Annotated in this window: 85 protein-coding genes and 1 pseudogene (1 of these 86 only partly in view); 41 read left to right on the top strand and 45 right to left on the bottom strand. The window is 45.0% G+C overall.

The genetic code is table 11. From position 1 onward, the window contains the following. Positions 1-245: 245 nt before the first annotated feature. Both HBAL_RS13970 and HBAL_RS13965 read right to left on the bottom strand, forming a co-directional pair. Positions 246-992 carry a FadR/GntR family transcriptional regulator gene (locus tag HBAL_RS13970; protein ID WP_015828597.1) on the bottom strand — a complete coding sequence of 249 codons (747 nt, stop codon included), beginning with the start codon at positions 990-992 and terminating at the stop codon, positions 246-248. Between the two features lie 117 nt (positions 993-1,109). Further along, the gene (locus tag HBAL_RS13965; protein ID WP_015828596.1) at positions 1,110-4,139 is read right to left on the bottom strand and encodes a TonB-dependent receptor; all 3,030 of its coding nucleotides are present in this window, start codon (positions 4,137-4,139) and stop codon (positions 1,110-1,112) included. 306 nt (positions 4,140-4,445) lie between these two features. On the opposite strand from HBAL_RS13965, the gene HBAL_RS13960 reads away from it, so the two are divergent. The 4 genes from HBAL_RS13960 to HBAL_RS13945 are packed head-to-tail and all read left to right on the top strand — an operon-like array spanning position 4,446 to position 11,000. Continuing rightward, positions 4,446-6,656, top strand: a complete 2,211-nt coding sequence (locus HBAL_RS13960) for a chondroitinase-B domain-containing protein (RefSeq protein WP_015828595.1) — start codon at positions 4,446-4,448, stop codon at positions 6,654-6,656. Next, a complete protein-coding gene (locus tag HBAL_RS13955; RefSeq protein ID WP_015828594.1) occupies positions 6,657-8,858 on the top strand; it encodes a heparinase II/III domain-containing protein in 2,202 nt (733 codons plus the stop codon). It abuts the gene before it with no gap. Between the two features lie 39 nt (positions 8,859-8,897). Next, the gene (locus tag HBAL_RS13950; protein WP_015828593.1) at positions 8,898-10,208 is read left to right on the top strand and encodes an MFS transporter; all 1,311 of its coding nucleotides are present in this window, start codon (positions 8,898-8,900) and stop codon (positions 10,206-10,208) included. Between the two features lie 39 nt (positions 10,209-10,247). Next, positions 10,248-11,000, top strand: a complete 753-nt coding sequence (locus HBAL_RS13945; RefSeq protein WP_015828592.1) for an SDR family NAD(P)-dependent oxidoreductase — start codon at positions 10,248-10,250, stop codon at positions 10,998-11,000. A 159-nt stretch (positions 11,001-11,159) separates the two neighbouring features. Here HBAL_RS13945 and HBAL_RS13940 read toward each other — a convergent pair whose 3' ends face one another. From HBAL_RS13940 to HBAL_RS13925, 4 genes are all read right to left on the bottom strand, one after another. After that, positions 11,160-14,681: an autotransporter outer membrane beta-barrel domain-containing protein gene (locus tag HBAL_RS13940; RefSeq protein ID WP_015828591.1), complete on the bottom strand. Its 3,522-nt coding sequence runs from the start codon at positions 14,679-14,681 to the stop codon at positions 11,160-11,162. Between the two features lie 103 nt (positions 14,682-14,784). After that, positions 14,785-16,290: a UxaA family hydrolase gene (locus tag HBAL_RS13935; RefSeq protein ID WP_015828590.1), complete on the bottom strand. Its 1,506-nt coding sequence runs from the start codon at positions 16,288-16,290 to the stop codon at positions 14,785-14,787. After that, entirely contained in the window at positions 16,287-17,705 is a 1,419-nt protein-coding gene (gene uxaC / locus HBAL_RS13930) for a glucuronate isomerase (protein WP_015828589.1), read from the bottom strand. The genes HBAL_RS13935 and uxaC overlap by 4 nt, the downstream gene beginning before the upstream one ends. Before the next feature lies 1 nt (position 17,706). Beyond that, the gene (locus HBAL_RS13925; RefSeq protein WP_015828588.1) at positions 17,707-18,447 is read right to left on the bottom strand and encodes a FadR/GntR family transcriptional regulator; all 741 of its coding nucleotides are present in this window, start codon (positions 18,445-18,447) and stop codon (positions 17,707-17,709) included. Positions 18,448-18,996: 549 nt separating this feature from the next. Here HBAL_RS13925 and HBAL_RS13920 point away from each other — a divergent pair. Together HBAL_RS13920 and HBAL_RS13915 are read left to right on the top strand one after the other, a co-directional pair. Next, positions 18,997-22,116 carry a TonB-dependent receptor plug domain-containing protein gene (locus tag HBAL_RS13920; protein WP_015828587.1) on the top strand — a complete coding sequence of 1,040 codons (3,120 nt, stop codon included), beginning with the start codon at positions 18,997-18,999 and terminating at the stop codon, positions 22,114-22,116. Positions 22,117-22,218: 102 nt separating this feature from the next. Beyond that, complete coding sequence (locus tag HBAL_RS13915; RefSeq protein WP_015828586.1) at positions 22,219-23,628, top strand: glycoside hydrolase family 28 protein; 1,410 nt, start codon at positions 22,219-22,221, stop codon at positions 23,626-23,628. Positions 23,629-23,667: 39 nt separating this feature from the next. Here HBAL_RS13915 and HBAL_RS13910 read toward each other — a convergent pair whose 3' ends face one another. The 7 genes from HBAL_RS13910 to rhmD are packed head-to-tail and all read right to left on the bottom strand — an operon-like array spanning position 23,668 to position 31,378. After that, on the bottom strand, positions 23,668-25,260 hold the full coding sequence (locus HBAL_RS13910; RefSeq protein ID WP_015828585.1) for a rhamnogalacturonidase: 1,593 nt from the start codon (positions 25,258-25,260) through the stop codon (positions 23,668-23,670). A 36-nt stretch (positions 25,261-25,296) separates the two neighbouring features. Further along, positions 25,297-26,406 (bottom strand): L-rhamnose/proton symporter RhaT, encoded by a 1,110-nt coding sequence (gene rhaT / locus HBAL_RS13905; RefSeq protein ID WP_015828584.1) that lies wholly within the window; start codon positions 26,404-26,406, stop codon positions 25,297-25,299. Between the two features lie 11 nt (positions 26,407-26,417). After that, the gene (gene lldD, locus HBAL_RS13900; RefSeq protein ID WP_015828583.1) at positions 26,418-27,575 is read right to left on the bottom strand and encodes an FMN-dependent L-lactate dehydrogenase LldD; all 1,158 of its coding nucleotides are present in this window, start codon (positions 27,573-27,575) and stop codon (positions 26,418-26,420) included. Between the two features lie 27 nt (positions 27,576-27,602). Next, on the bottom strand, positions 27,603-28,502 hold the full coding sequence (locus tag HBAL_RS13895) for an amidohydrolase family protein (protein WP_015828582.1): 900 nt from the start codon (positions 28,500-28,502) through the stop codon (positions 27,603-27,605). A 58-nt stretch (positions 28,503-28,560) separates the two neighbouring features. Further along, complete coding sequence (locus HBAL_RS13890; RefSeq protein WP_015828581.1) at positions 28,561-29,307, bottom strand: SDR family NAD(P)-dependent oxidoreductase; 747 nt, start codon at positions 29,305-29,307, stop codon at positions 28,561-28,563. Between the two features lie 2 nt (positions 29,308-29,309). Further along, the gene (locus HBAL_RS13885) at positions 29,310-30,182 is read right to left on the bottom strand and encodes a fumarylacetoacetate hydrolase family protein (RefSeq protein ID WP_015828580.1); all 873 of its coding nucleotides are present in this window, start codon (positions 30,180-30,182) and stop codon (positions 29,310-29,312) included. 11 nt (positions 30,183-30,193) lie between these two features. After that, positions 30,194-31,378, bottom strand: a complete 1,185-nt coding sequence (rhmD, locus tag HBAL_RS13880) for an L-rhamnonate dehydratase (protein ID WP_015828579.1) — start codon at positions 31,376-31,378, stop codon at positions 30,194-30,196. Positions 31,379-31,510: 132 nt separating this feature from the next. On the opposite strand from rhmD, the gene HBAL_RS13875 reads away from it, so the two are divergent. The 4 genes from HBAL_RS13875 to HBAL_RS13860 all read left to right on the top strand — a co-directional run bounded on the left by HBAL_RS13875 (position 31,511) and on the right by HBAL_RS13860 (position 36,707). Beyond that, positions 31,511-32,272 (top strand): SDR family NAD(P)-dependent oxidoreductase, encoded by a 762-nt coding sequence (locus HBAL_RS13875; protein ID WP_015828578.1) that lies wholly within the window; start codon positions 31,511-31,513, stop codon positions 32,270-32,272. 98 nt (positions 32,273-32,370) lie between these two features. Then, positions 32,371-33,171, top strand: a complete 801-nt coding sequence (locus HBAL_RS13870; RefSeq protein WP_015828577.1) for an IclR family transcriptional regulator — start codon at positions 32,371-32,373, stop codon at positions 33,169-33,171. Between the two features lie 211 nt (positions 33,172-33,382). After that, positions 33,383-35,701 carry a hypothetical protein gene (locus HBAL_RS13865; RefSeq protein ID WP_015828576.1) on the top strand — a complete coding sequence of 773 codons (2,319 nt, stop codon included), beginning with the start codon at positions 33,383-33,385 and terminating at the stop codon, positions 35,699-35,701. Positions 35,702-35,738: 37 nt separating this feature from the next. After that, positions 35,739-36,707 (top strand): glycoside hydrolase family 43 protein, encoded by a 969-nt coding sequence (locus HBAL_RS13860; protein WP_015828575.1) that lies wholly within the window; start codon positions 35,739-35,741, stop codon positions 36,705-36,707. Between the two features lie 106 nt (positions 36,708-36,813). Here the strand turns inward: HBAL_RS13860 and HBAL_RS13855 are convergent, their stop codons facing one another. The 3 genes from HBAL_RS13855 to HBAL_RS13845 are packed head-to-tail and all read right to left on the bottom strand — an operon-like array spanning position 36,814 to position 42,599. Continuing rightward, positions 36,814-38,220 (bottom strand): efflux transporter outer membrane subunit, encoded by a 1,407-nt coding sequence (locus tag HBAL_RS13855; RefSeq protein WP_015828574.1) that lies wholly within the window; start codon positions 38,218-38,220, stop codon positions 36,814-36,816. Next, positions 38,217-41,348, bottom strand: a complete 3,132-nt coding sequence (locus tag HBAL_RS13850) for an efflux RND transporter permease subunit (protein ID WP_015828573.1) — start codon at positions 41,346-41,348, stop codon at positions 38,217-38,219. Before HBAL_RS13850 ends, HBAL_RS13855 begins: the two co-directional genes overlap by 4 nt. A gap of 21 nt (positions 41,349-41,369) precedes the next feature. Next, a complete protein-coding gene (locus HBAL_RS13845; RefSeq protein ID WP_015828572.1) occupies positions 41,370-42,599 on the bottom strand; it encodes an efflux RND transporter periplasmic adaptor subunit in 1,230 nt (409 codons plus the stop codon). 81 nt (positions 42,600-42,680) lie between these two features. On the opposite strand from HBAL_RS13845, the gene HBAL_RS13840 reads away from it, so the two are divergent. Next, positions 42,681-43,328, top strand: a complete 648-nt coding sequence (locus tag HBAL_RS13840; protein WP_015828571.1) for a TetR/AcrR family transcriptional regulator — start codon at positions 42,681-42,683, stop codon at positions 43,326-43,328. A 98-nt stretch (positions 43,329-43,426) separates the two neighbouring features. Here the strand turns inward: HBAL_RS13840 and HBAL_RS13835 are convergent, their stop codons facing one another. The 6 genes from HBAL_RS13835 to HBAL_RS13810 all read right to left on the bottom strand — a co-directional run bounded on the left by HBAL_RS13835 (position 43,427) and on the right by HBAL_RS13810 (position 51,759). Beyond that, a complete protein-coding gene (locus tag HBAL_RS13835) occupies positions 43,427-46,420 on the bottom strand; it encodes a TonB-dependent receptor (RefSeq protein WP_015828570.1) in 2,994 nt (997 codons plus the stop codon). Positions 46,421-46,930: 510 nt separating this feature from the next. Continuing rightward, entirely contained in the window at positions 46,931-47,611 is a 681-nt protein-coding gene (locus HBAL_RS13830; RefSeq protein WP_015828569.1) for a TetR/AcrR family transcriptional regulator, read from the bottom strand. A gap of 209 nt (positions 47,612-47,820) precedes the next feature. After that, positions 47,821-48,183, bottom strand: a complete 363-nt coding sequence (locus HBAL_RS13825; RefSeq protein WP_015828568.1) for a UrcA family protein — start codon at positions 48,181-48,183, stop codon at positions 47,821-47,823. Positions 48,184-48,645: 462 nt separating this feature from the next. After that, positions 48,646-50,169: an acetaldehyde dehydrogenase ExaC gene (gene exaC, locus HBAL_RS13820; protein ID WP_015828567.1), complete on the bottom strand. Its 1,524-nt coding sequence runs from the start codon at positions 50,167-50,169 to the stop codon at positions 48,646-48,648. A 136-nt stretch (positions 50,170-50,305) separates the two neighbouring features. Continuing rightward, the gene (locus tag HBAL_RS13815) at positions 50,306-51,277 is read right to left on the bottom strand and encodes a GAF domain-containing protein (protein ID WP_159098044.1); all 972 of its coding nucleotides are present in this window, start codon (positions 51,275-51,277) and stop codon (positions 50,306-50,308) included. Between the two features lie 89 nt (positions 51,278-51,366). Next, positions 51,367-51,759: a c-type cytochrome gene (locus HBAL_RS13810; protein ID WP_015828565.1), complete on the bottom strand. Its 393-nt coding sequence runs from the start codon at positions 51,757-51,759 to the stop codon at positions 51,367-51,369. A 588-nt stretch (positions 51,760-52,347) separates the two neighbouring features. Between HBAL_RS13810 and HBAL_RS16455 the strand changes: the two genes are divergently transcribed. The 18 genes from HBAL_RS16455 to HBAL_RS13720 all read left to right on the top strand — a co-directional run bounded on the left by HBAL_RS16455 (position 52,348) and on the right by HBAL_RS13720 (position 71,294). Continuing rightward, positions 52,348-53,490, top strand: a complete 1,143-nt coding sequence (locus HBAL_RS16455; protein ID WP_015828564.1) for an amine dehydrogenase large subunit — start codon at positions 52,348-52,350, stop codon at positions 53,488-53,490. Positions 53,491-53,495: 5 nt separating this feature from the next. Next, positions 53,496-54,059, top strand: a complete 564-nt coding sequence (locus tag HBAL_RS16450; RefSeq protein WP_015828563.1) for a MauE/DoxX family redox-associated membrane protein — start codon at positions 53,496-53,498, stop codon at positions 54,057-54,059. After that, positions 54,056-54,661: a redoxin family protein gene (locus HBAL_RS13795; RefSeq protein WP_015828562.1), complete on the top strand. Its 606-nt coding sequence runs from the start codon at positions 54,056-54,058 to the stop codon at positions 54,659-54,661. Before HBAL_RS16450 ends, HBAL_RS13795 begins: the two co-directional genes overlap by 4 nt. A gap of 121 nt (positions 54,662-54,782) precedes the next feature. After that, on the top strand, positions 54,783-55,322 hold the full coding sequence (locus HBAL_RS13790; protein WP_015828560.1) for a methylamine dehydrogenase light chain: 540 nt from the start codon (positions 54,783-54,785) through the stop codon (positions 55,320-55,322). Positions 55,323-55,324: 2 nt separating this feature from the next. Then, entirely contained in the window at positions 55,325-55,831 is a 507-nt protein-coding gene (locus tag HBAL_RS16445; RefSeq protein WP_015828559.1) for a hypothetical protein, read from the top strand. 221 nt (positions 55,832-56,052) lie between these two features. Beyond that, positions 56,053-58,392 (top strand): TonB-dependent receptor, encoded by a 2,340-nt coding sequence (locus tag HBAL_RS13780; protein WP_015828558.1) that lies wholly within the window; start codon positions 56,053-56,055, stop codon positions 58,390-58,392. Positions 58,393-58,630: 238 nt separating this feature from the next. Next, complete coding sequence (locus HBAL_RS13775) at positions 58,631-59,488, top strand: urease accessory protein UreD (RefSeq protein ID WP_015828557.1); 858 nt, start codon at positions 58,631-58,633, stop codon at positions 59,486-59,488. Positions 59,489-59,512: 24 nt separating this feature from the next. Continuing rightward, on the top strand, positions 59,513-59,827 hold the full coding sequence (locus HBAL_RS13770) for an urease subunit gamma (protein WP_015828556.1): 315 nt from the start codon (positions 59,513-59,515) through the stop codon (positions 59,825-59,827). Between the two features lies 1 nt (position 59,828). Further along, entirely contained in the window at positions 59,829-60,446 is a 618-nt protein-coding gene (locus HBAL_RS16440; protein ID WP_015828555.1) for a HupE/UreJ family protein, read from the top strand. A gap of 9 nt (positions 60,447-60,455) precedes the next feature. Further along, positions 60,456-60,761, top strand: a complete 306-nt coding sequence (locus tag HBAL_RS13760) for an urease subunit beta (RefSeq protein WP_015828554.1) — start codon at positions 60,456-60,458, stop codon at positions 60,759-60,761. After that, the gene (gene ureC / locus HBAL_RS13755; protein ID WP_015828553.1) at positions 60,761-62,473 is read left to right on the top strand and encodes an urease subunit alpha; all 1,713 of its coding nucleotides are present in this window, start codon (positions 60,761-60,763) and stop codon (positions 62,471-62,473) included. The genes HBAL_RS13760 and ureC overlap by 1 nt, the downstream gene beginning before the upstream one ends. A gap of 2 nt (positions 62,474-62,475) precedes the next feature. Then, positions 62,476-62,985, top strand: a complete 510-nt coding sequence (locus HBAL_RS13750; RefSeq protein ID WP_015828552.1) for an urease accessory protein UreE — start codon at positions 62,476-62,478, stop codon at positions 62,983-62,985. Then, positions 62,982-63,680, top strand: a complete 699-nt coding sequence (locus tag HBAL_RS13745; RefSeq protein ID WP_015828551.1) for an urease accessory protein UreF — start codon at positions 62,982-62,984, stop codon at positions 63,678-63,680. The genes HBAL_RS13750 and HBAL_RS13745 overlap by 4 nt, the downstream gene beginning before the upstream one ends. After that, a complete protein-coding gene (gene ureG, locus HBAL_RS13740) occupies positions 63,677-64,291 on the top strand; it encodes an urease accessory protein UreG (protein ID WP_015828550.1) in 615 nt (204 codons plus the stop codon). Before HBAL_RS13745 ends, ureG begins: the two co-directional genes overlap by 4 nt. A gap of 8 nt (positions 64,292-64,299) precedes the next feature. Further along, the gene (locus HBAL_RS13735; RefSeq protein WP_015828549.1) at positions 64,300-65,049 is read left to right on the top strand and encodes a hypothetical protein; all 750 of its coding nucleotides are present in this window, start codon (positions 64,300-64,302) and stop codon (positions 65,047-65,049) included. 123 nt (positions 65,050-65,172) lie between these two features. Continuing rightward, the gene (locus tag HBAL_RS13730; RefSeq protein ID WP_015828548.1) at positions 65,173-66,681 is read left to right on the top strand and encodes an agmatinase family protein; all 1,509 of its coding nucleotides are present in this window, start codon (positions 65,173-65,175) and stop codon (positions 66,679-66,681) included. A 349-nt stretch (positions 66,682-67,030) separates the two neighbouring features. Further along, positions 67,031-70,393 carry a hybrid sensor histidine kinase/response regulator gene (locus tag HBAL_RS13725; protein WP_015828547.1) on the top strand — a complete coding sequence of 1,121 codons (3,363 nt, stop codon included), beginning with the start codon at positions 67,031-67,033 and terminating at the stop codon, positions 70,391-70,393. After that, a complete protein-coding gene (locus HBAL_RS13720) occupies positions 70,386-71,294 on the top strand; it encodes a response regulator transcription factor (protein WP_015828546.1) in 909 nt (302 codons plus the stop codon). The genes HBAL_RS13725 and HBAL_RS13720 overlap by 8 nt, the downstream gene beginning before the upstream one ends. A gap of 31 nt (positions 71,295-71,325) precedes the next feature. On the opposite strand, the gene urtE is transcribed toward HBAL_RS13720, so the two are convergent. From urtE to urtA, 5 genes are read right to left on the bottom strand one after another with little or no spacing between them, the layout of a single operon-like run. Then, a complete protein-coding gene (gene urtE / locus HBAL_RS13715) occupies positions 71,326-72,039 on the bottom strand; it encodes an urea ABC transporter ATP-binding subunit UrtE (RefSeq protein WP_015828545.1) in 714 nt (237 codons plus the stop codon). After that, positions 72,039-72,785, bottom strand: a complete 747-nt coding sequence (gene urtD, locus HBAL_RS13710) for an urea ABC transporter ATP-binding protein UrtD (RefSeq protein WP_015828544.1) — start codon at positions 72,783-72,785, stop codon at positions 72,039-72,041. The genes urtE and urtD overlap by 1 nt, the downstream gene beginning before the upstream one ends. Further along, positions 72,782-73,894, bottom strand: a complete 1,113-nt coding sequence (gene urtC, locus HBAL_RS13705) for an urea ABC transporter permease subunit UrtC (protein ID WP_015828543.1) — start codon at positions 73,892-73,894, stop codon at positions 72,782-72,784. The genes urtD and urtC overlap by 4 nt, the downstream gene beginning before the upstream one ends. Next, the gene (gene urtB / locus HBAL_RS13700; protein ID WP_015828542.1) at positions 73,887-74,795 is read right to left on the bottom strand and encodes an urea ABC transporter permease subunit UrtB; all 909 of its coding nucleotides are present in this window, start codon (positions 74,793-74,795) and stop codon (positions 73,887-73,889) included. The genes urtC and urtB overlap by 8 nt, the downstream gene beginning before the upstream one ends. 27 nt (positions 74,796-74,822) lie before the next feature. Next, on the bottom strand, positions 74,823-76,055 hold the full coding sequence (urtA, locus tag HBAL_RS13695; protein WP_015828541.1) for an urea ABC transporter substrate-binding protein: 1,233 nt from the start codon (positions 76,053-76,055) through the stop codon (positions 74,823-74,825). Positions 76,056-76,311: 256 nt separating this feature from the next. Between urtA and HBAL_RS13690 the strand changes: the two genes are divergently transcribed. From HBAL_RS13690 to HBAL_RS13680, 3 genes are read left to right on the top strand one after another with little or no spacing between them, the layout of a single operon-like run. Then, positions 76,312-77,103, top strand: a complete 792-nt coding sequence (locus HBAL_RS13690; RefSeq protein WP_015828540.1) for a peptidylprolyl isomerase — start codon at positions 76,312-76,314, stop codon at positions 77,101-77,103. Beyond that, positions 77,084-78,082 (top strand): HupE/UreJ family protein, encoded by a 999-nt coding sequence (locus tag HBAL_RS13685; RefSeq protein WP_015828539.1) that lies wholly within the window; start codon positions 77,084-77,086, stop codon positions 78,080-78,082. The genes HBAL_RS13690 and HBAL_RS13685 overlap by 20 nt, the downstream gene beginning before the upstream one ends. A gap of 29 nt (positions 78,083-78,111) precedes the next feature. Beyond that, positions 78,112-79,689, top strand: coding sequence for a tetratricopeptide repeat-containing sulfotransferase family protein (locus tag HBAL_RS13680; RefSeq protein ID WP_015828538.1), 1,578 nt, complete (start codon positions 78,112-78,114; stop codon positions 79,687-79,689). 119 nt (positions 79,690-79,808) lie between these two features. Here HBAL_RS13680 and HBAL_RS13675 read toward each other — a convergent pair whose 3' ends face one another. The 3 genes from HBAL_RS13675 to HBAL_RS13665 form a co-directional block, all read right to left on the bottom strand. Then, the gene (locus tag HBAL_RS13675) at positions 79,809-82,214 is read right to left on the bottom strand and encodes a TonB-dependent receptor (RefSeq protein ID WP_015828537.1); all 2,406 of its coding nucleotides are present in this window, start codon (positions 82,212-82,214) and stop codon (positions 79,809-79,811) included. A 482-nt stretch (positions 82,215-82,696) separates the two neighbouring features. Continuing rightward, positions 82,697-83,710, bottom strand: a complete 1,014-nt coding sequence (locus HBAL_RS13670; protein WP_015828536.1) for a sugar kinase — start codon at positions 83,708-83,710, stop codon at positions 82,697-82,699. A 22-nt stretch (positions 83,711-83,732) separates the two neighbouring features. Next, complete coding sequence (locus HBAL_RS13665) at positions 83,733-84,368, bottom strand: 2-dehydro-3-deoxy-6-phosphogalactonate aldolase (protein WP_015828535.1); 636 nt, start codon at positions 84,366-84,368, stop codon at positions 83,733-83,735. A gap of 227 nt (positions 84,369-84,595) precedes the next feature. On the opposite strand from HBAL_RS13665, the gene HBAL_RS13660 reads away from it, so the two are divergent. After that, positions 84,596-85,093: a gluconokinase gene (locus HBAL_RS13660; protein ID WP_015828534.1), complete on the top strand. Its 498-nt coding sequence runs from the start codon at positions 84,596-84,598 to the stop codon at positions 85,091-85,093. Between the two features lie 40 nt (positions 85,094-85,133). Here HBAL_RS13660 and HBAL_RS16945 read toward each other — a convergent pair whose 3' ends face one another. The 7 genes and pseudogenes from HBAL_RS16945 to HBAL_RS13630 all read right to left on the bottom strand — a co-directional run bounded on the left by HBAL_RS16945 (position 85,134) and on the right by HBAL_RS13630 (position 93,511). Then, positions 85,134-85,442, bottom strand: a complete 309-nt coding sequence (locus tag HBAL_RS16945; RefSeq protein WP_041301646.1) for a FecR family protein — start codon at positions 85,440-85,442, stop codon at positions 85,134-85,136. 54 nt (positions 85,443-85,496) lie between these two features. Next, positions 85,497-85,772 (bottom strand): annotated as a pseudogene (locus tag HBAL_RS17065) (FecR family protein); the annotation flags it as partial. A 180-nt stretch (positions 85,773-85,952) separates the two neighbouring features. Continuing rightward, positions 85,953-86,126: a FecR/PupR family sigma factor regulator gene (locus tag HBAL_RS16735; RefSeq protein WP_159098043.1), complete on the bottom strand. Its 174-nt coding sequence runs from the start codon at positions 86,124-86,126 to the stop codon at positions 85,953-85,955. Next, positions 86,113-86,625: an RNA polymerase sigma factor gene (locus HBAL_RS13650; protein ID WP_015828533.1), complete on the bottom strand. Its 513-nt coding sequence runs from the start codon at positions 86,623-86,625 to the stop codon at positions 86,113-86,115. Before HBAL_RS13650 ends, HBAL_RS16735 begins: the two co-directional genes overlap by 14 nt. Before the next feature lie 32 nt (positions 86,626-86,657). Next, complete coding sequence (locus tag HBAL_RS13645; RefSeq protein ID WP_015828532.1) at positions 86,658-87,965, bottom strand: aminotransferase class V-fold PLP-dependent enzyme; 1,308 nt, start codon at positions 87,963-87,965, stop codon at positions 86,658-86,660. 151 nt (positions 87,966-88,116) lie between these two features. After that, positions 88,117-90,534, bottom strand: coding sequence for a TonB-dependent receptor plug domain-containing protein (locus tag HBAL_RS13640; protein WP_015828531.1), 2,418 nt, complete (start codon positions 90,532-90,534; stop codon positions 88,117-88,119). Positions 90,535-90,742: 208 nt separating this feature from the next. Then, positions 90,743-93,511, bottom strand: coding sequence for a TonB-dependent receptor (locus tag HBAL_RS13630; protein WP_015828530.1), 2,769 nt, complete (start codon positions 93,509-93,511; stop codon positions 90,743-90,745). Between the two features lie 352 nt (positions 93,512-93,863). Here HBAL_RS13630 and HBAL_RS16785 point away from each other — a divergent pair, with 352 nt between their 5' ends. The 7 genes from HBAL_RS16785 to HBAL_RS13600 all read left to right on the top strand — a co-directional run bounded on the left by HBAL_RS16785 (position 93,864) and on the right by HBAL_RS13600 (position 103,683). Next, complete coding sequence (locus tag HBAL_RS16785; protein WP_015828529.1) at positions 93,864-94,025, top strand: hypothetical protein; 162 nt, start codon at positions 93,864-93,866, stop codon at positions 94,023-94,025. Beyond that, a complete protein-coding gene (locus tag HBAL_RS13625) occupies positions 94,022-96,778 on the top strand; it encodes a bifunctional aconitate hydratase 2/2-methylisocitrate dehydratase (protein ID WP_015828528.1) in 2,757 nt (918 codons plus the stop codon). Before HBAL_RS16785 ends, HBAL_RS13625 begins: the two co-directional genes overlap by 4 nt. 305 nt (positions 96,779-97,083) lie before the next feature. After that, positions 97,084-98,580, top strand: coding sequence for a CoA-acylating methylmalonate-semialdehyde dehydrogenase (locus HBAL_RS13620; RefSeq protein ID WP_015828527.1), 1,497 nt, complete (start codon positions 97,084-97,086; stop codon positions 98,578-98,580). Between the two features lie 31 nt (positions 98,581-98,611). After that, positions 98,612-99,388: an enoyl-CoA hydratase-related protein gene (locus HBAL_RS13615; RefSeq protein ID WP_015828526.1), complete on the top strand. Its 777-nt coding sequence runs from the start codon at positions 98,612-98,614 to the stop codon at positions 99,386-99,388. An 11-nt stretch (positions 99,389-99,399) separates the two neighbouring features. Further along, positions 99,400-100,533 (top strand): acyl-CoA dehydrogenase family protein, encoded by a 1,134-nt coding sequence (locus HBAL_RS13610; RefSeq protein WP_015828525.1) that lies wholly within the window; start codon positions 99,400-99,402, stop codon positions 100,531-100,533. A gap of 72 nt (positions 100,534-100,605) precedes the next feature. Continuing rightward, positions 100,606-101,487: a 3-hydroxyisobutyrate dehydrogenase gene (gene mmsB, locus HBAL_RS13605; RefSeq protein ID WP_015828524.1), complete on the top strand. Its 882-nt coding sequence runs from the start codon at positions 100,606-100,608 to the stop codon at positions 101,485-101,487. 177 nt (positions 101,488-101,664) lie between these two features. Next, positions 101,665-103,683 carry a TonB-dependent receptor gene (locus HBAL_RS13600; protein WP_159098042.1) on the top strand — a complete coding sequence of 673 codons (2,019 nt, stop codon included), beginning with the start codon at positions 101,665-101,667 and terminating at the stop codon, positions 103,681-103,683. A 95-nt stretch (positions 103,684-103,778) separates the two neighbouring features. On the opposite strand, the gene HBAL_RS13595 is transcribed toward HBAL_RS13600, so the two are convergent. Genes HBAL_RS13595 through HBAL_RS13565 form a run of 7 tightly spaced genes read right to left on the bottom strand, consistent with a single transcriptional unit; the run spans position 103,779 to position 111,545 of the window. Next, positions 103,779-105,284: an aldehyde dehydrogenase (NADP(+)) gene (locus tag HBAL_RS13595; RefSeq protein WP_015828522.1), complete on the bottom strand. Its 1,506-nt coding sequence runs from the start codon at positions 105,282-105,284 to the stop codon at positions 103,779-103,781. Between the two features lie 9 nt (positions 105,285-105,293). Further along, complete coding sequence (locus HBAL_RS13590) at positions 105,294-106,430, bottom strand: fumarylacetoacetate hydrolase family protein (RefSeq protein WP_015828521.1); 1,137 nt, start codon at positions 106,428-106,430, stop codon at positions 105,294-105,296. Then, entirely contained in the window at positions 106,431-107,603 is a 1,173-nt protein-coding gene (locus HBAL_RS13585) for an integral membrane protein (protein ID WP_015828520.1), read from the bottom strand. Then, positions 107,600-108,799, bottom strand: coding sequence for a CaiB/BaiF CoA transferase family protein (locus HBAL_RS13580; RefSeq protein WP_015828519.1), 1,200 nt, complete (start codon positions 108,797-108,799; stop codon positions 107,600-107,602). Before HBAL_RS13580 ends, HBAL_RS13585 begins: the two co-directional genes overlap by 4 nt. Positions 108,800-108,826: 27 nt before the next feature. After that, on the bottom strand, positions 108,827-109,594 hold the full coding sequence (locus tag HBAL_RS13575) for an enoyl-CoA hydratase/isomerase family protein (protein WP_015828518.1): 768 nt from the start codon (positions 109,592-109,594) through the stop codon (positions 108,827-108,829). Continuing rightward, positions 109,591-110,370: an SDR family NAD(P)-dependent oxidoreductase gene (locus HBAL_RS13570; protein ID WP_015828517.1), complete on the bottom strand. Its 780-nt coding sequence runs from the start codon at positions 110,368-110,370 to the stop codon at positions 109,591-109,593. The genes HBAL_RS13575 and HBAL_RS13570 overlap by 4 nt, the downstream gene beginning before the upstream one ends. Next, positions 110,367-111,545: an aldose 1-epimerase family protein gene (locus HBAL_RS13565; RefSeq protein ID WP_015828516.1), complete on the bottom strand. Its 1,179-nt coding sequence runs from the start codon at positions 111,543-111,545 to the stop codon at positions 110,367-110,369. The genes HBAL_RS13570 and HBAL_RS13565 overlap by 4 nt, the downstream gene beginning before the upstream one ends. A gap of 204 nt (positions 111,546-111,749) precedes the next feature. Between HBAL_RS13565 and HBAL_RS13560 the strand changes: the two genes are divergently transcribed. Next, positions 111,750-112,814: a LacI family DNA-binding transcriptional regulator gene (locus tag HBAL_RS13560; RefSeq protein WP_015828515.1), complete on the top strand. Its 1,065-nt coding sequence runs from the start codon at positions 111,750-111,752 to the stop codon at positions 112,812-112,814. A 112-nt stretch (positions 112,815-112,926) separates the two neighbouring features. Here HBAL_RS13560 and HBAL_RS13555 read toward each other — a convergent pair whose 3' ends face one another. Further along, positions 112,927-115,343: the 3' portion of a TonB-dependent receptor gene (locus HBAL_RS13555; protein ID WP_015828514.1), read on the bottom strand. It continues 319 nt past the right edge of the window; 2,417 of the gene's 2,736 nt are visible here — the last part of the coding sequence; its start codon lies beyond the right edge, outside the window; its stop codon occupies positions 112,927-112,929.

The following is a 115,343-nucleotide window of genomic DNA, read 5'->3' as shown; positions in this document are numbered from 1 at the left end:
AACAAATAGGTTGAAAAAGCAGAATTTCTTCTCGTTCGTTCACCCTGCTTCGGGATTAGACTCCGCCTTCTGCGACGAATGACGATTTAAATAGGCATAATAAAAACTTCTGCGTCAAAAGCTGTTATTGAACTGTGGGCAAAATAATCTGTTGGTGTTTATTTTGCCCAAGACTATAGCGAGAACGCCTAAATTTAATGCGTGCCGATAGCCAATTTAGACTGTTTTGAGTGGTCTTGAGCGAATTATCTGTGCAGTGCAGATTTAAGGAATTGCTCGCGCTCAGATGAGATTTTGCGCCGTGCTTCTTCTATTGCTTGCTGTTCGGATGCGTCCAATAGAGCAGATAGTAAGCGCGTGAAGTGGGTGCGCATAGCGTTTCGTGCGCCTTCCGCATCTCTGTTCTTTAGGTTTTTAAAAATTTCCATGTGTTCTTCAGCACGGTGCCCTGAATCGACGACACAAACTGCTGAATAGACTTTTTTGACAGCTTCAATTTCTGTGCGCATACGCCACAAGTTTTCCATGAAAAACATATTGGCTTCGTTGCGTGTGGCCTTGGTAATAAGTAAGTGAAAGTTTCTATCGGCTTCTTCGCCATCTGATGAGTTGCCGTCAGCCACGCTCATGAGGTTGAGCGTTTCTTCCAATTCTGCTAGCTGGGCATCTGTAATCATTGTCGCTGCTAGTGCGGCACATTCTGATTCAAACAAAAGCCGAGTTTGAGTAAGTTCAAATGCACTGACGGTTGGAAGTGCCCCAGTGGGTGTGTTTGTTTTTTCTAGAACATATACGCCTGAACCGACACGAATATCTACACGGCCTAATGCTTCCAGTGCGATTTCAGCTTCTCGCACGACAACACGGCTGACTCCAAATTGAGTCGCTAATTCTCTTTCACCTGGAAGGCGTGTGCCAGGAGGGTATTGCCCTGAAGCAATAAGCGCTAAAATATTATTCGCAACTTTTTGATAGAGTCTTTGGTCGGCCATTTAGATTCAATTTCTTGAGACTATAAGCTTCGGAATGAGAGCTTGAATTGACATGTTAACCAATTTGTCATGCCAATTCAAGCAGCTTCATTTATTAGAAAATCTAGAAAATGAATTCTAGAATTTTCCTTTGATTCCGAAGAATACACGAGGGCCGTAATAGTTTACCTCACCCAGGTTATCATTGGTGAAGAAGTATTGCTCCTTAGGTGCGTTGAACAGGTTGATACCTGACACTGTAAGAGACAGATTTTCTGTTAGATCATATGAAGCGCGAGCTTCCCACACACCAACATCACCAACATAACGCAAGCGTGTTCCATTGCTTGTGTATGGTTGGAAGTATTCACTGCGGTATTTGTAAATGAGTGAACTGTCGAATTTGCCTTTTTGGTAGTAAATCTGTCCAGAAGCAACGACATCAGAGAAGCCAGGTACGTTACCTGGTTGAAGGATGCCGACATTTGTCTGAATAAGGTTACCATCGGCGTCTCTATAGCCGAGGTCACCATATAGACTGTCCTCAAATTCAAAGTCTGATTCGGCAAGGTTTAAGCTAACTTTGGCACCAAATCCGCTAAATAGACCTGGAAGATAGGAGAAGTTGTGAGACGCTGTAAGTTCAATACCGTAAAGAGCTGCAGTGTCTTCATTCGTGGCCGTTACGCTAACCGGTAAAGTAACAGTCGCGCCATCGATGATAAAGTCTTCGAGTACGGTTGAGTTTTCAAATCCGCCTGTGAAGTTTTTATAGTAGATGCTGGCAGCCAGAATGGAGTCATCGTTTGGATACCATTCAGCAGCAATATCATAATTCCAAGACATTAATGGTTGGAAGTTTGGGTTACCGGAACCTTCAACTGATATCAGTTCTTCTATAGTTGTTGGTGCATCTTCTTCGTTGTTTTCGTTGAAATCACGACCGAATGTCATATTCCCGGGGTCTGCACGTGACATACCTCTAAATAATCCGGCACGTAGCAGAATGTCGTCACGAAGCTCTAGTGTTCCGTTAAAGCTCGGCAGGAACTCAGTGTATTCACCTTTACCGAATAGAACGACTGCATCACCATCTGTTTCAAGTGAAAGTGTGCCATCAACTGGGTTTGTGATTACCGCTACAGGCGTACGATTACCAAGAGATTTGACTTTAGTATCAACGACGCGAAGACCAAAATTACCACTGAAAGGCTTGCCTGCTAGAGACGTGTCATAGTTGGCCATAACGTAACCAGCCAGGGTTGTTTCTAAGACATTGGTGTTGTCTAGACTGTCTGGGTCACTGTCAGGGTAGACAAGTGATGTTTCACCATTTTCAGCAAGGATGTAGTCAACTAGACATTGATTGTCGAAGACAGCCCAAGTGTTTGTTGTACTTACAACATTTCCGTCACTATCGATTTGAGTTACCAAAGCGTCAGAGGCGCTGGATAAGAAACCGCTTTCCGCAAAACCAGTTTCACAAGGTACGCTGGATGAATCAAAGTCACTGGCATTGTATTCGTCACGCGTGGCGGCATAACTTACATACTCTAGATCAGATAAGCGGAAACCAGTTTCAACTGATGTGATCGGTCCCATGCCTAAGTCATACTCTGCGTCAAAGCGAATAGCTTCAACAGTATTTCTGCGCTCTGCATCGCGGTCTACGCGAAGGCGAACACCATCTGTGTAGTTTGAAATGTCTGTGACATCAAAATCTTGCACTGTGTAGTTTACAAAGCCATCGCCATCACGCGCCCAGCTTAGGTTTTCACGACCGCCACTACCTGGACCACCCTGACTTGAGACACGAATAGACGCTTGAAGTTCGTCTCTTGTCGTCTCAGAGAAAGAATAATCAGCAGATATTGTGAGTTTGTCAGTCACATCAAACGAACCACTAAGGCCGTATCCTAGATACTCTTCTGTGCGTTCGTATATTTCTCCATTGGACTCGATGTCAGATTGAGTTGTTATGGATTGTACAACACCATTGTCTTGGAATACGAGGCTGTCTAATGTGTCGCCGGCAACGCTACGTTTCATGTTTGAGAAATTTAGGTCGTGACGATCTTCATTCTGAACACGTTCGGACCATTGTAGGTCTGCATTGATATCAAGACGATCATTTGGCTGCCATTGAAGGGCAGTGAAGAGTGAATCTCTTGTGTCGTGAGTGTCGTTCTGGCGGTATCCACGTGATGAACCAGCCCATGCATAGTCTAGACCGTCATCAACTGCCAAACCTGTTTCAGGGTCGATTGTTGTGTTGTAGCCATCATTATTGCTGGAGTTTGGTCCTTGGTCTTCACAGTCACCAGAGCTGCTAGCTGCATATCCGCGTGAGTCAGGGTCGGTTGCGTCAGCGATACAGGCAAAGAGAGATGTGCCTGATGGGCTAGATGAGCGCATTTCTTGTTCAGGTTGGGAAATATCACTGCGTTGACCACCAATAGAGAAACCAAGCTGGCCCAAGCCACCAAGCTCAAATTGATCCACATAGCTTAGAGTGCCACGGTAACCAAGGTCGCCTGCCATTGTGTTGTCAATGTTTTGCTGGTCTGGATTGTAGTTTCCGGTCAAGTTAAATTGAACGCGGCGCTGATTGTAATCAAGAGGCTTTAGAGTTTCCAAAGCGATTAAACCAGCGACACCGCCTTCGATAAGGCTAGCATCTTGCGTTTTGTAGATGGCCAGCTTGTTCATAAGTTCAGAAGGGAATTGGGAGAAGTTTACAGAACGGTCCCCAGTCCCATTGGTCGCTACACGGCCATTAAATGTTGTTGCGCTCAGAAATGGACCTAAACCACGAATTGAGATTTCTGTTGCGCCACCGTTTTCACGGTGAGAAGCAGCACCTGTGATGGATTCGAGTGCTTCACCGATAGAAAGAGCTGGTAGGTCGCCAATATCCTTAGCTGATAGACCATCCACAATGCTTGAGTTTGTTCTTTTGAGATCGATTGTGTTTTGAATTGTTGCGCGTGAGCCGGTGACAACAATTGTGTCTAGTTTGTTGATGGCTTCTGCATCTTCTGCTGCCGATTCTTGAGCGAAGGCTGCTGGCACTGAAAAAGATAGTGCTGCTGATCCTAGAAGTGCGATTTTGATGAAGCTAGTTCTATTTTTTTTCGATGCATTCGAAATTACTGGATGGTTCGTCATGACGTAGACCTCTCCCTAAGATCATATTTTCCGTGAGCTGATTATTGTTATTACTCGCGCCCCAACATCGTGATGCTGACCTGTTTGTCAACCAATTGGAATACCTATTTAGGTTTATTGGTATAAAATAGAAGAATATATCAATTTAATGTAGTATAAATATCACATTATTGCTGGTTTGGCTGTTTTTTAAGATGGGTGTGGAAAAAATATATATAATTGGTATGACGTTTTGGTTGACAAATTTGTGTGTAAATATAAGTTCATGTCATAAATACAAAAAAATACTCAGCGGGAGAAAGCACAATGAAAACTGGAGCGTTACTCGTTTCAATAAGCGCCTTGGCGTTGGTCGCATGTTCTGTGCCTAAGCAGGAGAGTGCGGCTCTTGGTTCTGAAGTGGGTGCTTCAAATCAAGATCTTGCGCCGGTTCGGCGTATTCTTGTGCAGGACCAAGCTGAATATAAAGAAGCAGTGAAGAATGCTCAGCCGGGTGATATGATCGTTCTGGCGAATGGTGAGTGGAATGATTTTGATGCTGTGTTTAAAGGTGTTGGAACAGCTGAGGCTCCCATATGGTTGAGCGCAGAAACAGAAGGCAATGTCTTTCTAACAGGGCAATCTAGTTTGCGTTTAGGTGGTGAGCACCTGATCGTATCTGGATTGGTCTTCCGCAATGGTTACACACCTCGCAATGAAGTTATAAGTTTCCGAGTGGATAGCAAACTATTGGCGAATAATTCGCGTGTTTCACATACCGTTATCGATGATTTTAATAATCCAGATCGCTCACAGCGTGACATTTGGGTGGTGATGTATGGTAAAAATAACGAATTTGATCACAATCATTTGGCGGGTAAGCTTAATTCAGGCCCGACGATGGCAATTCGTTTGAACACTGAAGAAAGCCAAGAAAATAGCCATTTTGTTCACCACAATTATTTTGGACCACGCCCTGTTTTAGGCTCGAACGGTGGGGAAACTTTCCGCATTGGGACAAGCCACTATTCGCTAACAAATTCTAATTCACGTGTTGAGCACAATTATTTTGACCGCTGTAGTGGTGAAGTTGAAATTATCTCTAATAAATCGGGTGGAAATACATTTCGCAATAACACATTCTTTGAATCTCGCGGTACGTTGACACTTCGTCATGGTAACGGAAATCTGATCGAGAATAATTTATTTGATGGAAATGGTACACCTTACACCGGTGGTGTTCGTGTCATCAATGCACAGCAAACTATCAAGAATAACTATTTCAAAGACCTGACGGGAAAACGTTTTTCTGGAGGGTTGGTTGTCATGAATGGTGTGCCAAATTCTCCGATTAACAGATATCACCAAGTGAATGGCGCAATGATTGAAGGCAATGTTTTTGAAAACATTGCTGCTATGGAACTCGGTGAGGGGAGCGACAATGAGCGCTCTGCCGTTCCGATTAATTCATCTTTTAAAAACAATACGATAATCAGTGATGATGGTGTTTCTCCGATCACGCTGCATGATGATATGAGTGGGATAGAATTTTCTGGAAACAAATCCAATCAAGCGCCTCCCGAGGCGATTTCTTCTGGGTTTGAGGTTGAGCCAAATCTTAAGCAAAAAATAGATGCCTCAGAATATGGTGTTCCACGCGAAGCGACAGGCGTGTCGTGGTATCCCAAAGTAGGAACTGGTTCGCCATTTGATACCGGCAAAGATATTGCCGTTTCGCCGGATGAAAATGCAATCTCAAATGCAATCAAGACTGCAGAGGCAGGAGACCGGTTGGTACTTGCACCAGGTTCTTACAATGAAGCCAAAATCATTGAGCTTGATTTCCCAATTACTATTGTTGCTGAACAAAATGGTAGCGTCGACCTTTCGTTTGAGCGCAAGAACATGTTCGTTCTTTCCGGCAAAGCAGGGTTGAAACTTAGTGGTGTGAACGTGTCTGGAGCAAGAGCACCAGATAATGTTGGCAATAGTTTCATCACTACGACATCAGTAGCTGGTGGAAGCAACCACACGCTTATCATTCAAAATTCCACATTCAGTGATTTTGTCGTCAATCGTAGCTTTGCTATTGTGAACGCATCAAAAGGTACGCTTTTTCAAGATATAAAAATCATCAATTCAGATTTCTCAGACGTTTCAGGTTCTGTCGTGAAATTGGATGCAGAAACTGATGATTTTGGGATGTATAATGTTGAGTCTTTAGAGATTGAAAATTCTCATTTTTCCAATATCGCCGGGCCAGCTGTAATTGTGTACAGGGGTGGCCGTGATGAAAGTACTTTTGGGCCTCTTGTTAGTTTTAAAGGCTCTACTTTCACAAATGTAGGCACAGCTGGTGGGCCATCAGCCTTGTTACATGGTGCGCAGGTTCTGACGTTCGAAGGCAATAAAATCGAACAATCACAACCGTTTAAGTTTGTTATTACAACTGGTAAACCAAAGCCATTTTTGGAGGGTAATTCCCTCAATGGTGATGAGACTGCATCAGTTCTTAACATAGAGGACTTGCGTAAGTAGATGTCAGTTTTAACGTACAAAAAAATCAACAAATCAGTTGTTGCTCTTGGCATGGCAGCTTGCGTGCAAGGGTGTGTGTCTTTCGATAACAACACTAAATCAACGACACCTTTGGCCGTCACCGCAGCAGCAGTCGCACCAGTGTCAGGCACAGTTGAACAGTCAGCATTTAAACTACAAATGCAAAAGCTTGGCGACACCATTATCGCGCGTGCTGAAGCTGGTATTCCTGTTCCAGTTCCGGTTGATGCGGGTGGTGGACCTGTACATGAGCAGCACAAAGAAAACTATAAAACGATCTATGAAGCAGGCATGCTGTATGATTACACAGGCGACACTAAATATCGCGATATTGCACGCGATGTGTTGCTCGATTACGCTGATCTGTATCCCACTTTAGGATTGCACCCAGAGCATAAGCCTTCGACAGCTGGGCGTTTGTTCTGGCAGGGACTGAATGAAGCGGTTTGGCTCGTTTACTCCATTCAAGGGTATGAAGTCATTCGTGATGACATCAGTCCAGAGGATCGTGAGAAAATCGAGCGGGGTGTATTGGGCCCAATGGCCGATTTCTTGTCCGAGGGGTCGCCGCAAACTTTTGACCGCATCCACAATCATGGCACGTGGGCAGCCGCAGCTGTTGGTATGACTGGGTATGTGCTCGATCAGCCTGAGCGTGTGGAGAAGTCGCTTTACGGATTGAATCAAGATGGAGAAGCCGGCTTTCTCAAGCAGATGGATATCCTGTTTTCTCCAGATGGATATTACGCAGAAGGCCCATATTATCAGCGCTATGCTATGATGCCATTTTTGTTGTTCTCTCAAGCCATTCAGAAGAATGAGCCAGAGCGTGAAATATTCAACTATCGCGATGGCATCATCCTTAAAGCAATTTCGACGACTTTGCAGTTGAGTTATGCTGGCAAATTTTTCCCGCTCAATGATGCTATTCGCTCAAAAGGCTTGAATACGATCGAGTTGAAATATGGCGTTGCTATAGCATACGACCTTACAAAAGACCCTGCTTTCTTGGATATTGTGAAATATCAAGGTGACGTTGTGCCAACTCCAGAAGGAAAGAAAGTTCTGGACGATATTGAGGCGGGGCTCGCCAAGCCATTCAATTTTAAATCTCAAATGTTTAGAGATGGTTCTAATGGTGAAGATGGCGCTCTGATTGTGCTTCGCTCGGGTGAAAAAACAAATGACTCAGCAGTTGTTCTAAAAGCAACGACGCAGGGGCTAGGTCATGGCCACTTCGATAAATTAGGTTTCCTATATAATGACAATGGTCAAGAAGTCGTCGCTGATTATGGTGCGTCTCGTTTCTTGAATATCGTTTCCAAATTTGGGGGGCGCTATCTTCCAGAAAATGATTCTTGGGCAAAGCAAACAATTGCTCACAATACGTTGGCTGTTGACGAAGTAAGTCACTATGGCGGTGACTGGAGATTGTCGCAGAAATATAGCCCAGATGTATTGAAATATGGCGTTGTTAACGGTGTTCAAATTGCAGCGGCTGAAGTTGATACAGCTTATGATGGTGTGAACCTTCAGCGTGTAGTAGCGATGGTGCCCCGTGACGATGGGCAACAGCCTTATGTTATTGATATCATGCGTGGAATTAGTGATACGGATCACCAATATGATCTGCCCATGCACTATAAGGGTGATCTAATTAAGTCCCAGTTTCCTATTGAATATGAAACATCAAATTTAGCGCCATTGGGAACTGATTTTGGATATCAACACTTATGGAAAAGTGGAGAGACTGAGCAATTAGAAGGCCGTCAGGAAGTTTCGCTCTTCTTAGGGACTGCTTTTCAAACAGTTACGTTCGCGTCTGATACTCCATACAAAGCGATCTTTACTAAATTGGGAGCAAATGACCCTGATCACAATCTGAGGTCTGAAGAGGCAATGATCCTTCGTGCCAATTCAGATACGGTGAATTTCGTCACAGTTTATGAGCGAGATGGCTCGTATGACGCAGACAATGAAACAGCTGTTTTCAATGGCTCTTCCATTGTTTCCATCGACTTTGATCAAGTTGAGGATGTGGCTGTGTACAAATTGGTCACTCAAAATGACAAAACTATTCAGTTTTTGGTTGCGGATGACACGTCAAAAGACGCAGCGCATCAATTAGAGTTGGACGATCAGATCATAGAATGGAGCGGCCCAGTCCATGTGCTGCGATAACCCCATCATATTTAAAGGCTTTTTAGAGGAGGCTGCATCATGAAAATCTCCGGTTTAAGGTGGTGGGTCGTCGGGCTCGTCGCGATTGCAACAATTATCAATTATATCGACCGTGGTACGCTTGGTTATCTATGGCCAGACATGGCTAAAGAAATTTGGCCTGACAAAACTGTCGATGAAACTAAGCAATATTACGCGACAATCTCAGTTGTGTTTGTGTTCTCATACGCACTTGGTCAGACGATTTTTGGAAAATTGTTCGATTGGATCGGGACACGTCTGGGCTTTGTGATTTCCATTGGAGTGTGGTCGCTAGCGACAGCCGCCCATGCCTTCGCGAATAGTGTTCTATCGTTTAGTATTTTTCGTGGTATTCTTGGTGCTGCGGAAGCAGGAAACTGGCCCGGTGCTACCAAAGCAAATGCTGAATGGTTTCCAGTGAATGAGCGCGCTCTCGCGCAAGGAATTTTTAATTCAGGCGCGGCAATTGGTGGAATTATATCACCACTCATTATTGCCTTTCTATCTGTTCATTTTAGCTGGCATGTTATCTTTATTTTGGTAGGTGCTGTCGGTTTTGTTTGGCTGATTCCGTGGTGGATTTTAATGAAAGCCGGACCTGATGAGCACCCTTGGATAACTCCAGAAGAACGCGAATTTATTCTCACAGGTCAACGTGTAAAACCTGATGAGGTGACAGGTGAGGTTGCTGAGGAGTATAATCCGGGCACAGCTGAAATGCTCTCTCGTAGACAGAGTTGGGGTGCTATTCTCTCTGCGGCTTTCCTTGACCCTATCTGGTGGTTGTTCGTTTTCTGGATACCTATCTATCTGAACGAAAAATTTGGATTTAACGTCAAGGAAATCGGACTATACGCTTGGGTGCCTTATGTAGGTGCTATGTTTGGAGCATGGTTTGGTGGGCTTTTAGCACAGAACCGCTTGAATTCCGGTTGGTCAGTCAACGCGACTCGCAAGCTCACAATCACACTTGGTGGCTTGATCATGCTTCCGGCTTTATTGGCAATGTCTGTTGCTGTGACGCCGGTGTTAGCTGTGATGTTGATGGCAACCATTCTGTTCGGTTTTCAAACTGCTGTTGGTAATATTCAGACACTTCCAAGCGATTTGTTTGGCGGCAAATCTGTTGGTTCTCTGTCTGGTTATGCGGGGACCGCGGCAAAGCTGGGAGCGGCAGCTCTCACCTATTTGGTCCCATGGCTTACACAGGGTGGAAATTATGCGCCTGCATTCCTTATTGGAGCAACGTTAGCAATTTTAAGCATGGCTAGTGTTTGGCTGCTGTGTGGAAAAATTGAACCGCTTAAGCCTCGCTCAAAAACCCAATAATTCATTTTTTAAAAATCCCTAAAGTAAAAGGACTTCCCCATGAGACTTCAAAACAAAGTAGCTATTGTAACTGGTGGCGCACGTGACATTGGTCGCAGTATCTCGCTTAAATTGGCTAAAGAAGGCGCAAAGGTTGCGATCAATTATTTCGATAGTGAAGAAGAGGGAAAAGCAACATTAGAAGCAGTACAAGCTGCTGGTGGTGAAGCAATCCTCGTTCAAGGTGACATGACCAAAGCCGAAGATGTTGCTAATTTTGTCGCCAAAACGCAAGAAGCTTTTGGCAATGAAATCAACGTGCTTGTAAACGTGGTCGGTGGTCTAGTTGCACGTAAACCACTTGCTGAAATGGACGAGGATTTTGTAAATCTCGTTATGCGCTTGAACTTCAATTCTACGTTCTTGATGACAAAAGCAGTTTCACCTCACATGCCTAAAGGTGGCTCAATTGTTAATTTTGCATCACAAGCTGCTCGCGATGGTGGCGGTGGCGGCGCTTGGGCGTACGCAGCTTCCAAAGGCGCGGTCATGACTTTCACACGCTCAATGGCCAAAGAATTTGGTCCACGTGGCATTCGAGTGAATGCGCTTGATCCTGGTCTGATTTCAACAACATTCCACGATACATTCTCTAAGAATGAAGTTCGTGAAAAAGTTGCGGGTATGACAGCGCTTGGTCGCGAAGGGCACCCTGATGAGGTCGCGGATGTCGTGGCTTACCTTGCGTCTGATGAATCGTCTTTCGTCAATGGCGTAAACCTAGATGTGAATGGTGGTTTGGCTTTCTCGTAAAGTCGTCCCGGGCTACCGTCCTTACTTAAAGCCTGCCTCGTTTGGGGCAGGCTATTTTTTGTTTTGTCAACACAAACTCAAACGAGCAAATGTAAGAACAGCCTCCCTCAGTCGACGCAATAATTGGGAGTTTATGGTCTTTTACATTGATTGGGCGGTCTAGAATTTAAATCTGAGAGATGCAGCTCCGCTATAGATAGAGGCACCTTCGGAAAGTTCGGCGTTTGCTGAAAGCCTGAAAGACGCGAAATCACCAATTCCCACAAGAGAAATTCCAGTTGAAAATGCTTGTCCGAATATTTCATCGGAATAAACATTGAAAGCTGAATCATACCCAACGAAATTTGCTACAGCATCGTAGTTTGTAGAAGACAATGTGTCCCTTATTCCAAGGTCTACGGCAGCATGCCAGCCATTTAATGAGGAATTGCTTTGTTGGTTTTCACTTAAGTCGAAAGAATTCCTGCCTGAATTTGAGGGCCAAAATACCCCAAGGGAGACACCTGCTGATCCAGTTAATTTGTTCGACTCTGATTCTGAGAATGCAAGGTTAAATCCGTTGCTCGCCGTTTCCTCATATGCATCCTGATTTAAGCTAATATAACTTGCGCCGATATGAGGCGTTACACGAAGCCATCCCAGTTTTTGTGGGCTGGATATCTGAGTTGAATAAGCTTGTGTGAGTCCGCTCCAATCACCTTCAATGTCTGAATTGAAGCCTTCAAAGTTGACCTCTCGTTCGCTTTTAAAGTTAGTCTGACCAATTTGAGCAGACATTTGCAGATCAGCAAACCCAATGCGTTCTGCGATATAAAAACCAAGCGCAAAATTGGTCGATGATGTTTCATTGAATGCAGATGTTGTTGTTTCGTATTTCTCGTCATTAATAGAGAAAGTAAGACCCATTGAATCTATAAATCCGATGCGTCGATCAACACCAGCCGTAAAGCCAAAGCCTCGTCCACTATAAGCATTTACGTTTTCACTAGCATCTACAGTGGTCTGAGACACAAGTTCTTGCAGCCAAAACCCATTAGAGGTGTTTGAGGAGTCTCGCAAAAGCGCCATTCTCTCGCTCACCATTGAGTTTAGTGTATTGGTGTGTGCATCAAGATGACGTAGGGCTACATCGGAATGTTGAGGCAGGATGGATTCATATGCTTCAAGGAAAGTTGTCTCGTCAGTAATTTTCACAAATTCCGAGCCAGCATTTTGCTGATTGCTAATCATCTCGATGAACGACGCAAATGTGCGGTCTTGCTGAGCGTCCAAACCTAAATCTTCTGAAGTCTTCTGAGAAAATTGAAGAGAAATCGACTGGTTCCCATCGGCCTCTTGGTCGAGAATGTATTCGGCATTGTAAAGCCATGAAAGGCCTGAAGTATCAAATGAAATACTATCTATATCTACATCTAAAGAGGGGGCGGATAGAATAGTTCTAGAAAAATCTCCACCCACAAAATTCGTGAATTGAGAGCTCAGAGTTACTGAATCTCCAACAATGGCTGTGTTGGTGGCTGTAATGTATGGGGTGTCTATATGCTCTGAGTTTGAAATTATTACACCCAGCGTGCTTGCGCCCGTAATATTGAGGGAGTTGAGCGTAATTGGAGAATCTTGAGAGATATAAATGGTGGATGTATCAATAATCAGGTCGATATTATCACTGTCTAAAAGTGACCCGGAAAAGTAGGAATTGTTTTGAAAAACAGCAGATCCAGAATTGTTGTAGAAGTTCAGGTTTCCAAAATATTGTCCTTGTGTGGATTGGAAATTGAAGCCTTCGCTTTCAAAGTGCACATCGCCTGTGTAAGTGGCATCTGATAGGTAAAAATTGGCTGTTCCACTTCCAAAATATGTGTCTCCGGCGACAGTTCCATCTTGAATGTCTAGCGTATCATTGCCGGCTCCAAAAAGAATGTCTCCATATATGGACGGCGAGGTAGAATTTGTATTTCCTTGAACAATTGTCACGCCTTGTGAGGCCGTATGCTGGCTTACGTCTATTGCGATTGAGCGGCCTGTAAATTCCGAAATCTTGTTGTCATTATCGTCATATTCGTCATCGTCGGAATCATCGTCTACATAGTATGAAGAAATGTACCCATTATTGAAAATGGAGGTTAGAGTCCCTGAGTGATCAAGTATAGCGGTTGAATATCCAGTATCATCGGTGATTTTTGCAGTAATATACCCTGTGTTTTCAATAGTTTCGAGATTGGCTCCATTGCTAATTTGAATTGCAATGGAATTGCTTCCGCTGGAGCCGGTACTATTGGATATGATGCTTCCATCATTTGTAATTGACGATATTATTGCACCTTGTCCTAAATTCACTGTAGTTGCATTTGCTTCAAATGCAGTGGTGCTCATGGTTCCTGAGTTCAGTATTCCATTTGTAATGATTGTGTTGAGGTTGCCATCCGCGCTTCCAGATATTTCAAGTGCGGTCGCGGAAAAGCCAACATTCTGACCATCTGCGTATATGGTTCCCAGGTTTACTAGCCCTTGATCAAAATTGAAGGTTGCAAGCACTTCATTAGTGTCTTCATCTTCGTCGTCATCAAGGGTGTCTCGTACTGTCTCAACAACAGAACCCAGCACAAGATCTGAACTGGAGCCAATAATTAAGTCAGGTGTAATTTGAAGAGCAGGGGATGAGCCATATGTTGAAATATAACCAGTGCCGCGATTTTCATTGTAATCATCAATGGTATCTTTTGTTTCGTCATCATCAACGGCTATCCCATCATCCACATAATCGTGGTATCCATTTATAAGAAGACCATTCGCAATGCTTCCGCCGATGCTGACGCTGGAAGCGCTATTGAACAGGTCATCATTATCTAAACGATCTTCCAATGCAGCAGTATCGTCATCTATATCGTCAGGACCAATATAATTGGATGAAGTTGTGCTGGTGAATCCTGTCGAAGTGATTGTGTTTTCCAGAGTGAGGTTCCCAGTAATATCTCCTGCTATGGAAATAGCCGATGCATTTTCACCATTGGCTGTGACACCTCCGCTCACACGAACATTTCCGTTTACATCATTTTGTATGTCTAATGCCGTTGAATTTGCACCATATACTGATATCGACCCATCTTGTATGTAATTACCATTCAAGCCTGACTGCAATGTGATCGCTGTAGAGTTGTTGCCTTCCACGTAAATACTTGAACCCGACTGCAATATGATATCACCAGTGTTGATGCCGCCACTTTCCAGAAATATTCCGTGTCTATTTGTTCCTTCAGCAATTAGTCCGTCGAGGTCATCATCATCATCAGTGTCGGTTCTTGCGTAATCTTCTATAAGATTGATTGCGCCTGAAAGGTTGATGGTTGAAGAAAGGTTTGGGTTTATTTTGACGCCGACATTATTGTCTGAGTTTTCTAAAGTGATGTCTCCGTCAATTGTAACGTTATTTGAAGAGTTTACGGTAACCGCGACTTGGTCATCTACACTGTCCCACTCGATCGATCCATCATCTGTAATCGTTAGATCACTTGCTGACCCATTGTCTAAGGTTGCTGTTTCAACGGGTGTGCTTGTCGCGGAGCTAATTTCTTGTCCCAAAGCTAAAGGGGAGCAAGTTGAGTAGAGGATAGTCAAGAAAACGAGGGGGGAGGTTCTCTTTATATTTTTTCGTACAAAAATAGCGGGAGCGGTCATGATCATTACTATACCTTGGCTGTTACACCCGTATTAAACGATCATGACCTGAAAACCTGTCGATGGTATTTGTGATAGTTTGTAACTATATGATTTTAAATAATTTAAATTATATGGTTGCACCGATTTGCCAAGGTACAAATTCCATGTCACCGAAACCAAATTCTTCAGATTTAGATTGGTGCCCAGATGCTGTATCTAGGATAAGTTGGAATATTCTGGCTCCAACATCTTCAACACTTTCAGTCCCCATTGCGACTTGGCCGGCATCAACATCAATGTCTTCATCCATATAGGTAGCAAGGTTTGAGTTTGAAGCGATTTTTAGGCTAGGAACAGGTTTTGACCCGAAGACAGAACCGCGACCTGTTGTGAAGCAAATCATATTTGCGCCAGAGGCGATCTCACCTGTAACAGAACAAGGGTCATATCCTGGAGAATCCATGAAGACTAACCCTTTTTGTTTAATGATTTCAGCATATTGGTATACGCCGCATAGAGGAGAAGAACCGGATTTAGCGACAGCACCAAGTGATTTTTCGAGGATTGTTGTTAAGCCGCCGGCTAAGTTTCCCGGAGAGGGGTTATTGTTTAATTCCTGCTTGTTGCGGGCGACATAATCCTCCCACCATGCAATACGTTCTAGTAGATCTTGCGAGACAGTTTCTGTCTCTGCGCGGTTCAGCAGGAGTTCTTCAGCACCATAAATCTCAGGTGTTTCTGCCAGTATGGCTGTTCCGCCTTGGCGAACAAGCATATCCACTGCGACCCCCAATGAGGGGTTAGCTGTTACACCCGATAATGCATCGGAACCTCCACATTGGAGCCCAAGTGAAAGATGGGACGCGCTGACTTCAGATCGTCTGGCTTTGTTTGCCTCTTCCATCATATTTTCAACAATTTCTAACCCTTGAGAAATAGCATGGCGTGTGCCGCCAACTTGTTGAATTTGTAGTGTTTTGAGACGATCACTTTCAGTTAGGCTTTGTTTTTCTAGTAGCACACTTAGCTGATTAGCTTCACAGCCTAGCCCTATAATGAGGACAGCTGAAAAATTCGCATGTTGTGCAAATCCAGCAATGGTTCGACGTAGGTTATCTGTGCCTTCCCCAGAAGAGGATGTTCCACAGCCTGTCGTGTGAGTTAGGGCCACAACACCATCCACATTAGGGTAGTTTGCTAGCTGTGTTTTGGCTTGTTCAGCAATTTGTCTCGCAACAGTCGCCGCGCAGTTTACCGTTGTTAGAATGCCAATGTAATTGCGTGTTCCAACACTTCCATCTGCTCGGACATAGCCTTGGAAAGTGGCTTTCGTTTCAGGAGGGGAGGACTGCCATTTACTGGAAGCGGAGTTTGCATTTTCTTTTCGTTCTGCGGTTATGTTGTGGATATGAACGTGCTCACCGCGCTGAATATTTGTCGATGCGGTGCCGATATGTTGTCCAAATTTTAAAACAGAGTCACCAGTTTTTATGTCTTTAGTGGCGACTTTGTGTCCACTTTTTATCGCGTTTATTGCGAGTATGTCGTCAAGAATTGTGTCGCCAGTGTCGATGTCGGCACGTGCGATGCCGACATTGTCTCTTTCGTGAAGAATGATGATTGGAGTCTTCATAATTTATAGGCTTTTTTCGGCAGATTGTATGTGAGGTCCTTAGCGATTTCGGCTGCTTCAGTTTCGTCCAATCTGTGATCGGCGACGAGTTTTGCCAACCAGCCACAATCCATGCGGCGGGCAACATCATGACGTGCTGGAATTGAGAGGAATGCGCGCGTGTCATCATTGAACCCAACAGTATTGTAGAAACCAGCAGTTTCTGTTGTTTTCTCACGGAAGCGGCGCATACCTTCAGGGCTGTCGTGGAACCACCATGGAGGTCCAAGTTTTAAAGCAGGATAATGACCAGCCATTGTAGCGAGTTCTCTGCTGTAATTATCTTCGTCTAGAGTGAAGAGAATAACAGTTAGAGACGGTTCATTTCCAACAGCATCTAGCAATGGTTTTAAAGCGCGTGTGTATTCTGTCTGCACAGGAATATCTGCACCTTTATCCCGCCCAAATTGTTGGAATACGGATTGGTTATGGTTACGGCAACTTCCTGCATGTATTTGCATTGTCATGCCGTCATCCAAGCTCATGCGGGCCATTTCAGTTAGCATTTGACCACGAAATAATTCAGCATCTTGGGCTGAACAATTGCCTTTGATGACACGGTTGAAAAGAGCTTCAGCATCTTGAGGGGACAGGTTTGCGGTCGTTGCCGTTTCAAATCCGTGATCGCTTGCTGTTGCTCCACCGACATTTCTAAAATATTCGCGGCGGCTGCGGTGAGCATTTAGATATCCAGCCCAGTCGGTTGTGTCTTCATTTGTGAGTTTTCCAAATGCTTCAACATTATCAAGAAAGCCTTCAAATTCAGGGTCGATCACACTGTCTGGACGATAGGTAGTAATGACGCGACCATCCCAACCGGATTCTGAGATTTTCTTATGGTGACGTAGATCGTCCAATGCACCTTCTGTTGTCGAAAGTAGCTCTATATTGAATTTCTTATAGAGTGCTCTTGGACGAAATTCTGGAGAGTTTAATTTCTCAGCCATAACATCATAATAAAGATCGGATGTTTCTGTATCCAGCATGACATCCAATTTAAAGACTTCGGCAAACACCCAGTCCAACCATGTTCTTGAAGGTGTACCGCGAAATAAATGATAGTTCTCGGCGAGTAATCTCCAAATGGTGCGGCCATCTGTTTCTGTGGGGGAACCATCTATTGTTGGAACGCCAAGTTTTGATAGCGCAATGCCCTGAGAGTAAAGCATTCTGAATACATAGTGATCAGGCGTAATCAGCAATTGGGCTGGGTTAGGAAAGGCTTCATCATCAGCAAACCAGCTCGGGTCTGTGTGCCCGTGAGGGGAGATAATCGGCAAATCAGCGACTGATTTATAAAGATTACGCGCAATATCGCGTTCTTTTGAGTCGGCTGGAAACAATCTGTCGGGATTTAGTTTCAATGGCTTTGTCATTTTAATTCGTCTCTGATTTAGGAGGTTCAATTTTTTGTGTGTTTAGATTGCGCGTAGGAGCCGAGCTATCTATGTCGGTTGAGTCTAAGAACGCGCTTTTGACCCAGACAAGATGACTTTGCATTGCTGCATAGGCACCGCGTGGATCTTTGCGTTCTAGGGCTTTGAGTATTTCTTCATGATGCCAGATGACTGGCTTAATACCGTTTTTTCTGGCTTTATCTCTGGTGCTAAGGAGAAGGGGACTTTCTGAACGCAGACTCCACAGGTGTGCAACTGTTGATTCCAAAGCTGAGTTTCCAGATGCGCGTGCGATCGTGAGGTGAAATTCACGGTCTGCTAATTCATCATCGGTTTGGGTTTGGTTTTCTATCGACATATCATCAAGAATTTGTCTGAGGCGTTCCAGCTCAATTTCGGAAATACGACTAGCGGCTAGATAAGCGGCTTCACTTTCAACAAAAATACGCACATCCAAAAGTTCAAAAGGGCCTACATTTTGTGAGTCTGGTCCTAAATCGCTTATGGCTTGCTTTGCGATGACAGTCGCACCTGCGCCAGTTTTAATTGAAATAAGTCCTAGAATTTCCAGATAAAGAAGTGCTTCTCTTACAATTGTTCTGGATACATTGAAGCGCTCGACAAGGACGCGTTCAGACGGCAGACGCTCATTGAGCTGAAAGACACCGGTAGCAATCTCATATTGTAATTCTTGAGCTATTTGTTGGTAGAGCCGGGCCATATGCTTGTGTGAACTCCATTTTCCTTATGAATATCTGGGGTGATTCCCCGCATATTAAGTGTCAAAACAACTCTGCCTATCGTGGAGTGGGATGTTTCTACCTGTTGGACCAATTTGTCAATGGTATCTCTTCTTAGTGGAAATATAGATGAATATCCATTTTTTACTGCCATAAATAGATGATAGTCGGCGTTTTTGCATGTTGATCCATTGATGTGTTGATTTTTGGTTTAACCAATTTGAAGTTGATGCGTTGCTTTTGGCTTTACAAATTGTGACGACAATGCCATATTCCCAACATCTAAATATAATTCCCAATATGTGGTATTTAGTAAGGTGAACAAAACAGTTCTAGGGATAGCGTCGAGAAATGAGGGGATCACTCAATATTTAAGTGAATAAGCATCTGAAGAGTTTGAAAGGGCGGGGAAGTTGCACAGCCTTTTACACACTTTGAAAGCTTGCTCTCACTCATCTCGGTCAAAGCAAATAAGAACTAAAGGCAATTTAAGTTGCTGAATAAGTTTAAAAAAATGGAGGAGGACACTTATGAAAAATCAAAGCAAATCGGTGAGTCATTATAGGCGAGTACTTCGCAACTCATTGTTTGGAAGTAGTGCTATTTTAGCAGCGAGCATATGTTTAGGAAGTGTGGCAGTTGCTCAAGATGTTCAAGAAGAGGAAGCTGAAGGCCAGCAAGTTCTTGATGTTATTACGGTAACAGGTTCTCGCCTTGCCGATCGGGGATATGACGCGCCTACACCTGTGACAATTTTGGGTGAAGAAGAATTCGTTCTGTCAGGTACGCAGAATGTTGAGAGCCTCCTTCTAGATACTCCGCAATTTAGTGGAAACCAAACTGAAGGCCCTAAAGCCAACACTGTTCAAGCGGGCGCACCGGTAGGTGTATCGACGCTGAACCTTCGCAATTTTGGCGCGACACGTAACCTTGTCCTCGTGAATGGTCGTCGCTTTGCGATTACTGGTCCAGCGATGACGACGGACATCAATACAATTCCAGCTGCGTTGATCAAACAGACTGAAGTCGTGACGGGTGGATCGTCTGCCGTTTATGGTTCTGATGCGATAACAGGGGTTGTAAACTTCCTGCTCAAAGATGATTTTGAAGGTGTTGAACTAAACGCTCAATCTGCCTGGGATTCTCCGACCAGCACACCGACATATAGTGTCGACCTAACGCTTGGTGGTAATTTTGACAATGACCGCGGTAATTTGACTGCATCCATCGGATATTTAAATCGCGGGGGCATGACTTTAGCCGAGCGCGGTGATTGGGCAGCTCAAGGCCTAAGTGATGGATGTGTGACTGCTGCTTCTTATAGTGACAGCGGCGCTGGTACGGCTTTAAGTGTTCCTTCTGGACAAACGTGTGAAGAAGCAGGTGGACGCCTTGGTTTCGTGACGGGTGGTTCTAGTGCAGTACCAAATGGTCGTATTGGTGGATTGCCAACATTTGGGTCTGCTGGCTCTGACGCGACGTTTGACGCCGCTTTGGCTGCGGCCGGTCTTCAGGACATGACATCACTTGGTGCTATTTTTGACCAAACAGGCACAAGCGTTCGTCCATTTTTAGATCCAGATGACCGTTTTGATTTGTCACCGAACTCGTATCTTGTGACACCACAAGAACGTTGGATGGGAAATGTCTTTGGGCATTATGATTTCAACGAAAAAGCAACTGGTTATATGGAGTTGCACTATAGCACCAACATTTCGGACGTGCAGATTGCACCGACAAATGCGACTGGGAATTTCCTTGTTGAGACAGATAACCCATATTTAAGCACAGAGATGCAAAACATCCTGACTTTGCTTGATGCGCGTGAAACTGGAACGACGACAATCAATCGCGGTACGTTCAGCATGGACACGACTGCAAATGATGGTCTGGCAATTTTAAACTACAACCGTCGTTTCAACGACTTGCCGACACGTTCCGCGAATGCTGATCATTCTGTATTCCGCACAGCGATTGGTTTGCGTGGTGAGCTGGGGGATGTGTCTGATTCTTTCTTGAGAGAACTTAGCTATGATACATATTACAGCTTCGCCAGAACATCTGAAACAATTGTGCAAAGAGGGTCTGTCTCTTTAAGTCGTATTCAAGGTGCCATGCTTTCAAACGGCGGAAATGCGCCATTGCTGAACCCGTTTGGTCAAAATATTTCTGCCGCTGCAGCTGAAGAAATTGGTGTGACTTCAATCTCCAAGATTGATGCAGAACAGGAAGTCTTTGTTGCGAATCTGACAGGTGTTGCATTTGATATGCCTGCTGGACCAGTGGACTTTGCACTTGGGTTTGAAACACGCGACGCGACATCAGCTTACACACCAGACCGCTTTTTGAGTTCTGGCGATGTGTCAGGTTGGAATGCGGCAGAAGCCACGAGTGGTGGTCAATCTGTAAAAGAGATCTTCGGTGAGGTTCGCGTTCCCATTATTGCAGATCAACCCGGATTTGAGCGGTTGAACCTGAATGGTGCTTTCCGTGTGTCAGATTATGACTCGCCCGGAATTGAAGATGCAGTTTGGACATATTCAACTGGTGTGGAATGGGCCGTTACAACTGACTTGTCTTTCCGTGGTCAGTTCCAGCATGCAATTAGAGCTCCTAATGTGGGTGAATTGTATGGTGGACAAGGAACAGATGGCCCAAGTGCTGTTGATCCATGTTCGTCATTGCAACCAGCCGCAGATCAGACCGACGCTGTTCGCGCAGTGTGTGAAGCAACGGGTGTTCCAACAAACCTCGTCTTTGATGCATCTGTTCAACCATCACCATTCCTAACTCAGGTGAGAGGCGGAAATGAAAATCTAAGCCCTGAAGAATCTGATACTGTAACTTTAGGTATGATCTATGAACCAAGCTGGTTTGAAGGTTTTGTACTAAGTGTTGATTACTTCGATATCGAATTGGAAGATGCGATTGCTCCACTTGGTGGTGGCGGAATTCAGAACGTGTTGAACCTTTGTTATAATGTTCTGCAAGATGCCAATAGTGTTTATTGTCAGGCCGTGAACAGAGACACACAAACAGGTGAAATTACCGGTCCAGATAATGTTCTTACAACGAATGCGAACATTGGTGGAATTAAGACGTCTGGTCTGGATGTTCAGGCTAGATATCGCTTCGACACAGATTGGGGTCTGTTTGACGGTGGTAGTTCTTGGGAGATTAACACAGCATGGACTTACACTGATGAGTTCACTGTTACTCCTATTCAGGAATTGCCAGAACTTACCAATGAATGTGTGGCCACATGGGGTGGAACTTGTGGACAACCATTGCCTGAATTCAAAGGGAATGCGCGTCTAACTTGGAGCTCAGGTCCTGCGCTTGTGTCTCTGCGTGGACGTTATATCGGCGAGTTAACACATGATTCCATTGCGGTGCCGCGTGCACGTGGTGAAAGTTTCACTGATCCAAGCACTGTCGTCACTCCAACAATCGACCCGATCCTTTATTGGGATTTAACGGGTGGATATGAATTTGGTGAGAACACCAAATTTACAGCAGGTGTTCGTAACCTGCTGGATGAAGACCCACCTGTTCTTGGTTCGTATGCTCTAGGAGGTGGTAACACAATCCCAGCAACATATGATGTCCAAGGGCGTGTGCTATTCGTCAGCGTTAATCAGCGTTTCTAGAAAAGAAACGAGTTCTATTTTTTCCCACGAACTAGGTGCGATCTATCAAGGTCGCACCTTTTTTCTTATAACTATGTTGAGATGACCTTGGAGAAAGATGAAATGCTAAATTCAATTTCCAGACGATCCTTTATGTATGCCAGCGCATTTTGCGGCGTCAGTGCTTGTCAGACTAATCTCCCACGGGCTTTTGCTGATCCTGTTTGGGAAAAAGCAGAACAAATTCGACAAAAAATAACACCGCCTTCTATACCTAAAGCGCAGTTTCTTCTGACTGATTTCGATGCGCGAGGCGATGGAATATTTGATAATACTGCTGCATTTAAAGCGGCAATTGACGCCTGTCGAAAGGCAGGAGGTGGACAAATCAGAGTGCCTGACGGTCATTATTTGACTGGCGCTATTCAATTGCATTCTAATATAGAACTCAATGTGAGTGCCGGTGCAAGATTGATCTTTAGCACTGATCCAATGGATTACCCTGTCGTTCTAACACGATATGAAGGGGTAGAAGTTATGAATTATTCCCCCTTGATTTACGCAAGAGATGCTAAAAATGTCGCGATCACGGGTGAAGGGGTTCTCGATGGTCAGGCCAGCAATGAACACTGGTGGCCATGGTGCGGCGCAGAGCGGTTTGGTTGGCGAGAAGGTGTTGGCCATCAAACTCCTGATCGCCAAGCGCTTTTTGAGATGGCAGAGTCTGGTATTCCGGTTGAACAACGTCGTTTTGGCCCAGGACATTATTTACGCCCATCTTTTGTTGAGTTTTACAATTGTGAAAATGTGCTGGTCGAGGACATTCATTTAAAGGACTCACCGTTTTGGAATATTCACCCTGTTTTGAGCCGCAATGTTATTGTGCGGGGGGTGGAAGTGGTTGGGCACGGGCCTAATAATGATGGTTGTAACCCTGAATCTGTAGATCATATGCTGATCGAGAATTGTTATTTTGATACGGGCGATGATTGTATTGCTATAAAATCAGGGCGCAATGCAGATGGCCGGCGTGTGGCTGTTCCGAGTGAGAATATACTTATTCGAAATTGTCAGATGAAAGCAGGACATGGCGGCGTGGTTATTGGCAGTGAAATCTCGGGTGATGTTTTCAATGTGTATGCAGAGGGCTGTGCAATGGATAGCCCCGATTTATGGTATATGTTGCGGATAAAGAATAATGCGATGCGCGGCGGTGTGGTTGAAAATATTCACCTTCGCAATATTGAAGTCGGTCAGGTTGCACGCGCTGTTATGATTTGTGATTTCAATTATGAAGAGGGAATAAATGGTCCATTTACGCCTGTATTACGCAATGTCTCAATGCAGAGTATTGCGGTAAAAAAAGCTGTTCGGGTTCTTGATAGCCAAGGTTTCGCTAAAGCTGAGATAGAAAATATCTCATTGAAAGACTGTATCTTTAACGGTGTTTCTAGCCCAAGCCTAATTGCGCATACAAAGGATGTGGCATTGAAAAATATCTATGTAAACGATGCGCTTGTGAGTGCACTTTAGGAAAAGGAGGGGACAAATTTAATGTCCCCTCACTAGATATTAAAAAATCTCAGAATCGGCTTTAGCTATCATTGTGTCAGCAATGTCAGTGCTACCAAAACTTCTAAAGTCTGATACATTGTTGAGGTAGAAAGCCGGTGCATTTGAAGGAATTTGCATACGGAAGAAATCTGCCCCTTCGACATCGCGAAGCCAGAAGGCTGCTCTTGGGTCTGCCTTTTCGACAGCGATTTCTATATTGCTCATTTCAACATTACGCGCATCTCTGATGTAGAAGCCAGTCGCTGGCAAATCACCAAACATATTGGGTTCAGGATAACCAAGCTCTTCCAAAGGTGGAACTCTTGAGGCTAGTTCTTCGGGAGCTCCGCCTATCTGGTGGAAATAACAGTCTGCAATTTTGACATCTTCAACAGGGTGTCCAGGTATCCCAGCTATAATTGAAGGCAAAATAGCAGCGCTAGAGCTGGTAATATTCGTAATTGAAATACGACGTAACTTGGCAATGGGCACATCCTCAGGGCCGCGCATCCGGCGTCCTAGTCTTAGGAAAATAGGGGAGGAATAATTGCCGCGCATTGTGCAATTGGAAATGGTGACATCTTCAAGGTCTCCACCATCTACAGTTTCTAATGCAAAACCCTGACTGTCTTCGAAGGTGCAATTATTGATGGTAATGTTTTTATATCCGCCATTGGATTCGGTTCCAAATTTTATGCGGCCATGCACTTGGGGAGCAAATGAAGCGGGCATTTTTTTCCATGTGCCATCCAACACAGATCCGATTTCATAATTACCAGTTACAAAACAATTGGTTATTGAAACATTCTCTGTGGCGCGAGCATAACCCAGCGCATAGCTGCTTTTCAGGCAGATGCCATCATCCCATGGTGAATTGACGGTACAATTGCTGACACGCACACTGCGGCAACAATCAATATCAAAACCATCGCGTGTGGTGTCGACAATGAGGTTGTCGATCGTCAAATTATCAACGCCCGTTGCAAGCAAGGCAAACCAACCACCTTCAAGCATTTTAAAATCACGCAGCAGGACATTGCGGCAATTTTTCAAAGCAATGGCTTTATTGCCGGTGCCGGGGTAATGGGGGTCGTCCATATAGTTATAGCTGCCATCACCTCGGCTGAGGTTTTTGCCCCAGATTAATCCATCACCAATGATGGAGACATTTTCAAGATTTTCACCCCAGATAAGGCTGTTTTGAAAATGGGAGTGGCCAAAATCTTGATAGTCTTTAATAGCTGGATCAATAGGTTCTGGCAGATCGTATCCTGGAGAACCTTCTTCAGGGTTGGGTGCAGCTTTGATGATGGCCCCATTGTCGAGGTAAAGCGTGATATTGCTTTTCAATCGGATCGTGAAACAACTGTAAGTTCCAGCAGGGAAAAAAACCATGCCTCCGCCCATGCTGGCGGCATGATCAATTGCGCGGTTGATCGCATGGGAATCTATTGTTGACCCATCACCTTTGGTTCCAAAATCACGGATATTGACGATGCCTGCGCCTGTCATGGCATTGGGAACAAGGGCTGCGCCATTGCAGGCAGTTAGAATGGAGGTTGCAGCTAGTCCGGCGCTTCCCGCCAATAAAATTTTTCGTCTGTTATACATGGTCTTTATTCCTAACTGAAATTGATATCATGTGGGTTAGCTGATGGAATTTCCGTAACCGATAATCGCTGTGGATCCGACGAGTGTAGCGATACCTAGCCAGACCAACCGTTTGGTTTTTATGCTGGAGGTTTTCCATTCTCCAAGAGAGAAGCCCCACAACGTTGAGAAGATGATGATGCTAGCCATATGGAGCGTCCAAGATGAAAAACCAAAGCGCCCCATCTGACTTTCGCCCATCGTGTAGAAAAAGAATTGAAGGTACCAAAGTGTACCTGCGAGTGCGCAGAGTGCATAATTCAGGACAAGAGGGGACGATGATGCTGTCTTAGCGCCTGCTGATGAGTCTGTAGAGGCGTCTGGTAAAATGTCAGCATTGGTTGCGTGTCCAAACCATTGCTTTGCTGACTTATTCTTGTAAATCAGAATGCTGCACCAGATAAAGTTTGTTGCAAATCCACCTGCTAGAATAACGCATAGTACCGGTAGGCCTTGCCAAAGTACGCCTGTGCCTGCGGCAAGAGATAGGTCTCGAATAGGTTGCCCAGCTGCGAGGCCATAGGCAAAACAACTGGACATAATCCCTGAGAAAATCGCGACCAGTATGCCTTTTTTGAAGTTGAATTCATCGGCGGTTTTCGGCTGGACTGTTTGTGCTGTTTCTTTCTCTTTGGAATGTCCCGCAAGCGCGACGACTGCAATGCCAATAAGGGTTAGTACGATACCTCCTAGGATGAAAAGGCCTCCTGCATTGGAGAGGAGTGTTTGCGCAAATTCACCCGCAAAAATTGGTGGAACAAGCGTTCCAAAGGCAGTGGTGAGGCCCAATGCGACAGCCATTCCGAGGGAGACGCCTAAATAGCGCATTGTGAGACCAAAAGTCAGTCCACCAAGTCCCCATAGCGTTCCAAAAAAGAAACACCATTGAAGGGCGGATGTCGGTGAATTTGTGAGAACACCTATAACATCCTTTGTGCCCAATAGAGCGAACATCCAAGGTGCAACGATCCAAGAAAATATGCCGCCTGTTAGCCAGAATATCTCCCAAGACCAAACTCTAACTTTTTTATAAGGTACATAAAAGCTGGCAGATGATAGCCCGCCAAGCCAATGAAAAAATACACCTAAGATTGGATTTTCACTCATGGTAGACCCCCTTAAATATTATTATTGTTGTTTACGAGAATAGACTGATTGATTTGTTCAGGACGTGTCACACCGGTGAGAGTCATTGCGACCTTCATTTCTGCAGCGAACAGATCTAGCATTTTGGAAACGCCGTGTTTGCCTTCAGCCGCTAAGGCGTATATCCAGCTACGTCCTAAAAGGACGCCGTTTGCACCAAGGGCCATCAGTCTTACGATATCCAGACCATTTCGGACGCCGCCATCAGCCAAAATTGTGACGCGTGACCCAACCGCTTCAGCAATGGCTGGCAAAGCATGGCAAGAGGCGGGAACACCATCGAGTTGTCGGCCACCATGATTTGAGACGATGAGGCCATCTGCTCCAAAATCGGCTGCGCGGATTGCATCATCTTTGTCGAGAATACCCTTGATAATAAGTGGGCCTTTCCAGATACTTCTAATAAAATCAATATCTTCCCAAGTGACTGATGGATCAAAATTATTTCGCATCCATGCAAAAAAATCCTCAAGCCCTGTCTGATTTCCTAAAACGGGGGCAACATTTCCCAATTGGTGTGGGCGACCGCACACGCCTACATCCCAAGCCCATTGGGGGTGTTGAATGGCCTGAAAAATGCGTCGCATATCTCCTAAAACACCAGCACTGCCTGCTAAACCTGAATGATAATCGCGGTAACGTGCTCCCGGAACGGGCATATCTGTTGTGAAGACAAGGGCGCTGCATTCTGCTTCCATCGCCTGTTGCAATAGATCTTTCATGAATGCACGGTCGCGGATCATGTAAAGTTGAAACCAGAAAGGCCTTTTAGTTTTTGAGGCGACTTCTTTTAATGGGCATGCAGATACTGTGGATAGGGTGAAAGGTATACCAAATTCTTCAGCGGCTTGGGCGGCCTGTACTTCGCCGCGTCGCGCATACATGCCGGCTAATCCAACAGGTGCTAGAATTGCGGGCAGTGCCATTTTCTGACCAAATAATGTGGTAGATAAGTCGATATCAGACACATCACATAAAACGCGCTGGCGTAGCGCAATTTTTTGCAATGCCTCTACATTTTGATGAAGTGTGACCTCATCATACGAGCCGCCATCGACATATTCAAACAGGAAGCGAGGAAGTTTGGCTTTCGCTTTGCGACGAAAATCATGCGTTGATGCAATTTTCATATTGCTATCCAAACCTTATTGCTGATGTCATATTGGCAAACCCAATCGATATAATTTGTTGGCGTTTCTTCCCCACATATTTCGCTTTTCGTCATTGCTGAAACCTTGGATAATTTCAGCATAGGCGCTTAGGCATGTGTCAAAGTCGGCATAAAGTTTGTCAGTTGGAAAATCACTGGCGAACATGACCCTATCTGGAGAGAATAAGTCTATTAATTCAGTGATATATGGGTGTATGGAGTTTTTATTCCAATTGTGGTCAGTAATACCAAAACCGGATATTTTAACAGAACATTGAGGCAAAGAAGCTAGAGCTTTCATGCCTTTTTGCCAGTCTTCATATTCATCATGGAATGGCATGCCTGCGTGATTTATCATGATGGGAATCGCGTCATGTTCTGCAAAGAATTTTGAGAGTGCTGGAAATTGAGACCCGAAGGCTTGTAGATCAAAGCTTAACCCATATTTTGCGAGTTGTGCGAAACCGCTTTTCCAGGCGTCATTGAGCGTTAGGTCTGTAGGTGTATATGTTCGATAAGGGTTAGGGTGATAGTTTACGATTTGCCGAATGCCACGAAATGCTGAGCTTTGAGAATGGGCGTCCAGCACTGCATGAAGGTTGGGATCCATCAGATTTGCAAATCCGATTATCCCTGAAGGGGCATTGTGTTGGGATATTAGCCCATCTAGCCAACGTGTTTCATTGGTTGCATATTCAGGTGCAGCACCTGCATCAATGTGAACAAGCCCAGCAATATTCCAATTTCTTGCATCTTTTGCGTATTCTATGGGGCTATAATTGGAAGCAATAGCTTCTACGGACCCCATTAGCCCATCAGAAGCAAAAGGAGGGGTTAGCCACGGATATTCCGTGGCTTTTAGATCCCAAAAATGTACATGTGCATCGACAAACGGTGTGTTGCGCATTGATTGCTTCCTCCACGGGGGGCGATCTTTTATTCTGAGCCGCTTTCTCCCCTTAAGTTTAGTAAGTCGTTCGACCTCCAGATGTGTCAAAAGTGGCTGCGGTTGTGAAAGAACATTCTTCGCTCACAGCAAAGCAAACCATGCTCGCACTTTCCTCGGCTATTCCAAGGCGTCCCATCGGGATTTTGGATCGCATGTAATCGACCTGACTTTGAGGAAGTTGATCCAGAATGGGGCTTTCAAATGTTGCTGGTGTTAGGCTGTTGGCAATGATACCTGATTGAGCAAGTTCCTTACCTAGACTTTTGGTAAATCCAATAACGCCTGCTTTGGAAGCTGAATAAGCCGATGCATTCGGGTTGCCTTCTTTACCGGCGACGGATGCGATATTTATTATGCGTCCATAAGCATTTTTAAGCATAAAAGGAATAACTGCGCGGCATGTGAAAAACACTCCGTCAAGGTTGATTGACATCACCTTACGCCAGCTTTCAATTGAGAAATCTTGGATTGGTGCAGTTTCACCTGTAATGCCCGCGCTATTGATCAGAATATCAATGCGTCCCATAGCATCAAATGCTTCTTTGACGGCGCTTTCAATTTCGTCAGGATTAGTGATGTTGATCAATCTAGTATGAATAGAGGGGTGCGCTTGTTTTGCCTTTTGTAGCCCAACTTCGTCCATATCCCAGATAGTGACGCGGCCACCTTCTGCAATGATGCGCTGTGCGCATGCTAATCCAAGTCCAGACGCTCCACCCGTAATGATAGCAGTTCTTCCGGCAAATCTATCGTTGTAGGTCATGACTAGCCTCTACTTTTCAGATTTTTTGAATGCCACGCGGTGACGGTTTGAGTTTGGGTGCCTAATTGTTCTATTCCTAGCTCCATGACATCCCCAGCTTTTAGGAATTGAGGATTGGGTTTTTGGCCTTCACCAACACCAGGTGGAGTACCGGTAATGATCAAGTCACCGGGCATCAGCGTTACATATCTGCTAATGTATGAAATGGCTTCTTTAACCGAGAAAATCATCGTCTTGGTATTCCCGGTTTGCTTGCGTTCCTTATTTACATCCAGATACATATCCAAAGACTGGGGATCACTAATTTCATCTGGTGTGACGAGCCATGGGCCGACAGGACAAAACGTGTCATGTCCTTTTCCCTTGCTCCATTGAGAGCCGCGTTCTTTTTGATTGAAGCGCTCTGACACGTCATTTGCTAGAACATATCCTGCCACATGGGAAAGAGCATCGTCTTCAGAGACATAGGATGCCTGCTTTCCGATTATAACGCCAAGTTCAACTTCCCAATCTGAATGCTCAGAGTTTTGAGGAAGCATGACATCATCATTAGGGCCGTTCAGACTAGAAACAGCTTTCATGAACAAAATTGGCTCTGTTGGAATTGGCAAATTCGACTCTTTAGCGTGGTCAGCATAGTTTAGGCCAACGGCTATAATTTTCGAGATTCCATTTACAGGTACGCCATAGCGAGCATTTTCAGGAACGAGAGGAAGAGACGATGTCGAAATTTCCGACAGGGTTTTCATCATTTCTGGTGTTAGAGTGGATGGCGTGAGGTCTTTTATATACGCTGACAGGTCACGAATGCGGCCATCATCATCAACTATTCCAGGTTTTTCGTTGTCTTGCTGACCGTATCGGCAAAGTCTCATGGAAATTCTCTTTAATCTTTATAGGGGCGATGAAGGTTAAGCGTCCGGTCGAGTTCGACACCGAAGCCGGGTTTATCTAACTCGCTGATAGATAGGCGGCCGTTTTTCGGAACGGGTTCCCCGATCAGTTGCGGGGAGAACATCGGAACAACTTTATCTGAATTTGGAGCCATCATTAGAAATTCAGCGAATGGGCTATTGTGACGTGTTGCGACGAAATGATAGCTGTAGACAGATGAACCGTGTGGAATGACGAGCTTTCCGTGAGCATCCGCAAGCGAAGATATTTTGAGGAGTTCAGTTAGGCCACCACACCAACCAACATCAGGCTGAATAATGTCACAACATTCCATCTCTAAAAGCATTCTGAAGCCCCAGCGTGTGGCTTCATGTTCACCCGTTGTAACGAGCATGCCTGAAGGAACAGCCTTTTTGAGGGCTTGATATCCCCAATAATCATCGGGGCTGAGCGCCTCTTCAATCCACTTTAATTTGTGTTCATGAGCGGCGATGGCTAGGCGGGTTGCATAATCAAGATCAAGGGCCATCCAGCAATCGAGCATGAGCCAGAAATCATCGCCTACACGGCTACGCATTTCACCGATATCATCAACGGCTTTTTGCATTCCCGCATTGCCTTCAATAGGGGCGTAGCGAAGAGGCATTTTTCCACCGATAAACCCCATTTCCTTTGCAAGGTCAGGGCGGGAACCTGTTGCATAGAAGCTGAGTTCGTCGCGTACAGCGCCGCCAATCATGGCGTGAACAGGCTCTTGACGTAGACGCCCAAGTAAATCCCAGAGAGCAAGATCAACGCCTGAAATAGCGTTGATGACTAGTCCTTTGCGCCCATAATATTGGGACGCAAAATACATTTGATCCCACATAATTTCTATGTCTGCTGGGTTTTGGCCTTTTATGAAGCGAGAAAGATGTTTCTCAACAATATAAGCAGCTGGTTCGCCGCCAGTTGTGACGGCAAATCCTATCGTTCCGTTAGCGGCTTCGACTTCAACAACAAGTGTGCCCAACGCATTTATACCGAAGCTGCGTCGACTTTCCCTATAATTGGGATATTTTGACATAGGGGTTGCGATATTATCATCAATCCAGTGACCGCTGGACTGATCGTGGTAATCGGCTCCCCCACCTCGAAGAACGTAGGCGCGAACATCAATAATTTTTGGGAATGTCATGCTAAATTAAACCTCCCAGTTTGATTTTGAGTATTTTGATTTGCTATTATGTGGGACTGTGTCTTATAATATAAGAAATTTGGTGTCAACTCAAGATAAACCGAATGAATATCAATGCGGGAGAACTTAAAAATGCTGCTCAAAGGTAAGACTGTTATGGTAACAGGGGGCTCATCAGGGATAGGTCAAGCTATTGCAATAGGTGCCGCCCGCGAGGGAGCTGATGTGGCATTTTCTTATTGGGGCAGCGACGAAGGCGCATTGAAAACAAAAGAGGCAATACTAGAAACTGGACAAAAAGCTCTAGCTATATCTGGTGATGTTGCGCTGCCTGAGTCTGCAATATCTTTTGTTCAAGAGACTGTAGAAGTGTTGGGCAAAGTGGATGTATTTGTTAGCAATGCTGGAATTTGCCCATTCCATAGTTTTCTTGACATGCCTGCGGAGATATTTGAACGCACAATGCGGGTGAACCTGCATGGTGCTTATTATATGGTGCAAGCAGCAGCGAACCAAATGGTTGCGCAGAAAACAGGTGGATCTATCATTGCAATCAGTTCTATTTCTGCTTTGGTCGGCGGTGAGTATCAGACTCACTATACGCCGACAAAAGCAGGTCTTTTATCACTAATGCAATCGACAGCCATTGCGCTTGGAAAGCATAATATTCGTTGCAATGCGATTTTGCCGGGCACAATAGAAACTGAGATAAACAGAGATGATCTGGCTGATGCTTCAAAGCGTTCATACATGGAAGCGCGAACACCGCTTGGGCGATTAGGCAAGCCAGAAGATCTTGTCGGTCCAGCTGTGTTTTTGGCTTCTGATATGTCTCAGTATGTGACGGGCGCATCTTTGCTGGTAGATGGTGGGATGTTCGTCAATCTACAATAATAGGGGAAGTCTGCATAATATTTGAGGCAAATTCCCACATTGCAGGATGATGTTTTTCTTTGTATTCAGAATCCGAACATTTCTGGAGGTTTCGAATCATGGCGAAAATTGAAAAAAAGACAAAGCAATCGGATGCTGCGCCTCCAGAGAAGACAACCAGCGGTGCACAAACGCTAATGCGTGGTTTGGATGTTCTTGAAGCGGTCCGAGATGGAGAGGTGACGCTTAAAGAGCTATCTGAACGGTTGGGCCTCACACGAAGTACAGCGCACCGCCTCGCCACTGCGTTGGTGGAGCGACGTTTTCTATCGTTTACGCCTCGTGGAGGATATAGTTTAGGGTCCGTTATTCTGGCTTTGGGTAGTTATGCACGGGATCAAATTGAATTTGCGCATGTTGCACGACCTATTCTAGAAAACCTTGCCAAAGAGACCGAAGACACGGTCCATTTCGGCGTGTTTGATGGAAAAAGCGTGCTGTATCTAGAGAAAGTTCCCGGGCGAAGACGGGTTGTCATCAGCTCTCACGTTGGTGAGCGTCAGCCTATTACAACGACAGGGCTTGGGAAGGCGCTCATTTTGGAAGAAACCGAAGAGGCTTGGGAAGAAATGTACGCGTCAGAAAATGATGAATACAGTAGTACACTTCCTGTGTGGCTGGAGCGGATGCGCAATTATTCTAAAGGGGATTATGCGTTTGACCTTGAAGAAAATGAAGATCGCGTGAGATGTGTTTCTGCGCCTGTTCGAGATGTGGAAAATAAAATTGTCGCTGCTGTGAGCGTATCTAGTGCCGCTCAATATATGGATGATGAGCGAATGCAGTCGCTTATTCCAGTTGTTCAAGAAGCAACACGTCAAATTAGTCGTGAGCTAGGGTGGCGAGATCCTGTTAACTAATTGAATATATGCGAATTTCTTTCTGTTGTCGTGCTTAATTTACAGATTGTCTTATGTGCTGTCTTGTATTTTAAAGTATCCTGATCAGCCGCTGCAGCTAAGTGTATAATTATTAAAATCCTACATTGTGAAGTTCTGTATTGAAATGTGGAACTTTAAGTGTTAGCGATATCGCAATAATTATTAAAAGATGATCTGGGGAGGTCAGTCTGTGCTTGGCCATTGTGTTGAAGTTTGTTGCAATTTAAAGAATTTGTATCGCGGGATATCGGTGCTTTGTTTCGTTGCTGTACTGGGTGCTTGCGATAGCGCGGAAATAAAAACAGAAGTTCCAACAGTTGAATCAGCAGTGGCCCCGATTGATCGTCAGGCACTTGTTTCCAGACACAATGTGGCATTTGATTCCGTAGATCCAAAAGCTCCACTGATGCTAGGAAATGGTTCCTTTGCTATGGCGATTGATATCACGGGATTACAGTCATTTCGTGATCAATACAGTGCGCATTCGCCTTTGATCACGCAGGCGCAATGGGCATGGCACAGCTTCCCAAACCCTGAAGGCTATAAGCTAGAAGATACATATCGTCCAATCACCGTCGGAGATGAAACCTATGAGTATCCATATTTCCTTGATTGGGCTGAAATAGATAAAAACCCTGCGATTAGCTATATGCGTGAAAACCCACACCGTTATTCACTCGGACAGATTTCATTTGTTGCTAAGAGTGGTGAGGACTACGCGCCCATAAAGTTTGATGAGGTCAGCGAAACAGCTCAAAATCTTGATTTGTGGAAGGGTATTGCTTCAAGTACATTTTCTTTCAAGGGTAAAGCTGTAGACGTTGAGACAAGTGTGCACCCCGATCGGGATATGGTAATTACGTCTATTAATTCTGAGTTGGTTTCTTCTCAAGACTTAAGTGTTCAGGTTGCTTTTCCGTATGTGAATTCAAAGCTCAATCCAGATCCTGCAGAATGGCAGAAATCAGATCAGCATAAGACTGTGATGGAAGTTCTTGATGATCAGACAACGCTTTTCTATCGTACGCTTGATGGGGCGACATATGTAACAAAAGCCAAATTATCAGGGCAGGGGCATTTTGAAGAAGTACGGCCTCACACATTTGTTTTGCGTGTAGGCAATAATGCGGAGCAAATTCAATTAACATTGGAATATGCTGTTTCCCAAGAAGAGATTGCTCCAGAAATTGAGTTTGAAGAGGCGGCGTTAGCAGTTTCAGAGGGTTGGCAAAATTATTGGCAGACAGGTGGGATTGTCGATTTTACAGGAAGCACTGATCCGCGTGCCTCTGAGCTGGAACGCCGAATAATATTATCGCAATATCTAGCGGCGGTGAATACTGGTGGAGCTTTCATTCCACAAGAAGAAGGCTTGTATTCCAATAGCTGGAATGGAAAATTTCATCATGAAATGCATGTTTGGCACGTCGCGCATTTTTTATTGTGGAACAGATCAGAGCAAATTTTAGACAGCCTTGATTGGTACAATAAGACATTGGATACAGCCAAAGCTAGAGCTGCTCATTATAAAAGAGCGGGGGCTTGGTGGCCTAAAATGACGGGCGATAATGCGATTGAAAGTCCAAGTGCCATAAACCCGTTTATTATGTGGCAACAGCCTCACCCTATCTATCTCGCTGAACTTGCTTATCGCAATGAGCCGACTCTTGAAACGATTGAGCGCTATAAAGAAGTGGTTTTAGAAACAGCAGACTTGCTCGCGACTTATCCTAAATGGAATGCGGATCTCGGAGAGTATGTCATAGGCGCGCCGATTGTGCCTGTGCAAGAAGTCTACGACATTCACAAGACTGAGAACCCGACTTTTGAAGTAGCCTACTTCGCTTGGGGTTTGGACATGGCCCAAACTTGGCGAGAGCGACTTGGTTTAGAACGCAATGAGCAATGGGATGATGTGCTGTCAAAAATTTCGCCCTTGCCAACTTCTGAAGGCGTGTATTTGCCGACGTCTGACCTTCCTGATTTTTGGAAGAGTGTTGACCGTCCTAGTTGTGCTGGTGGGCAAGGTATAGAAGGTGGTTTGGAAGCGGCCGGTGAGGCACCTGATATGTCGTGTCTTAATCGCGATCATCCTTCATTTTTGATGGCAACGGGTCTGATTCCTGGTGGCAAAGTGGATGATGATATGATGCGCCAAACTTTGAAAAAAGTAGATGCACTATGGGATTTTCGTCAAACTTGGGGATGGGATTTTCCAATGATGGCCATGACTGCAACGCGTCTTGGGTTGCCTGATAAAGCCCTTGATTATCTTGTGATGGACGCAGCTAACAATCAATTTGGTATCACAGGTATGACTCCGCGATATCATTTGGGTAGCCATGGTTACTCGAAAAATGCTGACACGTATTTTCCCTCAAATGGTTCTTTGCTTACGGCTGTAGCGCTTATGGTTGCAGGTTGGGATGGCGCTTCGGGTGTTACACCTGGCTTTCCTGATGATGGCAGTTGGAAGATACGTTTTGAGGATATTCAACCCTTGCCGTAAGAGCGAGGAAATTACAAAAATTTGGAGGAAGAAGCCTATGAAATATCTATTGGTTTTAGTTGCACTCGCATTGACTTCGTGCAGTGCAGGCCCCGCGCAAAATGTTGAAGAAAAAGATGATGTTTTGTTGTTTTCTTCTTTTAGAAATGACGGTGAGACAGGGCTTCACTTTGCTTATAGCGAAGATGGGCTGAGCTGGACTGCATTAAATGATGACAAGTCTTTTTTAGAGCCTCAAATTGGTGGTAAATTGATGCGTGATCCATGCATCATACAGGGGCCGGATGGAAGTTATCATATGGTATGGACAACAGGGTGGTGGGAAAACAATATCGGGATTGCTCATTCAGATGATCTTATAAATTGGAGCGAGCAAACTATTTTGCCAGTGATGGCCCACGAGCCAGATGTTTTAAATAGCTGGGCACCTGAAATTTTTTATGATGACGAGGCAGAAGAATACATTATCTTTTGGTCGTCTGCTGTGCCGGGTAAGTTTCTGGAAACAGAAGATCGAGGAGATATTCGTTCTACGCTTGGGGTTGGCATAAATCACAGAGTCTATTTTACGAAGACCAAAGATTTTGAAACCTATTCAGATACGTCGCTTTTCTATGATGGTGGGTTCGTATCAATTGATGGATCGCTTCTTAAAGATGGTGACCGCTATGTGATGTTTATCAAGGATGAAACAAAACGACCAGAGCCAATGAAAAATATCCGTATCGCAACAGCGTCACATGCACAGGGGCCATATAGTGAGGCGTCCGCGCCATTTTCACCGGAGGGTGTCTGGGTTGAGGGGCCAACAGCGATCAAAATTGATGACATGGTCTATGTTTATTACGATGCTTATATGGAGCACAAAATGATTGGTGCACGTTCAAAGGATCTCGTAAATTGGGAAGATCTCAGCGATCAAATAAACTTCCCTGAAGGCACAAGACACGGTACTGTTTTTAAAGTGGATAGAGAAACTTTCGAAAAGCTAAAACAGGTGAAATAACGCCTTTTTATTGCCGGAAGTTCAAAGTTTAACATGTTAAAATAAAGCTCCCCGCAGTTGTGTGATGACTGGGGGAGCTTTTTATTATTGAAATGTATTCGAATTTCTATTCGGAACTTGCCCATCCACCTAAAGCTCTAAAAACTGAAACAGCATTCAAAGCTTTATCAGTTTGGCTAGAGATAAGTGATTGTTGGGCGGCATAGTCATTTCTTTGTGCATCTAGCACAGATAGATAACTATCTATTCCTGTAGAAAAACGGGCATTGGATAACTCCAATGTTAAGTGGTTAGCTTCTACCAGTTTTTCCAAAGCATCCAGACGCTCATCAATAGTATCAGCTAACGCAAGTGCATCAGCTGTTTCTTTGAAGGCTGACTGGATAGCAGATTCATATCCTGCCAATGCAGCTTCTTGTTGAGCTTTGCTGACCTTTAAAGCACTACTGCGTCTGCCGCCATCGAAAATGGGGAGAGATATGCTTGGGCCAATACTCCAGCCGCCTGAAGTCGCTTTTACTAGATCGCTCAAATCTCCGCTAAGATAGCCTACAGATCCTGTCAGAGAAATGGATGGGAAGAAAGCGGCACGTGCTGCTCCAATATTGGCATTTGCAGCTAGAAGTGAGTGTTCCGCTGCCATGATATCTGGGCGACCGAGCAAAACAGAAGAAGACTGAGCAAAAGATAGGTTTTCGGTCGTTGGAGCAGCAGAAAGGTCTGCTTTTTCAACGACATCTTCTGGTAAAGGTGCACCAACTAATAGGCGAAGTGCGTTTACGTTTTGCCGCACAACGGCTTTTAGCCGCGCAGCTTCAGCCCGCGCTGTGTACACACTAGAAGCAGCGCGCTGCACATCAAGTTCATTAGCAACACCAGAATTGAATCGGCGTTGTGTGAGCTCTAAGGATTCTAGCTGACTGTTCGCTGTTTCCTGTGCGAGGTTTAATAGGCGCTGATTGGATGCAAGCGATATCCAACTTTCAGCTACAGACGCCACTAGAAGGATTTTGGCGCTACGTTCACCTTCCGCACTTGAAAGCCAAGTCTGCAATGCAGCTTCACTTAGATTTCCAACTCGATTGAAAAAATCGAGTTCATAGCTAGAAACACCTACAGTGAGTGAATTGCTATCGGAGAAGCTTGATTGTGCAATTGTAGAAGCGTCATTTTCGAATGTATCGCCTTCCGTCACGCTGCTGGCTGCTGTTAAAGAGGGCCATCTTGCTGAGCTTGAAATGCCATATTGTGCGCGTGATGCCCGCACATTTGCTGCAACGACTCGTAAATCACGATTTTCCACCAAAGCAATATCGATAAGCTCTTTTAGTTGGGGGGCAGTGAATACTTTTTCCCATTCTAATAGTTGCGCAGTGTCTTCTTTTTGCTCAATTTCGTGCAAAGCCGTTGGGATGGGCGGAGTGCTTGGATCATATGTTGGAGCCAAGCTCGCACATCCACCAAGAAGGCTAGTACCTGTAACGGCAAGCATTAAGGAGTTTTGTTTGCTCATACTGTTTGACCTTCTGAAGAGAGGGATTTTCCGCCAGTAAGCTTACGAATAACAACATAAAAGAGCGGAGCGAAGAAGATCGCAAACACTGTTGAAGCTATTAGCCCGCCTAGAACGGTCACACCAATAGCGATACGTGCACCGGCACCTGCGCCGGTTGCCAAAGCTAGTGGTAAAACACCAAATCCAAATGCAAGAGATGTCATCAAAATTGGACGCAATCTCATTTTAACGGCTTCCAAAGTTGCTTGGACCAATTCTTTACCCTGTTCTTCAAGTGATTTCGCAAACTCGATGATCAAAATAGCGTTCTTAGAAGCAAGACCAACTGTCGTTAGGATTCCCACTTGGAAGAAAACATCATTTGCAAGACCCGTTAGATGAGCAGCAGCGACCGCACCGGTGATACCAAGTGGAGCAACAAGCAGAACAGCAATAGGAACTGTCCAACTTTCATAAAGAGCAGCAAGACACAGGAAGATGAACAAGACTGACAATATGTAGAGAGAAGTCGCTTGATTGCCAGACTGTTTTTCCTGAGCACTCAAGCCTGACCATGCTATTCCTAAATTTCCAGGAAGTTGATCGACAAGACTTTCCATAGTGTTGAGTGCATCTCCAGAGCTTGTCCCCGGGGTTGCAGCCCCTTGGATATTCAAGGCTGGTAGGCCGTTAAAGCGTTTAAGCTGTGGTGAACCAAAAGCCCATTCTGTTGAGATGATTTCTTCAATAGGAGTTAGCTCGCCCGATGCGTTACGAACGCGCCACTCTCCAAAGTCATCGGGTTGCATACGGTAGGCGGCATCACCTTGCACATAAACGCGCTTAATACGTCCACGGTCGAGGAAGTCATTGACATAAGTTCCACCAAATCCAACTGACATAACATTGGTGACATCGGAGAGCTGAACACCCAAAGATGCTGCTTTCTGATAGTCAATTCCAACATTAAATTGTGGGCTATCTGAGATACCATTTGGTCTCACGCCCATAAGAGTTGGTTCTTGTGCTGCCATGCCCAAAAGTTGCATTTGGGCATTTGTGAGATCAGAACCACCAATACCGGATTTATCTTGAAGATACATATCAAATCCGCTGGCATTACCTAGTTCACGGATAGGGGGAGGGGTGATGGCAAAGATCATGGCCTCAACGTCGCCAGCGAACGCTTGACTTGCTCGACCAGCAATACTCTGCGCGCTATTTGCCGGACCGTGGCGTTCTTCCCAATCTTTTAGAGGAAGGAAAGACATTCCCATGTTTTGTCCAGCTCCTGCAAAGCTGAAACCTGCAACAGTAAAGACACCTTTTAAGTTGTCTCCCTCTTTTTCCATGTAGTATTTTCCAAGGCGGTCCATCACTGCTCTAGTGCGCTCTTGACTGGCGTCAACAGGCAGTTGGGCTAGTGTCATAACCATTCCCTGATCTTCATCTGGAAGAAATGAAGTTGGCAAACTCTTGAAGTTTATCCCTGCAATCGCACTGATAACTATGAATATACCTACAAAGATCCAACGGCGACGGATAACCCGATCAACCATGTGAGTGTATCCGTTTTCCAGTTTGCGGAAACCGGTATTGAACATATCACCTGGTTTGTTGATCCAGTGTTTTGATTTGTTGCCGTGAGTGTTTTTCAGGATTGTTGCACAAAGAGCTGGGGAAAGAACAATCGCAACAATAACAGAAAGTGTCATAGCAGAGACAATCGTAACCGAGAATTGACGGTATATGACGCCAACCGATCCTGGAAAGAAAGCCATGGGGATAAATACGGAAGAAAGTACAACCGCAATACCAATAAGCGCACCAGTGATTTGCTTCATGGATTTACGTGTAGCTTCAATGGGCGATAGGCCATCTTCCTCCATGACGCGCTCTACATTTTCTACGACAACAATCGCATCGTCGACCAAAAGGCCGATGGCTAGCACCATGGCAAACATGGTCAGCACGTTTATTGAATACCCAAACAGCGCGAGAACTGCAAAAGTTCCCAAAAGAACCACCGGAACAGCGATCATAGGTATGAAAGATGCTCTTAGCGATTGTAAGAAGACAAAGATCACTAAGAAAACCAGTACAATGGCCTCAAGCAGGGTGTGTTCAACTGCACTGATAGATTCTTTGATGAAGGGCGTGGCATCGTAGGGAAATACAATTTCGATATCACTTGGGAAGTTTTCACTTAATTCTAGCACGCGTGCCCGAACTAGCTCGGCGGTGTCTAAAGCGTTAGCTCCTGTGGCGAGTGAGACAGCAAATCCAGCGGCAGGCGCTCTGTTAAAGCGTGCTTCAAAAGAATATGTTTCAGCGCCTTTTTCTACACGTGCCACATCTTCTAGGTAAATAGGTGTACCTTCGGTACTCGATCTGATGAGGAGCTTCTTAAAATCATCTGCTGTTGTGAGAAGTGATTGAAGCGTAATTGTTGCTGTGATTTCCTGTCCTTCAACTGAAGGCGATCCACCAATCGAACCAGATGATATTTGCGAGTTTTGTGCTTGAATTGCAGCGATAACATCGCTTGGCATTAACTTGAATTTGTTGAGTTTGTGTGGATCTAGCCAAATGCGCATAGCATATTGAGATCCAAATAATTGTATACTACCAACACCATCTAGTCGGCTAACATCATCAATCAATTGAGTTTTAGCGAAATCACCAAGATCCACAGTGTCGTATGTGCTTTCAGGTGAAGTCAGACCAACAACAAGCAAAAATCCAGATGCAGCTTTATTTACCGTTACACCCTGACGCTGCACTGCATTGGGTAGGAGTGGGGTGGCAAGTGCGAGTTTGTTTTGCACCTGCACTTGTGCAGTGTCAGGGTCTGTTCCTGTTTTGAAGGTAAGCGTGATCGAGCTCGTCCCAGAAGAGCTAGATGTCGACGTCATATAATCAAGGCCATCCAAACCTGTCATCTGTTGCTCAATGGTTTGAGTGACAGAATCTTCAATAGATTTGGCGGATGCCCCGGGGTATGTGGCATTAATAGTGATCGTTGTTGGGGCAATATCTGGATATTGGGCAATAGGGAGGCTGTTTAGCGATAGGGCACCTGCAAGCATGATGACAATCGCTATTACCCACGCAAATACGGGGCGGTCGATAAAGTAACTGGCCATTTTGAAATGTGAGCCTGTGTTTTATTGTTCTTTTAAGGGGGAATTAGATTCGGCGGAGGCAATGGCATTGTTGTCTGGGTTGACCGCTTGAACAGGCATGCCTGATCTAAGCATTAGCAGACCATCAACAATTAAGTTGTCGCCACTATCCAATCCACTTTCAATAATCCAATTGTTTCCAGAAGCGCCTGCAAGGGTAAGCATTCTTGTTTCTGCAAGACCGTTATCATCAACAACCATTGCATAAGGCTCGCCGCGTGGTGTGCGTGACACTGCTGATTGGGGAACTAGAATGACATTATCGCGTTGTCCGGCAGATACTCTGGCTTTAACATACATGCCGGGCATTAGCAGATTATCTGGGTTTGGCACGATCGCACGAAGAATAACTGTTCCTGATGTTTCATCTACACTGATTTCAGAAAATTTCAGTTCACCTGGTGATGAGTGGACGTCACCATTTTCATATACGATGCTTACAGGAATAGCTTTGTTTGCATTTGTTTGAATGCGCCCTGCTTGGACATCTTGTTTATATTTCAAAACTTCAGAACTAGATGTCGCGAGGTCTACATAAATTGGATCAAGTTGGAGAACGCGGGCCAAAGAAGTGGTTTGGTTTTGAGTTACCAGCGCACCTGCTGTCACACTTGATCGTCCAATACGTCCATTGATTGGAGATACAACCTTGGTACGTTTTAGATCTATTTGAGCCTGTGTGAGTGCAGAACGTTTGGCCGCCAAGTCAGCTTCGGCTTGCTTGCGAATAGAAACAACTTCGTCATATTCTTGTTGGCTGACGGCGTTGCTTTTAATAAGTTCCGTGTAGCGGGCCTCATTTTGTTTAGCAATATCAATCGTCGCTTCTGAACGACTTAATTCTGCTTTGGCACTATCGACTCTAGCTACATATTCAGTGTCTTCAATCTGATATAAGGCTTGGCCTTCTTTGACATTAGCACCTTCTTCAAACAGACGCTTTTTTATCAATCCTGTTACTTGTGGACGAATTTCAGCCTCTGCAAAGGCGTGTGTGCGAGCTGGCATTTCTGTTTGGTCTTCAATTGTTTGAGAAGTTACAGAAATTGTTTTTACAGGTTTTGCAGATTGTGCTGGTGTTGGAGCTGCTTCTGCTGTGGAATTGTGACTTTCCTGTCCGCAGCTAGCTACAGCTAGACTGCCCAACGCTAATACCAACACACTGCTAAGTGTCGTTATACGCTTAGTAGGAAAAAAATGTTTCTTAACCATAGGGGAGGGAGCCTTGACTGGTCTGAATTTTATAACATATTGCTTAAATAGTTTGAACGTTCATTCTATTTATGGGAGCTTATGTCTCATTACAATGTTAATAAGTCAAAAATAGTCAAAAAAAATATGAATTTTAATTCTCACTCAGAAGATTGTGGCATTTCTAAGCAAGATCAGCGGAAGGATCAGATACTTGATGCCGCAAGCGCATGCTTTGTCGAGAGCGGCTTTCACAATGCGGGAATGGCTGCAATTGCTAAAAGAGCAGAAATGAGCCCGGGGCACATTTATCATTACTTTGCAAATAAAAGTGATATCATTGCATCCATAGTGGAACGTGAGTTCGTGGCTCGGGAAGAGAAATTTGGAACTTTATTTGATGTTGATGGCGAGCATTTGATTGAAAATTTACTGAGCAAAGTAAATGAAGGTGTGTGTCATAAAACGGACCCGTTTCAATCTATGTTGTCACGTGAAATTTTTGCTGAGACACAACGTAATCCAGATATTGCTGCTATCGTACAAGAATATGAGCAGCGATCACGCGAGAGATTCATTGATAACATAGAAACTAAACTGGGTGTGAAGAATGCAGCGGCAAAAGTCGAGTGTATTTTCGCGTTGTTTAGTGGGCTAGCAATGCGAGTGCCCAGTGATCCGCCGATGGATCGAGAAGCCGTTGTTGAAGTCATGAAAAGTGCAATCAAATTTTTATTATCAGACAAGTAAAACCCTATGGTGGCTTAGTGCTGAACCCATAAAAAAGCCTCACTTGTTTAACGGTGAGGCTTTTTCATTTAAGTTATATTTGATTTTGCAAGTTTATTTTAGAAGTTGTAGTTTGCACCAAATGTAATCCGACGGTCTGTAAGGCCTTGGTAGCAAAGTAGGGCACCTTCATTCACACATGATTGTGAAACTTCAGATTCAGTAAGGTTTACAGCTTCAATACCAATGTTCAGCTTTTCGGTGACATCGTAATTTATGCTTGCGTTAAGTTGACCTCTAGCCTCTTGAATAACTGGGAAGCCCCAAGGGTAGCTTGATGTGCTACCGAAGTCTTCTGAACGGTATGCATCGCGCCAAGTGTAACGCGCTCTAGCTGATAGGCCATATTTTTCATAATAGAGGGTCGCGTTGTAAGCATTTTCTGACAGGTCGATTTCAGATACTGAAAGCTCAACATTGGTTGCCCCATTTGATGCAAATACTGTTTCAGCGCGAGAAGTTGGTTCCCACACTTCTTCACCACCGGAGAATTCTTGGTGTGTGAAGTTGGCGAGAACACCAAAGCCAGATGCCCAACCGATTGTGTCTTCAAAACTGGACAGGTCGTATTGGAATGCTAGTTCAATACCTGACAGTGTGTTTTCTCCAGCACCATTGATTTTTTGCGATGAAGGAACACACACACCCCGACCGACAGGTCCAAATACGTTGATATCTGCAATTGGGTTGAAGATACCCCCTTGCTCACAATCAGGGCCAATAATGTCGCGGAAGCCAGTTACAGGGTCTTCATATGGTGACTCATTTTGGTCAACAAATAGGCCAGTACGAGTTTTGTGGAAGTAGCCTACGCTCAAGACGGCAGAGGGGGCAAAATACCATTCTGCAGCAATGTCGAATGATTCAACCTCTTCAGGTACCAAGTTGGGGTTACCAAGGTTAACCGCAGGGTTTGGGCTTGTGCTAAATGTGTAAGATGTTGAAAGGTCGTCAAAGTCTGGACGTCTGATATCTTTACCGTATCCAGCACGAATGATGAAGTTTTCAGCGACATTGGCTGCCATGTTTACTCTTGGTAGGACGAACTGATAATCACCTTTGGTTGTTGTCGGGGTTGCGACGCCGTCTAGAATTGCGTTCCCTTTAGATATCACTTCGGTTTCTAGATAACGTAGACCGGCATTACCGCGGAAAATCCCGTGCTCAAAATTTACTTGTCCATAAATTGAGTGAGTTTTTTCTTCAATATCAAAGAAAGCACTCTGGCTTGAGGTTGGTGAACTGATTGGAGCACGAGTTGCGCCCGTAATTGCATTGTTTGCTGCGATTGCAGCATTCAAAGCATCAAGGACTGCTTGTGGATCAGATCCGGCGAGCTCTGGGTCGACCTGAAGGAAGTCACCAACGAAGAATTCACGCCCATCAGCAGCATTAAAATTATCGGGTCCTGGTACTAGAATGTCCGCAAACAGATCACCTGTTGGGCTTTCGGCAAGTGTTCTTAGGCCAACACTTGCTGTGATTTCGTCTCTCAAGCTGGTTGTTTGGTTGTAGCGATATCCAGCATCAACAGAGGTAATGAAGATATTGTTTTCGCTCATATCATAAGAGAAATCAGCACGGAACGCGTCCTCTGAGTTCTCGGCTTTGTTTTGTGAAATGTTCACGTCACGCAATACAATGTTTGCTGGATCGAGCAATTGGGCCGTTGTCGGTCCGCCTGCTGCATCTTGGGCGATACGCCATGTCAGAGCGCCACCTGTTAAGTCATACTCAAACGGAGTGCCGTTTTCGTTAGATGAGTTGGTGGGCGCATTCGGGTTGATAAAGTTTAGCGTTGTGCTGAAGTCTGGGCTTGTTGTATCTGAGTTTGAAGTTGCGATTTCAACGCGACCTGAGAGGTTGCCGCGGTTCCAATCGGTTCCCAATCTAAATATTTGGCTTTCTGTTAGGCGAGACCCTGTGTCTCCAGAAAAGCGTAAGTTGCCGTCACTACCATCGGATTGTATTGGAATAACACCTTTTAGCGCCGCTTCAACACTACCTAAATTTTGACCGTTCAAGGATCCAAAATCAACAGTTTCAAATTCAGATGGAACAGACACGCCCGCTAGGTCTGATATACCCGACGCTTGAATACGTGAGCTTTCTTGTCTGCGTTCTTGGTCATTGAGAATTGAATCAAAGTAGAATTTCAAATTGTCATTAGGTGCATACTCAAACGCCCCTGCAAAGTTGGTCGTTTGTGATTCATAATTGTCATAATCTTGAATCAAGAACTGAATTGGTAAAAAGTCGAATGCTTGCGCATTGGCAGTTCCGCCGTCTGATGCCACCAGATTATCGCGGTCAACTCTCGGGCGGAAAGCAGTCGCATCTTGTTCAGCATAGCTTAAGCTAACAACTGCACCAAAATCACCGACAGATGTTGACCAATTGTCTCCATAAGTTCCCGATACACGAGGTGTAATACCGTCCGTCGTTAGGCTGCTGTCTTCACCTTGAATGCGAATGCTGGCTACACGATCGTTTAGGTCGAGAGGACGGATTGTGCGGAGGTTGATTGTACCCCCCACAGAGCCTTCGATGGTTTTTGCTTCTGATGATTTGGTTACTTCAACAGCGGCGATCATGGCGGCTGGGACGTCTTCGAAACTAATACCGCTACGGCCTGAACCTGAGCCTACGGTAGAAACACCATTAATTTCTGTACGGTTTGCGTTTGTACCACGGATCTGAACCCCCGTACCAACACCAGCAGTACGTGTAATTTGTACACCTGTGACGTTTTCTAGAACTTCAGCAAGGTTTTGATCTGGAAGTTTACCAATGTCTTCTGCGTTGATGACTTCGATTAAACTGTCAGCGGTGCGTTTTTCTTCCAGAGCTGTCGCAAGTGACTGGCGGATACCTGTCACAACGATTGTGTCTAGTCTATTAGTGTCGTCTGCAGCAGCTTCTGCGGGGGCTTCTGTGCTTTCTTGTGCGATGGTGGGTGATGCGAAAGAAAAGGCGGCGCTGGCAAGTAGTGCTGCGCGCCAGAAGTGGCGTGGCCTTGCGGAATTAGATTCATCTTGTCTGTGTGTAGGCATTCTATTTTCCCTCCCAGGAACTGATTAGTGGCGTCGTCTTATGCGAGGCGCTCTCTAAGGTGTTATCTTCATCTCGAAGCAAGAAAGAGTCAACCAATTAAAAGGATCAATATACCTGTATTGGTAGGACCAATTGGTAAAAAGTTGAGGTATGTGTTGAAAAAGACACAAATATATAATGCTGGTTTGTTTTTTGTAGGAGGGGGTGACGCTTTATATATAAATTGGTTTTCAAATAGGTAGTATCTTTTGGTTGGGTTTGTATGTGTGGTGTGTTGGGCGTTTGGTGTTGTGGATTGAATGGAAAGTAGGACTGATAATTTTTTAGAAAAATGGTCGCAACACAGATGCGGTAGTGTGGAGCGGTGGTGCGGTAGTGTGTGCGCAGTGTTAAACTAGTGTTGAGATAATGCGTAAATAGTGTGGATAGGGTGCAGCATTCATTGCGCCCGCGCTTATGAGGCGGGTGAGTGGTACTTGTTTGTAAATTAAATCAGCACCTGGGAGCGGCTAGGGCGTCGTTTCAAGCAATTCTTGTAACGACTGGGCCTCTATCTCTTCATCGTTTAATCTTTGAGCGAGATGTACAAATTGCTGGGATGCAAAGTTTGCCATAGTTACCCGAGCTTGAGAGAACTCTTTCTTATAGCCGATGAAAGGTGTCATGCCTTCGATCGATGCTGATATGAAGAGGCTTAGTAATTGGCAGCTTTTTTTTGAAAGATTTGGATTTATTTTTTCAATAAGCCGAGCAATTAAACTGCGGGCTCTAGAATATATTCGGTCCATGTTTTCGGCGACATAAGCATCATGATTGGAGAGTGCCCATATTTCGGGAAAAAACAGTGTTGTTTCTTTTTCTCCCAAATCAAGAATGAGCTGTTCCAACACTTTTTGCATTTTATCTTCGTCGGTAAGGCTTTCATCTGTAATAATTTTGTCGAGGGCACCTTGATATGCCTCGGAAACGGCATCCATCATGTCGTGAAGGATCGCTTCTTTGGTTTTATAATAATATGTGATGTTGCCGAGGGAGATACCTGCTTGTTTTGCGATATTGCGCATTGTGAAGCCGGAATACCCTTTTTCAGTAAGTGTATGCAAGGCAGCTTCAAGGATGGCAACAATGCGGTCCGCACCCTTTTTGGAGTTTGCTTTGACGTGCCGTGCCTGTGGGTTGATTTGGTACACGGTTTGGCTGGCCTTTCTGCTAAGAACGCATCTGATTTTGCAGAGCTGAATTAGTTGTCCGAACAGAAGCAGAAGTGCGCTAAGATTAGAGGTGAAGACCTCAAGCGCGCTTCAATGTGCGGCAGCCCACCCGCATACACAATGAATTATACTACAGTGCGTATGCGGATTTGTCGGCAGGTAAAAGTGAAGTTTTGTAAATTTTTAATTTAAAGGGAGGCTGTTTGGACGCTTGACGGAGCGTGACGTGCCGTTAATTGCGTGTTGTCGATAGCCTTAACTGTTTCATTCACGAGTGAAGATATGCAGTCTGCGTGTTTGGCGCGAGCTTTGTTTTTTGTCAAAACTTCACCGCGATCCATGCATGAGTTCAGCGCTTTGTCGGAAATTTCTTGATAAACTTCGTCAACTTTTGCTGCGCTAGATAGGTCGGCTTTGTTGATGTTGATGGTCAAAATTGCTTCTGATGTTGTTTTGGGTTGAAATAAGCCATCGGCAAAAGCGGGGGTGCTAAAGATTGTTCCGCAGGCGACAAGCGCGCCGAACAAAGCGGGAGAAAATGTATTTTTCATGAGCGTTTCCTCGTTGTTATATTTGAGAGCATGATCTCAGCAAAAAGTAGAAATATCAAGCAAAATCATTGATTTTGCGCGCTCTACGGGCATTTTATAGGACAAATGTCTAATTTTTATGCGTTTTAATTGAATAATTTATGGGAGGTGGGGTGGATTTTATGTGGTTTTGAGGTTGGGCAAATGAAAAATGGTTGCCATCCGCCTGCCAAGAAATGGTCGCGTAATTCGGCTTTATCGAGGAGGGGTGAGAAATTGTACACATATTGAGAATGTGAGGAGGAGTGATTTTGTGCGGATTTAAATGAAAAGAATGGCAACAATCATGTGCGGGGTGAACTATGAGATTACCGACAAGAGCGGGATTGCTAATCGCCAAACAGAAAAGGCGCGAACATCCGTTTGAAACAAGTGTTCGCGCCTCTTATTGTTATCTAGCTTAGATGAGTTTCAATTAGAGCTTTAGAAGAACCCCAATTTGTTTGGATTATAGCTGACCAGCATATTTTTGGTCTGCTGATAATGATCGAGCATCATTTTGTGGTTTTCGCGACCAATTCCAGACTGTTTGTATCCGCCAAATGCCGCATGAGCAGGGTAGGCGTGATAATTATTGACCCAAACGCGTCCAGCTTGAATTGCGCGACCAAAGCGATAACAAGTGTTCATATCGCGAGACCAAACGCCTGCACCCAAGCCATACATGGTGTCGTTTGCCAGTGCTAAAGCTTCTTCAGATGTTTTGAAAGTTGTCACTGAAACGACAGGTCCAAAGATTTCTTCTTGGAAGACACGCATTTTGTTGTGTCCCTTTAACACGGTTGGTTGAATATAATATCCGCTTGCCAGTTCGCCGTCCATTTGTGCGGCTGCTCCACCAGCAAGCACTTGAGCGCCTTCTTCGACGCCAATCTTGAGATAAGAAAGAATTTTCTCCTGTTGCTCGGCGCTTGCTTGTGCACCGACCATTGTTGACATGTCGCGTGGGTCGCCTTGCTTGATTGCCTTTACGCGTTGAATGGCGCGTTCAATGAATGCCTCATAAATATCTTCATGGATGAGTGCGCGGCTAGGGGATGTACATACTTCTCCCTGATTGAATGCGAACAACACAAAACCTTCTATCGCTTTATCAAGAAAAGCGTCGTCTTTACGCATCACATCTGGGAAGAAGATGTTTGGGGACTTGCCGCCAAGTTCTAAAGTCACCGGAATAAGATTTTCGGTGGCATATTGCATAATCATTTTACCGGTTTGGGTTGAGCCGGTGAAAGCAATCTTTGCAATTCTAGGGGATTTGGCGAGGGGAGCACCAACTTCGGCTCCATATCCATTAACGACGTTTAAAACACCGGCGGGTAATAAGTCTGCGATAATTTCAACCAACACCATTATTGCGGCGGGTGTCTGTTCGGCGGGTTTTATGACAACGCAGTTTCCAGCGGCAAGTGCGGGAGCAAGTTTCCATGCTGCCATAAGAATAGAAAAATTCCAGGGAATGATTTGACCAACGACGCCAAGTGGTTCGTGATAATGATAGGCGATTGTATCCTTGTCGATTTCGGACATATTGCCCTCTTGTCCACGCAAGACACCTGCGAAATATCGAAAATGGTCTGCTGACAAAGGAATATCTGCAGCTGTCGTTTCGCGAATTGGTTTCCCATTATCCCATGTTTCTGCTTTGGCGATGAGGGCGAGATTTTCCTCAATACGATCGGCAATTTTTAGAAGAATGTTTGAGCGGTCAGTTGGTGATGTTGCGCCCCATCCGTGCTTTGCCTTGTGCGCAGCATTAAGCGCTAATTCTACATCGGCACCATCTGAGCGCGCAATTTGGCACACGACTTGTCCTGTAATGGGCGTCACATTGTCGAAATATCGACCATTTACAGGTGGCGTGAATTGGCCGCCAATATAGTTTTCATATTTTGTTTTGAAGGGTGACGTTGTGTCGATTGCTTGTATTTCTGCTGTGTCAGCCATGGTGTTTCCTCAACTATTTTTCCGCCCAGTTTTCGGTGCGGTTTGAGGGGTATATTTATGGATGAAGCAAAGAATGTCGTGGCTGAAAAATAGATTGAGACACAAGAGTGTCTCTATATCGAGACGCTTTTGGAAGCTATTTGCATTTTAGGCCAAGTTTGGTGGCGCGTCTGTATATTGTGGCCCGGCTGACCCCCAATTCGCGCGCAGCAGCCGTCATATTTCCATTCACTTTTGCTAGAACTCGGCGCAGCTCGCGCCGTTCTGCACTTTCAAATCCTGTTCCGCGAGATTCCATGTCGCCAACGATCTCTGCCGCAGAGATAGGAGAAATGTCTCCTGCGGGAGATAAGCCATATTGGCGGCGTGCGGCACGCGTTGCGCCGACCACTATGTCATACGCATCAACAGCCAGAAGGCTGGCAGGGTTTGCTTGGTCTGAGTGTCCGCGAATAATGCGCGCATCAGCAAATTCATCACAAAAATAGCTGAGTTCGATTTGGGTTGTCGCTTCGGATAGGGCTTGTGATATTAGCGCATTTAGTCCGGCGTCTATTTCATCTCGGCAGGATGTTACATCCAGTACGCCAAGTAACTCACCCTTAGAAGCAAATACGGGCGCGCCAAAACAGCTTAGGCCTATATGATTGGTTTTGAAGTGCTGATCTTTTAGGATTGTCGTTGATGTTTTTTCAGCGAGGCAAGTTCCAATTCCATTTGTACCTTGATATTGCTCGGACCAATCGGCGCCAATCGAAAAGCCTGATTTTTCAAAACTTTCTTCATCTGTCGCGCATTGTCGTTGCTGTAAGATAACGCCATTAGAATCGCACAAGACTGTGCTGAATCCAGATAATTTAACGGTTGAGAATAGGCGGTCCAATATAGGCTCTGCGACCTTCATCATGCGCCCTGAGCGCTCTGTTGCGTTTGCAAACTCTATTGAATCGCAGATTCGGCTTGTTTGATGAGAATCAGGAGCCAGATGAAAAGTTTTGTATGAGCGCACCCAAGAGGCAGCGAGCACTGATTTTGCGGCAGCACTATCTGTGGAGACTATCTCCAGCACACGGTCAGAGTGCTCTTTCTTTGTTTGGTCAAAGCTCAACACCATGTTTCTTATTATCATGCTTTGAGCAGGACGTCACTTTGGAGGAAAGTAGAATAGCCTCGTTGTGTGGGGTGTTTGAATTGGGCCTATTTCAGCGTTTCAAGATAGGCGATTAGGTCGGCTCTTTTTTCTTCTGACTTTTGGCCAACAAATGCCATGCTCGTGCGTGGTACAGCTTTGCGGGGCGATGCTAGGAATTCATCCAGAGTTTGTGCATCCCATGTGAGGCCTGCTTCTTTCATGGCGGGTGAGTAGCGAAATCCTTCTGAGCTAGCTGATTTGCTGCCGACAATACCAAAAAGAGATGGGCCCATTTTTGTCTTGGCGGGTTCTACATAATGACAGACAGCACATTGGAGTTTGAACAGCTTCTCACCTTTTTCTACATCGGCGTGTGCGACAGAAAGGGTGGGAGCAAATGTTGCTAATGTGCATGTTGCTAAAACGAAGCTGATTTTGGGCAGAGTGGGGATTCTCATAATATGTCTCTAATATTGTGGCCGAATGTTTGGGCGGTTTTGTGTCTGTATCTGTGGTATTTTAATTCCTCTTCTTGTTGAAGGTGGTGAGCAAAAACGCGTTTGTTTCTGGCTGTAATTGCTTTAAATTTAATCATGCTTCAAATATTATAGTACAATCGTACGATATTTGTGGGGTAAAATACGTATTGCTATCTTGAGTGCCTTTAGAGGCGCGGATTAATTAGGCGGATTTTTCAACCTGAAGCATACGTTTTAACCATATTGATGTACCGGCTTCAGTATTTGGTCTGTTTTATGGGCAGATTTTGAGCGTTTCTATGGCACTCGAATAACTTTTGAGCAGAGAAATTTAATTTTTAGTACGATTGTCAAAATATATTGAAATTGCTGTCTTAAACAAATTGTACTTGATGGGGAGACCTGAAAATACAATCTTGTTCAGAGTAGATTACATTATTTTGTAAGTATTCATAAAACTCAATTCCGTGTGAATTGAGACCGGGGAAGATTTGTTCAAGTTATCGTTTTTAGTAAAGCGGATGTGTATTCGCTCTAATATTTGTCAAAAGACGGGGATACTGGATAATGTCATTGAAATCGTGCGCACTGGGTGCTTTAATATTTCTAGCTTCGCCTGTCGGGTTTGCGCAGGAACCTATCGCGCCTGAAGAGCTAACAGTTGAAAAAGAGATTCCAGACGGCGAAAATGTATACGTATTGTCGAGTTCATGGGCTGGTGCCTCATCAGTCTTAGTGCTTTCTGCGGATGACCTTTCTTATAAAGGGAATATCCCTGCTGGCTTAACGCCACAAGTTGCAATGCTTCCAGGAAATGAAGAGGGATACATCGTATCCGCATTTGCTGAACGCATGATGTATGGACCTGTGTCGGCATATTTACAGAAGTTTGACGTTAAAACACTGGCATTCGAGCAAGAAGTTGAAATGCTTCCTCGCATGGCTCAGGTGGCTGCGCAGGTGACTGTTTTGGCTTTGTCTTCTGATGGAAAATGGGCGTTTGTACAGAATGCAACACCGGCAACATCTGTTAGTGTTGTTAAATTGAGTTCTGGCGAAGTCGTTGATGAAATTCCCAACCCTGGTTGCTGGGGTATCTATCCATCTACAAGCGGCAGCAAATATTCAACACTTTGTGGTGACGGCGCAATGGTCACTTATGTGATCGGTTCTGACGGAAAATTCCTAAGACAAAAAGCAAGTGAGCCCATCTTTGATGTGGAAACAAAACCCTTATTTTCAAATGCGCAACGCGATGGCATCAATCTTATGTTCATTTCCTATGATGGGTCAGTTGTCACTGTCTCTGATGAGGGGACGGAAGCTGTTCTGCGTGATGAGTGGAAATTCAATGAAGGTATAGAGGGAAACTGGGCACCGGGTGGTTATGAGCTATCTGCCTTTAACGAACCCAATGGCATTTTGTTCGTCTTGATGCATTCAGATGCCAAAGACGGAAGTCACAAAAATGGTGCTGAGGAAATGTGGGCTTTGGACATCAAGAACAAGAAAGTTCTTTATCGTTCCGCTGTCGAGCACATTGTTAATATCAGCGTGAACCAAGCGAAAGATAAGCCATTGGTTTTCGGAACAGACTCTCATGATAGTGGTCTGTATAAATACGAAGTTGATCCTGAAGCAAAATTTGCTGCCAAACTTACTGCCGAATTCGACTTAAAAGGTGTGGGTTATCTGGTAGCTGAGAAGTAATCGAGATGACTGAGTTTGTTCGATATTCAATTGCTTTGGCGGTCGGTTTTACAAGTTTGCTATTTTTGCATGCTGCCTACGTTAAATTCGCCGAAGCAGGACGGTTTGAAGGAGTGTTGGCAGCTTACCGCCTAATTCCTGAGACGTTTCAGAGACCAATGTCCATCGCGATACCATGGGCGGAATTAGTGACAGCAGGTTTATTGATTTTGCCTTGGACGCAGAATGTAGGCGGCGTGTTTGCATTTGGTTTGCTGTCTATCTATGCGGCTGCAATTGCAATCAATCTAATTCGCCAAAATGTCGTTATTGATTGTGGCTGTGGCGACGAACCAGAACCTTTAAGTTGGGCTTTGGTCGTTAGAAATAGCGTGTTGTGCTTGCTTATGGTTGGTGCGGCGCTGGGAATGGGACAGTTGAACGGGGCTGTCGAAATGACTGTCATCGGGACGTTATCCCTTCTCGTGGCAGTGTTCTTTTTCATGTCCCAGAAGGCTTTTGCCAACGTTAATCGTATGCGCAACACGCTGTCTTCGAGGACGCAAGCAACTATAGGGGGCATGTCATGAGTCTTACTCTTTTCGCTATTTTGACTCTTTGGGTGGTCGTGTTGGCTATTGTGGTCATGATGTGGGTTATGTTGCGTCAAATCGGCGTGCTGTATGAGCGTGTCTCTCCTGTTGGGGCCCTTATGGATAGTTCTGGTCCTGAAGTTGGGGCACCCAGTCCACTATTCTCTATTCAGAACCTAAACGGGCCTGACAATGTAATGATTGGTGCAGAAGGCGACAAAGCTAAGCTTGTTTTCTTTTTGTCTCCAACATGTCCGGTGTGTAAGCAGCTTCTACCAGTATTGGCGGGTATTCGTTCTGAAGAAGGTGATCGCGTTGATGTTGTTTTTGCCAGTGATGGGGATGCCAATAAGCATCGTGAATTTATCGCTAAAAACAGGCTCAAGGATTATCCATACGTGTTGTCGGCTGATCTAGGTATGGGCTACCGCGTTCAACGTCTTCCATTCGCTGTTGTCATTGATGCTGAAGGTATCGTTCGGGCGAAAGGTCTCGTCAATAATCGCGAGCAATTAGAAAGTCTTTTCAATGCCTTAGAACGAGGAGTGCCATCCGTTCAGGAATTGGTGGCGATCCGTGAAATGGAGGCTGTTGGATGAAAGTGACAATGGTTTTGGTGCCGCATGCGCCAGAAAGTAATCGTTATGCCCTTGGGCAATTTTCGATGAGACGAATTCAAGAGTGTTTTGGCAATGTGCCGAATTGGCGGGAGAGTGAAGTATGCTGACTATATTTGATAAAATCGGGCGTCTGCTCGACAGTTCGGTAGAACAAAGTGCGCGTAGTAGTGCGCGTTTGCATGGCCGTCGTAGTGCGTTGGCCAAAATTGGTGGCTTTGTAGCAGGTGGTTTAGTTATCAGCGTATTGCCATTTGATCGAGCATGGGGAAGCCCGACACCGGTTGAAAAAGAAGGTGATGGCGACGACACATCATGTGATTACTGGCGTTATTGTGCCCTTGATGGAAACCTCTGTACGACAATGGGTGGTTCGACAACAAGTTGTCCTGTTGGGGCTGAGGCGTCAGAAGTTTCTTGGGTAGGAACTTGTCATAATCCGGGTGATGAACGCGACTATCTCGTCTCTTACTATGATTGTTGTGGGAAAACGGGCTATTCTGAAGCTCAATTCTGTCTTCGCAGTGAAGGTGAACGTCCCGCATATTCTATGGGACTACACAATGACATTAATTGGTGCATGGCGAACGCGAACAAAGGCTATCACTGTACAGTGGCGCTTATTGTTGGGGTTGCTGAGTAGATATGCGTAGATCGTTTCTTGCTATTCTTGGTGCGTGTGCAGGGTTGAGTGTGTCATCTCTCCCTGCGTTCGCTGAAGAAGCCAATAGTGCTTATGTGCAGTCTGAAAACAAAGTGGTTGCAGAAATGAAATCACCACGGTCGCTATTTTTGTTGCGATGTTCAGGGTGTCATCAGGCCAGTGGTGGAGGGTCGCTGGGCGGGGGCGTACCTCAATTTCAAGGATATCTTGGACCGATGGCCAATGATCCTGAAGGTCGGGTTTATATTGCGCATGTGCCGGGTGTGGTTTCGGCCCGTCTGAATGATGGGCAATTGGTCGATGTATTAAATTATCTGATCGATGAGTGGGGTGAAGATACTCAAGGGGATCGCCCCCCGCATTTTACCGTTGAAGAATTGCAAGCTTTGAAATCTGTGCCGGTGAATAACATCGTTGAATATCGCAGAGCAGTTGTGGCGCGCCTTGCTGAGCAAGGTCACCCCGTTGCTGATTATCCTTGGCCCTAATTGCAAGGGGTGAGCTGTTTTGAAGTGTAGAGTGAAGAAAAACATATGAAATCAACAATGAATTGGTTTCTACCTCGATATGAGGTCTTCAATTATAACATCAAGTTTTACTTTGGTTGGTTTTAACTGACGATCGAATTTTGAGTGGGGATTTTAGGGAGTTTGTAGGTCTCGTTTCGCGTGAGTCGAGATAATTTTTGTCGTTAGGGGAGATCTGAACGATGTACAAAATTAACAAAACCATATCCAGAAATTCTGTATTCAAGCGGTTGCGTCAAAGCGCTGCGATCGTTCCTTTTGCAATATTGTGTGCATTACAGCCGGCTTCGTTTGCTCAAGAAGCTGGAGAGCCAGTTGCAGAAGCCAAAAAAGATAGTTCATTACTGTTTGATAAAGTGGTGGTGACTGCTCAAAAAAGAGAACAAAATCAACAAGACGTTGGTATTGCTATTACCGCGTTGAATGGCGACCAAATGGAAGCGCTTGGTTTTACAAACGCACAAGATGTGGCTGCGTTTTCGCCCGGTGTCGTAGCTGTTCAACCAAATGGTGAAGGCAGCTATTCATTTGCGGTGCGTGGGGTTTCAAACAATGACCTAACGACCAATGTGGAAAGCCCAGTCGCTGTGTATGTGGATGAAGTCTACATATCACAAATGTCGGCAACTGGTTTCTTGCTTTTTGATATCGATATGGTGGAGGTTTTGCGTGGACCTCAGGGGACACTATTTGGTCGAAATGCAACAGGTGGTTTGGTTCAGTATACGACTGTAAAACCTACTGATGTTTATGAGGGCTTTGGTAAATTTTCCTATGGTGATTATGGTGATCTAGAGATGAAAGGTGCGGTCAATATTCCTTTGAATGATTGGTTGTCCGCGCGTTTATCTGCTGCTGTTCATACTTCTGACGGATATGTCACCAATCGTGAGCACCCTGAGCAAAAGCTCAACAATAACAATGATAGCGGATTTCGTTTTCAACTACTTGCTGAGCCAACCGATGATCTGAGCATTTTGCTAAACTATCGTAAGGGTGGTCAGGATATTCGCACGGGGTTCTTTGAATATGTCTCAGCGGTGAATGGCGGCGGTGTAGAAACACCTGGTGTCGCAAACCCTATGTTGGGTGATTATCCTGATGACTTGGATGGCGATATCTACGCAGGTGATTATGACACTGTAGGTTTCAACATATCTGAGACAGAAGGCTATACCGCGACGATTAAGTGGGATGTCGGAAATTTCGAAATCACATCCATTACCGACTATCAGACAAATTTCCGCGATTATATCGAGGATACTGATGCAACACCTGTCAGAGCGTATGAGTATTATCAAACCAATGATGCGGAGCAGTTTTCGCAAGAATTGCGTGTTGCTACAACGATTGGCGACCTAAATCTTGTCGGTGGTCTCTATTATATGGACCTCTCCAGTGATGACTCAACAGGTGGTATTTCACCGTATCTCTATGCACTGTATTCAGAAGGTCTATATACTGAAGAAGATGTTCTCACTGATATAACGCTGGCAAATGGTGATAGAACACCGTCCAGCTCATCAACAACATCTGCGTCTATTTTTGGACAAGCTGAATACACGCTCGACAAATTCACATTCATTGCAGGTCTGCGTTATATTGAAGAGTCAAAAGATTTTGAATCACTTCGAGAAGATGTGCACTTTGATGAAAATGCGACGAGTGGGCTAGATCCAAGAACAATCGTGATTGATACACTTTCTGGCTTTGATCCAGATGAACGTGACTTCTCTATGGAAGCATGGAGCCTTCAAGCTCAGTATCGTCCAATGGATGGGTTGCTAACCTATGCAGGGTATAATCGCGGTGTGAAATCAGGTGGTTTCAGTCAGCCACCATTTGACCCAACATCAGCGCTTTTGGTTGATCCTGAGTTCCTTACTTATGAGCCTGAGCAATTGGATTCATATGAAGTTGGTGCGAAGTGGGATGTTATTCCGGGTGCTTTGCGTGTGAATACAGCGGTTTATTACTATGATTATGGTAACTACCAAGCGTACACCAATTTTCCAGGCGGTCTTGGAAGTGCGACGATTAACGCTCAGGCGGTCAACAAGGGTGCGGAACTTGAAATTCAAGCCATGCCATTTGAGGGCTTAACCATCCAAGGTGGTGTGGCGTATGCGGATATCAAAGTTACGGATGTTGTTGGGTTTCCTGACCAAACGCTGACTTCTTCAAACTCACCAGAATGGAATGCGAACGGTCTTATCCGTTACGAACATTCGCTTGGTGATTGGGGGGATGTCGCTTTCCAAGTTGATGGGCAATATCAATCCGAACACTATTTTGGTTTGGATGTGACGCCAGCTACAACGGAAGATGGATATACTCTTGTAAATGCATCAATTTCTTTGGCACCAGCGGACGCAAACTGGGATTTCCGTCTCTCAGTTGAGAACCTTGGTGAAGAAGAATATCGTGTGCAAACTTTCGATCTGTCTGACTGGATTGGTATGATTGAGGAATATCACGGTAAGCCACGTTGGGTACGTGCAGAAATTGGCTGGAAATTCTAATCTAGAAATTTTGCCAGATTAAAATAGAGAACAGGCTTTGGTCTTTTGACTGAAGCCTGTTTTTTTATTTGGGCGCTGCGTACGAAATTATGGAAGTGACAAATTAAGTAGCAAAAAGTGCAATTACATGTGCATTTTTGAGCAAAGCAACAATTCTAGTTTTCAATATGAGCATTGTTTTGCTCTTTTACATGCAAACACCCATCCTCAAAATCTGTTAGCGTTTTGAGGTTTGGTTATGGATATGTATGCGATTGAGAATGCGCCAAAGACCCAAATGCAGAGATCTCATAGTCGTGGTCAGCTTGTGGTAGACGCGCCAAATGGTCGAACGCAATTGCAGCGTTTATATCAAAAAGATGCGTTGAAATTACGCTTTCCTAAAAATCATATCGGGCAAGACCTTGAAGGTATTTTGGTCAATACCTCAGGTGGTCTCGCGGGTGGTGATAGTATGTCTATTCAGGTGAGTGTCCAAAAGGATGCGGACCTCACGCTGACGAGTCAGGCCTGTGAACGTGTTTACAAATCATTGGGGCAAGATGCTGTTATCAATCTGGATTTTACAGTTGGGGACAATGCAAGTCTCGTTTGGGCTCCACAAGAAACTATCTTGTTTAATAATGCCCGTTTAAACCGGAAGCTAAATGTGAATTTAGAAGAGAGTTCGCGTTTTTTAGCCATTGAAGCAGTCATTTGGGGACGCGAATTGATGGGGGAGACGATGCAGGAGGGGGCGCTGCAAGATAGTTGGCGTGTGCACGTTGAAGGCCAGTTGATACATGCAGAAAATTTGCGGTTAAAGGGTGATGTTCATGCACAATTGCAAGCTCCTGTGGTGGCCAATGGTGGCACCGCTACAGCGACGCTTTTAATGGTAGAAAAGGGGTGCGAACGTCATTTGGAAGCATGCCGTGAAATCTGTGAAGCAGCACAAGGCGTCACCGGTGGCGTGTCTTTCTGGCAAGTTGGTCCATACGCTAAATTACTTATACGGCTGGTTGGGCAGACGGGATACGACTTGAGAAAGTGCGTAGTTCAACTGGTCATGCAGCTGTCCTCGAATGGAGTTACGCCGCGTGTGTGGTCCATGTGAATTGTGTTGTGTTGAGGAAAAACAATGATCTTGACCCCGCGTGAAAAAGACAAATTGCTGATTGCTATGGCGGCCAATGTTGCACGCCGCAGGCTTGAGCGCGGAGTTGTTCTTAATCACCCTGAAAGCGTTGCTTTAATTACAGATTTTATTGTCGAAGGTGCGCGGGATGGGCGGAGTGTCGCTGATCTTATGGAGGCGGGGGCACATGTCTTGCGCCGTGATCAGGTGATGGAGGGCATTTCAGAAATGATCCCAGACATTCAGGTTGAGGCAACTTTTCCTGATGGCACGAAACTCGTCACAGTGCACAATCCTATACGATCGGTGGAGACTTAATATGAAACATGCGTCTAGATGGTTTGCGCTGTCCCTGTTTACTTTGGCCCCAGTTGCCTTTGCCCATCCGGGACATACACATACTGAGCCAGCGACATTTGTGTCTTTGAGTGATGTGATGACAGGTTTGCTGCATCCGTTTTCAGGCTTTGATCATTTGCTTTCTATCCTTGCAATTAGTTTGGTTTGCGTTGGGGTGAAGCAGGCAACAGGGCGTTCAACTCTGGAGACTTTAGTTCTGAGTTCTTTGGTTTTTGCTATTGGCCTTTTGATATCTAGCGCAATTTCCATCTCAAATGCTCAATGGGTTGAATATGCTTATATTGCGCTATTTGCCGTGCTTATCGGGTTGAATTCACGTCTGCCAATCTGGGTTGGTTTTGTGGCCATTTTTGCATTCGGATGTTCACATAGTTACGGGTTTGGTCAAACCTTGTGGATCGAAAATGGTGAGTTCCTTGCGAGTTTGTGGGTATCTTCTGTTGTTATGATGGCGATTTGCGTTGCGGCCCTAACAAAAATGTTCTCGAGCCTCAGCATCGATAAAAACGGCGCGCTTGTTTCTCGTTTAGGACAAAGTGTTTTGTTGAGTGCGGCGCTTGTCGCGCTCGTGCAATAGGAGGATATTATGCTTCCTGGTGAGATCATTCTTAGCGCAGAAGACATTGAGATAAATGTTGGCCAAGAGACAGTCAGTCTCAAAGTGGCGAACACGGGAGATCGACCAGTTCAGATTGGATCTCACTATCATTTCTATGAAGCTAATCCATTCTTAACATTCGATCGGGAAAAGGCGCGGGGTATGCGTTTAGATATCATGGCGGGAACGGCTGTGCGTTTTGAACCGGGCCAAGCGCGTGATGTGACTTTGACACCTTTATTGGGATTGAAAAAAGTCTTCGGTTTCCGTCAGCAAATTATGGGCGATTTATAATGTCTGTAAAAGTGCCTCGCTCGGTTTATGTGTCCATGTTTGGTCCCACGGTGGGGGACAAAGTGCGGCTTGCTGATACAGAGCTTTTTATCGAAGTTGAAAAAGATTTCGCCATTCCCGGTGAAGAAGTTAAATTTGGTGGTGGGAAAGTTTTGCGGGATGGCATGGGGCAGTCTCAGGTCAGCCGCGAAAACGGCGCTGTTGATACAGTTATCACCAATGCATTGGTCGTTGATTATACTGGCATATACAAAGCAGATATTGGTTTAAAGTCTGGTCGTATTTCTCATATAGGCAAAGCAGGTAACCCAGACACGCAGCCCAATATAGATATTATCGTTGGGCCGGGTACGGAGGTGATTGCTGGTGAAGGCAAAATCCTGACGGCAGGCGGCATTGACTCGCACATTCATTTTATCTGTCCCCAACAGATTGAAGAAGCCTTGATGAGCGGCGTCACAACGATGGTAGGCGGAGGAACAGGGCCAGCGCACGGAACTTTAGCAACAACGTGTACACCCGGACCATGGCATATTGGCCGGATGATCCAAGCGGCTGACTCTTTTCCTATGAATTTGGCCTTCTCAGGTAAGGGCAATGCATCTCAACCCGCAGCATTGGAAGAGATGATACGCGGCGGCGCAGCTGCCTTGAAACTGCATGAAGATTGGGGAACGACACCGGGTGCGATTGATTGTTGTTTAGGTGTGGCTGATGAATTTGACGTGCAGGTGATGATCCACACCGATACGCTCAATGAGTCAGGCTTTGTTGAATCGACGATTGACGCAATTAAGGGGCGTACCATTCACGCGTTTCACACAGAGGGGGCGGGTGGTGGACATGCGCCTGATATTATCCGTGTGTGTGGGCTTGAGAATGTCATTCCATCATCCACCAATCCGACGCGTCCCTATACCCGCAATACAGTGGAAGAGCATTTGGATATGCTGATGGTATGTCACCATCTTGATCCGAGCATAGCTGAAGATATTGCGTTTGCTGAAAGCCGTATCCGCAAGGAAACAATTGCAGCTGAAGATATCCTGCATGATATGGGCGCTTTTTCTATCATTGCATCTGATAGTCAGGCAATGGGGCGGGTTGGAGAGGTTTTGATCCGTACATGGCAGTCTGCGGACAAAATGAAGCGTCAGCGCGGGGCATTGCCTGAAGAAAAAGGCGATAATGATAATGAACGTGTGAAGCGCTATATTGCCAAATACACAATCAACCCTGCGATTGCACAAGGGTTGGATCGTGAGATTGGGTCAATAGAAATTGGTAAGCGCGCAGATCTTGTTTTGTGGTCTCCAGCCTTTTTTGGCGTGAAGCCGGATATGATTCTTATTGGTGGATCTATTGCGGCTGCGCCAATGGGTGACCCCAATGCGTCTATTCCCACGCCACAACCTGTTCATATGCGCCCAATGTTTGGTGCATTTGGAAAAATGCGAACGCAATCTTCAGTCACCTTCGTGTCTCAGGCTGCAATACATGATGGTTTGGCGAAAAAGCTAGGCGTCGAGAAGGATTTGGTCGCCGTCAAAAATACACGAGGAGGCATTGGAAAATCTGCGATGAAGCTAAATTCCTACAAGCCGCACATTGAAGTTGATCCTGAAACTTATGAAGTGCGCGCCGATGGTGATTTGCTAACCTGCGAGCCAGCAATTGAGCTGCCAATGGCTCAGCGATATTTCCTGTTTTAAATATGCAAGCATCAACAATCATTCGAGATTATGCTGAGTTTTCCGATACGATCACATTGGATGAAACCGAGCGATTTCGTCGTCGCGTCCGCATGGTATCAGATGGCGGTATAGCGTTTTATCTCAATTTACAGACTGCGCGTTTGTTGCGGCATGGTGATGGCTTGGTTTTGGAAGATGGTCGGATCGTTCAGGTTCAGGCCACCAAAGAAGACCTTTATGAAATAACAGGTAGCGACCCCAAACACCTTTTGTTTTTGGCGTGGCATATCGGCAATCGTCATTTGGCCGCGCAAATAGAAATTGATCGCATATTTATTCGTCAGGACCATGTGATCAAGGATATGATTGAAGGGCTTGGCGGTTTTGTGAAGGAAGTCGAATACCCTTTTGATCCAGTGGGCGGGGCATATGATGGCAAAGATGAGCAAACTGGCGAACATGCAATGACAGGCCATCATCATCACCATGCGCATGAGCATAACCATCACACGGATGAGATAAATAAATGAACGCTTTTTCTTATAATGATGAAAGTGTGATTGCTTTAAACCCGCATGCATTTGTGCGCTTACAAGCATGGCTGTCACCAGCTTTTCCAACAGGCGGGTTTGCCTATAGTCACGGCCTTGAGCAAGCCTATGAATGTGGACGGATAAATTCAGTCGATGGCCTGACACAATGGCTCGAAGGTATTTTGCATAATGGCGCGGGGAGAAGTGATGCAATCATCTGTGCGCATAGCTGGAAGGCTCACAACGATCATCTCCAATTGTCAGAAATAGCAAGTTTATGTGAGGCGATGGCGAGTTCTTCTGAGCGCCATTTGGAGACAATGGCCCAAGGTGATGCATTTCTGCAAGCTGTTCAGGTTTGGGATAAAAGCATTGACTTAAATGGTGGTTTTCAAAAGCCTCTTTCAGTGGCCGTTGGTGCGATTGGTGCGCGTATAGATTCACCGATCATCGCGACCGTAACAGCCTTCTTGCAAGCCTTTATGAGTGCATTGATACAAGCGGCGCAGCGTCTGGGGCAGATTGGACAAAAAGCTGGCGTGCAAATTCTGTCTACGCTTGAATCAGATATAATTCAGACTGCAAACATTGCCGCTAGCACGCCGCTCAGCGAAGTGGGGGGGAATGTATTCATGTCTGATATTATGTCTATGCAGCACGAAACGCAGCATTCAAGGATATTCCGCTCATGAGTGAACCCTTTAAAGGCCCTTTAAGAGTTGGGATTGGTGGTCCTGTGGGAACAGGAAAAACAACGCTTACTGCGAGTTTGTGTAAGGCTTTATCTTCAAAAATGTCTGTGGGGGTTGTCACCAATGACATTTACACAAAGGAAGATGCCGAAGCTTTGATGCGTATGCAGGCTTTGCCTTTAAGTCGTATTGAAGGTGTCGAGACAGGTGGCTGTCCGCATACTGCTATTCGTGAGGATGCGTCGATAAACCTGCGGGCGATTGATACATTGATGGGCCGACATCCTGATCTGGATGTGATCTTTATTGAATCAGGCGGCGATAATCTAGCGGCAACGTTTTCACCGGAATTGGCTGACATAACGATGTATGTAATTTCTGTGTGTCAGGGAGACGATATCCCGCGCAAGGGCGGGCCGGCAATCACGCGCTCGGATCTGCTTATTATCAATAAGACAGACCTTGCTGATGCTGTTGGGGCTGACCTTGAGCGCATGATTGAAGATACTAAAAAAGTGAGAGGTGTGCGTCCATTTGAGCTGACCAATTTGAAGCGAGCGGATGGAAGCGGCGCTGTTGTGCAGTTTTTGCGTGAAGCTGGGGGAATTTAGAGCGCGTTATGAAGCTGTCACTGTTTTCTCTTTTTCCATTGATGATGGCTGTTGTGAATGGGCCGGTTCATGCTGAAGCGGTGAAAGCACAATCATGCCGTATGGCGCTCTCTTTTTCAGGTAAGGACATTGGTGAACATCACATTGTGAATTTTGGCGTTGAGCCTGCAATGGCGTGTGAGCAGGCTAAAGCGTCTTGTGAACCGGCATTGACCACGCATAGCTTTATCTATGGAGAGCTTACGCCTAGCTATAATGATAGATCAATCACATTGGGAATTACGCTGGAAATTCTGGTAGAAAATACGGGGCATATTAAAGGTGAGGACCCGGCGCTTTCTGGCGTTTTTTCTATGGATACGGCGGATATTGGTATCGGTTTGAGGGACCATAAATTTATTCGAAGCACGCTGGATAATGAGTCTGATATTTCCATTGGTTTTGTGAAGCTAGACGAGAATGATACCTTGGTGTCATCTTCGTTTACACGGCCTTTTAAAATAGAACGCATGGCGTTGCCGACAGCAGTGTTTTCGTATTCGCATTTAAATAAATTTGAGATGGAAGATGAAACTATGATGCAGCATACAATTGCTACATCACCGCCGTTTCGTACTTTTATTAGGTTTGAAAATAACGCGGGAAAATTTACTGATTTTGGACCCGTAGATGCGGATATCGACGCATTATTGAGTATGCATTTTGATGAGCATAACGTCGCCCTTGAGCGTGTTTTAGAAGGTCAATGCAACCTTTGAATTGTGTAATTTAGAGGTTGGTCTGGACTGTAATTTCTTATGCTACGTCATTTGACCCATAGCGGAAAAGTGTACGGCTTCTATGTTTTGTTTTTAAGAGTTTTATTTTTGGGAGCATGAATTATGGGTTTGAAAAAAGTCCTTCTAGGCGGTGCGTTTATGGCGATGGCTGTGTCTTTGACGCCAGCCTTTATTTCAGTAAATGCGCAGTCTGCACCAGCGGAGGCTGTTGAGGCAGAGGCTGAAGAAACGCCGACTCCCGAATGGTTGGAAAAAAAGATCAAAAAGCTTCCAGACGAAAAGAAAGAATTCTTACTTTCTGATAAGTCTCTTCGTTTTGTGGGCGGAACCAAAGAAAAACTCTACCAGAGACTGGAAAAGAAGACTGGTAAAGAAATCGAGGCCATGGTCGATGCAATGCAGTATGTCATTGAAGAAGGAAAGTTTGATCCAGAAACGGACCTTGCCGCAATTCCAATGAACACCGAAGCCACAAACTATAATGGCTGGAAAGTGATGAAGCCCAAAGAGCTCAACCCTAAGCGTGAGCCCGGTCCATTTACAGTTAGCAGATATGCCAATAGTCGCGGTGGGATTGCCACATTTGCAGGCGCACCTATCGCAATGTACCCCGATGATTTGATCGCAGGTAATGTTGATGTTGCCATTGTCGGTGCTCCACTTGATATGGGGTCGTATTATCGTGGTCAGAAATTTGGTCCGATGGCGATGCGTAATTCATATGCGACTGGTGCACGCATTGATATGAATACAATGGTGAACCCGTCCAAAGAGCTCAACATTGTTGATTATGGTGATATCGCTATTGATAATATGAGCACGGAATTGTCTGTGCTACACGTGCGCGAGCGTATCAAAGAGATTGCTGAAACCGGTACTATTCCGTTTATCGTAGGTGGGGATCACAGCCTTGAATATCCTGACATTGCTGGACTGGCCGATGTGCACGGAAAAGCAAGTTTTGGTGTCGTTCACTTCGACTCACACTTTGATGCCGGGAAGGATAGCCCACACTTTCTTTCACACGGACAGCCAGTTTATCGTGCTGTAAAAGAAGGTCACGTACTCGGCGAAAACTATATTCAAGTCGGGTTGCGCGGCGGTTGGCCGGGTCCTGAAGGTTTTGAATGGATGCGCAATAATGGTGTTAGATATCACACTATGCCTGAAGTTGAGAAAAAGGGTTGGGACGCCGTTATGAAACAGGCGCTCGCCGAGGCTAGAGAAGATGGCAAAAAACTATTCATCTCGTTTGACGTTGATGTTCTTGATCCAGCGTTTATTCCGGGCACGGGTACACCTGTTCCGGGTGGTTTGACCATGCGTGAAGCTATTCCTATCGTACGTGGTCTGTGTGCTGAAAACGACATGGTTGGGTTTGAGCTTGTGGAGCTAGCACCAGAGCAAGACCCAACCTACCGTTCAGCATTGAATGCGAACTTTATCATGCAGGCCTGTCTCACAGGTATCGCAATGCGTAAAAAGGGCATTACAGATGGATCATACCTATCTGAGCTGACGACAGAGCACATGCAGCCTGAAGCTGGTATTAAAGCCAAAGCTGAAGGGTTGAATGAAGAAATTGACCCTAATTATGGACAAATGCGTTAGTTAGAATTGATTGGAAAACGCGGTTGAGCATTTACGCTTAGCCGCGTTTTTTGGGTCATTAAAAATAACGCCTATAATCCCAAGGCAGTTTGTTCATGCATTTTTATGTCAGAAGTTGAAATGCTGGTGTGATGTTGAGCATGTCCTTCAAGATTTAGCCTGACATTGTGTCAATTTATAGCAGATTGTTGCTCTGCGTCATTTCCTGCATTTCAGATCTCTCACTGACGATTTTAAGCTGTTCCCTATGGGGGGACATTCACGATTTTAACTGTTTGAATCAGTTTGGAAACAATCGATTGCTTATGTGCCGGTTCTCTTATGCTATGATATCACGACGTGAATTTCTGTGAAAAATAGCGAATATATCGTCCGCGAAAAGCGCCTGTATAATAAATGGGTAGCTAGCCAAAGCATGGAAGATTTTGCGTTGCGTTATACGGCTGACCGTGCGCGTAAATGGACAGCAGGACGCGTTGCAAACACAGCGATTGGTGCATCTGCATTTCTTGCATGTGAAGCAATCGGCGCAAGTATCACGTTGAGTTTTGGGTTCCAAAACAGCGTGGCTGCTATCTGTTCAGCCGTTGTCCTTATGTTTATGATCGGGCTGCCTATCGCATATTATGCGGCCAAAGAAGGTTTGGATGTTGATCTGCTTACGCGCGGCGCTGGGTTTGGATATCTTGGATCAACGATCACATCTCTCATCTATGCGTCTTTTACATTTTTACTGTTTGCAGTTGAAGCGAGCATTATGTCTGTTGCCATTCAGGCAATGCTTGGCATTCATTTAAGTCTTGCACACATTATAAGTACATTATTGGTCATTCCGATTGCCTTGTTCGGCATGAGCTCGATCACGCGTTTTCAGGTCTGGACCCAGCCGATCTGGATTATTCTTCAGATAGCGCCGATTGCATTTATTCTCTGGAAAGGCGGGGACGCTCTGGATCAATGGCAAAATTTTGGTGGCCTCACGAATGAAGGTGGAATGAACCTCTATTTGTTTGGTCTGGCATTTTCAACTTTGTTATCCCTTTTGCCGCAAATAGGTGAGCAAGCTGACTATTTGCGATTTATGCCGAACCATAAAAAAGAGAACCGTTTGAAATGGTGGGCGGGGCTGTTGATCAGTGGTCCTGGCTGGACAATTGTAGGCGGGATCAAATTGCTTTTGGGCTCTTGCCTAGCTGTTTATGTATTGCAAGATGGCGGTAGCGTACAAGATGCGTCTAGTCCAACAGCAATGTTCCGTACTATTTTTACAGACATGTTCACCAGTGCCGAATTTGCACTAATTGTGACTGGCATTTTTGTGATTGTTTGTCAGTTGAAAATCAATGTGACGAACGCATATGCGGGCTCCATAGCTTGGTCGAATTTCTTTTCTCGGCTAACCCATTCTCACCCCGGGCGAGTTGTATGGCTTGTCTTCAATGTCCTTTTGGCATTGCTTCTGATGGAAATTGGAATTTTCGCTGCGATTGACCGTGTTTTGGTTCTTTATGCAAATCTTGCGGCTGGGTGGATTGGAGCGCTTGTCGCTGATCTCGTAATTTCAAAGCCTTTGGGTTTGTCTCCCAAAGGCATAGAATTTAAGCGCGGTCATCTATACGATATCAACCCTGTTGGCGTCGGCGCAATGGGGTTGTCCGTATTGATGTCGGGCCTTGCCTATATGGGCTTTGCAGGCGAGATCGCACAAGCTTTTTCACCTTTTATCGGGCTGCTTGTTGCATTTATAGCGGCACCAATAATTGCGATTGCGACCAAAGGAAAATTCTATCTCGCACGTGAACCAAGTTTGCCTGAAAATCAGGGAAGAGTGAAATGTACAATTTGCGAAAATACATTTCAATCCAATGACATGGTGCATTGCTCAATGTTTCACGCACCTATTTGTTCATTGTGTTGCACTTTGGAAGTGCGATGCCAAGACATGTGTAAAAAAGACAGTCGATTAGATCAGCAAGTAACAGGGTTTTTTGAGAAATATCTTCCGATACATTGGGTAAAATATCTCAATTCGACAATCGGCCAATTTGTAATGTTGATGTGTCTGACAATGCTGGCATTGGCAGGGGTATTGTATTTGATTTACTGGTTTAACGGCGGATGGAACCAGTCAATGCCTAGTCAGTCTCAGGGGCTTATTCGTTCGGTATTTATTGTATTTTCCTTGATTGCGGGAGTCACTGTTTGGATTGTTATATTAGCGCATAAAAGCCGACAGTCTGCATTTCGTGAAACTGAGTTTCACATGTCAAAATTGCTCGAAGAAATTGAAGCCCACAATGAAACGGATGGGTTGCTTCAAAAAGCAAAAGTAGAAGCGGAAGCCGCGAACAATGCGAAAAGTCGTTTTCTGGTCAGTGTTAGTCATGAGATACGGTCGCCGTTAAATTCTATATATGGATATTCTCAACTGCTTGAGAGAGGCGGTGTAAAATCAGCCAAATCAGCAGGAAGCTACATTCGGCGTAGTTCTGAGCATTTGACAGACCTTGTGGACGGGTTGATGGAAATTTCTCAAATCGAAGGGGGGGTGATCAAGCTTGAACGCGAGTTAATTCGTTTCCCCGGATTTTTGGATGATATTGTCGCTATGTTGCGTCCAAGTGCTGTGTCTAAGGGATTAAAATTCAATTTTAATACACACGGTATGATGCCGGAATTTGTTCGTTCTGATCCCAAGCGTCTGCGTCAGATACTGATCAATGTACTATCTAATGCGATTAAGTTCACGCCTGACGGTGAAGTTAATTTTGACGTGCATTATCGCAATCAGATAGCGCGATTTGAAATTTCCGATAGCGGCGTAGGTATTGATCCAAAGGATTATGAGCGCATCTTCGAGCCTTTTGAGCGTGTTGATACTGCCAATCCAGGAATAGGCTTAGGGTTGGCGATTATTCGTGCGCTTACGCATGTGATGGGCGGCGATATTTCAATAGAAAGTAAGCTTGGAAAAGGTGCGAAATTTACCATCAAATTGATGTTGTCGCAGCCAATGCAAGAAGAGATAGACCGCACCAAAACCATATCATTTGAAAGTCAGATGGGGGCTGGTCAGAAAATTCTCATTATTGATGATGATAGCAATCAACTAACTATTCTAAAAAGCTTTTTAGAACCAATGGGCTATGATATTGTTACGTGTCAAAATGTGGATGAAGGACTTGCGATTGCGCCATCCTATTCGCCTGATTTTGCGCTGCTAGATGTAAATATGCCGGGCCGTTCAGGATGGGATGCGGCTTCAGCGCTGCGTGACATGTTTGGCCAACGCATATTTATTGCGATGATTTCAGCGGACGCTTCAAGCGCGAAAACGCATGATCCACAGCATGTTCTTCATGAAATTTTCTTGCCCAAGCCTTTCAATTTTGACTCGCTTTTATTGGCACTGAATAAACGTAAAAACGTTCAAGCAGATGTTCATCCACAGACTAAAGCTGAGGAAAGCATCACCCCTATTGGAAACGACGTTGAGGTCGCTTTGAGTGCGGCTTCGCTTTTGGTGGTGGAGGATATTCTGATTGCAGCACGTTCAGGACATATAAGCGGCGTTCGCAAAGGGATTGAACATCTAGAAGCGGATAAATTTTGTGATCCGGAATGGGTTAGACATTTAAAACAATGTCTGAGCCATTTTGATTTGTCGGAAATTGTAAACAGTGTGGAGGCGAAGAAGAAATCAAATGGTTGATGCTTTTTCCAATGAAAAAATTCTCATCGTGGAGGATAATATCGAGTCTCTACAATTTCTCACCGATACATTAGAGGGCGTTCAACTGAGTGTGCATATCGCCACTTCAGGGGAGAGAGCCTTGGAAATGTTGGAGAATTTCGTTCCAGATTTGATACTTATGGACGCGATTATGCCGGGAATGGGCGGATTTGAAGCGACACGGCAATTAAAGCGTAGATCTTCTCTCTCCACTGTGCCTGTTATTTTTATGACGGGTTTATTAGAGAGTGAATATGTTGTTGACGCGCTGGAATCTGGCGGCGTTGATTACGTACGAAAGCCTGTTGTAATTGACGAATTACTTGCGCGGATAAAAGTGCATTTGTTAAATGCTAGGCAATCTCAATCTAGTCGCGGTGCACTTGATGCGATTGGTCGTTATATGATGGCGATTGATAGCAATGGTAAGATTTTGTGGACGACACCAGAAGCTGAAAAGCTGATACTGGAACTGGATAAGAGTTGGACTCTTCAAGAGACATATGCACCTGAAGTTCTTAGGAAAATTGTAGTTCAAAAGGGGTTGGCACCGGGTAATTCACGGCAAATTGAAACGCAAACAGGTATTATAGAAGTGTTGACCGTAAGCCTTGGAACGACTGATGAAATAATCTTGCGTTTAAAGGAAGTGAGAGAGGGGGCGGAAGCCGAGAGGTTGAGCCAGCAATTTAATTTAACGCAAAGAGAAGCTGAAGTGTTGTTGTGGGTCAGCTTTGGAAAGCCTAACCGTGTGATCAGTGAAATTCTGGGAATTAGCCCGCGTACCATCAATAAACATCTTGAACATGTCTTTGAAAAAATGGGTGTAGAAACACGCGCAGCAGCAACCGCCTGTGCCGTGCGTGCGTTGGATGGTTAAAAATAGTGTCGAGGGAGTCGCGCGTTAGTGTTTAAATTCTAACGATGTTGGAGGCATCTTCTGCGGACATATTCGCGATATCGTCTTGAAGTATTATTTTGCCTTCCTGCATGGCCGTAAATTGATCAGCAATATTCCATACAACTTCAATACGCTGCTCGACCATGAGTACCGAAACTTTCAATTCAGTTTTAATGGTATGAATGGCAGCTTCAATTTGTTGAACGACATTAGGTTGAATACCTTCTGTGGGTTCATCGAGCAAAAGCAATTTGGGAGACCCGGCGAGGGCACGACCAATGGCTAATTGTTGTTGCTCGCCGCCCGATAGAAAACCACCATTGCGAGATCTTACATCTTTGAGTTTTGGAAATAGATCAAAGATGTATTCAGGAAGTTTTCCATTGCCTCTGTCGCCACGCGCGGAAAGTCCGGTTTCAAGGTTTTCAAGGACGGTTAGGTGAGGGAAAATATGACGACCTTGCGGGACGATGGCGATACCGGCTCGTGCACGTAAATGCGCCGGCAAACTCGTCACGTCATTTCCATCGAAAATGACAGTACCGCCATGCACTTTGTGTGTACCCATAATGGTTTGCAACAGCGTGCTTTTGCCAACCCCATTGCGGCCAATAAGGCCCATGGCTTGATTTGGTAATAGGTTGAGATCAATGTCCCATAAAACCTGACTTTGGCCATAAGCGGCGGATAGGTTTTGTAGTTGAAGGATTGGATTTTGAGACATCACGCTGATTTCCCCAAATAGACAGCAGCGACGTTTTCATCTTGTCGGACAGCTTCAATATCACCTTGAAATAGGAATTTGCCCTGATGCATGACCGTGACGCTGGCATTTAATTGCTCAACGAAACTCATATCGTGATCAATGACTAGCACTGTCTGGCTATCGCCCAGACTTTTGATCAATTCGGCTGTGCGGCGGGTTTCAGCCGGTCCCATGCCTGCAGTTGGTTCATCTAGTAGAAGAAGCTTAGCACCCGTGGAAATAACCATTCCGATTTCAAGCCATTGTTTTTCACCATGTGATAAAAGACCCGCTGGTTCATCTTTGCGATGGGTTAGTTCAATACGTTCAAGCATATCTTCAACAATTGTACGTGTTTCTGCTGAGACACCTTGGCGAAGACTTTTCCACCATTGATATTGGCGTTGTGCGGCAAGCTCTAGATTTTGTGACACTGTTAGTTCTGGCAAAACGCCTGGGGCTTGAAATTTTCGACAAATGCCTTGGCGCACAATGTCTTGTTCGGCCATTTTGGTGATTTCGACATCTTCAAAATAGATGTGGCCTTCAGCGGGACGAACACGGCCAATTATCGTGTCGCAGAGTGTTGATTTTCCAGCGCCATTAGGGCCAATCACAACACGGGTTTCACCTGAATTGAGGATGAAGCTAAAGCTATTGAGCGCTTTAAATCCATCAAAATCAACAGTGACACCATCGACACTTAAGAGGGGGCGGTTGGTCATGATGCATCCCTCTCTTTCGTTGTTAGTTTTTCATATAAACCTGCCAAACCTTTGGGCAAAAAAGTCACTGACAGAACGAAAAGAGCACCAATAAAATAGAGCCATAATTCAGGAAAGGCGCTGGAAATACGATCTCTTGAAACATTGATTAATATCGTTCCAGCTATGGCACCAATAAGACTAAATCGTCCGCCTAAGGCGACCCATATGATCATCTCAATAGATGGAATTACGCCCACAGCAGCAGGCGAGATATTGCCAGCATGTAGAGTGAATAATGCGCCCGACATGCCAGCAAGCATAGCGGCAACGCTAAAGGCAACTACTTTGATAGGCGTGGGATTATATCCTAGAAATCGCACACGGTTTTCGCCGTCACGGCTGGCACGTAGCATCACACCAAATTGGGATGATAAAAGCCATTTCAGGCCTAAGAAACACAGGCATAAAATGATTAGCGTTGCCCAGTAAATTGCATAATTCATAGATGCGGCAGATAGAGGCTGGCCAAGAAGTGTAGAGAAATTTGTAAGTCCGTTAAAGCCGCCTGTCCAATCCTGACGACTGACTAGAAGCGTTGCAAAAGCAAGTGCCAGTGCCTGACTGATGAGAGCAAAATAAGTTCCGCTGACACGGCGATTGAAGACAAGCCATGAAAAGAGCGCCGCAAATATGCCTGGAACCAAAATGATAGCAAGCAATGTGAAAATAGGATTTTGAAAGGGTTGCCAGAGGAGGGGGAGTGTTTCAATGCCGCTCCATACCATGAAATCTGGAAGTTCACCTGATGCAAGGTCGGCTAGTTTTAGGTGCATTGCAATTGCATAGCCACCCAGACCAAAAAACACACCCTGACCTAAACTGAGGATCCCGCCATGTCCCCATATCAAAACCAAGCCAAGTGCGAGGATTGACAGGGAAAGAAAACGGCCGAGCAGGTTGAGGTCGTAATCTGACAATAGAAAGGGCGCGATAGCTGCCAGTAGTATGATGGCGGGTAATATGTAAGGCGCATATTTCACAAGTGTTTGAATATGTGGGTTTTGGTTCATTATCTCAGAGAAACGCGCAATGCGGGCTCTGGCATTGTCATCAATAGTTTTAAACATCGAGCGCTCTGGATTTCTGGGCGATGACACCCTGTGGTCTAAATTGGATGAAGACGATCACGAAGACGAGCAAGAGGACTTGAGCCATGGATACATCGACATAAATTTGAGCGAGTGCGGAAAAAAGACCTAGCATGAGTGCAGCTATTGTTGTTCCGGCTATTGAACCTAAACCACCCATAACCACGACGAGGAAGGCAGGGACAATATAGCTTTGTCCTACGCTTGGTGTGACAGGGCCAAGAATGGCTAGAACGACGCCGGCCAGTCCGGCTATCCCTGATCCAAGGCAGAAAATAATCAAATCAGCACGTTTAACTTCAATGCCGGTGGCTGCTGCCATCATGCGGTCTTGATTAACGGCGCGAATGAGCAATCCAATGCGCGTATGGCGGAAGATAAGGGTTAGTCCGATAAGGACGAGGATTGCGACTGCGATTATGAAAAGACGGGTTGCTGGAAGAGATACACCAGCAAACATACCTTCGGTAATTTGAATACCGCCATCAAGCCAAGTTGGAGCTTGGACTTCAACGCCGATCGCGCCGAATATGTCACGTGAGGCTTGTTGGAGGATTAAACTGACGCCCCATGTCGCCAGCAAAGTATCTAGTGGACGTTTTGCGAGCCGAGAGATGAGGGTGGTTTGTAACAATCCGCCTGTTGCAGCTGCCCCGATAAAGGCAACTGGGAGGGCAACGAGCAGTCCCATTCCACCGGGAATGATCTGCATCGTTAGAAAGGCGAAATAGCCTCCTAGCATCAACATCTCACCATGCGCCATGTTGATAACACGCATGAGGCCAAAACTAAGTGCCAAGCCCAGCGCTGCTAATAGAAAGATAGAAGCAACGCTAAACCCGTTGAAAATTTGGTTTGATATCAGTGCAAAGGAGTCCATCAGGCCTGTTCCAATTTTATGATGAAACTAAAGTTCACAAACCTTGCCGGGGAATGTCAGTGCATCATATGGTTCGGGAGAAATGACATCTCCTGAATCTGCAATGATTTCAAATTGACCGCTGGCATCGAGCTTACCAATGAGCGCTTTTTGAACGAGGCTCTGGTTGTTCGCGAAAGAAACCATGCCCATTGGTGTGCTGAAGGCTTCTAGGTCTACAACGGCTTCACGCACTGCATCAACTTCGAATGAACCTGCCTTTTCTGCGGCCGCTTTCCAAGCATATACATTGAGATATCCGTGAACCATAGGGTCGGTGATCGCAGCATCAGCTCCAAATTTAGCTTTGTAAGCATCTACAAATGAGCTGTTCTCAGCTGTTTCTAACGATTGGAAATAATTCCAAGTCGCGTAACTGCCTTCTACGAGGGAAGGGCCCATGGCTTGCGCTTCTTGCTCTCCGATGGAGAAAGACATAATGGGTGTTTCGGCTGAAGATATCCCAGCTGCTTTTAGCTGCTTGAAGAATGCAACATTGCTATCGCCATTTAGCGTGTTGAAAATAATATCTGGCTTAGCGGCTTGTACTTTTGCGATAACACCAGAGAAGTCTGTGCCGCCCAATGGAACATATGCTTCACCAGCGAGTGATAGTTCTTTGTTTTCAATATGTTTCTTAACGATCAAATTCGCCGTGCGGGGGAAGACATAATCAGATCCGATGAGGAAATAGTTTTGATATCCAGCTTCGACGGCCCATTCAAAAGCAGGCAGGATTTGCTGGTTTGGTTGGGCACCTGAATACATGATGTTTGGTGAACATTCATTGCCTTCAAACTGAACAGGATACCAAAGAAGATTGTTTGTGCGTTCGAAGACAGGCAACATGGCTTTGCGGCTGGCGGATGTCCATCCACCAAAGACTGTCACAACGTTTGAATTTTCAATAAGTTTGGATGCTTTTTGCGCGAAAGAGGCTGGGTCTGATGCACCATCTTCTACAATTGCAGTGATTTGCGTGCCTAAGACGCCACCGGCGGCATTGATTTCTTCGATTGCGAGCATCTCAGCATTTTTGACGGTGATTTCACTAATCGCCATTGTACCTGAGAGTGATTGCAGGATGCCAACTGAAACTGTGCTTGCATCTGTGGCAGCGGGTGATTCAGATGTGCTCGGTGCTTCACCTGAACACGCAGAGAGCAATAATGCACTTATGGCTGTTGCCGACAAAAACCGACCAAAACTAGACGTGCGCATATTATTTCCTTCTGTTTTACAATGCGAAAGGCATAAAAGCCTTTTATTCCTGCAAAATCTCGATCAGATCTCACGTCTAAACACTAACCAATGCACCTCACGAAAAGTTATGCGTCATTTAACGTAGGTTTCGAAATGGATGAAATAGACTAACTTTCAATGCATTGATGAAAGTCGTTTCAATGAAGCGGCGTTTTAGAGTTTAACTATCGTTTTAAAAAGTAAGTATCGTGATGCAGATAAAGTCGAGAGAAGTATGAAAACGTTCAAAGGCTTGAAAATAGATTCTTCCGTGTATTTTTTTCTGATCGCAGCGCTTATTTTTATCGTGCATGCCATCATTCAAGGTAATGCAAATGAACCGATCAAATTGACGTCGCAAGTGCGGGACCGGTTGGTTGAAAACTTTGAGATGTTGGAAGGGAGCAAGGCCCAAACAGCTGATATCCAGAAAATCGAAAATGATTTTATAACCGAAGAATTATTGTTCAAAGAGGCGTTGGACCAAGGTATTCACCTAACAGACAGCACAACACGAAGTAGTCTGCTGCAAAAAATAAGATACAAAATATCAGGTGTTCCGGCGACGCCCACGCCGGAGGAAATGCTCGAATTTTATACAGAACATCTTGATTATTATACGACAGAAAAATTCTATTCTGTGCGGCAGGTGTTTTTTGAAGACAAGCCAGATGATATTGAAGACAAACTCGTGAAACTGAATGCTGGGGAAAGCGTTGAAGCTGATACATATTGGATCGGAGATTATTTCCCTGAATATGGGTTAAGTGCACTTCGCAGCATATTTGGAAATGACATTTCTGCGTCCTTTGATGGTTTTACAGATGGCGTTTGGGAAGGGCCTTTTCAGACACAGCGCGGATGGCATTTATTGCGCGTTGAAGAACGTTTTGAGCCTAAAATTCTGCCGTTTTCAGAGGTGCAGCAACAAATAGAACGTGATTATCAGCACACAAAAAATGCTGAGACACTCGACACATATATTCAACAGTTAAAAGAGAAATATGATGTCGAAATTGAAGATTAAAATTTTCGGCATTTGCGCGTTTTTGCTTTGCCTTATCGTGCAACCTGCATCGGCGGATATTTTCAAATCTGCTGAGTTTGAAATTGCGCATGATGAAGCAGAATTGACTTATGTTTTTTCGGCGGAAGTTGCGACGAATTTAGCTGCATCAGAAAAAATTATTTATCCAGATTTTTGTAAAGAGATTTCGGTAACAAGCAATATAATTGGGCGTAGAACGCATTTAGTCTACACATTCGCTTGTGATAAGGCTTTAAGTGTGGGGGATCTGCTCACAGCGCCATGGGCGTTGGATGGTGCGCGCCTTGATAGTTTTTTAGGTGGGAAGCACCAAATTATCAGCTTGATCGGAGAGCAGTCGGTAATCGCAATACCGTTGGATGGTGAAGCGCCAGCTAAACGGCCTTTACTTGAGGTGATGAAAGATTTCCTTTGGCAAGGCGCGCTTCACATCGCGGGTGGTTGGGATCATTTGGCGTTTGTGTTGTGTTTATGCCTGATTTCCAATGGACGTCATTTAATCGCGCTTGTAAGCACATTTACGCTAGGACATTCTATCTCTTTGGGGCTGTCATTTTTCAATGTCGTGCAAGTATCTATACCACCTGTTGAGGCAGTCATTGCACTTTCTATTGCATTTGTGGCGCGTGAAGCATTGGTAAAATCATCACAGCAAGAACAATCAATCTTTAAGTTTGGGGTGCTGATTGCAGCTTTTGGTCTTTTGCATGGCTTGGGGTTTGCGAGCGCTTTGGGCGAATTTGGTGTGCCGCCGCACGAGAAATGGCCAGCATTGATATTCTTCAATCTTGGCGTGGAATTAGGTCAACTCATTTTCGTAATCATGGTTGTATCTATTTTCTTTGTTCTTCGCCGTATAGGTGCAGCCGGATCTGCGCGTATAGCTTGTTTATATGGTGTTGGGATTATTGGTAGTTACTGGATGATTGAGCGTGTTGTTGGTTTTGCTGACATTTAATCGGTTCACAAAAACGGAAATGCTTGGAAATGGATTTAAACGCACAGCATTTGAAGGCGGCCCGGCAAGCTGTTAAAAAAGGTCAATTGGTCGAATGTGCGTCCTACATCGATAAGGTACTGGCATCAGAACCTGAAAATAGCGAAGCGTGTTTCTTAAAAGGGATTGTGTTGGTAGAGGCGCGCCAGCACAAAAAAGCACTGGTTTTCCTACGTGATGCCGTACAAAAATCGCCGAAGAATGCTGAATACAACGCGCATCTTTCACGCATTCTTTTAATGTTGCGCGAAGAAGGCGAAGCAGAAAATTACGCACGTATTGCGGCCCAAAATGTTAAAGATGATGCGCTGACACTAGATACAATTGGATGTGTGTTTGCGCGTTTAGGTGATCATGAAGCCGCTCAGAAAGTGTTTGAAAAGGCAGTTGCGTTAAATCCAAACAATGTTGATTTTAGGTTTAATCTCGTTGCCACTTATGGCTTCTTTGGAAAGACGGAAGAAGCAGGCTATCAATATGAGGAAATTCTGAAGCGTAACCCTTGTCATGGTAAATCTCACTTGGGGCTAGCAGCGTTAAAGCGTCAGACACCAAATTCCAACCACATCAAGCAGATTGAAGCGGCAATAGCATCTGTTGTGGATCCAATTGAAAAGCTTCGCATTCATTATGCTGCCGCCAAGGAGTATGAAGACTTAAGTGAATTTGAAAAAGCATTTAATCATCTTAATACAGCAAATACACTGCATACACAGAGATTGAAATTTGATGTTGAAACGGATGAAAAAAATGCAAATGTGATAAAGCAGTGCTTTGCAGATAAAGCCTATTTATCGACTCAGGCCCGACATGAAGACACACCTGTTTTTATCGTTGGTATGCCAAGAACGGGAACGTCGTTGGTTGACCGCATATTATCAGCGCATCCAGATGCAAATTCACTGGGCGAGTTACAATCTATGCCAATTGCTGTGAAGCGGGCAAGCCAGACGACATCGCGTTTGATCTTGGACAGAGACACAATATTGCAAGCGGGAAAAGCAAATGCTCATGATATAGGTGCTTTATACCTGAAGCATTCAAAACAATTTAGTGGCGCAAAAGGAAATGCAGTTTTAGTGGATAAACTGCCGATGAATTTTCTCTATGCGGGCTTTATCGCCAAGGCATTGCCCAAAGCTAGAATCGTGTGCCTGCGTCGCCACCCTATGGATACGGTTTGGAGTAATTACAAAAATCTGTTTGCGACAACATCTAGTTATTATGGATACTCATATGATTTGATGAATACAGCGCGATATTATGTCATTTTTGATCGATTGATGGGGTTTTGGCAGGAAAAATACCCAGATCAGATTTTGCAATTGGATTATCAAGAGCTTACCGGCAATCAAGAATCTGAAACACGTAAATTGCTTGCGTTTTGTGGATTGAGTTGGGCAGAAGAGTGTTTGAATTTTCATCAGCAGACGCAGGCTATGGCAACGCCAAGCGCTTTGCAGGTGAGAGAGCCAATACATCAAAAATCGGTGGGGAAGTGGCGTGCTTATGAAGATCAGCTGCAAGAGGTGATCTCTTATTTATCAGTAAATGGGATTTCTATTTAATCGCTGTGTCGGGTTAAATTGGGCGCGAGCTTGGCTTGTTTTTATTTTCGTTTGAATCAGAAAGGCCGATGTTTTTCAACAACGGCCTTTCGCACATTTCTAATCAGGAAGGGTGCTGATTAGAATCTGTATTTTGTTTCGAGACCAATCCTACGCGGTGTCAGCACATTGCGTGCGTAATAGCGCGATGCCACATCATCATTGATGAATGTTCGGCTGAGGTCGTTTCCAACCGATGTGATTGCGTATTCGTCGAATAGGTTGCTAGCGAATAGAGAGAATGACCAAGCATCCTTATCATAAGTGATCGCAGCATTGTGGGTTGTGTATGCTGGTAGAGTTTCACCAAACGCACGGGCTCCCACACGTGTAAGAACATCACCAGTATAGGCTGCTGTCCAACGCATGGATATGTCAGCGCCGCTTTCCAATGGCACCATGTAAGAAACACCAAGCGCACCAGATTCTTTTGGTGAACCGGGTAGACGGTCACCTGCGAGAACATCGACTTTACCATTTGGACGGTCTTGCAAGAGGCCTGGGACATCAGCAGTTAGAGTTGCATCTGTGTATCCAAAGCTTCCCGTGAATACGAGGTGGTCTATTGGCTCTGCTTTGAAGGACATCTCAAATCCTTCTGAAAGAGCTTCTGCACCGTTCACCGTGATACCGATCGCACCATTCACCGTTTGACCAGCTAGCTGAATGCCTTCCCAGTCAATTTGGAATACTGCCATGTTGAAAATGAGTTTACCATCAAAAGTGGTTGTTCTTATACCAAGTTCTTTGTTGATGGTTTCATCTGGACCATAAGAAAGTTCATCTGGCAGGGCACATAGATTCTGACCAGCTGGAAGCGGTAGCACACATGGTGCAACACGGTTCACACCACCGATACGGTATCCTTTTGAATATGTCCCATAAACCATGACATCATCTGTTATGTTGTAGGAAGAGTTGAATTTCCACACCACACCATCATCAGATGTATCACCTGCGCGACTGCGGAAGTTGATCTCGGGATAGTCTTGGAAGAATGGGAGCGCTTGCCCACCTTCAACTTCAGCTGTGTATTCAAAATAACGTGCACCAGCAGTTATCTGGAACTTATCTGTAATTTGGTATGTTGCTTCACCAAATGCGGCCACTTCTTCTGTTGTACTGTCAACGAAAGATGCATATTCAATTTCATCTGGACGTTCGAAACCTGCCCATTCTGGGTAGCCGGGCAAAATTTCAAAATAGGTCGAGTCCAGCTTTAACTCATTGTAGAAACCACCGATAACCCAGCTGATTGGGCCGCCATGGTCAGATACAAAACGCACTTCTGCGTTTAGCTGTTCACGCTCTTGGTCTGAATCTGTGTAACCAGAAAATGCTGGGAACAATTCATAGTCATAATCTAGGTCCAGCAAAAGGTCTGTGACATCGGCTGAGCTGTCGACTGTTGCTTCTGTGCGGGCAATTGTTGCAACCATTTTTGCAAATGATCCAACTTCTACATTTGCTTCAAGCGCAAAAAGCTGAGACTCGCGTTCGGATGGTTCCAAATAGCGCCATGGTGCATCATAGTCACCTAGCCCAAAGATAGGGTCACCCACAGCTTGGCGACCACCTGTTTCAGTTTTTTGATAGGCGTAAGTTAGGTTTAAATCCAACCATTCTGTAGGGTAAAAACCAAGTTGGTTTCGAGATGTTATCGTTTTTTCGTAGTTTACGTCTTGATCGACGCGTGTATTTTCTTCAATGAATTCAGCTGATCCCAAGCTGTAATCAGCGCCAAATTGTTGTGGAAGAGAAACGCCAGGCTCTTTTAGTAGTCTTGTATAGTCTATGAAACCCGCTTCGTCGTAAATTCCAAGCGTGGTTCTAAATGCTAGCTTGTCTTCAATGATCGGAATGTTGATCGCTCCATCCCCAACAAAACTCAAATCATCAGAGTGTTCGGTATAGGCTGTTCTAAAGTGAGCATAGCCTTCAATTGATTCTGCATTCGGACGTTCGGGGATGTAGCGAATAGCTCCTGCGAGCGTTCCCAGACCATAGAGAGTTCCTTGTGGACCCAGAAGCGTTTCAACACGTTCAATGTCGATGAGTTTGAAGTCGAGGTAGAGTGGTACTTCACCAAGGTAAGTGGCCAATGCGTTGTCAGCATTGCTTCCAAAGCTTCCTGTGTCATCTGCACCTAGTCCGCGAAGAATGATGGACCCCGAACTTCGTGGACCTGTATCTAGGACGGCTAAACCGGGAGTGAATGCTGCAAGATCACGGATGTCATCAATGCGTTCTTTGGCGATGTCTTCGCCTGATAGAGCCGTAATGTTGATGGGAACATCTTGAATGGAAAGAGCGCGGCGCGTTCCTGTGACTATGATAACGTCTTGTGTAAGGTCAGCTTCTGCTTCAGCTGCGACATTTGCTGCTGCTAAAGTTGTTGCTTGCTCAGCATATGCGCTGAGTGAACCAACTGTACCGATTGTCGTGGCTGACATCAGCATCGTACGTAGAATTGAGCACTGTTTCATTTGGAATCCCCTCTGGTTTGCAACAGTAAATCCTTTCCCTATAAAGTATTCGCGCACGCTCTATCGGCGGTTTGCTTAGGCACGTAATTGATAAATTTAGACATTTCCCCGAATTTGAGATCTGAACTATCAATCTGATTTTATGTTAAGTAGGGGCGTATATTTCTCCATGGGGTATTTGACTTACCCACGCGCAGAAATCTGTTTGAACAAAAATAAATCTTTGTAATTACATATACTTATTTATTTTGAGGGTGTGTGGCTGATCGTAGAAGAGGATGCAACAGCACATTCAGAAGAACGAGAATTGACGACATGTCATTCAAAGGTCGTGCTTCTTAAGATGTAAGTCTGCGCTAATAAGCTCAAAGCGGTTTCTTAGAAATTTTCAAGATTACGCGAGCAGTGCGGCATCATTCGACCCTGCGCATTTGCGCAAGGCCGATTAGTTAAAAGCTAAAGATAAAACGATCTGTACCTTATTAGCGTTTTACATCACCGCCGGAGCTGGACAGCATAGCCGAGACTTCAGCTTCAGTTGTGATGTTGAAATCTCCAGGAATTGTGTGTTTGACGGCTGAGGTGGCGACAGCAAAATCTATGATGTCCTGAAGCGGTGCACCTGATGCGAGCTTGTGAAGTGCGCCACCCGCAAATGCATCACCACCACCTATACGGTCGACAATGTTGAATAAATCCCATGATTTTGTCTGGGCGAAGCCATCTCTGGACGCAATAAAACCAGCTAAAGTGTTAGAGTCAGCACTAATAACTGTGCGGTTTGTGCTACAAATATGTGAGACGTGTTTACAGTGTTTGAAGAATTCCTGTGCCGCAGCTTGGAAGCTAACAGTTGGGTTTTCAGCATTGCGTGAAATACCAAATAATAGCTGAACGTCTTTATCGCCACCAAAAATTAAGTCAGCATGTGCTGCAACGTCTTTGATGATTTTTATGCCTTCAGCTTCTCGTCCGGTCCAAAGAGAGGGGCGATAATTGCAATCGAATGAAATTTTAACACCAAGTTTTCGAGCGGCTTGCGCAGCTGCTAGACTTGCTTTTTGTGCGCCTTCGCTCACCGCGAGTGTGATGCCTGAAAGGTGTAACCAGTCTGCGCCTTTAAGAATTTCGTTCCAATTAAAAATATCGCCTTTGGCTTGAGAGAATGCGGAATATTTACGATCATAAGTAATGGCAGAGGGGCGGATCATCGCACCAGTTTCCAGAAAATAGATCGCCATTCGCTCACCTTGGCGGACGATGTTTTTAGTTTCGACTGCGTGCTTGTGAAGGGTATCGCAGCACGCATCACCAATTGCATTGTCTGGCAAAACAGTCACCATTGAAACATCATTTCCCATGCGGGAAAGTGTGACACCGACATTGGCTTCCGCCCCGACGAAATTTGTGTCGAGCTTATCTGATTGAAAAAGGCGCTCGCGCGCGGGTGAGCTGAGCCGGAGGAGCATTTCGCCAAAACATACAATACGTGCCAATTTTTTTATCCCTAGTTTTTCTTCAATGTTGAAAAGCGGCGCGAACAGAAGAAACCATCTCTACTGTACCAGCCTTAATGTCTGCTATTGATTTGTCCGATGTGTAGATTGCGGAACCAACTCCAAATCCATTCGTACCGACTTTCACAAAGTCTGCCAAGTTTCCAGCGTTAATGCCGCCAACAGCCGCAAGAAGGGCGTCTTCAGGAAGGATGGCACGCAAGGCTTTGATACCGGCGGTGCCGATGAGTTCGCATGGAAAGGTTTTTAAGATATCCGCGCCTGCATAATAAGCTTCAAATGCTTCTGAAGGTGTGAAACATCCTGGAACTGAGAACATACCCAAACGTTTTGTTTCTTCAATGACATCTGTATTTGTGTTGGGGGATACAATAATGCGGCCTCCAACGGCGTGTATGTCCCTGACTTGTTGAACAGAGGTCACTGTACCGCCGCCTATCAGCTTTGATGTGCCATATTTCTCAGTCAGTATTTTAATGGCTTCAAGCGGTCGAGGAGAATTCATTGTGACTTCTAAAACGGGAATGTCTGCATCCAGTATCGTTGAGCCAATTTCAAGTGCTTCTTCAGGTGTGATGCCCCTTAAAATAGAAATGATCGGGGTATCTGCAAAAATATCTTTTAAAGTCTGTCTCATGATTTTTGCTTCTTGGGAGGCACTGTGTTGTCATCGGTGATTTCATCTCTTTAACCCCAAGTGCCATCTATGGATAGTGCTTGCTAGTCATCGTTGCGTTTCCCTTACGATATTCACCATTTCCGCGTGATTAAAGATGGATAAAAATTGGGTGTTGATGCGGCTGGTTTAGGTGATATCTGTAGTTGGAGGTGAGGGCATTCTTGCTGTTATTGATGGATGATCAAATGAACAAAGCGTACATTATTATGGGTGTTTCAGGAGCAGGAAAATCCACAATAGGGGCTTTGATAGCAGAGCAATTGGACGTCCCTTTTGTAGAAGGAGATGATTTTCATCCTCGAGAGAATGTCGATAAAATGTCATCTGGACAAGCATTGACCAATGACGACCGTCGCGCTTGGATTGAACAATTGGCGGGTGAAATCAATACAATTGATGGCCACAGCGTGGCCTCTTGTTCTGCTCTAAATGATGTTGTTCGAAATTGGTTAAATCAGCACATTAAAGCTGAGGTTTGTTTTGTCTGTTTGCAAGGAAGCCGTGCATTATTGCTAGAGCGTTTGCGTGCGCGTAAAGGACATTTCTTCAAGGATGACATGCTGGATTCACAATTGCAGGCATTTGATTTACCTGAAGGTGCAATATGCGTGGATATAGATGCATCTCCCGAAGAAATTAGCGCGAATATCATGCGCAAAATTTCAGCAGAGGCAAATATTTAAGCGCGTACACGTTTTCCCTTACTTGCTAATCAGACTTGTCTCAGTTTTTGCTTGTAATCGTAATGTTGTCATCTGTTTCGATAGCTTGCGATTTGGTGATCAGCTCTACACTTTGGATAAAAGATGGGAGGTCGGTCAGTGCGAATGCACCACTGATTTTGTGATCACGCAAATCAGGCTCAGCAATTTCTATATTTTTAGATGTGTAGCGAGAAAAAACAGAAATTGCCGATGACAAGGCAATATTGTCAAATGTCACGCGATCTTCCGTCCACATGGGTTTTTTATTTGCCAATGCGTTGATCTGATAAATGCGAGGTGCGCCCTGATTTTGGGATTGAATGCCCATTCCCGCTTTTGCGGTGAGGGGCGTTTGCGTGCCTTGTTGAAAGCGTACAACGCCATCATAAACCTCAAGAGAAGTTTGATCTAAATTTTTGAAAACACTATAAGATGTGCCGAGTGCCGTGAATGTTGTTTCAGATGCTTCAACAATGAATGGACGGTTTTTGTCGTGACTTACATCAACAAAAAGACGGCCATGATTTAGTGTGATCCGGCGCTCACTATTATTCTGGTTTATAACAACAGAACTATCTGAATCCAGTGTAAGTATGGTGTTATCAGGCAGTGTGAAGTGAGCAATTTGGCCTATATCTGATTGGTAGGTCTGGGTAATTTCTGTTTGTGTGGAAGCGTTAAATACAATTGCACTAGCTACCAGACAAGCTGCCAGTCCCGCAATACTTCCAAGGAGTAAGCCACGACGTGTCGGAGCCGGTTTCGTATTCTCATTTGCTGCGATCGGTTGGATCAGGTCTTGTATATCAGATGCTTTATGAAGTGAGGCTGTTGCTTCTCATGTCTCTTGAACTTTGTTGTAAGCATTCAGGTTTGCAGGACTAGCCATCAGCCATTTTTCGAAAATGTCACTCACACCAATTGATGGGTCGGCTTCTATTTTGAGCAACCAATCTGCGGCCTCGTCGAATGCGAGGCTTTCAAGGTTTTCTGGCTCGTTAATTCTGCTCACGGCGCTCACGTCTCTGCGTTAGATGCACAATTGCATCTCTAAGGTGTCGTCTGACAATTGATATTGAAATATTATTTTCTTGCGAAATCTGCTGGTAGGTTTTTTCTTGTATGCGGTAGGCTGTAAATATATGCTTTGTAACCTCGGGTAATTCGTTGATATCGTCCATAGTCTGACGCAGAAGTGTTTTGCTCATGTGTGAGGCTTCAGGGCCAGGTGCATCGCTTTTAAGTTCGTCATTTAGGTCTTCATAGTCAATTAAAACAGGCGTTATTTTGTGGCGTCGGAATCTGTCCCGTATTATATTGACGATAATGGTGCGCAAAAATGCGATTTCATTTTCAATTTCATCAAAGGCCTCGTATTTATTGAGCCGTGTAAATGCATCCTGAACAATTTCTTCAGCGACATCTGGAAGGCAACCTTTAGACCGTGCGAACGCCACAAGGGTCTGGAAATTGTCACGATACAATTTCTCTAATTTGAAGGCCATACTCATTTTACACGACTCAATCATTACAGTCTGATACGTTATGGCGAGTAGTTTAACGCGGTTTTTATGACAGCTTTTGCAGTGAGACTCATATCTGCTGGGCTATTATAAACATTTGGCGTTATGCGAATGCAGCTACCAGATGCAATGCCATTTCTGTGCACGCAAAAGACGTTGTGCTCTTTCAATAAATGTTCAGCGAGCGCTTTGTTGCCTGTTGTGCTTGTGATGTCCTTTAGACGAAAAGAAGTTATGCCGGCATGAAGGCGGTTATCTTCAGGCGTTAATATCTGGATACGAGAATTATCCTTGCAAGCATCTACCCAGAGCGAACGCAGATATTTTAAACGTGCTTCTTTGTTTTTAGGGCCAATCATATCGTGGAAAGCGAGGGCATCAGGAACAGTGAGTATGGCGGCAAAATTACTGGTGCCTGTGTGGACGCGCCCATAGATTTTATCTTGTTCGCCATCTGAAGCGCAAATATTGGGTGAAACTTCAGCGAGGCGGTCTTCACGAATATACATAAGCCCGACACCAATCGGGGCACCAATCCATTTGTGTAGGTTTAGCCCTACAAAATCTGCACCCAAATCAGAAAGTGTAAAATCCATTTGGCCCCATGAATGGGCTGCATCTACCACAACACGCACACCGCGTGCTTGCGCTATTTGCGTAATCTCCCGCACTGGAATAGCGAGACCTGTGCGGTGGCTTATGTGAGTAAGCAGCAATAGCTTGGTGTTGGGGTGGTTTTCCAATGCTTGGGTATAATGCGTGATAATTGCGTCAAAACTAGCAGGTTCAGGGAGTGTAAGCTCTATTAATTCGCATCTGTTTTGTTTCGCAATATTGCGCATCGCGTCTCGCACTGAATCATAGTCTAGATCAGCGATCATCACACCGTCACCGGCTTGCAGTTTGTTAAAGCCATTGATGATATTAAATAAGGCTTCTGTTGCGCCGCGGGTTATGGCCAGTTCAGAAGTTGACACATCTAGGCGTGTTGCCAGATTTTCAAGAATAGGACGCAATTCACCGTAGAATTCACGTCTTGAAAAGAATGAATTGTCGCGATTTACCCGCTCAGTATGGGCGATATAGGCGTTCAGCACCGGTCGGGACATGACGCCCCAATTACCATTTTCAACATTTATAATGTCTGGTTTCATATCATATTGCGAGGCGATATGGGCCCAGAATGCCTCATCTTTAGCAAGATTGTTTGGCGATGATGTTGATTGATTGGTTTGAGTTGTCTTGGATATAGATTGGCAGGCGGAGGTAAAAGCAAGCGCTCCTAAAGGTGCTGTTTTTAGGAGTGTGCGGCGGTGAATGTTTTCCATCTTGAACGCGTCCTTCTGGTCAATCTTTGGTACATGATTTGTTTGAATTGATTTCGCCCAAACGCAAACTATGGAGACATTTTTCAATGTCCCCATAGTCTCGCCAGACAGGGGTCAGTAGGGGATTTTACCTGTCTGAGGGGAAACGCGTTTAGAAATCGAAGTTGAAACGCGCATAGTATAGACCACCATCGGTGTCATAAGGTGCGTTACGCGAATAGATCAGACCACGATTAGCTTGGAATGTGGCTTCATCTGGATAAGTATCCAACACATTGTCTGCACCGACAGTGAAGGACATTGTGTCGTTAATGTTCCATTTGGCCGAAACATCAAGGAAAGCTTGCCCGCCAAATTCTTGGAAGATATCACCATCAGAATTACCAGAGCTATCTGTCCATGATCCGTAATAACGCAATTTAGACCCAAGAACGAAAGCACCAAGTGTGTAATCTGCTGAGAAGTTGGCAGAATGTTGTGGAAGGCGTTCTTCAAACACTGTCTTTTGTGTTGAGTTGGCTTCAAGGCTTCCGCCTGTGACTTCCGTTTTGTTATAGTTATAAGCAGCCAAAAGCGACAGCTCACCTGTTTTATAACCTAAAACGAGATCGACGCCTTTTGAAGTGGTGTCAAAATCATTCTGATAGAATTGAACGCGGCTAATCGTTTCCGCGCCCGTAACATTGAGTGCAACCAATTGAGCGCGCTCTTCATCTGTGAGAGAATAACCAGCAGACGTTCCAAAACGGTTCTCAATATCGATTTGGTAAAGGTCGATGGAGGCTGTGATGCCACTTGCACTTTGGTATGCAAGACCCGCTGTGAAGTTGATAGATTCTTCAGCATCGAGTGGTTTGATGTCTACGTCAGCACGTTCATTAATGATGGCTGCAACTGCGCCAACAGGGGAGTAACGTCCGTTCGTGAACACTTCCAATGTGGTCGTGTCTAGACCAGAAGAGTTACGTTCTGAGAAAAGTTGACCTGGAGTTGGTGCACGAAACCCTGTCGATGCAGTTGCACGAAGGGCAAGCTCAGAAGTGAATTCATAACGTCCAGAAATTTTACCTGTCAGTGAATTACCAAATTCTGAGAAGTCTTCAAAACGAGCGGCAGTTCCTAAAGTAAACTTGTCCGTAAATGGTAGCTCGACATCAAGATAAGCGGCATAGCTTTCTTGTTCAAATTCACCCGATTGAGACTCACTGAAACCGAAGAAACCATTAGACCCAGATGCGAGTCCTTCTGCAGCAGCTGGACCGACAAGATATGAGGCTTCTTCTCCCGGAGAGATTGTGTATGTTTCCATACGGCGTTCCGCTCCAAAAGCGATGTTTGCATTGTCAGCAAGTCCAAAGTCCACAACATAGACAAAGTCAGCATTCACATTGAGTTCGTCTTGTTTCAATGAACCGATGTAGAAAGATGTTGGACTGTTTGGGCCAAGTGATGCGTTGATCGTGTTTGAGATATTGTATTCAATCTCGTTGGATCCGTACCCAACTGAGAATTCCCAAGATAATGCATCATTCGCGACGGCTCCTTTAAGACCTGTTGTCACAGAAAGATCTGTGTCTTCTTGGCCAAAGTCTGGACTAAAGCCTGCAGGGTAGATGTCGAGCAGGTTGAAGTCAGGGTAGATTGTACTTGTGTTGAAAATGCCGCTCGTCGGGTTGCGCCAGTTAAAGTCAGACAGACCTTCGCCGCCGCCATATGTTGCGAACAAATATCCGCTTAAGGCAGTTGAGAAGTCATAATCAGAGTTTAGAGTGAAGCGGTAACCATTGCGTTCAGGCTGTCCCCAGTTTTGGACAGGGTTTGGAACATCAACATCTGGGTTTGCCTCTTGGAATTCAATGGCGTCAGGACGTTGGCGGGAGCGCGATGTGATTTCATTGTCGAAATACTCACCAGACAGAACGAGCGTACCATTGTCAGCAAGGTCAAAACCAGCACGACCACCAAGGCGGTATGCATTCCCATCGCCCTCATAATATTGAGAGCCTTGTGCAAAACCACCAAACCCAGCGTCGTCTTTCAGGATGATGTTGATCACACCGGCAATCGCGTCTGATCCGTATTGCGCAGAAGCACCATCACGCAAAACTTCGATACGTTTGATTGCTGAAGAGGGGATTGTGGCTAGGTCAGCTGACTGCGCGCCATTGCCACCAAGCAAAGCAGAGCGGTGGCGGCGTTTGCCGTTAACTAGGACAAGTGTCTGATCTGGAGAAAGGCCGCGCAATGTTGCAGGGCGGACGAACACCTGACCATCAGCCATTGGCAGGCGTTGAACCTTAAAAGATGGGACGTTTTGCGCAAGTGTGTCGAGAAGGTCTTCGGATGCGCCGTTTGATATAGCATCACCGCTAATTACATCAATAGGTGCAAGTGAGCCAAATGCTGTGCGTTGTGCTTGGCGTGTACCCGTTACGATGATGGTGTCTTCAACCCGAGGCGAGTCTTTTTTGGCAGAGGATGTTTCCTGTGCCATTGCGGTTGAAGCCATAGAAATGATGGAAGCTGATGCCAGAAAAAGGCCAGCGCGAAAATGAGACGTCTTGAACATTGAAAACCCCGTTCGATCACTTTGCAGAATGCAAGCACATCAAGCGAGAGACCCGTTCCCCAATAGAGAAACTCGCTGTGCAATAAGGGTGACGAGGGCATTTCAGGTTTGTGTCGATCAAAAGTTCGACTTCATAAAAGTTTCACACAAATGCAAAGCTTTTAAAGCCTTAAACTTTCCTATTTTGTTGAAATATAACGATTTATAATTATTTTGAGTATTTGAACTTAATGTATGCAACGCCGCCATCTGTGTCATATGGTGCGTTGCGTGAATATATCAGACCGCGATTTGATTGATAACTGGCTTCATCAGGATAGTTATTAAATAAGTTTTCAACACCGGCCTGAAGATAGAGAGAATTGTTTAAATCATAAGAGAGGCTGAGGTCGAAAATAAACTCTTCTCCAAATGTTTGCAGGGGGTCATCTATGTTGCTGCTTGCATCATATCTCCACGGTCCATAATAGCGTAGTCGCCCCGTGATGGACCATTTATCTTTGCTCAATTCTGCTGATACACTTGCTCGGTGAGTTGGGGTTTGGTTTTCGGTTCGCAAACGTAAAAGTGTGTTTTCTATACTATTGAGGTCGAGAACACGGGTTTCATTATAATTGTATGCGGCGGTTAGGTTTAATTGCGCTGTCTCTAATTCAAAGAATTTTGAAGTGACAATATCAAGCCCGCGTGTGCGTGTGTTCATGTTGTTTTGCAGGAAGTTTACGGTCGATATATCTATATTTTTAAAACCATCAATCTGAGACACTGCTGCGCGTTCTTCTGCGGTCAGAACCAAAGAATTGGTTAGGCTAAGTCTGTCATCAACATTGATTTGATAGAGGTCCGCGGTGACTGAAATTTGGTGATCCACATTATAAGCAAAGCCAAAAGAGAAATTTTCAGATGTCTCAGGACGAAGAGGTATTATCGAAACATCATCGCGTTTAGATACTATTTTTGCGATAGGGCTAGTGGGCGCTATTCGCCCATTTGTCAGGACATCCAACGTTTCAACATCTAGACTTTGATTTGTACGCTCACTGTATAATTGCCCCTGTGTCGGCGCATGATATCCAGTCGAGAATGTTGTTCTAAACAGAAATTCAGGCGTCACTTGATATAAGGATGAGAGTTTACCGGTAAAATTGTTGTCATAGGCCTTTGAATTTTCAAATCGTGTTGCAAATCCAAGTGTCCAGCGAGATGTCAACGGGATTTCGGTATCTATATAAGCTGCCGAACTGACTTCGCTAACATTTATGGCTTGTTGTTGGGTGTAGCCAGGAAAACCGTTGGACCCGGGGGGCAGGTCATCCACAATCCCCGGACCGATGGCGTAGGATGCAAGATCACCTGCTTTTACGCGATAGCCATCTGAACGCGCCTCTAAGCCTGCTGCAATGCTGATGTTTTTATCATTGTTGGGCAGTGGAATTTGATAATTCACATCAAGGTTCGATAGCAATTCAGTTTGCTGTAATGTCCCCGGGGTGAATGATGTGGGGCTGTTTGGGCCAAGTGATGCATTGATGGAATGACGCAGAAAATAATCAATCGTGTTTTGACCATAACCCAAACTAAAATCCCAGTTTATTGTCCCAGTATTGCTGATCGAGTCATTTTTCAAACCTGCAAAAATGGAAATGTCGGTGTCATTGACACCAAAATTTGGTGTGAAACCTTTTGGATATATCGTGTTCAAACTGAAATCAGGAAACGCATCGCTTTCATTAAAAGCACGATTTGTATCTGGATTGCGCCAATTGAGGTCTGAACTGCCTTCTGTGAGATTCAAATTTGCAAAATTATAGAAGATAAGTTTCGGGGTGAGGTAGGACTTTAAATTCGTCGCGAGTCTTACGCCTTTTCTGTGTGGCTTACCCCATCTTTGCACTGGATCGGGGAGCTCTATCTCTGGGTGAGCCGCTTCAAAATTCAATGCGTCTTGGCGTTGCCTTGAGCGGGAGGTTGGCTCGGAACCAAAAGCTTCTAAATCAAAATTGAAAAAGCTTTGATCGAAGAAAGCCTTTCCTGATCGTATGCCTGCTCGGATGGATTTGCCATCGCCTTCATAATATTGAGAGGTTTGCAAAAACAGGCTCTGTTCCACATCCTCATCGAGTATCACATTTATGACGCCTGCAATGGCATCAGATCCATATTGTGCGGATGCGCCATCTCTGAGCACCTCAACACGTTCGATTATGTTGAGAGGGATTTGGGATAGATCAACGGCGTGCCCATTTGTGGATTCTAGAAACGCGGATTTATGACGCCGTTTCCCGTTGACAAGTACAAGCGTGTGTTCAGCATTCAGGCTACGCAATCCCGTTGGGCGATTAAAAATTAAACCATCACTCAGTGGGTATCGATAGGCGGTGAAGCTTGGCAGGCTTCGCGCTAAGCCATCAGAGAGATCGTCAGATATGTTCGCTCGAATATGAGATCCCTGAATAATGTCGATAGGTGCAAGTGAAGAAAAAATCGAACGGTTAGGCGCGCGGGTTCCTGTGACAACAATTTGATTGAGACGAAGCGTTTTCGGCGGGTGAAAAGAACGTGATTTTTGGGCCTTCTGGAATGGTATAATTTCAGGGGCTGGCTGGTTTGATGGGAGGATTGCAATCGAGTTTATATCGACGTGAACAAACTCTAGGTTTTGTGGCTCAAGAATTTTGGTCAACACTTCGCTTAACGTAAAAGAGCCGATAACAATATTGGCTGTTTTCCCAGATAATTCCTCCGAAGAAAACAGTATATTCGTGTCATAGATATGCGAGAGCTTTGTCAGGACTTCGCTTAAATCATCATTTTGGATGTAGACATAATTTTTAACTTCCGATGTCATATCGGCGGCGGGTGAAGACGGCTCAATCTGTGCCATTGCAGGAGAGACTGAAGCACAGCACCATATGCCAAGTGCAAGGCTAGCCGATATGCTTTTTAGAACTTCTAAACGAAGTGAAAGCTCGTACATGATGGGCACGCAATGGTTAAGCGAATGCTATTTCTAAGCACAAAAGAAATGTGAGGTCTTGATGAGTGAGCCATACATGTTGAAACCTACGTCTCAGCTTCTATCTGAGTTTTGTGTCAGTTTCTTTGTGTGGCAGATTTAAAATAAAGACTTCTTGTTAGTAAACCATCCGTATAAAGATGGTTTAGCGTAAATTGCTGACGGCATCGCCATTAATTCGCAAAAGATAGAACGTTTGGCGCATAGAATTTAAACAGTAATTCGCTAGTCTGGTACAATTAGTTCAACACTCAATCGAGACTCTTTTAACAGATTAAGTGAAGTGAAAGCGATATGATAGAGGAATACTATAATGGTAATGAAAATCATTCGCAAAGATAATGCGCAAAAAAACTTGCAAGAAAATGCCAGCTTAAATACTTATGCGGCCAACCAGCTTATTCTCGGCCCGCCAGATATATTGCGTCCCGGCGTTCAAGCTACACCTAAAACTAAATTGTTGGGACAATCATGAGTTTATACAACGACTACCTGAATGAGATTGCAAACCGTAAAAACGAAGGTTTGAACCCAAAGCCTATCGACGATGGCGCACTTGTTAAAGAGATTATCTCGCAAATAAAAGATACTCAAAACGAGCACCGTGAAAGCTCTTTGAAGTTCTTTATTTACAATACGTTGCCCGGCACAACCAGCGCGGCTGGTGAGAAGGCACTGTTTTTGAAAGAAATTATTCTAGGCGACGCCAGTGTTGAAGAAATTTCCACTGATTTTGCTTTTGAACTTCTTTCTCACATGAAGGGTGGACCATCTGTTGAGGTCCTTCTTGATATTGCTTTGGGCGATGATGCCGCTATCGCTGGAAAAGCGGCTGACGTTTTGAAAACTCAGGTCTTCTTATACGACGCGGATACAGCGCGTTTGGCTGATGCTTATAAAGCAGGCAATGCTATCGCAGCCGACATTCTTAAAAGCTATGCCAAAGCTGAATTCTTTACAAAGCTTCCTGATATTGAAGAAGAAATCAAAGTTGTCACTTATATAGCTGGTGAAGGTGACATCTCTACTGACCTTCTTTCTCCGGGTAATCAGGCTCACTCGCGTTCAGATCGTGAACTTCACGGTAAGTGTATGATTACACCTGAAGCACAGACAGAAATCCAAGAGTTACAGAAAAAACACCCTGAAGCACGCGTAATGCTTATCGCTGAAAAAGGGACTATGGGGGTTGGTTCCTCCCGTATGTCTGGTGTGAATAATGTGGCTTTATGGGCTGGTAAACAAGCAAGCCCATATGTTCCTTTCGTCAACATTGCGCCAGTGGTCGCAGGAACGAATGGTATCTCACCAATCTTTCTGACAACTGTCGGTGTAACTGGTGGTATCGGTCTTGACCTTAAAAACTGGGTGAAAAAGACAGATGCAAATGGCAATGTAGTCAAAGATGAAAATGGCGATGTAGTTCTAGAAGAAGCCTATTCTGTCGCAACAGGCACAGTGCTGACGATCAACACTAAAGAGAAAAAGCTCTATAATGGCGACAAAGAGCTTGCAGATATATCTTCTGCATTCACACCGCAAAAAGTTGAGTTCATGAAAGCGGGTGGATCTTATGCTGTTGTCTTTGGTAAAAAGCTTCAAACTTTCGCGGCTGCAACACTTGGGCAAGAATTGAAATCTGCTTATGCACCTGCAAAAGAAATTTCTCACAAAGGTCAAGGGCTGACAGCTGTTGAGAAAATTTTCAACAAAAATGCCGTCGGTACAACACCGGGCGCAACGTTGCACGCTGGCTCTGATGTGCGTGTTGAGGTGAACATTGTTGGATCTCAAGACACAACCGGCCTGATGACATGTCAGGAATTGGAATCAATGGCTGCGACTGTCATTTCTCCAATTGTTGATGGTGGTTATCAATCTGGATGTCACACAGCTTCTGTTTGGGATATAAAAGCGAGAGAAAATATTCCAAAGCTTATGAGCTTTATGAACAAGTTTGGAATGATCACGGCGCGTGATCCAGCAGACAAATATGCTCCACTGACAGACGTGATCCACAAAGTGTTGAATGATCTGACTGTTGATGATTGGGATATCATTATCGGTGGAGACAGTCACACACGTATGTCCAAAGGTGTGGCATTTGGTGCTGACTCTGGAACGGTTGCTCTTGCTCTCGCGACAGGTGAGGCGACAATGCCAATTCCTGAGTCTGTTAAAGTGACATTCAAAGGCACATTGAAAGATCACATGGATTTCCGTGATGTTGTGCACGCGACACAAGCGCAAATGCTTGCTCAATTTGGTGACAATGTGTTCCAAGGCCACGTGATTGAAGTGCACATCGGAACATTGCTTTCCGACCAAGCTTTCACATTCACTGACTGGTCTGCTGAGATGAAAGCCAAAGCGTCTATCTGTATCTCAGAAAGTGACACGCTCGTTGAATCTCTTGAGATTGCAAAAAGCCGTATCCAAATCATGATTGACAAGGGGATGGACAATGAAGGCAAAGTTCTTCAAGGGCTGATTGATAAAGCTGATAAGCGTATTGCGGGCATTAAATCTGGTGCACAACCTCCGCTTAATCCAGATGACAACGCCAAATATTTTGCTGAGGTCGTGATTGATCTTGATGAAATCGTTGAGCCAATGATTGCCGACCCAGACGTCAATAATGAAGACGTATCTAAGCGCTATACACACGACACAATCCGTCCTGTATCTTATTACGGTGGTACGAAGACAGTAGACCTTGGTTTCATTGGGTCATGTATGGTCCACAAAGGTGATATGAAAATACTTTCCGAAATGCTTCAAAACCTTGAGAAGCAAAATGGTAAAGTTGAATTCCAAGCACCATTGGTTGTCGCCCCGCCAACATACAATATTGTTGATGAGCTAAAAGCTGAAGGTGACTGGGATGTATTGAAGAAATACGCTGGTTTTGAATTTGACGACACAGCACCTAAAGCGGCAGCCCGTACAGAATACGAAAACATGCTTTATCTAGAGCGTCCAGGCTGTAACCTTTGTATGGGTAACCAAGAAAAAGCGGCCAAGGGTGACACTGTGATGGCGACATCTACACGTCTATTCCAAGGTCGCGTTGTGGAAGACACAGACAACAAAAAAGGTGAGTCATTGTTGGCTTCTACGCCGGTTGTTGTTCTTTCAACAATTCTTGGTCGCGTGCCAAATATGGAAGAATACAAAGCAGCTGTTGAAGGCATTAACCTGACAAGCTACGCACCACCATTGAATTAGTTTGGATGTTCAAATTTAAAGCATTGCTAGGCGCTATGATTTGGCTTCTACAATGACTTAGTTGATATCTAAACCGCGTTATCAAACTGCCTTTTCCATATTGGGAGAGGCAGTTTTTTTATGAGAATTTCTCTGTTTGGTTGGGGCGTATTTTCGTCTCATAGCTTTGTATTGGACGTATCCAACGTAAATTTATCAATTCATCTGCATATTTGCCGATGTAATCTGCATTTTTCAATATTTAACTGCTTTGTTTCTAGGTGTAGTGAAGATGAAAAGAGATAATAATTATTTGGAGGTCGATCGTGCGGGACATTCATCATTTCATCGGCGGAAAACCATTTGAAAGCCAATCAGGGCGGTTTTCTGATGTTTTTGACCCAAATACAGGTGATGTTCAAGCACGTGTCTCTTTGGCCTCCCAACAAGATGTGATGGTCGCTGTTGCAAGTGCTAAAGCTGCTTTTGAAGATTGGTCTTTAACAAATCCGCAGCGCCGAGCGCGCGTAATGTTTGAATTCAAAAGACTGCTTGAAAACAATATCACCGAATTAGCGGAACTTCTTTCTTGCGAACATGGCAAAGTGGTCGCAGATTCTAAAGGTGATATTCAACGCGGCATTGATGTGGTGGAGTTTGCTTGTGGGATTCCGCATTTGCAAAAGGGTGAGTACACTCAAGATGCTGGCCCCGGCATTGATGTCTATTCAATGCGGCAGGCATTGGGTGTGACAGTTGGGATTACGCCGTTTAATTTTCCCGCAATGATACCATGCTGGATGGGGGCTGTGTCTGTTGCGTGTGGCAATACGTTTATTCTTAAACCTTCAGAGAAAGATCCCTCTGTGCCTTTGCGTTTAGCTGAGCTTATGTTGGAAGCTGGCGCACCAGAAGGCGTTTTTAATTGCCTGAATGGTGACAAACTGGCCGTTGACGCCTTGCTAACCCATGCTGACGTCAAAGCGATATCTTTTGTGGGTTCATCTGATATTGCACAATATGTCTACGCGACTGGCACAGCGCATGGAAAACGCGTGCAGGCTATGGGCGGTGCAAAAAACCACGGCATTATCATGCCTGATGCTGATATGGATCAGGTTGTTAAAGATATTGTGGGTGCAGCTTATGGTTCGGCTGGAGAGCGCTGCATGGCGTTGCCTGTTGCGGTGCCCGTCGGACAAAAAACGGCGGATGCATTCATAGAGCGCATGTTGGATGCGGCCAAAGAGCTGAGAGTTGGCGTTTCCACAGATTCCGAAGCTCATTTTGCGCCGGTCGTCAGCGCTGCCCATAAGCATAAGATTGAGAGTTACATCCAGATGGGGGTGGATGAGGGCGCAGAGCTCAAGCTAGATGGCCGTGGTTTGAAGCTGCAAGGCCATGAGAATGGCTTCTTTATTGGACCATCTTTATTTGATTATGTGAAACCAGACATGCAGAGCTATAAAGAGGAAATTTTTGGCCCGGTATTGCAGATTGTTCGCGCTGAAACCTTAGAAGAAGCAACCGCACTTGCAACCAATCATCAATATGGAAATGGTGTTGCGATCTTTACGCGATCTGGCCGAATTGCACGTGATTTTGCGGCCAAAGTTCAGGTCGGCATGGTTGGCATAAATGTGCCAATTCCAGTGCCAGTTTCTTATCATTCATTTGGTGGATGGAAGCGTTCTGCATTCGGTGATGTCAATCAACATGGACCGGAGGGGGTGCGTTTTTGGACGAAAGTTAAAACGATTACGCAACGATGGCCGGAGGGTGACATAGCAGACCAAGCATTTATTATTCCGACCATGCAATAGGTGCATTTCAAGACTGAAAAGGGCTAAGGGTATGAGTTCATATGAATCGATTATTGTAGAAAAAAACAACCGCATTGCAGTTGTAACATTGAACCGCCCAGAAGCGCTGAATGCACTTAATGCTCAGATAATGAATGATATTGTTTCAGCGTTTGATGACATTGATAGAGACCCTGAAATTGTTGTTTCTATTCTAACGGGTGCCGGACGTGCTTTTGCAGCAGGCGCAGATATCAAAGAGATGAAAGATCAGTCTTTTTCCGATATGTTCCTTGCTGATTATTTTGCGGGTTGGGATAAGTTTGCGGCTTGTCGTAAGCCGGTTATTGCGGCGGTGAACGGGTTTGCGCTTGGCGGGGGCTGCGAGCTTGCCCTTATGTGCGATATGCTCATTGCTTCAGATAAAGCCAAATTTGGACAGCCTGAAATTAAGCTTGGTGTCACACCTGGAATGGGCGGGTCCATTCGCTTGACAAAAGCAATCGGTAAGGCGCGCGCGATGGATCTGGTTCTCACTGGACGCATGATTGATGGCGCTGAAGCTAATAGAATAGGTATGTGTTCGCGCTTAGTTGAACATGACAAGCTTATGGATGAAGCCATGAGCGCGGCAATGGAAATTGCAAACTATTCTTTGCCATCAATACTTGCATCAAAAGAAATGGTCACGCGTTCATTGGAATTATCTACGACAGAGGGTGTGAAATATGAACGCCGCTTGTTTATGGGGCTGTTTGGCACGTTAGACCAAAAAGAAGGCATGGCTGCTTTTGCTGAAAAACGAAAAGCGTCCTTCTTGGACAAATAGGAGAGACTTGCATGAGCCAATTGACTGAAGAGCAGGGGATGATCGGCGATATGGCCGCGCGTTTCACTGATGATGTTTTGCGGCCCAATGCAGCGAAATGGGAGAGAGAACATTTCCTTGATAGAGATGTTTTCGTTCAACTTGGTGAGCTTGGCTTTGGCGGCATATACACTCAAGAAGAGTTTGGTGGTTCAGCACTTAGTCGTTTGGATGCGGTGTTGATTTTTGAACAACTCTCAAAAGGGTGTATTTCACACGCAGCTTTTTTATCCATCCACAATATGGCAACGGCCATGATTGATAAATTTGGCGATGATGCGCTTCGTGCAAAATATCTGCCTCAGCTTACAAAATGTGATTTGCTTGCATCTTATTGTCTGACTGAGCCAAATTCTGGGTCGGATGCCGCCAGCCTGCAAACAAAGGCAGTTCTAAAGGGCGAAGACTATGTGCTGAATGGCTCAAAAATTTTCATCTCAGGCGGTAATTTTTCAGATATTTATGTCGTCATGGCGCGCACTTCAGATGAGGGTGCGCGTGGAATTTCTACTTTTGTCGTTCCTAAAGATGCGCCGGGATTATCGTTTGGCAAAAACGAAGAAAAAATGGGATGGAGAGCGCAGCCCACTTGCATGGTGAATTTTGATGATTGTCGCATTCCAGCTTCCAATTTGGTCGGTGTAATCGGGGAGGGTTTTAAATATGCCATGGCGGGTCTGGATGGTGGACGATTAAATATTGCGTCTGCTTCCCTTGGCGGTGCGCAAGAAGCATTAGATCGCGCTATCGCTTATACCAAAGATCGCAAGCAATTTGGAAAATCAATATCGGATTTTCAGGCGACCCAATTTAAACTGGCCGATATGGATATAGACCTACGTGCTTGTCGCGCCATGCTTTATGAGGCTGCCCGCAAATTAGATGCAAATGCCCCCGACGCGACACCCGCGTGTGCAGCAGCAAAACGGTTCGTGACAGATAAAGGCTTTGATATCGCAAATGAAGCTCTGCAACTTCATGGCGGCTATGGGTATCTGAGTGAATATGAAATTGAGCGCATTGTCCGCGATTTGCGTGTTCATAAAATTCTGGAAGGCACCAATGAGGTGATGCGCATGATCGTATCGCGGAGCCTGCTTGCTTAACCAGAGTGATGATCAAACGATTTTGCCGTCGTTTGATGTTGTTTAGTTGGCATTTTCAAAGGAATTCAGACCATGAGCAAAATTGCATTTATTGGATTGGGCAATATGGGAAGCGGCATGTGCATGAATTTGGCGAAAGCCGGATTAGATGTACATGCTTTTGATTTGAATCCCGATGCGGTCGCTAAAGTGGTTTCTGCTGGAGTGACCTCGCACGAGAATGTGACTGCAGCCGCAAGAGATGCTGACATTGTCATCACAATGCTGCCGGCCGGTGCACATGTGCGTAGTGTATATCTGGGTGAAGCGGGTATTGCGGAATGTGTATCTGAAAATGCTTTGTTTATTGATTGCTCAACTATTTCCGTTGACGACGCACGATCTATTTCGGCTGATTTAAGCGTTAAAAACCTGAATATGGTTGATGCACCTGTTTCGGGTGGAACAGCGGCTGCCAATGTAGGAAGTTTGACCTTTATGGTTGGCGGGGAAGACAAGAATTTTGCCCGTGCCAAGGTTTATCTTGAAGCTATGGGCAAGAATATTTTCCATGCGGGTGGTATTGGGAATGGACAAGTTGCAAAGCTGGCCAATAATATGTTGCTTGGCATTAGTATGATTGCCACATCAGAAGCTTTCAAATTGGCTGAGAAATTGGGCTTGGATGCGCAAACCTTCTTCGATATTTCTTCAAAAGCGTCTGGCCAGAATTGGTCAATGACGTCTTATTGTCCTGCGCCAGGACCAGTTCCTGCTGCACCTTCCAATAATGAATACAAGCCGGGCTTTGCAGTCGATATGATGCTAAAAGATTTACGTTTGGCTCAGAATGCGGCCAATAGCGTTGGGGCTAAAGTCACCTTTGGTAAAATGGCAGAAGAAACATACGCTAGATTATCTGAGAACGGATTGGGTGGCTTGGATTTTTCCAGTGTGATTGAGCAACTGAATTAGTCATTTATACAATGTTGCTAACCTAACATGCTAAGACATTTTGAAATTAAGTGATTGCAATTCGCACTGATTTGAAGCTTGTCGGACTGGATTACCCAAATGCAGATCTCTGTCTTGCTTGATTTTGGGTGATGCCGATTTGTTTTTGCTTCGACACCTAATAGGTAATTGACTGTTTTGAATAAGAAATTTTATGGATGCCTGTTGGGGGTGGTTATATCCCCTTTGTTAAAAGTTGAAGCTCAAGAGTTGGAACGCGTTGATCCTGTAGTGGTGAGTGCTACTCATTTTCCAAGTTCAGCAATAGATGAACCTTTATCTATATCTTCGCTGAATATTGAAGCATTGAGCCTTCCAGAACATCCTGCGGAAATTTTTAATCAGGCAGCAGGTGTAAATATCCAGATTGGGTCAGGTCAGGAACATTTGACCTCAATACGTTCACCAGTTCTTACGGGCGGAGCAGGGGCCGGATCATTTTTATATTTGCAGGACAATGTGCCAATTCGTAGTGCTGGCTTTGCTAATGTGAATGGGTTGTTTGATACACAAATTCAATTTGCCGATAGAGTTGAAATTGTACGTGGTCCGGGCGATGTGGCCTATGGTTCAAATGCGGTACATGGGGCCATAAATGTCATTACGTTTGATCCACTTGCAGACAATCAAAATGAGCTAAATTTAAAAGCGGGAAGCTATAACAGGTATCAAGGTAATATTGTTCATGCCTATGAAGGTGAAGAGCAAAATCTAGTGCTCGGTTTGTTTGCGTCTTCAGATGGAGGATATCGAGAAGACTCCGGTGCTGATCAATCAAAACTATTGTTGTCACATGGTATGGAGATTGGTGATTGGGCAGTTAGAACACGTTTAGCTTATCATCACTTAGAACAAGAAACGGCAGGATTTGTTGTCGGTGAAAATGCTTATAAGCAAGATGATTTAAGGCGTACCAACCCAAATCCGAATGCGTATCGAGATGTCGATACTTTGCAACTCTCCAGTCAATGGAGCCGCGACATTGAAGCAGGTGAGGTGTCAATTACACCATATATTCTGTGGAATGATATGAATTTTAGAATGCACTTTCTTCCCTCTCAAGCGATAGAAGAGAACGGGCATTCTGCCATAGGGATTATGAGCGCGGTTCGCAGGGATTTGACAGCAGACACACAATTCTTTTGGAGTCTCGACGCAGAATACGCACATGGTTCTTTGAATGAATTGCAAGAAGATGAAACGGTGTTTTCATATGTTCAGGGCCTACATTATGACTATATCGTTGATAGTTATATGATTTCACCCTCTGCGCGTTTGGAGCATGCAGTCACCGATAAATTGACACTGCAAGGCGGTTTTCGCCTGACGCATACAAAATATGTATATGAAAATCAGACATCTAGCGAACCAATAGGACGATTTATTCGACCCGATGACCGCGAAGATGTATTCAACGCGGTTACTGGAAAACTAGCAGCACGCTATAAAATATCAGACAGGCTTTTATCTTATTTTACTGTCTCACGCGGCGCGAGACCGCCTCAAACCACTGATTTATATCGCTTGCAGCAAAACCAGATCGTAGAGCAAGGCAGTGTTGAGACCTTGGATATGGCTGAGCTGGGGCTGAAATATGCGTCTCCAACGTTTAGAGCATCACTGGCAGGTTTTGTGGGGTATAAGAAAAACTTCCTGTTTCGAGATGCAGATGGCTTTACTGTTGAAGATGGTGAAACAACTCATTCTGGATTTGAGTTTGATTTTGCTTGGAAATTTACTCCCCAATGGACAATCTCAACCAGTGGGAATTGGGCGGAACATAAATATGCCTTTGACCGGGATGTCGGCAACGACACAGAGGATATCTTTGACGGTAATGATGTAGATACGGCACCAAATTCTTCCTTGTTTGTGAGTTTGGAGTGGGAACCTATTGAGGTGATCTCGACCAATCTTCAATTCATCCATGAAGGAGATTATTATACGGATGCATCCAACCAGCACAAATATGACGGTCATGACTTGGTTGATTGGAAAGTAAAATGGCGGTTGTCAAATGCGTCGCAGCTTCAGTTTGAAGTCAAAAATATATTCGATGAGCGTTATGCGTCTCGGGCCGACTTTGCGTTTGGCAATGAAAGATATTTCCCAGGGGAACAACGCAGCGCCTATTTGAGTTGGAATGTGCAATATTGACTTAGTCGTTGATGGAAAAAAATAGGTATTTGCTATTCGATCAAAAAAAGGTTGCTACATTTTATCTGTAGCAACCTTTCGTTTTTATTGAAGGTTTATTTTATATCTTCTGGTAATAGAGATTCTGGAATGTTTTGATAGCAAACGGGGCGTAGGAAGCGTCGAATAGACATTGTGCCTACACTCGTTGCTCCAAAATTTGTGGACGCAGGATATGGTCCACCGTGAACCATGGTGTCACAAACTTCCACGCCTGTAGGAAAGCCATTGGCCAAAATTCTACCGGCTTTGCGTTCCAATATTGGTAGTAGTTCGCTTGCAGCTTGTGAGTCTTCGGCATCCAGCTGGATCGTACAAGTGAGTTGCCCTTTGAGCTGTTTCGCAATTTTCAATTTATCATCTAGTCCAGATGCACGAATAATGATGGCAAATGGCCCGAAGACTTCTTCACTCAGTAAGTCATTTTCAAGCCAGTTTTTTGTATCAGTTACAAAGAGGTGGGGAGAACATTGGCGGTCTGTGCTGGTGTTTGGGATCACTTCAGTTGCGATTTGGGATGCTAGTACATTCTGACCGCCATTTCGAAAAGCGGCTGCTATCCCATTGGTTAGCATGGTTTGGGGAGCTATCGCATTCAAGGCGTCTCTTGCTGTTTCTATGAATGTGTCGCCTTGCTTGTCATCATTTATGATGATGATACCGGGATTTGTACAAAATTGTCCGGCTCCCATTGTCAGAGAGGTTGCCCAATTTTTAGCGATTTCTATTCCTCTAGAGGCCAAAGCTCTGTCTAATACGAAAACAGGATTGATAGACCCTAGTTCCCCAAAGAATGGAATTGGTTCTGGGCGTGCAGCGCACAGGTCAAACAAAGCGCGGCCACCCTGTAGAGAACCGGTAAAACCAACAGCTTTGATGTATGGGTGTTCAACCAATGCTTTGCCGACGACAGGACCGTCCCCATGTATTTGACCAAATACACCGGGATGTATGTCACACGCTATACGTGCTGCATTTATGGCTTGTGCAATTATGTCAGAAACACCTGGGTGTGCTTGATGCGCTTTTACGACGACAGGACAACCTGCCGCCAAAGCTGCCGCAGTATCGCCGCCCGCAGTGGAAAAAGCCAAGGGAAAGTTGGAGGCACCAAAAACGGCTACAGGGCCGATAGGGCGCTGCATCAACCTCATATCAGGCCGTGGAGCAGGTGCGCGATCTGGAAGAGCTTCGTCATAGCGGCAGTCTAAATATTCGGCTTTTAAAATATGCTCGGCAAACAAACGTAATTGCCCTGTCGTTCGTCCACGTTCTCCTTCCAAGCGGGCTTTGGGAAGGCCAGTTTCTTTAACCCCTTGCAAGCTTAGAGCTTCTCCGCGTTTTTCGATTTCTTCAGCTATTTTAACGAGGAACTCGGCGCGTTTGAAGCGATCAGAATAACCAAAAGACCAAAAAGCTTCTTCAGCAGCTTCACAAGCCAAATGCATTTGTTCAGCTGTTCCTAAGGGGAATCTGTCAGCTGTTCCTTCAACAGGACTATTTTCAAAAAAATCCTGTCCATCTACCCATTCGCCAGCGATAAGGTGTTTTTGTTGTAGCATTGTATTTTCCTAAATCAGATTTCTTTTTGCGAGGTTTCGCATGAGTTGTCTGGTGCCGAAGGTCCATTCTGGACATTGTGTGCTGAGGCGGACGGTATTTTTCAGGCAGCCTAGTTCTGGTGCAGAAATTTCAACAATGTCACCCAGTTTGTGAGTGAAGCCTTCGCCTGGTGTGTCTCTATCTTGTGTGGGAGCGAAAAGGGTACCAAGGAAGAGAACCAAGCCATCTGGATATTGGTGATGGCGACCAATGGTTTGGGAAACAAGGTCAGTTGGATCGCGGCTTATTTCTTTCATGGAGGAATACCCTGTCATGACGAAACCATCTTCTCCAGTGACTTTGAGCTCTAATTCTGCATTTCGCACTGTGTCGAGTGTAAAAGACTGATCGAACAATCTTATCATGGGGCCAATTGCGCATGAGGCGTTGTTGTCTTTGGCTTTGGAAAGTAGCAGGGCTGAACGCCCCTCAATATCGCGTAAATTGACATCATTCCCTAAAGTCGCTCCTACAATGTCTCCAGTCGAAGATACGATCAAAACGACTTCAGGTTCGGGATTATTCCAGTTGGATGCTGGATGAAGGCCAACATCTGCATTGGGACCAACGGATGATAGTGTTTGGGCTTTGGAAAATACTTCGGCATCGGGTCCTATACCAACTTCCAGATATTGGCTCCACAATCCTTCTTCAATGAGAATGTGTTTGACGCGATCAGCTTCTTGAGAGCCAGCTTGAATATCTTTAAGGCTATTGCCGATGAGCTTGCCTATGCGTTCACGAATGGCATTGGCTTCTTGCGCATTTCCTGCAGCGCGTTCTTCTATCACGCGTTCGACCATAGAATTAGCAAATGTGACCCCACACGCTTTGACTGCCTGTAAATCTAGTGGTGCAAGAAAATGTGGCCGTGAAAAATCGCTAACCCTATTTTGAGCGATGTCTTCTAAGGTGCCAATATTCTCTCCCTCGGCATGTTCAACGTAATGAGCAGGGTCATCCATCTCGCATATGTCGCGTATGAGCGGGTAGGTTTTGTTGGTAATATCGACCACATTATTGTCGCGAATGGTAACAATAGATGGTCCCTCAAACTCTGGTCTCCAGACGCGACCCAGAAAAATTCCTTCTTTTGGTAATTGCATCTAGTTTCCTTTCGCGGGGTGAGGGGCGGTGTTTTGTGTAGGGTTTAAATCTTTATGGAAAACATAAAGCTCTTCTAGGTTCTTCAAGATAGACGAGCTTGGGAGTTGAGCTTGAAGATTTGCTCTCAATAGTTGTGAGGCTTCGCTTTGAAATTGAATGTAGCCGTTAAATCGCGGACGAACATAAGCCGTATCAATCGTGTCCAATGTGTTTTTGTAAAAATCACCAGAGGCCTGATTTATTGAGTCATCTTTCCACGCAGAGCGTAAGCTCGGCTGACCATTATTTTCTGGTATTAATGTGTGCTGGGACACACCATTGAGCATGTCTATAAGGTGTTTGATCAGCTGAGGGGATGGGGTGCAATTGGCTGAAAGGGCTATACCTGTTCCACCAATAGTTGAGCCACGAAAACCGCTGGGCCCTTTGGGAGCATTCAGAAATGATAACCGTTCGCGTGCATCGAGTTGGGCGTAATTGACGTAGCCATACACTAACGGGCAGTAAATAACATCATCATGGTTCGTCATGTATTCCAATAACCCAATCGGGTTCAATTGGCGTGTCGCTTCAGGCTGATATTTATCTAGTTTTGCTAGAAGGTCTAGAACCGATATAGCTCCGTCGCGGTTTTGAACCATTTGAGCGGGGTGAAGGCCAAATCCGATGTCAAAAGCAGCACAAATAGATAAGAATGACAGGAAAGCATGTGGCCCAGCCCAAGACAGAGCAACTCTTCCATCTGTTTGGGCTAAGGCTAGTACATCTTCCCAAGTGTCAGGTGCATTCTTGAGCAAATGAGGCTTTTGGACAGCAACCTGAGTAGCTGCATCTAAAGGCAAAGCCCAAAGTTGATCATTCATGACATAGCTTGGTAGGCTTGGGCCGACAGTTTTCTCATCAAGAGATTGTTGTTGCTCTGGCGTTAAAAAATTGTCCCAAGGCTGCAAACAATTGTGGGCGCATGCTTCACCAAGATGTGGATGGTCGATGATCAAAATATCATAGGCTTCGCATAATTTCGCGATGGGCGCGCTTTCAAATCCTTCCAATGATTGAACATCCCATTGCAATTCAAACTCATCTCTTTCTCGAGAGATGAGTTTGGCAAAGGCTATTAGTGCATCTTTGCCGCGTGGATGATCCCAAGTTAGACCTTTAAACGATTTCACGCGAGATCCTCTCCAACATGAACAGCTTGCTTTTCGATCAGCTCGGAGATTTTTTCATCATCAAGGCCTAGTTCTTTCAATACCTCAATCGTGTGTTGACCATTTATGGGGGCACCATAACGGATTTCACTCGGCGTTTTTGAGAACTTTATAGGAAAGCCTGGTGTTGTGACTTCGCCTTCTGTTGGGTGATTATAAGATATAAAAGTGCCGTTGTGTTTGATCTGAGGATCATTTATCAGCTGCTCGTAATTGTAGACTGGGCCAGCCCACATGCCGGCTTCATCAAATATTTTTAGCCATTCATCTGATGTTTTGGATAATAATGCCTTACGTGTGATTGCAAATATTTCATCTCGATGAGAGAAGCCGTGCGTTTCACTATTCATTTTTGCAAGTACATCACTGCCTAGAATTACACCCAATTTGTCCAAGGGGGCGAAGGCTAATGTGATGTAGCTGTCAGACGTCTGAAATACACCATAAGGTGCGCGCATATAAACATGTGCATGTGCTTCTTTTGTGCGTTCAGGTTTCACTTTTCCTTTTGTGAAAACAGATAATTCCTGCATTTGGATAGTAGTGATAGCATCAAGCATATTGATGCTTACTTTTTGCCCCTCTCCAGTACGTTCGCGGTGAAAGAGGGCCGCTAGCGCTCCTTCAAATGCTGAGTATGCTGTAATTGCATCCACAAGATATTGACCCGCTGGTCGTGGTGGACCATCGCCTTCGCCTGTTGCCATCATTGCACCAGACATACCCTGAAGGAGAAGATCTTGCCCTGGGCGTTTAACTGATGGGCCTGTTTCGCCGTATCCCGACATGGAAACGTAGACTAGTTTGGGATTAATTGCAGATAATGTTTCATAGTCTACGCCAAGACGTGTCGCGACACCTGCTCGGTAGTTTTGGATGAATACGTCAGCCGTTTTGACCGCTTCCAGCAGCACGGCTTTTCCATCGGGAGATTTCAGGTCGACCGACAGAGAGCGTTTATTTCTGTTTAGCGACAAAAATGAAACGTTGATTTTGTTGCCGGTCGCGCCGCCAGCAGCGGTGTGCCTTTGCCATTCACCACTTGTCGGCTCAATTTTGATGACATCGGCACCAAGATCTGCAAGGCGTTGAGCGGCGAGGGGACCTGCCATTGCGATTGAACAATCGAGGACTCGAATTCCTTTAAGGATGCTCATTTGGGTTACTTTCACTTGCGTTGATATTTAGCGGCGCTTGAAGTTTGAGGTGCGTTTTTCTGCAAAAGCAGCACGGCCTTCTTTGGCGTCTTCTGTTGCAAAGGCGACAGCTTGAAGATCAAGCTCATATTGCATCGCTTGATCATCTGGCATGTTGCCTGCTGCGGCTAGATTTAGCTTTGCGTGTTCCGCTGCTATAGGCGCGCGCAATGCGATTGTTGCTGCAATTTCTTTTGCTCTCGCAAGCAATGTTTCCTGTGTACAGATTTCTGAGATTAGACCCCAGTGCAACGCTGTTTCCGCATCTATTGGATCACCTGTCATGAGCATGAGGGCAGCATTGGAGTATCCTGCGCTGCGAGATAGGTGAACTGACATTCCGCCACCTCCAATCCAGCCGAGTTTAATTTCGGGAGCGCCTAGCTTTGCATTTTCACTTGCAATACGAATGTCCGCGCCCATGGCCATTTCTAGGCCGCCACCTAGAGCGTAACCATTGATTGCACAGATAACCGGACAACGGATACGGCGGATGTATGCGCAATAATCCTCCCGATTTCTGATGCCCCAGACTGTGTCAAATTCATCTAATTGCTTTACATCAGTTCCCGCACAGAATGCTTTTTCTCCCGCACCTGTGAAAATAACAGCTCGTACATCATTTGAATTACAAACGGCGACGGCGTCCTCCATTTCTCTCGCCATTTCCCTTGAAATAGCATTTAATTTTTGGGGGCGGTTGAGCGTTATCGTCCCGATTTGGCCATCTAAATTAAAATCAATTGATCCACTCATTGCATCACCCATCCACCGTCAACTGAAATAGATTGGCCAGATATAAATCCAGCTCCTTCAGAAGCTAAAAAAAGAATTGTTGCGACAATATCTTCGGGTTTGCCGCGACGTTTTATGCTCTGGTGGTCCAGCACGAAGCGTTGATACCCTTCAGGGTCTGGGTGAATTTTCTCAGCGTCTGTTGGAAATGCGCCGGGAGAGATAGCGTTGGCCGTAATGCCCCATTTCCCAAATTCGCGTGCCCAAGCGCGCGTTAATCCCATCAACGCTCCCTTTGATTGAACGTAAGGAGTCAGGTTTTCCCAGCCTCCTGAAAGTGTGATTGAAGTAATGTTGATAATGCGACCCCATTCTTGAGCGCGCATGCCATCTAGGGCGGCCTTGGTGCATATCAATGCAGCCTCGACATTCACGCAATGAATGTGGCGCTGTTCCTCTAATGTGAACTCTTCAAAAGGCTTAGACGGGTAAATTGCTGCATTGTTGATGACGATATCAATTGGAGCGATAGATATTATGTCATCCAGAAAACTTTGAAGAGCAGACGTATCAGATAAGTCAATTGCAGCGAGGGTTAATTTTTCAGAAAGGTGAACAGGTATTTGTGAACGCAATTGCTCATTTTTCAATTGATCACGATCAATTGCGATGACTTCTGCACCGTTTTCCAAGAGTGCAATCGTTGTATCTATTCCAAGACCGCCAGAAGCACCTGTATATAACACTTTGCGTCCAGTCAGTTGTTTTGAAGACTTATTCGTATAGATGTTCGTCAATTTCTGCCTCCGATTTGTACAAAATTATTGGATAGGGGAGGGAAATCTTCTGTGGGCTGCTGGGCGATAGCTTTTATTTTTGATTCTGAATTCGCTATAGCTTGTTTGCTGTTAAGTATCTCAAATTCAGTATTGTAAGATTTTGACTCGCCATGATTTAGCCAGATCATTTCATTTCGATCACGTGCCGCTTGGTTGCCTAAAACATGATGCGTTGAGGGCTCTATACCGAATGCATATTGTCCAGCTTGGTAGTTTTGCCATTCATAAAGACAAGGAAATTGGTCCTTGCGCGTCGTGACTTGTAATCCAATGTTTAGGCGATCATTGACGATTGCGACGGGTACTTTACCGCTTTGATCTGATGCCAATTCATGTTGCCAGACTTGTTCATGAAAATTCATCTGCGGTGCGGGTGCTGTTCGATATCCTGTTTTTTGTGCAGTGTATTCTTCTTCATGAGCCGCCCACACTACATCTTTGATTGGTGCAAGATAGCGTGAACCTTCTTCCAGTACGGGATGGCCAACATTGATATGATAGCAATACATGTGTGGTGTTTTGTAGAAACCGCGGTTGATGACTTCATCATTTAATCGAATGATATCTGTACCGACTTCTATTTCTATATGGCGGTGTAGCTCTAAGTGTTCTCCGAAAACTGCGCCTTGGTTGATGATACCTTTGGCCCATAGGTAGCAGCGGTCTCCTTCCCAACGTTCACCATAGCCAGTTAGCCGTGCCGGAATGGTTCCGACGCGGCCATGTAAAGAATGGTTTGACTGTTGACGAGGATTATAATTGTAATTTTCAGCTGATACCGAATTCATAAAAAGCGTGTGGTCCAACCCGCACGTTACCATGAGTCCAGAAAAAGAACGCAGCCAACCAAGGCCACCTTCACCTTCATATTCGTGAAGTGCAGGGTTGCGAAATCCAGATGGTGAATTCCAACCTATTGCGCGCCCATTGTGTTCGCAATCACCTAGGTCCATTGCTCGGTCAATTAGGACAGTGAACCGTAGTCCTGTGCCTGAACGAAATTCCAGTATTCTTATGCCGCGTTCAAGTCCGTCAGATAATTCCATCTGGCGAACGCCGGCGACATGGCGGATGTCACCACTAAGAGATTCTATATCTCTACGGCTGAAATCTTTCCCGTGTAATTTAACCATGATTTTCCAGCTCAGTATTTTAAATTAAACGCCTTGAGAGCGGTTCGAAAACGCATATCTATTTGTGACGATGATCCACGATATTTGAGATGATTTTGATGTGAAATTGATCTGTCTACAAACATCATTTTACATCATTTAACATCAAAAAAGATGGTTTATTGTCCTAATACGTGGGTATTGTTCCGTTGGAGTAGGATGGACATGAATCTTTATGATGGATATGGTTTGCATATCAAAAAGCATCATATGGATTCCGTCATGAGAACGACTATCTCTCAAATAGCAGTAGAATCAGGTGTATCTGTCGCGACGGTAGACCGCGTCCTTAATCATCGGCCGGGTGTAAGTCAGAGAACACATGATACTGTTATGAAAATTGCTCAGAGACTTGGATATTTTGGACCGGTTTCGGGTGTTGGAAGTGCTCGGGTCAAGATGGATTTTATACTACCTAAGGGGGCAAATAGCTTCATGCGCAGCCTCAGCCGGCAATTGGTTGATGTGCAGGGAAGTCGAGTTGATTGTGATATTACGGTGCATCAAATTGATGTTTATGATTTGCCCGGGCTTTCACAATTACTACTCGACATGAGGGGACGGACAGATGCTGTTGGACTTGTCGCGCTTGATCGTCCGGAGATACGCGAATCTGTAAATACGCTTGCCAATACAGGTGTGAAGATAGCGACGTTGTTAACGGACATACATGGAATTCGCAAAGTTGGCTATGTCGGTATTGATAACCGAGCTGCTGGACGGCTTGCTGGACATTTGCTTGGAAAATTTCTTTGGAAACAACAAAAACACAATGTCGTGTTGTTTGCGGGTTCCATGGCATATCGAGGGCATGAAGAACGAGAAATGGGCTTTCGTTCAATACTGACCGAAGAATATCCAAATATTACGCTTAGCTGCACAGCTGAAGTCGGGGATGACCGAGACCTTGCATATGAAAAAACGATTTCTTTGTTTAAAGAAAGTCAAATTGCCGGGATTTATAGTAGTGGAGCTGGAAACCAGGGAATTGGCCGAGCTTTGCAGGAGCTGGGAAGGCAAAACGATGTGATTTTCATTGGACACGACCTTACAGAGGCTAGCCGTTTGATGCTCATCAATCGTACGTTGGATGCGGTGATTGATCAAAATGCAAAAGTGCAGGCAAGGGAAGTCGTCAAAATGCTGAAATCTGCTGTTTCTGAAATCGCTGAAGCAGAGTTTTTACCGAGTATTCAAGTTATATTTAGAGAAAATATTCCAAACGAATAACTGTATTCTATAATATCAATCGATAAAGAGCCAACTGACGACTTTGAGCATTTTGAAGAGGTGGGAGGGGCGCTCTCAGTCGTCAGTTAGTTCAAGTTAAACGTGTTGGTGCTTAAAAGTTAGCTCGCACACCAACCATAAAACGACGTCCTGTTGTACGGTATTCTTTTGTACGATCAGGTGTTGTTGAATAGATGAATTCGTTCTCATCTGTTAGGTTCAGAGCATCTACAGACACAGTGAAATTATCTGTCACTGCGAATGAGAAACTACCGTCCAATTGTTGATATTCGTCAAAATACTCTGGGTCTCCATTCCGGCCAAATGCGACCTGAAGGAATGGGTCACGATATGTATAGGCCAAACGGGCTTGAACCGGTCCTTTTTCATAGAAACCTACAAGTGAGTATGAGTTTTCTGACAATCCTTCCAAGCCATAGCTAACGCCAGTCAATTCATTCTCATAATTGGCGTCGCTGCTAACATATGTATAGCTAGCTTCTGCCCCTAAACCATCAAATGGAGAAGGTAGATTGTCAAACGCCTGACGGTATCCGATTTCAAGCCCTTTAACGACAGCACCTTCACCATTTGCAGGCTCTGTGACTTGGAAAGTTACTTGATCGACTAATTCTGGTGTTGTCGTGGTTGTTACAAAGGAATCTACGTTTTTATAGAAGCCTGTAAGAGACAACAGACCAAGTTCATTGAAATACCATTCTAATCCCAGCTCCATTTGTGATGCACGGAAAGGAAGAAGGTCAGGGTTGCCGCGAGAAATAGCTTCATTTCCAGGGTTACTCAAAATGGTCTGCGCGGGTGATAGATCATCTAGAGTAGGGCGCGTCATCACACGAGATGTCGCAAATCTGGCAACAAGCTGGTCAGTAAGGTCTAATCTAGCATTCAGAGAAGGAAGAATATCGAAATAATCGCCTTCAAAGCTGATTGGCACAACATCACTGAGTACGATAATGTTTTGACCTAGTCCATTTGGCTGAGCGCTCAAAATTGTCTGAGCTGCACCACTGGAAGAAAATTCTGTCGCTTCCATTCGCAGGCCGGTGTTCAGAGCAAATGGCATTCCTGCAAGTTCAGTATCGTAGTCGAACATGATGTAGCCAAGAAGAACATCTTCTTCTACAGCAGAACTTGCTTCTGGTTGATACACAGGGTCTGCATATCCGTCAGTTTCCATCCAATCCACATAAGGCCCATCGTATGCGCGCATAACTTCAAGTAGTGCACGTTCGTCATACTGGATCCAATCACGCACGACATCTCCGCCTTCACCATCAAACCATGTCATGCCGGTAGAAGAGAATAAATCCGAAGGAAGAGTATAGACTTCACCACCACAAAACGCACATTGTACGTCGAATGGTTGCCCATATGTATCGCGTGTTTTTTCGCGGTTTTGCATTGCTATTCCCGCAGATGCGACAACGCCTTCGCCAGAATCCCATTTCCCATCTAAACGGAACTCTAATGTTTGGTCTTCACGGTTTTCAGACCCAATAGCGACGTAGTGAGCAGCGACATTGTCTATGTCCGTTGGTGCATTTGGGTAGTTAGGGCTGGAATAATTGAAATCATAGATTTTATTCCCGTTGCGACGATCATATTCTAGCGTCATATCTGTACGACGAATCGTGGTGAAGAGGCCTTCGCTATCAAGTTTGGCCTTTGAGTAGGACGCATCAAAACTTAGCTCAAAGCTATCTGATTGCCATTCTGCATTATAACCTAGCATAACGGTTTCAGCAGGGCGCTCACCCAGTTCCAGGATTTGATCGACAAATCCGCCTTCAATACGCTGATAAACCGCTGCATTGTCTTCAACGACCTGCTCGACCAGCGTACCACCGCTGAAGTCATAAGCCACACCAATTTGGTCCGTTGTTTGATCCAGCTTGGTGTACAATGCATCGAATGTCATTGTTAGGTTTTCGACCGGACGGTATTGTAAGACACCGCTCAATCCCAAACGAGAATCTTCTCTTAGAACGAAGAAGGGGGACAAGTTTGACGGGGTATCAACGTTTTCAAATTCAGCGACGTTTGGCCCTAGGCGTCCATCAAAATAACCGCCAGCAGTGCTGCTTCTTGGTGTGTGTCCTGCACCGATGGTAAACGCATCCGACCGAATGTCGCGTTCAACAAAGGAAGCAGCAAGTGCAACACCAAGTGTTTTGGCTTCATTGTGATAACTAAACAGGCCTGAAAGTGAGGGTGAATTGCTTTCAGCTAATTCATTGTATGTGCTGCGCACATTGACGACAGCTTTAAATGGGTCTTGATCAAGGGGACGCATAGTTGAAATATCAACGGATGCACCAATGCTTGCGCCGTTTATGGCTGCTGTAGGGCTTTTATATACAGAAGCGCCGGAAATGAGCTCAGATGGCAAAACATCAAAACTGAAAGCACGACCGACATTATCAGTAGCAATGGTTCTGCCATTGATTGTGACGGCGTTGAAATCAGGCCCCAAACCACGAACAGAAATGAATTGTCCATCTCCACGGT

The organism is Hirschia baltica ATCC 49814 (assembly GCF_000023785.1).
Classification (GTDB): Bacteria; Pseudomonadota; Alphaproteobacteria; order Caulobacterales; family Hyphomonadaceae; genus Hirschia; species Hirschia baltica.
This window is presented reverse-complemented; position numbering and strand designations above follow the sequence as displayed.

Excerpts from the sequence above, each read along its gene's own strand:
- HBAL_RS13970 (WP_015828597.1), bottom strand. The coding sequence starts at position 992 with ATGGCCGACCAAAGACTCTATCAAAAAGTTGCGAATAATATTTTAGCG.
- HBAL_RS13965 (WP_015828596.1), bottom strand. The coding sequence starts at position 4,139 with ATGACGAACCATCCAGTAATTTCGAATGCATCGAAAAAAAATAGAACT.
- HBAL_RS13960 (WP_015828595.1), top strand. The coding sequence starts at position 4,446 with ATGAAAACTGGAGCGTTACTCGTTTCAATAAGCGCCTTGGCGTTGGTC.
- HBAL_RS13955 (WP_015828594.1), top strand. The coding sequence starts at position 6,657 with ATGTCAGTTTTAACGTACAAAAAAATCAACAAATCAGTTGTTGCTCTT.
- HBAL_RS13950 (WP_015828593.1), top strand. The coding sequence starts at position 8,898 with ATGAAAATCTCCGGTTTAAGGTGGTGGGTCGTCGGGCTCGTCGCGATT.
- HBAL_RS13945 (WP_015828592.1), top strand. The coding sequence starts at position 10,248 with ATGAGACTTCAAAACAAAGTAGCTATTGTAACTGGTGGCGCACGTGAC.
- HBAL_RS13940 (WP_015828591.1), bottom strand. The coding sequence starts at position 14,681 with ATGATCATGACCGCTCCCGCTATTTTTGTACGAAAAAATATAAAGAGA.
- HBAL_RS13935 (WP_015828590.1), bottom strand. The coding sequence starts at position 16,290 with ATGAAGACTCCAATCATCATTCTTCACGAAAGAGACAATGTCGGCATC.
- uxaC (WP_015828589.1), bottom strand. The coding sequence starts at position 17,705 with ATGACAAAGCCATTGAAACTAAATCCCGACAGATTGTTTCCAGCCGAC.
- HBAL_RS13925 (WP_015828588.1), bottom strand. The coding sequence starts at position 18,447 with ATGGCCCGGCTCTACCAACAAATAGCTCAAGAATTACAATATGAGATT.
- HBAL_RS13920 (WP_015828587.1), top strand. The coding sequence starts at position 18,997 with ATGAAAAATCAAAGCAAATCGGTGAGTCATTATAGGCGAGTACTTCGC.
- HBAL_RS13915 (WP_015828586.1), top strand. The coding sequence starts at position 22,219 with ATGCTAAATTCAATTTCCAGACGATCCTTTATGTATGCCAGCGCATTT.
- HBAL_RS13910 (WP_015828585.1), bottom strand. The coding sequence starts at position 25,260 with ATGTATAACAGACGAAAAATTTTATTGGCGGGAAGCGCCGGACTAGCT.
- rhaT (WP_015828584.1), bottom strand. The coding sequence starts at position 26,406 with ATGAGTGAAAATCCAATCTTAGGTGTATTTTTTCATTGGCTTGGCGGG.
- lldD (WP_015828583.1), bottom strand. The coding sequence starts at position 27,575 with ATGAAAATTGCATCAACGCATGATTTTCGTCGCAAAGCGAAAGCCAAA.
- HBAL_RS13895 (WP_015828582.1), bottom strand. The coding sequence starts at position 28,502 with ATGCGCAACACACCGTTTGTCGATGCACATGTACATTTTTGGGATCTA.
- HBAL_RS13890 (WP_015828581.1), bottom strand. The coding sequence starts at position 29,307 with ATGACCTACAACGATAGATTTGCCGGAAGAACTGCTATCATTACGGGT.
- HBAL_RS13885 (WP_015828580.1), bottom strand. The coding sequence starts at position 30,182 with ATGAGACTTTGCCGATACGGTCAGCAAGACAACGAAAAACCTGGAATA.
- rhmD (WP_015828579.1), bottom strand. The coding sequence starts at position 31,378 with ATGACATTCCCAAAAATTATTGATGTTCGCGCCTACGTTCTTCGAGGT.
- HBAL_RS13875 (WP_015828578.1), top strand. The coding sequence starts at position 31,511 with ATGCTGCTCAAAGGTAAGACTGTTATGGTAACAGGGGGCTCATCAGGG.
- HBAL_RS13870 (WP_015828577.1), top strand. The coding sequence starts at position 32,371 with ATGGCGAAAATTGAAAAAAAGACAAAGCAATCGGATGCTGCGCCTCCA.
- HBAL_RS13860 (WP_015828575.1), top strand. The coding sequence starts at position 35,739 with ATGAAATATCTATTGGTTTTAGTTGCACTCGCATTGACTTCGTGCAGT.
- HBAL_RS13855 (WP_015828574.1), bottom strand. The coding sequence starts at position 38,220 with ATGAGCAAACAAAACTCCTTAATGCTTGCCGTTACAGGTACTAGCCTT.
- HBAL_RS13850 (WP_015828573.1), bottom strand. The coding sequence starts at position 41,348 with ATGGCCAGTTACTTTATCGACCGCCCCGTATTTGCGTGGGTAATAGCG.
- HBAL_RS13845 (WP_015828572.1), bottom strand. The coding sequence starts at position 42,599 with ATGGTTAAGAAACATTTTTTTCCTACTAAGCGTATAACGACACTTAGC.
- HBAL_RS13840 (WP_015828571.1), top strand. The coding sequence starts at position 42,681 with ATGTCTCATTACAATGTTAATAAGTCAAAAATAGTCAAAAAAAATATG.
- HBAL_RS13835 (WP_015828570.1), bottom strand. The coding sequence starts at position 46,420 with ATGCCTACACACAGACAAGATGAATCTAATTCCGCAAGGCCACGCCAC.
- HBAL_RS13825 (WP_015828568.1), bottom strand. The coding sequence starts at position 48,183 with ATGAAAAATACATTTTCTCCCGCTTTGTTCGGCGCGCTTGTCGCCTGC.
- exaC (WP_015828567.1), bottom strand. The coding sequence starts at position 50,169 with ATGGCTGACACAGCAGAAATACAAGCAATCGACACAACGTCACCCTTC.
- HBAL_RS13810 (WP_015828565.1), bottom strand. The coding sequence starts at position 51,759 with ATGAGAATCCCCACTCTGCCCAAAATCAGCTTCGTTTTAGCAACATGC.
- HBAL_RS16455 (WP_015828564.1), top strand. The coding sequence starts at position 52,348 with ATGTCATTGAAATCGTGCGCACTGGGTGCTTTAATATTTCTAGCTTCG.
- HBAL_RS16450 (WP_015828563.1), top strand. The coding sequence starts at position 53,496 with ATGACTGAGTTTGTTCGATATTCAATTGCTTTGGCGGTCGGTTTTACA.
- HBAL_RS13795 (WP_015828562.1), top strand. The coding sequence starts at position 54,056 with ATGAGTCTTACTCTTTTCGCTATTTTGACTCTTTGGGTGGTCGTGTTG.
- HBAL_RS13790 (WP_015828560.1), top strand. The coding sequence starts at position 54,783 with ATGCTGACTATATTTGATAAAATCGGGCGTCTGCTCGACAGTTCGGTA.
- HBAL_RS16445 (WP_015828559.1), top strand. The coding sequence starts at position 55,325 with ATGCGTAGATCGTTTCTTGCTATTCTTGGTGCGTGTGCAGGGTTGAGT.
- HBAL_RS13780 (WP_015828558.1), top strand. The coding sequence starts at position 56,053 with ATGTACAAAATTAACAAAACCATATCCAGAAATTCTGTATTCAAGCGG.
- HBAL_RS13775 (WP_015828557.1), top strand. The coding sequence starts at position 58,631 with ATGGATATGTATGCGATTGAGAATGCGCCAAAGACCCAAATGCAGAGA.
- HBAL_RS13770 (WP_015828556.1), top strand. The coding sequence starts at position 59,513 with ATGATCTTGACCCCGCGTGAAAAAGACAAATTGCTGATTGCTATGGCG.
- HBAL_RS16440 (WP_015828555.1), top strand. The coding sequence starts at position 59,829 with ATGAAACATGCGTCTAGATGGTTTGCGCTGTCCCTGTTTACTTTGGCC.
- HBAL_RS13760 (WP_015828554.1), top strand. The coding sequence starts at position 60,456 with ATGCTTCCTGGTGAGATCATTCTTAGCGCAGAAGACATTGAGATAAAT.
- ureC (WP_015828553.1), top strand. The coding sequence starts at position 60,761 with ATGTCTGTAAAAGTGCCTCGCTCGGTTTATGTGTCCATGTTTGGTCCC.
- HBAL_RS13750 (WP_015828552.1), top strand. The coding sequence starts at position 62,476 with ATGCAAGCATCAACAATCATTCGAGATTATGCTGAGTTTTCCGATACG.
- HBAL_RS13745 (WP_015828551.1), top strand. The coding sequence starts at position 62,982 with ATGAACGCTTTTTCTTATAATGATGAAAGTGTGATTGCTTTAAACCCG.
- ureG (WP_015828550.1), top strand. The coding sequence starts at position 63,677 with ATGAGTGAACCCTTTAAAGGCCCTTTAAGAGTTGGGATTGGTGGTCCT.
- HBAL_RS13735 (WP_015828549.1), top strand. The coding sequence starts at position 64,300 with ATGAAGCTGTCACTGTTTTCTCTTTTTCCATTGATGATGGCTGTTGTG.
- HBAL_RS13730 (WP_015828548.1), top strand. The coding sequence starts at position 65,173 with ATGGGTTTGAAAAAAGTCCTTCTAGGCGGTGCGTTTATGGCGATGGCT.
- HBAL_RS13720 (WP_015828546.1), top strand. The coding sequence starts at position 70,386 with ATGGTTGATGCTTTTTCCAATGAAAAAATTCTCATCGTGGAGGATAAT.
- urtE (WP_015828545.1), bottom strand. The coding sequence starts at position 72,039 with ATGTCTCAAAATCCAATCCTTCAACTACAAAACCTATCCGCCGCTTAT.
- urtD (WP_015828544.1), bottom strand. The coding sequence starts at position 72,785 with ATGACCAACCGCCCCCTCTTAAGTGTCGATGGTGTCACTGTTGATTTT.
- urtC (WP_015828543.1), bottom strand. The coding sequence starts at position 73,894 with ATGTTTAAAACTATTGATGACAATGCCAGAGCCCGCATTGCGCGTTTC.
- urtB (WP_015828542.1), bottom strand. The coding sequence starts at position 74,795 with ATGGACTCCTTTGCACTGATATCAAACCAAATTTTCAACGGGTTTAGC.
- urtA (WP_015828541.1), bottom strand. The coding sequence starts at position 76,055 with ATGCGCACGTCTAGTTTTGGTCGGTTTTTGTCGGCAACAGCCATAAGT.
- HBAL_RS13690 (WP_015828540.1), top strand. The coding sequence starts at position 76,312 with ATGAAAACGTTCAAAGGCTTGAAAATAGATTCTTCCGTGTATTTTTTT.
- HBAL_RS13685 (WP_015828539.1), top strand. The coding sequence starts at position 77,084 with ATGTCGAAATTGAAGATTAAAATTTTCGGCATTTGCGCGTTTTTGCTT.
- HBAL_RS13680 (WP_015828538.1), top strand. The coding sequence starts at position 78,112 with ATGGATTTAAACGCACAGCATTTGAAGGCGGCCCGGCAAGCTGTTAAA.
- HBAL_RS13675 (WP_015828537.1), bottom strand. The coding sequence starts at position 82,214 with ATGAAACAGTGCTCAATTCTACGTACGATGCTGATGTCAGCCACGACA.
- HBAL_RS13665 (WP_015828535.1), bottom strand. The coding sequence starts at position 84,368 with ATGAGACAGACTTTAAAAGATATTTTTGCAGATACCCCGATCATTTCT.
- HBAL_RS13660 (WP_015828534.1), top strand. The coding sequence starts at position 84,596 with ATGAACAAAGCGTACATTATTATGGGTGTTTCAGGAGCAGGAAAATCC.
- HBAL_RS16945 (WP_041301646.1), bottom strand. The coding sequence starts at position 85,442 with ATGGGCATTCAATCCCAAAATCAGGGCGCACCTCGCATTTATCAGATC.
- HBAL_RS13650 (WP_015828533.1), bottom strand. The coding sequence starts at position 86,625 with ATGAGTATGGCCTTCAAATTAGAGAAATTGTATCGTGACAATTTCCAG.
- HBAL_RS13645 (WP_015828532.1), bottom strand. The coding sequence starts at position 87,965 with ATGGAAAACATTCACCGCCGCACACTCCTAAAAACAGCACCTTTAGGA.
- HBAL_RS13640 (WP_015828531.1), bottom strand. The coding sequence starts at position 90,534 with ATGTTCAAGACGTCTCATTTTCGCGCTGGCCTTTTTCTGGCATCAGCT.
- HBAL_RS13630 (WP_015828530.1), bottom strand. The coding sequence starts at position 93,511 with ATGTACGAGCTTTCACTTCGTTTAGAAGTTCTAAAAAGCATATCGGCT.
- HBAL_RS16785 (WP_015828529.1), top strand. The coding sequence starts at position 93,864 with ATGGTAATGAAAATCATTCGCAAAGATAATGCGCAAAAAAACTTGCAA.
- HBAL_RS13625 (WP_015828528.1), top strand. The coding sequence starts at position 94,022 with ATGAGTTTATACAACGACTACCTGAATGAGATTGCAAACCGTAAAAAC.
- HBAL_RS13615 (WP_015828526.1), top strand. The coding sequence starts at position 98,612 with ATGAGTTCATATGAATCGATTATTGTAGAAAAAAACAACCGCATTGCA.
- HBAL_RS13610 (WP_015828525.1), top strand. The coding sequence starts at position 99,400 with ATGAGCCAATTGACTGAAGAGCAGGGGATGATCGGCGATATGGCCGCG.
- mmsB (WP_015828524.1), top strand. The coding sequence starts at position 100,606 with ATGAGCAAAATTGCATTTATTGGATTGGGCAATATGGGAAGCGGCATG.
- HBAL_RS13595 (WP_015828522.1), bottom strand. The coding sequence starts at position 105,284 with ATGCTACAACAAAAACACCTTATCGCTGGCGAATGGGTAGATGGACAG.
- HBAL_RS13590 (WP_015828521.1), bottom strand. The coding sequence starts at position 106,430 with ATGCAATTACCAAAAGAAGGAATTTTTCTGGGTCGCGTCTGGAGACCA.
- HBAL_RS13580 (WP_015828519.1), bottom strand. The coding sequence starts at position 108,799 with ATGAGCATCCTTAAAGGAATTCGAGTCCTCGATTGTTCAATCGCAATG.
- HBAL_RS13575 (WP_015828518.1), bottom strand. The coding sequence starts at position 109,594 with ATGAGTGGATCAATTGATTTTAATTTAGATGGCCAAATCGGGACGATA.
- HBAL_RS13565 (WP_015828516.1), bottom strand. The coding sequence starts at position 111,545 with ATGGTTAAATTACACGGGAAAGATTTCAGCCGTAGAGATATAGAATCT.
- HBAL_RS13560 (WP_015828515.1), top strand. The coding sequence starts at position 111,750 with ATGAATCTTTATGATGGATATGGTTTGCATATCAAAAAGCATCATATG.